Source organism: Streptomyces capparidis, from assembly GCF_054782095.1.
Map to the genome: position 1 here is coordinate 1 of NZ_BAAGTD010000039.1, position 82,210 is coordinate 82,210.

Consider the following 82,210-nt stretch of genomic DNA (forward strand, 5'->3'; position numbering starts at 1 on the left):
CAACCACCACCGACCCCACACCGGCCTCGGCGGCCATCCACCAGCGAGCCGCGTCACCAACCTGTCCGAACAACACATCTAGGGCCGGTGCTCGTCCAGGAAGCCGAGGATCAGGCCGAGCCACTCCTCGGGGGCCTCCGCCCACGGCAGGTGGCCGGCGCGCAGCTCGGCGAACCGCGCGCCGGGGATGCCGTCGGCGAGCTCGCGGTGCAGATGGGGCGTGACCAGGTTGTCCAGCGTCGTGGACACCACCAGCGTCGGCACGGCCACCCGGGCCAGGTCGCCGCTGACGTCGGCCCGCGACGCCAGGTCCAGGTGCTCGGGGGTGCCCGGGGGCAGGGTCGCCGCGCCCGTCTTCACCGCGAGGTCGAGCTCGTCCTGACCCAGCCGGTCCACGGCGGGCACGGCGGCGGCGGACAGCGTCAGGACCGCCGCGGTGCGCTCCGCGTCCCCGGCCTCGTACAGCTCGCGCCACACCCGCAGCGCGAGCAGCAGCCGCGGGTTCGGCCGGGCGAAGCCCGCGGTGAGCACCAGCGCCGTGACCCGCTCCGGGTGGCGGACGGCGGCGCGTACCGCCACGGGCGCGCCGAGGGAGTACCCCGCGACGGCGAACGTCTCGAGCCCCTCCTCGACGGCGGCCCCGACCAGCGCGTCGGCGAGCCCGTCGAGGGTCAGCGGGGCGGTGGCGCGCGGGGTGCGGCCGGTGCCGGGGTAGTCGGGGGCGACCACGGTGCGGTGCTCCGCCAGGCCGTCCGTGATCGGCCCGTAGTTGCCCTCCGCGCTGCCGCCCGCGCCGTGCGCGAGCAGCAGTCCCGGGCCGGAGCCGCGGACGGTGCGGGCGAGGGGGGAGGAGGACATCGCGATCTCCTTGCGTCGCTTGCCGTTTTCCTGCGATGCGGCGACGCTAAGGCCCGACATCGGTGTGAGAGTCAACTCGATGCGGCCCGGATCACACCGGCCGCCCGAGGCTCCCTCACCCCCCTGCTCCGCGAGCCTCCGCCGAGCCCGCCAGCCGCCCGCTGTGGTACCGCAGGTCGCAGCCGTCCCCGAACAGGGCCGCCCACCGCGCCAGCTCCCCGGGCGACGGCTCGCCCGCCAGCACGGCCGCGGCCAGGCCGGGCGGGGGGCCGGTGCGCTCCCACAGCTCCACCCACTGCTCGTGGCGCAGCGCCAGGTACAGCAGGCCCGCCATCCCGGCGACCGCCGCCAGGTCGGGCACCGCCGCCCGGGACAGGTCCAGGCCGTACAGCCGCGGGCAGTTGCGCAACGGGGCCACGGACACCGGCCGGGCCGACGCGACGGTGACCGCGCGCAGCGCCGGATGCCCGTCCAGGGGGCCCAGGTCCACCGTGTCGAGGTCGAGTTCGAGGCTCTCCACGGGGACGTCGCGCAGCGGGGCCAGGTCGGGCGGCGCGCCGCCGGCCAGGCGTATCCGCCGCAGCCGCCCCGCCCCGCGCAGCGGCTCCAGGTCCGCCTCCCCGGCCGCGTCCAGCACCTGGACCTCGCCGAGCCGCGCCGCGGCCGCCCGCACGGCGGACGCGTGCACCGGGCCGGGGTTGTCCTCGGGCAGCCCCGCCTCGATCCACAGCTCCTCGCCGTCCGCGTCGCACTCGTGGTCGCCGCGCTCCAGCGCCTGGAGGTGGCGGCGCAGCAGCGAGGTCACGGAGTCGGCCACCAGGACGGGTCCCCCGTTGTGGTTGCGGCCGATCCGGATGACCTGCCCCGGGCGCCCGCCCCGTGCCGGGTCCATGTCCACGGCGAGGAAGTCGCCGCCGGTGCTGTCGGCGAACGGGATCCAGCGCGGGCGGTCCGCCGAGCGCCGCACCGCCGCCGGCGGGGGCGGGTCGTGGCGCACGGCGTCCAGGCCGTGGTACCGCCAGGTGTCGCCGAGGGCCCACCAGTGCTCGCCCCGGTGCAGGTCCGCCACCTCCGACAGGCTCAGCCACACATGGCGGTCCAGCAGCCGGGCCCCGGCGTCCCCGCCGTCGCCGTCGGCCACCGCGTAGAGCACGCGCAGGTCGTCGGGGAGGGGCACCCCCAGAGAGCGCTCCAGCTCCTGCCGCCGCGCCGGTTCCGGTGGCGCGGGCAGCCGCTCCAGGTCCCCGGCGGCCCTTCCGAGCAGCCGCGCCCGCTCCTCCAGGTACCGCCGCAGCAGCCGCACCGCCTCCCGCGGGTCCCCGGCCTGCGCGGCGTTCGCGGGGCCCGGTTGGTCGTCCCCGGCGTCGGGCGCGCGGACGCCGGGCCGCAGGACGAGGACCCGGCCGGGGCCGCCGCCCACCTGTGCGCCGATCGACCCGCTGGTGACCGCCTCGAAGCGGCCGGCGCGGTCCACGGCCACCTCCACGGCCAGCTCGTCCGCGCCGTGCCCGTCAGCGCCGTACCCGTCCGCGCCGTGGACACGGCCCACCAGCTCGGACAGCCGCCGGTCGCCGCGGTGGTGCGAGGAGCCGTCCGCGAGCGTGTACCGCAGGCGCGTGTGCGCGCCGCCGCCGCGGTGGGCGGTGGCGCTCAGGGACGCCGTGCGCCACTCCTTGGGCGCGCGCTCGGCCATGCCCCGCGCCATCTGTTCGAGCAGCGCCGCCGCCCCGCGCTTGTGCCTGTCCGCCACACCAGCCCCGTTTCCCCGCACCGATTCTCGTTCCGACGGGTCATGGTTATCAGGGCGGTGCGACAACGCCGCCGGGCGAGGGGCCCGCGGGCGGGGCGCCGTCTCACGGGCGGGGGACCGGCACCTCCCCCGAGCCCCGGACGATCAGCCGTCCCGCGAGCTCGATCGTCCGCGGCGGCCCCGACTCGCCCTCCAGCCGGCGGAAGAGCAGCTCGGCGGCCGTCCTGCCGAGCCGCCCGGGGTCCTGCGCCACCACGGTGACGGCGGGGGTGAGCAGGTCGGCGAGCTCGAAGTCGTCGAAGCCGACCAGCGCCACCGGCTCGGGCCTGGCCACCAGGACCCGCAGGGCCGTCACCGTCACCCGGTTGTTGCCGGAGAAGACCGCCGTGACCGGCTCCGGCAGGTCCAGCATCCGCCGCACCTCGGCCCGGACCCGGTCCGGCGCGGTGGGGCCCATCGACACCCACGCCTCGTCGACCGGCAGCCCGGCCGCCGCCATGGTCTCCCGGTAGCCGCGCAGCCGCTCGCCCGCGGTGTGGATGCCCCGCTGGTCGCCGATGAACGCGATCCTGCGGTGCCCCTGCCGGATGAGGTGGGTGACCCCGTCCCGCACCCCGCCCGCGTTGTCGGTGAGCACCGCGTCGGCGTCCAGTCGCTGCGCGGGCCGGTCGACGAACACCGCGGCTATTCCGGCGGCCATCTCCGGCTGGAGGTAGCGGTGGTCGCCGGACGCCGGGACGATGACCAGGCCGTCCACCCGCCGCGCGCAGAACGCCAGGGCGAGCTCCTGCTCCCGTTCGGGGTCCTCCGCGCTCGACCCGGTGAACAGCAGGGAGCCGTGCGCGCGCGCCACCTCCTCCACGGCCCGGCTGAGCGCGGAGTAGAAGGGGTCCCCGAGGTCCTCCAGGAGCAGGCCGATGCTGGAGGTCCTGCCCTTGCGCAGGATGCGGGCGCTGTCGTTGCGGCGGAAGCCGAGGGCCTCTATCGCGGCCTGCACGCGCTGCACGGTGTCGGGGGTGACGCCGGGCTCGCCGTTGACGACTCTGGAGACCGTCTTCAGGCCCACGCCCGCGCGGGCAGCCACGTCCTTCATGGTGGGGCGGGCGCCGTACCGCTGCGCGGCGGTGGCCCGGGAGTTGCGCGGCTGGTCCACGGTCTCCTCGTCCTCCTACAGGTGTGCGGGCTACAGGTGTGCGGGGCGTGCAGGGTACGGGCTGGACAACGTTGTCAGCAAAGGCGAGACTACCCCGCGGGCCCCCGGCCCGAGGACTTGCCGGAAAACCTGCCGACGACTCGCCCGCCCCGCGGGGCCGCCGGAGCGCGAGCGGCGCGGCAGCCGTGAGAAGGAGAACCACGCCGATGCACACCGACGGCCTCGCCGCCGTGCCCCCGGCCGCCGCCCGCGCCGGGGAGGCCGGCCTGATCGCCGCGCTGGACATCGGCGGCACCAAGATCGCGGGCGGACTGGTGGACGCGCGGGGCGCCCTGCTGGGGCGCACGCGGCGGCCGACCCCGGTGGACGGGGACGCGGGCGCGGTGATGGCCGCGGTGGAGGAGGTCCTCGCCGACCTGGCCGCGCGCCCGCAGTGGGCCGGGGTGCGGGCCGTCGGCGTCGGCAGCGCCGGGCCCGTGGACGCCTCCCGCGGCACGGTCAGCCCCGTCAACGTCCCCGGCTGGCGGGACTTCCCGCTGGTGGCCGGGGTGGCCGCGGCGAGCGGGGGGCTGCCGGTGGTGCTGACCGGGGACGGGGTGGCGATGACGGCCGCCGAGCACTGGCTGGGCGCGGCCCGCGGCTTCGACAACGCGCTGTGCATGGTGGTGTCCACCGGCGTCGGCGGCGGCCTGGTCCTCGGCGGCGCCCTGCGCCCGGGCCCGACCGGCAACGCCGGCCACATCGGGCACATCAGCGTGGACCTGGACGGCGAGCCGTGCCCGTGCGGGGGCCGCGGCTGCGTGGAGCGGATCGCCAGCGGGCCCAACATCGCCCGGCGGGCGCTCGCCCAGGGCTGGACCCCGCCCGGCGGCGACGCCTCGGCCGCGGCGGTGGCGCGCTCCGCGCGGGAGGGCGACCCGGTGGCCGCGGCCTCGTTCGACCGCGCCGCGCAGGCCGTGGCCGCCGCGATCGCCGCCGTCGCGGCCGTCAACGAGATCGAGGTCGCCGTGATCGGCGGCGGTGTGGCCGGCGCGGGCGAGCTGCTGTTCGCGCCGCTGCGCCGGTGGCTGGAGGAGTACGCCACGCTGTCCTTCACCCGCGGCGTCCGGGTGCGGCCCGCCCTGATGGGCACGGACGCGGGCCTGGTCGGCGCGGCGGCAGCGGCGGCGCAGGCGCTGGACCTGGCACCGGAGCGCTGGTAGCCGCTTCCCCGGCCCGCGGCAACGCAGGTGCGTACGCGCCCGTCGATGGGGCAGGATCGGCCCGTGCTGAGGATCGGGACAGTGGTGATGGGTGCGGAGGACGTCGGCCGGGCGTCCGCGTTCTGGTGCCGGGCGCTGGGCTACGAGCCCAGGGAGGAGCGGGAGGGCGACTGGGTGGTGCTCGTCCCCGCCGGCGGCGGCCCGGGCACGCACCTCGCGCTCGGCCGCAGCGAGACCCCCGTGCAGGAGCGGCCCCGCGTGCACCTCGACCTGTACGCGGCCGACGCCGCGGAGCAGGCCGCCGAGGTGGAGCGGCTCACCGGGCTCGGGGCGCGGCGGGTGGACTGGGACCTGTACCCGCCGGACCCGGACTTCGTGGTCCTCGCCGACACCGAGGGCAACCGCTTCTGCGTCATCGACGCCACCCACGGCTGACCCGCCGGGGGCCGCCCCGGGCCGGCCCCCGGCGGCACGGGGTGCCGCAGGAGGCGGTGGCCACGGTGGGGGGAGCTCACGGCGGAATGAGTGAATCTCGAAATATATGAGCCGAAACTATGTGCCTTCCGTCGCTGGTTATCATGACTGCCATGACCGGCCCCATCGACCCCGAGCGGCAGGCCGTCGCCGACAAGGAGCTGTGCGGGCTGGTGAACCGCCTGGCCCGGCGCATCGAGGCGCATGTCAGGGAGCGGGCCGCCACCCTGGAGCTGACCGCGTCGCAGGCGACGGCGCTGCGCGAGCTGACGGGCCCCATGACGCTCAGCGAACTCGCCGAGAGGATGAGCTGCGAGCCGTCCAACGCCACGTTCGTCGTGGACCGCCTCGGCAAGCTGGGCCTGGTGGAGCGCCGCCCCCACCCCCGGGACCGCCGCGCCAAGCAGCTCGTCCTCACCCCGGCGGGCGCCGCGCTGCGCGAGAGGCTGGTCGAGCTGCTGTCCGCCGAGTCCCCGCTGGCCGCGCTCACCCGCGAGGAACAGCGGACCCTGCACGAACTGCTGCTCCGGGCCGCCGCCCGCTGACGATCCGGCAGGTCGGGGGCGCCGGGCCCGAAGCGGCGCCTCGCGGAGCAGGCTCCGCGCCCCCGCCCGCCGCCGTGCTCACCGGTCCACGGCGAGCCGTACACCGAGGCCGACGAAGATGCCGCCCGTCGCCACGTCGATCCTGCGGCGGGCGGCCTGCCTGCGGCGCAGCCAGCCGCCGATCCGTCCCGCCAGCACCCCGACGGTGCCGTCCACCAGGAACTCCAGCGCGATCAGGACCGTGCCCAGGATCACGAACTGCAACCACACCGAGCCCAGTTCCGGGTTGATGAACTGGGGGAGGAAGGCGATGGTGAACGTGACCATCTTCGGGTTCAGCAGATTGGTGAGCAGCCCGCTGGTGAACGCCCGGCGGCCGGAGACGCCCCCGCCCGAGGCCGCCACCTCGCCCTCGACGCCCTTGCGCCGGCGGATCATCTGCACGCCGAGGTGGATGAGGTAGGCGGCGCCGACGACGCGCACGACGGTGAAGGCCACCGGCACCGCGGCGAACAGCGCGGCCAGTCCGGCGGCGGCCACGGCGACGTGGATGGCCTCGCTCACCGCCACCCCGGTCGTGGCGAGCAGCCCGGCGCGCGGGCCGCCCCGCATGCCGCACCCCAGGACGAACAGCATGTCGGGCCCCGGGGTGATCATGGCGACGAGTGTGGTCAGGGCGAAGGCCGCCAGCAGGTGTTGGTCGACGGGCACCGCGTGAGGATGCCACGCCGCCGCGGCGGGGCCAACCGATTTCCGGCCCGGGTCAGGGCGCGCGGTCCGGCTCCCACGCGGCGACCAGGTCGAGCAGCCCGGGGAAGCGGGCCTCGAGGTCGGCCACCCGCACCTGGCTGCGGCGCTCCAGGCCGTACTGGCGCTGCCTGGTGACGCCCGCCTCGCGCAGCGCCTTGAAGTGGTGGGTGAGCGAGGACTTCGGGCGGTCGATGCCGAACCAGCCGCAGGAGTGGTCGAACTCCTCGGACTCCAGCAGCAGTTTGCGCACGATGAACAGCCGCAGGGGATCGCTCAGCGCCCCCAGCACCTTCTCCAGCCGCAGCTCGCCGACGGCCGGCTCGGGCAGCGGCTCGGGCGGCTCCGCGGGCACGTCGACGGCGGACCTGGCTCGGGCGGTGTGCGCCATGGGGCGGCTCCTCGTCACGTCGTCCCTTGTTCGACTCCAATCGTACTGGGTGCTAAGTTCGAAAAAACCCGTACAGGGTCGCCGCCGGTCGTGCGCCGGGCGCCCCCCGCGCGCCCCGCCCGCGGGCGCACCCGCCCGGGCCGACCCCCACCGAGGCCAGAAGGAGTCCCATGCCCCCCGCACGAACGGCACCCCGGTCCGCCGCGCCCCCCGCACGGCCGCCGCACCGCCCCCAAGTCCCCGCCCGCCTGCTCTGGCTCGCCGCGTGGCCCGTCACCGCCGTGTTCGTGCTGTCCAACGCGGCCACACCGCTGTACGTGCTGTGGCAGCGCGAGATCGGCTTCTCCGACGGCACCCTCACCGTGGTCTTCGCCTCCTACATCGCCGGGCTGCTCGGTTCCCTCCTCGTCTGCGGGGTCGTCTCCGACCGCGTCGGCCGCAAACCGGTGCTGCTGCCCGCGCTCGTCCTCGCCGCGGCGGCCTGCCTGGTGTTCGCGACCGCCGGTACGGTGGCGGCGCTGCTCGTCGCCCGGCTGCTCACCGGGATCGCCGTCGGCGCCGTGGTCTCGGCGGGCATGGCCGCGGTGACCGACGTGGCGGGACCGGACCGCAGGCCGCTCGCCGCCCTGCTGGCCTCCTCCGCGATGGTCCTCGGCGCCGGCCTCGGGCCGCTGCTCGCCGGGGTGCTCTCCGAGACGCTGCCCGGACCCACCGTCACCGTCTTCGCGGTGGAGGCGGCCCTGCTGGCCACGGCGTTCGCGGCGGTGCTGCGGCTGCCGCTGCCCCGCCCCGCGCCCGCGACCGCCGGCGGCCCGTGGATCCGGGTGCCCGGCGTCCCCCGGGGCGACGGAGCCCGGCTCGCCGCGGGCGTCGCCGTGTTCGCGCCCGGCCTGACCGCGACGTCGTTCGTGCTGTCGCTCGGCCCGTCCCTGCTGTCCGGCCTGCTGGGCAGCGGCAGCCGGGTGCTCGCCGGGGGCATCGCGTTCGTGATGTTCCTCGCCGCCGCGGCGGCGCAGTTCGCGGTGCGGCGCCTGCCCAGGCGGTCCGTCCTGGCCGCCGGGGCCGCGAGCACCGCCGCCGCCGTGGCGGCGCTGGTCGCCGCGGTCCACACCGCCTCGGTCCCGCTGCTCGCCGCCGCCGCGGTGCTGGCCGGCGCGGGCCAGGGCATGGGGCAGCTCGGCGGCCTGTCGCTGCTCAACTCCGCGGTCCCGCCGCACAAGCTGGCCGAGGCCAACGCGGCGCTGAACGTGGGCGGCTACCTCGCCGCCGGGACGCTGCCGGTCGCCGCGGGCCGGCTCAGCGACGCGGTGGGCCTGACCACGGGCACCACCGTCTTCGGCGCGGTGCTCGCGGGCCTTGCGGTGGCCGGAGGCGTGGTCGTCGCCGTCACCGGGCGGCGGACACCGGAGCGGGCCTGAGCTCAGCGGCGCTCCGGCGCGGCCGCCCGCGTCTCGCGGTCCGCGCCCAGGGCCGCGCCGACCCGCCGCATCCCGCGGCGCCTGCGCGCGCCGTACCAGGCGATCCAGGTGAGGAACACCGCAGAGAGCACCCCGAAGCCGATCCCCTCGCGCGGGCCGAACGCCGCGAACGACAGCGCCGTGACCCCGCCGAACAGCAGGAAGAGGAAGACCAGGGCCGCCCGGTGGTGCCGTGTCCGGTGCGTGCGGCGCGCCACGAGGGCGCGCATCGCCTCCCGCTCCCGCGGGTCCTCGGGCACCTCGCCGCGCCCCAGCCTCCGGTCGAGCGACACCAGGGTGTCCGTCGACCCGCCCACCGTCCGCCGGTCCCTGCGGCGCACGAGGAGCAGGACGGCGACCCCGCCGAGGGAGCAGACCGTGACGCTCCCCAGCACGTCCCCGACCGAGCGGCGCGGGCTGATCGCGACGACGATCGCCGTCGCGGCGAGCACCGACAGCACGACCTGGATCCACAGATGCCTGCCGAGCCACGTCCCGAGCCTGTCCATGCCGTCAACTCCCCTTCCGCACGCGAGTGGTGATGGTTCCTCTCCTGCCCGGCGGCCCCCGGCTCATGGGCGAGGGGCGTGGTACGCTCCACCGGCCCTGGCACCTTGATCATTCACGGGAGCCCGCGCACGACCGCGGCGTCGCCGACGCCGCCCCGTCCGACGAGGGAGGTTGATGAATATGGCCCGCCCCGCGCTTCCTCAGCATGCCCTTGTCCGGGCCGCGCGGGCTGAGCGGCGGCCCGGTCGACCGAGTCGACCAGGAGTGTTCGCATGTCATCTCCTTCCTCCCCTTCCCCCTTCGCCGCACCGGCGGAGACCGACCTGACCACCGACCGCCTCGTCCTGCGGCCCTGGACGGACGGCGAGATCGACGCCGTCCTCACCGGGCGGCGCCTGCCGCACTGGGCGGAGGACTTCCCCGCCGAGGGGGACCGCGTCATCGCGGGCTTCGTCGAGGGCAGGCCCGAGGCCCTCGGCGAGTGGGGCCAGCGCCAGATCGCCGAGCGGGCGACCGGCCTGGTGGTCGGCGCCATCGGGCTGTTCTGGCCGCCGTCCGACGGCGCCGTGGAGTTCGGCTACGGCATCGTGCCGTCCCGGCGCGGGCGCGGCTACGCCACCGAGGCCGCCCGCGCGCTGGTGCGCCTGGCGCTGACCGCGCCGGGCGTCCGCGAGGTCCGGGCGGCCGCGGAGACGGCCAACCCGGCGTCCGTCCGGGTGCTGGAGAAGGCCGGTCTGCGGCGGACCGGCGGCGACCGGGCCACGGTGCGGTTCGCGGCCGCCGCGGACGACCTGCCGCCGGGATCGGGGCCGGCGGAGCGCTGAACCGGCGGGCCGCCTCCCGCGCGGCGGCGCGCGAGGCGGCCCGGCCGCTGGTGCGGCGCCGGGGCCCGATCCGCTCCGGCCCCGGCGCGGCCGCCCAGGGCGAGTGCGGCGCGGGCGGCGGCACGCCGTTCTCGGCACCGCCGGCCGTACGGCCCGGCCGCGCCGCTCCTCCCGCCCCGGGGACGACCTCCCGCCGCCCGCGCACCTCCGCGCCGGACGCGATCCGCGACCGCGCCGCCGAGAGGGCGCGGCGCACCGGACCCCGGGCCACCACCGCCCGTCCGTGCCCCGCCCGTCCGTGCCGGCCTCCGCCACTGCCCCGCCGCCACTGCCCCGCCGCCACATCACCGGCCTCCCGCCACCGTCCCGCCGTCCCCGGCCCACCGCCCGCCGGGCGCCGGGCTGTTGAGCCCTCGGCTGCCCCGCTTACGTAAAGGGTTGGTGAAGGCAAGCGATTGCTACCTGCGCGAGGGAGTACGGCATGCCCGGAGAAGTCCCGCCCGTCCACGGCCGCCACGCCACGCCGCCCGGTGACCCGCCGCACGCCGGGCCGTTCCGCCGGGTCCACCGCGTCCGCGCCCCGCGGCGCGGCGGGCGGTGCCACGGCGCGCCGCCCGGCGCGTGGCGCGCCGCGTCCCGGCGGGCCGCCCCGCGCCCGCACGGGTCCCGGTGAGGTGCGGCCGTGGCAGTCACCGGCATGTCGATCGCCGTGTACAGCGTCAACCCGGTCACCGGGGAGCGCACCGTCATCAAGGAGCGGTCGTTCGTCGCCGCCGACCCGCGCAAGGGCGTCCCCGCCTACCAGCCCTACCGGCCCTGCGAATGCCCGCGGTGCCGGGACAAGCCGCCCGAGGAGCGGGCGCGGTGAGGCGGGCCCGGGGGCACGGCCGGGCCGCGGCCCGGCCGGCCTCAGCGGTCCAGCGCCCCCAGCGCCCGACGCGCCACCGCGTGCCGCTGGAGCAGCTCCCCGAAGGTGGTCCCGCCCCGGACGAACCGCGTGAACGCGTTCCACACCGGGGGGAAGGTGGTGATCGCGCCGTGGAAGACGCTCGGGCGCCGTTCGAAGGCGGCGAGGAGCTGCCGCCCCGCGCTCATCTCCACGCCGAGGCCCGCCTTGATCGCGAACGCGTAGTTCAGCGCCTGGTGCCGCGCGGCCACCGCGTCCGGGGCCTCGGCGACCTTCACCGCCCACTCGCCCGCCAGGCGCCCCGAGCGCAGCGCGTAGGAGATGCCCTCCCTGGTCCACGGCTCCAGCAGCCCCGCCGCGTCACCGGCCACCAGCACCCGGCCCCGGGACAGCGGGGAGCCCTCGGCGCGGCAGCGGGTGAGGTGGCCGGAGGACATGGCCGGCTCGAACCCGGAAAGGCCCAGGCGCGCGACGAAGGCGTCCAGGTAGTTCTTGGTCGCGCCGCCCTGGCCGCGGGCCGCGATGACGCCGACCGTCAGCACGTTGCCCTTGGGGAACACCCAGCCGTAGCTGCCGGGCAGCGGCCCCCAGTCGATCAGGACCCGGCCCGCCCAGTCCTCCGCGACCGCGTCCGGCACCGGGATCTCGGCCTCCAGGCCCAGGTCCACCTGGTCGAACTTCACCCCGACGTGCGCGCCGATGCGGCTGGCGCTGCCGTCCGCGCCGACGACGGCCCGGGCGAGGACGACCTCGCCGTCGCTGAGGATCACCGCGACGGTCCGCCGGTCGGGCACCGAGGGGCCGTGCTGCTCGACCCGGGAGACGGTGGCGCCGGTGCGCAGCACCGCGCCCTCCTTCACCGCGGCGTCCGCCAGGGCCGCGTCGAACTCCGGCCGGTTGACCAGGCCGAACAGCGGCTTCCTGGCGCGGCGGGTGCGGCCGAGGCGGCCGTTCATGGTGAACGTGACGGCGGTGACCCGGTCCCGCAGCGGCAGATCGAAGCCGGGCGGCAGCGCCTCGCGGGACGGGCCGATGATGCCGCCGCCGCAGGTCTTGTAGCGGGGCAGCTCGGCCTTCTCCAGCAGCAGCACCCGGCGCCCGGCGGCAGCGGCGGCGCGTGCGGCAGAGGAGCCCGCCGGTCCGGCGCCGACCACCACCACGTCCCACACGTCCTCGTCCACAGCGCCCGTCCCACCACTGTCCTGTGCCGACTGCTCGCTACTCACGCGTCGCATCCTACGGTGGCGATGCGATCATCGGCGCGGGGCAGACCCGGGAGGGACCCGCGGCCGGAGTACCGTTCACCACGGATTTCACCCACGGCAGCCGCGGCCGCCGCCCGTGGCACCGTCGCCGACCCGTCCGCCCACCCGTGAGGAGCGCCATGCCGACCAACCCACTCGCCGACGCCGTACGCGCCGCCATGCCGCGCGCCCGCGCCGACCTCGCGCAACTGGTGTCGTTCCCCTCGGTGGCCGACCCCCGCCAGTTCCCCCGCGAGGAGTGCGAGAAGGCCGCGCGGTGGGTGGCGGACGCGCTGACCGTCGAGGGCATGCAGGACGTCGCGCTGATCGCGACCCCGGACGGCACCGAGTCGGTGTACGGGTACCTGCCCGGCCCCGAGGGCGCGCCGACGGTGGTGCTGTACGCGCACTACGACGTGCAGCCCCCGCTGGACGAGGAGGCGTGGACCACCCCGCCGTTCGAGCTGACCGAGCGGGAGGACGGCCGCTGGTACGGGCGCGGCGCCGCCGACTGCAAGGGCGGGCTCATCATGCACCTGACCGCGCTGCGGGCGCTGCGCGAGCAGGGCGGGGTGCCGGTCTCGGTGAAGGTGATCGTCGAGGGCTCGGAGGAGCAGGGCACCGGCGGCCTGGAGCGGTACGTCGAGGCCCACCCGGAGCTGCTGGCGGCCGACGCCGTCGTGGTCGGGGACGCCGGCAACTTCCGGGTCGGCGTGCCGACCGTCACCACGTCGCTGCGCGGGATGACGCTGGTGGAGGTGGCGGTGGAGACCCTGGAGGGCAACCTGCACTCGGGCGTGTTCGGCGGGGCGGCGCCGGACGCGCTGGCCGCGATCATCCGGATCTGCGACTCGCTGCGGGACGAGGCGGGCGACACCGTCGTCGACGGGCTGCCGCCGGTGCCGGACCACCCGGAGTCCGTGCCGTACCCGGAGGAGGTGTTCCGCGCCGACGCCAGGGTGCTGGACGGGGTGGACCTGCCCGGCACCGGGTCGGTGGGGGCGCGGCTGTGGGAGCGGCCCGCCGCGACGGTGATCGGGATCGAGTGCCCCGGGGTGGTGGGCGCCACGCCGTCGGTGCAGGCGTCGGCGAAGGCGCGGATCAGCCTGCGGGTGCCGCCGGGCATGGACGCGGAGGCCGCCGAGGAGGCGCTGATCGCGCACGTGAAGGCGCACACGCCGTGGAACGCGCGGGTGAGCGTGCGGCGGATCGGGCGGGGGCAGCCGTTCCGCGCCGACACCGGCACCCCGGCGTACGCCGCGATGGGCGAGGCGATGCGGGAGGCGTTCGGCCGGGACATGGTCGCCATGGGCATGGGCGGCTCCATACCGCTGTGCAACACCCTGCACGAGACCTACCCGGACGCCGAGATCCTGCTCATCGGCCTGTCGGAGCCGCAGGCGCAGATCCACGCGGTGAACGAGAGCGTGGACCCGCTCGAACTGGAGCGGCTGGCGCTGACGGAGGCGCTGTTCCTGCGCCGGTACGCGCAGTCGCGGACCGCCTAGGGCAGCCTCCGCGCCGTCCGCGCCGTGGGGCGGAGCGGACGGCGCGGGAGTCCGTCACGGCCTGACGGCGTGCAGGACGCGCATCCCCCGCTCTCCCGCCTCGTCGCGCAGCACGTCGAGACCGGCGGCCCGGCACTGCGCGGCCACCCACGCGTGGGCCAGCCGCAGCTTGGGGTAGCTGCTCGCCCGCATCCGCCACCCGTCCGGGGTCCTGGTGTGCAGCAGGTCGTGCACCAGCACGGTCTCCTCGTCGGTGTACTCCAGGAAGCAGGTGAGCAGCCGGTCGTCGGTGGCGCGGACGGGCAGGAAGCGGTCGGGGCCGTGCAGGGCGCCGGTCAGGTCGCGGTAGGTGGCCACGAAGTGCCCGCCGGGCCGCAGCGCGCGGGCGGCCTCCCGGAGCAGGTCCACCACGTCGGCCCTGGCGGGCAGGTGCGGCAGCGTGTCGCCCATGCACACCACGGCGGCGGCGGTGCCGGGGGCGGCGGCCCCGGGCAGGGCCGTGCGGATGTCGCCGTGCCGGACGCGTATCGCTCCGTCCGCCCCGGCGGCGCGCGCGTGCTCCGCGAGCTCGGCGAGCAGTTGTTCGCTGCCGTCCACGGCGACGACGGGGGAGAAGCCGAGGCGGAACAGCGCCAGCGACTGCGGGCCGGGGCCGCAGCCCAGGTCGACGGCGGGCGCGCCGTCCCCGGCCGGGCGCACGCCCAGCCCTTCGAGCAGCCCGGCCTGGCGCTCGGCCGCGGCGTGGAGGTCGCCGCCGAGCATCCAGGTGTAGTGCTCGGCGAGCAGGTCGTCGTAGTGCTCCGCGGCGGTGGCCACGTCAGGTCCCTTCGGTGGGGCCGGCCGTCCGGGGCCCGGGACCCGGCGGGACCCGGACCGCGGACCGCCCCGTGCGCACCCACGAGGCGAGGTCGGCGAGGTGGACGTTGGTGAGCGCGGAGTCGAGGGCGGTGCCGAGCGCCGCGCGGTAGGTCGGTGTCGCCTCGGCGTGGCGCGCCCGGCCCGCCTCGGTGACGGTGGCCGCGACGCCCCGGCCGTCGTCCTCGGCGGAGGTCCGCACGGCCAGGCCCCGCGCCTCCAGGCGGGCGACGAGCCGGGTGACCGTGCTGTCCTTCAGCCCGATCCGGTCGGCCAGTTCGCCCATGCGCAGCGCGGGCCCGCTGTCGGGCCGGCTCAGCGCGCACAGCGCCCGGTACTCCGTGAGCGGCAGCCCGTGGCGGTGCCGGAGGGTCTCGTCCAACCGCCGCTCGACCCGGTCGAGCAGCCGCACCGCCATGCACCAGCGGTCGTCCTCCGCGTCCCCCGCGGGCGCGGCCGTGCCGTCCGACACGGACTCAGGTACGCTCATGCCCGACAGAGTATCTGCTTGTGCAAGCAAATAACACCGGGGTGAGGCCGTCACCCCCGGCGGTGCCGTGAAGGGAGTCGCGCATGGGCAGTGAGCCCGCCCCGCAGGACGAGACGGAGGCGGTGCGCCTCGCCGTCTACCAGGGCTTCGCCGCGACCGGCCGGGCCCCTCGGCGTCCCCGGGCTCGCCGCCGCCACCGGGCTCGGGCCGAAGCGGGTGCGGCGGGCCCTGCACCGGCTGCACGCGAGCCGGGACCTGGTGCTCGACGCCCCGGACGGCGAGCGCGTGCTGATGGCGCACCCCTTCTCCGCCGTCCCGCTGGGCTTCTCCGTCATGGGGGAGAGCACGCTGTGGTGGGGCGGCTGCGCCTGGGACTCCTTCGCCGTCCCGCACCTGCTGCCCGAGCTGCCCGACGCGCTGGTCGCCACCCGCTGCCCCGGTTGCGGCGCCGCCCTCGCCTGGGTGGTCGGCCGGGCCGCGCCGCCGGAGGGGGAGCAGGTCGCCCACTTCCTCACCCCCGCCCACCGGGTGTGGGACGACGTGCTGCACGCCTGCGGCCACCAGCGCCTGTTCTGCGGCACCGGGTGCGTCGACCGCTGGCTGGACCGCACCGGCCACCCCCGCGGCGACGTGCTGGACCTGGCCACGCTGTGGCGGCTCGCCGCCGGCTGGTACGCGGGACGGATGGACCGCGGCTACCGGCGGCGCGACCCGTCGTCTTCGGCGGAGTACTTCGCGCGGGTGGGCCTGCGCGGCCCCTTCTGGGGGCTGCCCGAGTGACCGGCCCGCAGCGGCCCGCACCGGGCCCGGCCAACCCGCTGCCGAACCTTTCGGAGAAGTTTCGGAAATGAAGTCCCGCGCAACGCATTGACGTTCCGCCCGGCGGAGTCCAGCATTCCTGATGACGCAGCCGGGAGCGCTCCCACTTCGCACTGACACCCCCGCACGGTGACAGAAGAAGGGACCCGCACGTGTCAACCACCCGCAGCCTCACCCGCCTCACCCGCGCCCTCGCCACCCTGGCCGGCGCCGCCCTGATCGTGCCCCTCGGCCTGGTCTCCACCGCCGGCGCCGAGCCGGCGGCGGACTCCGACCGGGCCGCCGCCGCCACCCTGCGCGAGGCGGCCGCCACCAAGGGCAGGTTCGTCGGCGCCGCCCTGTACCAGGGCGCGCTGAACAACGAGGCCTCCTACCGGACCATCGCCGGCCGTGAGTTCAGCAGCGTCACGGCCGAGAACGAGATGAAGTGGGACGCCACCGAGCCCAACCGCGGCCAGTTCTCGTACGGCCGCGGCGACGCCATCGTCAACTTCGCCGCCTCCGCCGGGCAGCAGGTCCACGGGCACACCCTGGTGTGGCACAGCCAGCTCCCGAGCTGGGTGAACGGCGTCCCCGCGGGCGAGCTGCGCTCGGTGATGAACAACCACATCACCAACGTGATGCAGCACTACCGGGGCAAGGTGCAGACCTGGGACGTGGTCAACGAGGCGTTCAACGAGGACGGCTCCCGCCGCCAGAGCGTCTTCCAGCAGAGGATTGGCAACGGCTACATCGCCGACGCCTTCCGGGCCGCCCGCGCCGCCGACCCGAACGCCAAGCTGTACATCAACGACTACAACGTCGAGGGCGTCAACGCCAAGAGCAACGCCATGTACAACCTGGTCCGCGACCTGCGCGCCCAGGGCGTGCCCATCGACGGCGTCGGCCTCCAGGCGCACTTCATCGCCGGGCAGGTCCCCAGCTCGCTCCAGCAGAACATCCAGCGCTTCGCCGACCTCGGCGTGGACGTGCGGATCACCGAGCTCGACGTGCGCATCCAACTGCCCGCCGACTCCGGCAAGCTGAACACGCAGGCCAACGACTACCGGAAGGTCGTCCAGGCGTGCCTGGCCGTCTCCCGCTGCCGCGGGGTGACGATCTGGGGCTTCACCGACAAGCACTCCTGGGTCCCCGGCGTCTTCCCCGGCTACGGCGCCGCGCTGATCTACGACGCCAACTACCAGCCGAAGCCCGCCTACAACGCCGTGCTCTCCAGCTTCGGCGGCTGACGCGGCGCACACCCCCGGGGCACCGGCACCCGGCCGGTGCCCCGGGCGGGGTCAGCCGTCCCCCACCGGCCGGCCCGCCTCCAGATAGAGGGTGGTCGCCCGCTCCCGTGCCCGCAGCGCCCAGTGCAGGCGGGCCCGGCGAGCGGGCGGCAGCCGCTCCGCGGCCTCGGCCTCGGTGAAGAAGCGCCACTCCCGCAGCTCGTCGCCGGGCAGTCGCAGCCGGGGCCGCTGCGCCGGGTCGAGCACGCCGCCGTCGAACAGCAGCCGCATCCCGCCGAACCCGGGCGGCGCCGGCGGCTCCCAGTCGGCGACCAGCAGCCGCGGCACCCCGGCCAGCTCCACCCCCAGCTCCTCGGCGACCTCGCGCAGCCCTCCGCGGGAGGGCGCCTCGCCCGGCTCGACCACTCCGCCGGGGAACTCCCACCCCGGCTTGTAGGTGGGGTCCACCAGCAGCACCCGGCCGTCCTCGTCGAACAGCAGCACCCCGGCGGCCACCGTCGCCGCCGACGGCTCCGGGGTCTGCACGATCCGCCGCAGCGCCGCGCCCTCGGTGACGAGCTTGGCGATGCGCTCGGCGGCCTCCTCGGGGCGGAGCTGCCCGGCGTCGACCACGCAGGCGTCGTCCGCCAGCCAGGGCAGGGCGGCGCGGTAGGCGGCGAGGTGCTCGGTGAGCGCCGGGTCGGAGCGGCGGGAGCCACGCGCCCGCAGGATCGTTTCGTCGGTGTGCAGCAGGATGTGGTGCACCCGTATTCGGCGCGCGGCGAGCCCGCCGAACAGCTCGTCCCTGTGCTCCTGGCGCAGCAGCGTCATCGGCACCACCAGCGGCCCGCCCGCCTCGTCGAGCAGCGCGGCGGCGGCGTCCACGACCAGGCGGCGCCAGGCGGGCAGCGCCTGCGGGTCGGCGACCCGCTCCGGCAGCGGACCGCGCAGCACTCCGCTGACCGTCTCCGGGTCGAACAGGACGCTGCCGGGCAGCAGATCGAGCAGGGCCCGCGCGGCGGTGGTCTTGCCCGCCCCCCACGCGCCGTTGATCCACACGATCACGGTCGTCTCCCCCTCCCAGGACGGCCCCCGCGAACCGAGCACCCCTGTGAACTGCCCTGACGGCGGCGACCCGCAAACGCGGCCGCGCACCGCGCGTGGACGGCGCCCGGCGGGCCGAGCGGGGCGGATGCGGTTCTGCGGCGGTTCTCCAGCCGGGTTCGAGGCGGCTCGCCTACGTCAGCTCGTGGGCGAGCGCGGCGTAGATGTACTCGCTGCCCCACCGCGTTCCGTCCAGGTCGTTCTCCACCAGGTGCGCCTCGCGCCGCATGCCCAGCCGCTCGCAGACCCGCACCGAGCCGGTGTTCTCCACGTCCAGGCGGGCGAACAGGCGGTGGGTGCCGAGCTTGTCGAAGGCCAGCGCCGCGGCGGCCCGCGCGGCCTCGGTGGCGTAGCCGTGCCCGTGGTGGCCGGGGTGGAACACCCACCCGATCTCCGTCTGGCGGGCGTGCGCGGAGGCGAGCTTGAGGTGGATCTCCCCGACGACGCCGGGCTCCGAGCGGCGGCACACGGCCAGGGTGAGCGCGTCGCCTTCCCGCTCCCACCGGGTCGCCCGGGACGCCGCGGCGATGACCTCCGCGCAGCCCTGGCGGGTGTGCGGCGGGCGGTACAGATAGCGGGCGACGTCCTCCAGGGCCTGGTAGGCGTACATGTCCTCGACGTCGTCCGGTGTGAACAGGCGCAGCACGAGCCGGTCGGTGGTGAGGGGCAGGGAGGTGACGTTCACGGGCGCTCCGGGCGGTCGCTGGGGGAGGGACGGGCGCTGGGGGAGGGGCGGGCGCGCCCGCGGCGGCGCGTCGGGGCCGCCGGCCTGCGCGGCCGCGCTGCTCACGCCCGCCCCTCCGGGCACGCGCACACGATCCACCGGAGCCCGTGATCCGTCAACGCGATTGTTCGGCACCGCCCCGGGCCCGCTCAGGGGTGGAGCGCGCCCACCGCCGACGCGGTCGCCGACAGGGTCTCGGCGATGCCCGGCGCCAGCGAGGTGTCCGACAGCGAGAAGCCGAGCAGCAGGCAGACCACGGCGTGCGTCACGCGCAGCTTGCCGCTGCGCAGGAAGACCACCACCAGGATCAGCAGCACCAGGAGAACGGACACCGAGACAGCCATGCGTACCTCCTCGGGCCGCGCGGGGCCCGGCGGCGGAGCGGCCTCGCCGGTCAGTGTCTCGCGGCGCGGGCGCGGGGCCCGCGCCGCGAGGGTCCTCCGATCGGGTACTTGTCGCCCTGCTCCCGGGCCGCCCACCGCGGCGCGGCGCGGCGGTGCCCGGCTTCGCGCAACCCCGTGGCGCGAAGCCGGGCACCCGTTCCCGGCGTGTTGCGGGCTACTTGGCGACGGGCAGCCGCTCCTCGCCGGCCGGGGCGGCCTCCTGCCCGGCGGGGGCCGACCCGCGGGCGACGACCACGCTGTGCGGCGGCCGGCGCCTGCGCAGCCCCGTCAGCATCAGCAGCAGCCCGGCCACGGCGAACCCGGTCACCACGGCGAGCCCCGGCCGGTAGCTGTCCAGCACCTCCTCGGGCGTGGCCGCGCCCTCGCCGCGCGCGGTGACCACCGCGGTGACGACGGCCAGCACGATGGCGCCGCCGACCTGCACACTGGTGTTGAGCAGGCCCGCCGCCATGCCCTGCTCCTCGTCCGGCACCCCGGTGGTGGCCTGGATGTTCAGCGCCGGGAAGACCAGGGCGCAGGCCACGCCGATGAGCAGCATCGTCGGCAGGACCACCGCGACGAAGCGCGGCTCGATGCCGACCCGCAGGAACAGCGCGTAGCCCACGGCGAGCACCGCGAACCCGGCGGCCAGTACCCGGGCGGTGCCGAACCGGTCGACCAGCGGGCCGATCCGGGTGGAGGCCAGCGCCACCAGCGCGCCGGCGGGCAGGAACGCCAGCGCGGTCTCCAGGGCCGACCAGCCCACCAGGGACTGGAAGTACTGCGTGACCAGGAACTGGAAGCCGACGTAGGAGCCGAAGAACAGCACCGCGCCCAGGTTGGCCCGCACCTGCGCGCCGGAGCGCAGGATGCCCAGCCGCACCAGCGGGTGGGCGGTGCGCAGCTCGACGGCGACGAACGCGGCCAGCAGGACGGCGAACACCGCGAACGACACCAGGGTGCGCGCGGCGAGCCAGCCCACCTCGGGCGCCTCGACCACGGTGAAGACCAGCAGCAGCATCGACGCGGTGCCGGTCGCGGCCCCCGCCAGGTCGTAGCCCTGCCCCTCGCGGCGGGCGGACGGGCTGCGCGGGATCAGCTTGATGCCGGCGACGAGCGCGATCAGCGCGACGGGGGCGGGCAGCAGCATGGTCCAGCGCCAGCCGACCTCGGTGAGCAGGCCGGAGAGCACCAGGCCCATGGAGAAGCCGGTGGCGGCGCAGGAGGTGTAGATGGCCAGGGCCCGGTTGCGGGCGGGGCCCTCGGGGAACGTGGTGGTGATGATCGACAGGCCGGCGGGGGCGGTGAACGCGGCGGACAGGCCCTTGACGAAGCGCATGGCGATCAGCAGGGGCCCGGAGTCCACCAGGCCGCCGAGCAGGGAGGCCACGGCGAACACGGCGAGGGCGACGAGGAACACGCGGCGGCGGCCGAGCAGGTCGGCCGCGCGTCCGCCGAGGAGCAGCAGCCCGCCGTAGCCGAGGATGTAGCCGCTGACGACCCACTGGAGCGTGGCGGTGGACAGCTCCAGGTCCTCGCCGATGGACGGCAGGGCCACGCCCACCATCGAGACGTCCAGAGCGTCCAGGAACATCGCGCCGCAGAGCACGAGCAGGGTGCCCCACAGGCGGGCGCTCCAGCGCTCGTCGGTGGTGGTGCTGGAAACGGATGTGGTCATGCGCAGGACCATACATGCACATGCATCTAATGCAAGCGAATTTAATGTGGATGCATAAAAGATTTGATCTCTGGTAACGTTCGGTCATGCGCCAGAAGGACATGGCCCCCGAGGACGCGGCCCCCGCCCCTTCGGACGACGCCGGCCACGCGCCCCGCGACGGGGCGGCGGACGGCGACGGATCCCTGGTGCGGCGGTGGCGCGAGCTGCTCAGCCTGCACGCCACCACCTGGTGCGAGCTCGACCGGCTGCTGCACGAGCGCCACGGCATCGGGGCGAGCGAGTTCGAGGTGCTCGACCAGCTCTCCGAGGTGTGCGTGGCGGGCAGGCCGGCGCTGCGGGTGCAGGAGATCGCCCGGAACGTGCACCTGACCCAGAGCGCGCTGTCCCGGCTGATCGGGCGCTTGGAGAAGGAGGGCCTCGTCGCGCGGGGGATGTGCCCCGACGACCGGCGCGGCGTCAAGGTCGGGCTCACCGAGGAGGGCAGGCGCCGCTGCGAGCAGGCGCGGCCCACCCACCGGGCCGTGCTGGCCCGGATGCTCGCCGGGGGAGCCGGGGCCGACCGCCCCGCGGGCTCCGCCGGCTGCGCGGCGGGCGGCTGAACGGCGGAGAGCCGAACGGGTGAACCCGCCGGGCGCGCCCTCGCGCGCGCCCGGCGGGTGCGGTCGGCGGGCCGGGCCCGGCGTCCCCGGCCCGGGGTGCGCGTCAGTCCAGGATGTGCGTCACCGCCATCGTCACCAGCCCGAGGACCACGACGAGCGCCGAGACCAGGATCAGCAGCGTGGGCGTCGGACCCCAGCCGCCGCGCCGCTCCTCCCGGTGCACGGTCAACGCCCTGGTGGCCCCCGCCTCCCCCGGCGGGGTCTCCTCGGGCGGGACACCCGCCGACTCCACTCCGGGGGTCCGGTACGGATCTGTGCTGGCCATGACTCCTCCAACCGTCGGGGCTGCCCGGGTTCCCCGTTCCCCAGGCGCTACCCCGTCCGCGGGAGGGTCATGTACGCCGCGCGCACGGGTCCGCGCGGCGGGCCGCGCCCGGGGCGGGCGCGTCAGACGGCCGAGCGCTCCCGCCACAGGTCGAGCAGCGAGGCGTCGCCCGCCACGTCGAGCACGTCCGTGGCGGTCCGGTTCCACAGCGCCAGGTACAGGTCCTGGGCCGGGCCGGTGACCGTGCAGTCGGGGACGGCGGTGCCCTCGCGCTCCACCCGGGGCGGGTCCGCGGACAGGTGGACGTACCACGGCGCGCCGCCCTCGTCCGCGCGCACCAGCAGCAGCGCGGGCTTCTCCGTCCGCATCCGGCTGCGCGGCAGGGAGTGCACCCCGGCGAGGAGCTCGTCGATCCCGTCCAGCGCGAAGTCCGCCGGCACCGGGCTCAGTCCGTCGCCCGCGGCGGTCTCCGCGTCCACCCGGTGGATCGCGGTCTCGTGCGCCTGCCTGCGCGCCCAGAACGCCTTCGGCGTCAGCGTGCCGAACATCCGCCAGCAGTCCAGGTCGTCCGGCGCCGAGCGCAGCGTCTCCAGCAGCCCGGCGTGGCTCTCCCGGAACCACGGCACCAGGCACTCGTCCGTGGGCATCGGGCCGACCGCGCGGTCCCGTTCGGGGCCGGGAGGGAGCCGCTCGGCCAGCCGCCCGGCCACGGTGGTCCCGGCCCAGCGCATGATCCCGCCCATGTGGTGGACCAGGTCGCGCACCACCCAGCCGGGGCAGGTGGGGACGGCGGCGTCAGGTCCGCTGCGCGTCGCGGCGGCGATCAGCAGCTCGCCTTCCCTGCGCAGCGCTTCGAGGTGATCGTCGATCTCCATGGGGTGATTGTGGCGCAGTCCCCCGAACGGCGTAAGCGACGCCCGCGGCGAGCGCGGCCAGCAGCGCCACCGTCGTCAGCGCCCTCGGCAGCCCGGACCACTCGGCGAGCAGGCCGATCGTGGGCGGCCCGAGCAGCATGCCGCTGTAGCCGAGCGTGGACGCGGTGGCCACCCCGCTCGGCCCGGCCAGCGCCCCGGCGCGGGCGATGGCGACCGGGAAGAGGTTGGCCAGGCCGAGGCCGGTGACGGCGTAGCCGGCGACCGCGAGCCACACCTGCGGCGCCAGCGCGCCGGCCAGCATCCCGACGGCGGCGGTCAGGCCCCCGCCGACCAGGGCGGTGGTCTGACCGACCCGCTCCAGCAGCCAGGTGCCGGACAGCCGCCCCACCGTCATGGCCAGCGAGAACGCGGCGTAACCGGCGGCGGCGAGCCCCGGGCCCGCGGCCAGGTCCTGCTCCAGGTGCAGGGCGCCCCAGTCGGCGAGCGCGCCCTCGCCGTACGCCGTGCACAGGGCGATCAGACCGAACACGGCGACGATCCCGGCGGGGGCGCGGGAGGTCGATCCGGGGGGTGCGTCGCCCGCCGCGGGCGCGGAGAGCGCGGCGGGGGCTGGGGCGGCCGGAGGGGGAGTGCGCAGCAGGGCGCGCGCGCCGAGCGCGGTGACGACCAGGCCGGTCCCGGTGAGCAGCAGCAGGTGCCGGGTGGGCGTCAGATGCGGGGCGAGCAGGGCGCCCAGGCCCGCGCCGACCAGGCCGCCCATGCTGAACGCGGCGTGGAAGGCGGGCATCACGGGACGGCGCAGCGCCGCGACCAGGTCCACGGCGGCGCTGTTCATCGCCACGTTGAGCGCTCCGTACGCCCCGCCGAACACCAGCAGCACCAGGCCCAGGGCGAGCACCGACCGGGTGAGCGGCGGCAGCGCGACGCTGAGCGCCAGCAGCGCGCCGCACACCACGGTGAGCGGGTGGCTGCCGTATCGTGCGCACAGCCGCCCGGTGACGATCATGGTCAGCACCGCGCCCGCGCTGACGCCGAGCAGCGCCATGCCGAGCTCGCCGGGGGAGGCGTTCACCTGCTCCTTGATGGCGGGGATGCGCACCACCCAGCCGGCGAAGATGAACCCGTCGAGCGCGAAGAAGACCGTGAGGGCGACGCGCAGACGGGCCAGGGAGGAGGGGGAGTCCGGGGAATCAGGGGGAGGGGAGGAGGGCGGGGGTATTTTGTTTAGTGGCGGCACAAAGTAAGAATAGGGTGTGACACAGACTCGGACAAGGCTGGAACGCGGCCGCGGGGTGCTCGGTCCGGCCCTGGCGCTGGTGCACACCGGCCGGGCTCCCACCCGCGCCCTGCTCACCACCGCCCTCGGGGTGACCCGGGCGACGGCGGGCGCGGTCACCGCGGAGCTCGAGGCGCTGGGCCTGATCCGGGTGGACACCCGCCCGGGGGCGCACGGCCCCGGCGCGCACGGCCGTCCCTCGCACCGGCTGGAGATCGACGCCGAGGGCCCGGTGGTGCTCGCCGCCCAGGTGCACGTGGACGGGTACCGGGCCGCGCTCGTCGGCCTCGGCGGACACGTCGTCGCCACCGCCCCGGGCTGCATGGCGGTGCCGGAGGACCCCGCGGGCGTGCTCGGCGCCCTGATGGAGGCCGGCGCCGACCTGCTGCGGGAGCTGCCCCGGCGGTGCGTCGGGGTGGGCCTCGCCGTGCCCTCCGCGGTCTCCGAGCCGGAGGGCGCCGCCCTGGACCCGCTCAACCTCGCCTGGGCCGTCGGCGCCCCCGTCCGCGACACCCTCGCCGAACAGGTGCGGCGGGCCGGGCTCATCGGGCCCGGCGGCCGTCCGCTGCCGTCCTTCGTCGGCAACGACGCCAACCTCGCCGCGCTCGCCGAGCACCGGCACGGCGCCGGGCGCGAGGCGCGCCACCTGCTGTACGTCACCACCGGCCACCGGGGCGTCGGCGGCGCGCTGGTGCTCGACGGCAGGCTGCACACCGGAAGCGCGGGCCTGGCCCTGGAGGTCGGCCACCTGACCGTGGACCCCGGGGGCCGCGAGTGCCGCTGCGGCGGCCGGGGCTGCCTGGACGTGGAGGCCGACCCGCTGGCGTTCCTCGAGGCCGCGGGGCGCGCCCCGGGACCGGAGACCTCGCTGCTGCACCAGGCCCGCGACCTGCTGCACGGCACCTACGCCGACCCCGGGGTCCGGCGCGCGGCCGACCGGCTCATCGACCGGCTGGGCCTCGGTCTGGCCGGCCTGGTCAACATCCTCAACCCCGACCGGATCGTGCTGGGCGGGCTGCACGAGGCGCTGCTCGCGGCCGACCCGGGGCGGCTGCACGCGGTGGTCGCGGAGCGCAGCCTGTGGGGGCGCGGTGTGCCGCTGCTGCCGTCGGGCCTGGAGCACGCGGGCCTCGTCGGCGCGGCGGAGCTGGCGTGGCAGCCGGTGCTGGACGACCCGCTGGGAGTGCTCTGCGGGTGACGCTCGACGGGTCGCCGTCGCGCTCAGTGCAGCGCCCGCACCCGGCCACCCGCCCCCGCGGGCACCGCGAACCCGTCGCGGGCCGCCGGGGCCGCGCCCGCCTTCTCGCCGGCGACCGGGGACGCCGGCGGGGGCGGAGCCGGATGCCCGTCGGCGAGGCTGAACCACACGGTCTTGCCGCCGCCGGCCTCGTTCCACGCCCCCCACTCCTTGCTCAGCGCCGCCACGATCGCCATGCCCCGCCCCGAGGCGCTGAGCAGCGGGGGCAGCGACGCCACGGGCAGCCGCGGGTCGCCGTCGTGCACCGACACCGTCAGGCAGCCGTCGAGGTGGACCATCTGCACGGTGCACCGCTTGTCCGGCTGGGCGTGCTTGTGGACGTTGGCCAGCAGCTCGGTGAGCCCCAGCACGGCGGGGTCGATCAGCGGATCCAGGTGCCAGTACCGCAGTTGCGCCTGCACGATGCGCCGTACCTGCCTGAAACGTGGCGGCGCTGCCTCGAGCTTCAGCTCGCAGCGCCTGGTCAGCTCGATGGTCACGACTGCGACTCCCTCCGCCTGGGAACCCGCACTGCGACATACCGATCATGTGCGATATGACCAGATTCGCCCCGTTGGTTCTGGAGTGCAACTTCTGCCGGTGACTTGCGCCGGAAGGGCCGGGGCGCCATGCCGCGCGTGGACGCGCGGGTAGTCGAACACGCGGGACTGGGTTTGAGGAACTCGGACTGGAACTGTGCGCACTGAGACTTCGCCGACGGGGACCGCGCGGGCCGGGACGTCGTGCCGGGGGTGCGGCTGCGGCCGCGGCGGTGCGCGGCGGTGGTGCGTGCAGGGGGCCCGGTCGGGAGACCCGGGTCGGGGGTCGGGCCGGCGATCCGGCCCCGGAGGCCCGGCCCGTCGGGCGGGCCCGTGGGTGCGGCCCGGCCCGGACGCGGGCAGCCGGTCCTTCCCGCTCCGCGTCCGCGATCCCCGCGCCGCGGGCCCGCACTCGGGTCCGCGTCCGCACCGGGGATCCGGCTCACGGCCGGATCGGGCGCCGGTCCGCGGTCCCTGGTCCGCGCGTCCGGCGCGACGGCCCGGGGCGTCGCATCCGCCCCGCCTGTCCCCGCCCCGGCCGGTCGCACGCCTGCCGAGGCGCGGGGCCGTTCACCGAGCGGCGCCCACACCCACCGCGCGGCGGCGGGCTACCCCGAGCGCCTGGCGTGGCGCAGGGCGTTGAGGAAGCTGCGTACTTCCCGCTGCGCCTGGTCACCGGTGTCCGCGGTGCTCGCCTCCGCGTCGCGGCCGCCGATGGACAGCACGTAACGGGTCCCGTTGACCGTCGCCTTGGCGCTGCGGCGCGAGCCGAACCAGGACACGCTCGCCTGCACCCGGTCCACCGGGGCGCTGTCGATCTCCGCGCCCCGGCTGGTGAGCAGGCGCAGCCGCCCGTCGGTGATCTGGACCTGCCCAGCGCGCGTCAACGGCCGCAGCCCCTTGTCGATCTGCACACCCGTCGCGCTGTAGTCGGGCTCGGCCATCCTTCACACACCCCCACGAGATCCGTCACGGGCGTCGTCTCCTTCCGGAAGTGTGCATGGTGGACGGGGCAGATGCCAGGGGGCGAGGGGTCGGGTTCGGGCAAACCGCTTGTCAGCGGGTTGCGGCGGGCATATGCAAGGTGAGGGCGGGCCCACCCGGTCCCGGTCCCCCGCCACGGGCCGCGGGCCGCCGTACGGCGGCCCGCGGGAGCGCTCCCGCCCCCGCCGGGGCTGGAAGCGGTGTGCCGCCGGCCACGGCGGAAGCACGCGGTGGGGGAAGGGCGCACCGGACGGCACGTCGTACCACGGGACGAGCGCCCCCACGCCCCCTGCGCGGGAGGGGACGCCCGTGCGGAGGCCACCGGGTCCGGTGCGCGCGGCCTCGTCGGGGGGTGCTGGTGTACGAGTCCTTCTACGCGGGAGTGCCACCCGGTGTGAGGTTTGGTCAGCCGGAAGAGTGTTCCGGCGGAGTGTCGCGTCCGCGGTGTTTCGCCCATTCCGGAGCGGGTTGTATGTTCACCTTTTTGTCATGTTCGTTACCGGTCGCGGAAGTCTTCCCAGGGAAGGCTCATCCACCGCAAGGGACAACCGCGTCAAGCCGAAGGGACCCCGCATGTTCCGACGACTCGTCACCGGTGGCGCCACCGCGCTGCTGACGGCCGGCACCGCCCTGCTCGCCGGAGGGGCGCAGGCCCAGGCCGCGGAGGACGCCCCGGCCGGGGCCGGGGGCGACCGCACCACCGTCGTCGCGCACCGGGGGGCCTCGGCCTACGCTCCGGAGAACACCCTCGCCGCCGTCCGCGCCGCCGACCGGCTCGGCATCGACTGGGTCGAGAACGACGTCCAGCGCACCAAGGACGGCAAGCTGGTGATAGTGCACGACACCACGCTGACCCGCACCACCGACGTGGAGGAGCGCTTCCCGGACCGCGCCCCGTGGAACGTGCGGGACTTCACCCTCGCGGAGATCCGCACCCTGGACGCGGGCTCCTGGAAGGGCGCCGCGTTCGCCGGCGAGAAGGTGCCCACCCTCAAGGAGTACCTGGACCAGCTCGACCGGACCGGGCAGAACCTGCTCATGGAGATCAAGGCCCCCGAGCTGTACCCCGGCATCGAGCAGCAGGTCGTCCAGGTGCTCGGCCGCGAGGGCTGGCTCGACCGGTGGCACGTGAAGCACAAGCTGGTCATGCAGAGCTTCAGCGCCGAGTCGGTCAAGACCTTCCACGGCCTCCAGCCGCTGGTCAAGACCGGATTCCTGGGCACGCCCGCGATCGCCGACCTGCCCGAGTACGCCCGCTTCGCCGACCAGATCAACCCCCGGTACACCACCGTCACCGCCGACTACGTCGACGCGGTGCACGCGGTCAGGGGCGTCCACGGCAAGCCGCTGGAGGTGTTCACCTGGACCGTCAACGACGGGGAGCAGGCGCGGACGCTCGCGGAGACCGGGGTGGACGGGATCATCACCGACGTGCCCGACGTGGTGCACGAGGCCGTCAACGGGCCCCGCGGCGCGGCCCCCGCCGACGCGACCGCGGCCGACCCGGCCGACCTGGCGGACGTCGCCGACTCCGCCGACTCCGCCGTCGTGGCCTCCGCGGACGGGCGCTGACGCGCGCCGACCGCGGCGCGGCTCCGCCGGCCCTGGTGCGGGGCCGCGCCCGCGGCGTCACCCGGCGTCGGCGGAGCCCGTCTCCTCACCGGCGATGACCAGCTCCCGCAGGTGCTCGGAGATCTCCTCGCGCAGCGCCGGCGGCATGCCCGCGTCGGTGACCCAGGTGTCCATCTCCTCCAGCGAGGCGAACGAGCTCAGGCCCACCATCCCCCACTTGGTGTGGTCCGCGACCACCACCACCCGGCGCGCCGAGCACATCAGCCGGTAGTGGGTCTCCGCCTCGGCCAGGTTCGGCGTGGACAGGCCCGCCTTCACCGAGATGCCGTGCACCCCGAGGAACAGCACGTCGAAGTGGAGGGTGCGGATCGCGCGGTCCGCGATCGGGCCCACCAGGGAGTCCGACGGGGTGCGCACCCCGCCGGTGAGCACCACGCTCGCCGGCGCGCCCTGGCCGTTCTGCGGGCGCGCCCCCTGCGCCCACCTGCGCTGCGCCGCGGTGAACACGTTCGACACCGGCACGGAGTTCGTCACCACGGTCAGGTCCGGCACGTCCACCAGTTGCTGGGCCAGCGCATGGGTGGTCGTCCCGCCCGACAGCGCGATCGCGCTGCCCGGCACCACCATCTTGGCCGCCTCCTTGGCGATGGCCTCCTTCGCGGACATCTCCAGGCTGGACTTCGCCTCGAAGCCGGGCTCGTGGCTGCTGGCGTCCGCGACCGGCACCGCGCCGCCGTGCACCTTCTCCACGACGCCCTGGCGGGCCAGCGCGTCCAGGTCGCGGCGCACGGTCATGTCGGAGACGTTGAGCTTGCGCGTCAGCTCGTTCACCCGCACCCCGCCGCGCCGCCGCACCTCGTCCAGGATCAACGCGCGCCGCTGCTCGGCGAGAAGATTGTGGTTGTCGCTCAAACCGCCGCCCCCTGGTCCTCACCCTCGTCGCGCCGCCTCCCGCGGGCGCCGCCGCCATCCTCCCACGCGCCACAATCGGGCACGACCCGCCCATGAGGGGGTGGTGAGACGGCAAGCGGAGGGCCGCGGCCGCTCCGCCGCGCCCGGCCGGCTCCGCGCCCGCCGCGCCGCGGTGCCGCCCCACCGTCCGCCCGCCCCACCGTCCGCCCACGCCACCAGCCCCCCACCGATCCGTTCGGCCATGCGGACGATCACCCGAACGGGTGTTGTCGGAGGGTGGTGGACTGATTACTGTGGGTGTGGGGTGAGCGGGGGGTGGACGCCATGGCGAACGTGCCGCAGGGGCACTCGCGAGCCGGCCGAGGAGCCGGTGACGAGCCGGATCCGGCGTTGGAGCTGCTCGTGCACGGAGTGGGCGGGGCCACGCCGGAGAGGATGCTGGGCGACCCCCGCACCACCAGGATCGCCGGGGACGCCACCGCCGGCCTGTACCGGCGCACCGACGACGCCGACGCCGAGCGGCGGTCCGGGAAGCACCGCGACCGCACCGTCCCCGAGGCGTACTGCTGGTGCAACCTCACCTCCGGCGACTCCAGCCGGGCCCTGTGGCTGCTCCTGCTGCCCTTCATGGTGGTCAACCTCGCCCACTGGACCCGCCCCGCCACCCGCGCCCCGCGCCCGCGCGCCACCCGCGCGTACGACCTGCTGGTGCGGCTCGCCGCGCTGTCGCTCACCGTGCTGCTGGTGGCCGCGGCCTGCGAGATCTGCCTGGACCTGGTGGCCTGGCAGTGCCTGGGCACCGAGGGCTGCGCCGAGGGCCGGTGGTGGCTCGAGTTCGCCGCCGCGGAGCGCGACGGCTGGTGGAGCGACCCCGGCCGGCGCCTGGCGCTCGCCGCCGCCGTGCCCGGCGCGCTGTGCGGGCTGCTGTGGTGGCTGTCGCACCGCACCTGGATCGCCTACGAGTCCCAGCGCCCGCCGCTGCCCCGCGCCGCCGCGGGCCCCGGCCCCGCGCGGGACCCGGCGGGCCGGCCCGCCCTGGCGCGGCCCGGCTTCTGGTACGGGCGCAGGCTGGTGGCACGGCTGCGGGCCGCGCACACCGCCGCCGCCTTCCTCACCGTCGCCGCCGCTCTCCTGCTGCCCGCGCTGCGGCACGACCGGGCCCACGGCGGCGCGGCCCGCTGGCTCGGCCTCGGGCTCGCCGGTCTGCTGGCGGTGCTCGCCGGGTGCGTGCTGCTGCTGGTGGAGCGCAGCGGCCGCAGCGAGGACGAGGCGGACGAGGTGAGCGACGGCCTCGGCGTCACCTGGCTGCCCGGGTTCGCGCTCGGCGCCACCGCGCTCACCGCGGTGTACACCGCGGCGGGGCGCGAGGGGTGGGAGTCCTCGGGGCAACTGCCGGGCGGCGGCCTGTTCCCGGTCCTCGCCGTCGTCCAGGGCGGCCTGGTGCTGGCGCTGGCCCTGGTCGCCCGGCGTCTGTACCGCACCACGCCCCAGCCGAGGACGGTGCTGCGCGGGCTCGCCGGGCCCACCGTGGCCACCCTCGCCTGCGCCCTCGGCGGGCTGCTGACCGCGGGGGCGGCCGGGCGCGCCGCCGACTGGGCGGACCGCGGCACGGCCTCCGGCGGCGCGCTGCCCGGCCCTCCGGTGGCCCTGGTGTGGCAGGCCGCGGCGGTCCCCCCGGTGCTGCTCGCCCTGCTCGCCCCCGTGCCGGCGGTCCTCATCGGGTACCGGCGGGCCCGGGCCCGCGAGGCCGGGGCCGTGCGCGTGAGCCACCCCGGGCAGCCGGAGCAGCCCGCCCGCACCCGCCAGATCGCCCGCGCCGTGGCCCGGGCCCGGCTGACCGAGTCGGCACCCGTCCTGGCCGGCACGGCCGCGCTCGCCGCCTTCCTGCTGGGCGCGGCCGCCGTCGCCGCGGCCGCCGCCACGGGAGAGACCCCGAAGCAGGCCGCGGAGCAGGCGCCCGCCGCCGTGCGCGAGCTGGTGCGGCTGTCCCAGTGGCTCGGCTCGTGGCTCATCGGCGCCGCCGTGCTCGCCCTGGCCGCCCTCGGCCGCCGCGCCTACAAGGACGCGAGCTGCCGCAGGACCGTCGGCATCCTGTGGGACGTGGGCACCTTCTGGCCCCGCGCCGCCCACCCGTTCGCGCCGCCGTGCTACGCCGAGCGCGCCGTCCCCGACCTGACCTGGCGCATCGTCACCTGGACGGCGCGGCCCGGCCGCAGGCTGGTGCTGTCCGGGCACTCCCAGGGCAGTGTGCTGGCCGCGGCCGCCGCCTGGCAGTTGGACGGCCCCACCCGGGCGCGGACCGCGCTGCTCACCTACGGCTCACCGCTGGAGCGGCTGTACGGGCGCTGGTTCCCCGCCTACCTCGGGCCCGGCGCGCTGGACGCCCTGGCAGGGCAACTGCGCGCCTGGAAGAACCTGTGGCGCCGCACCGACCCGATCGGCGGCCCGGTGCGGGTCGCCCCGGCGGCGGGCGCGCCCCCGGTGGACGCCGACCCCCTGCCGGACCCGGCCGCCTACGGCCGCACCGAGGAGCACCCGCTGCCCGCGCCCGTCCTCGGGCACGGCGAGTACCGCGCCGACCCGGCGTTCGCGGTCGCCAGGGCCGCCCTGCTGGAGCGGCTGCTGCCCGCGGCGCCCGGCGCCCGCGCCCCCGCCGCGGGCCCGCCCGGCCCGCACGTCCCCGCCCCCGGAAGCCCGGCGGACCGGGAAGCGGAGGCCGCACCGTGACGCCGCACCGCGCCCGCGCCCCGCGCCGGCCCGGCCCCGCCTCCCGCCCCGCCCGCGCCCCGCGCGGGCTACGGCAGCGGCGGCAGGTCCTCCGGGAACAGCAACTGGAGCTCCTCGTGGCTGGGGTCCTCCAACTGCGCGATCCGTCCGGCGTGCCGCTCCACCATCGCGTCGAACGTCTGGCGCGCCGTGCGCCCGTTGCCGAACGACGGCCCCTTGGGCAGCGCCGTGAAGTGCTTCAGCAGCGCCTCGCCCGCGCCCTCCGCCAACCGGTACTGCTGCTCCTCCGCCTGCTGCTCGACGATCTCCAGCAGCTCCTCGGGCGTGTAGTCGGCGAAGGTGATCGTCCGGGAGAAGCGGGAGGCCACGCCGGGGTTGGCGGACAGGAACCGCTGCATCTCCGCGGTGTAGCCGGCCACGATGACCACCACCGCGTCCCGGTGGTCCTCCATCAGCTTCACCAGGGTGTCGATCGCCTCGCGCCCGAAGTCGCGGGAGGCGTCCTCGGGCGCCAGCGCGTACGCCTCGTCGATGAACAGCACCCCGCCGCGCGCCCGCTCGAACGCCTCCTGGGTGCGCAGCGCGGTGGAGCCGATGTGCTCGCCCACCAGGTCCACCCGGGCCACCTCCACCAGGTGGCCGCGCTCCAGCACGCCCAGCGAGGCCAGGATCTCCCCGTACAGCCGGGCCACCGTGGTCTTGCCCGTGCCGGGGGAGCCGGTGAAGACCAGGTGCCGGCGCAGCGAGGGAGCCTTGAGGCCGGCCTCCTGGCGGCGCCTGCCCACCGCGATCAGGTCGATGAGCGTGCGCACCTCCTGCTTGACCGTGGCCAGGCCCACCAGCGCCTCCAGCTCGCCGAGCACCTCCTCGGAGGGCCGCGAGGCGGGGGAGGGCGCGGGGGCCGGTTCCGCCGCGGGCCGGGCGGGCGGCACGCCGCCGAGCACGCCGAACGACGGCGCGGTGCGCTGCTCCGTCCGCTCGGCGGTCGTGGCGCCGGGGCGGGACTGGTCGGCCGCCGGGCGCCGCTCCACGCTCTCGTCGCTGGTGCAGCCCTCGGTGACCGGCCCCTCCTCGGAGAACTCGTAGCCGCCGCGCGCGCAGCGCTCGGTGCGGCAGCGGGTCAGAGCGGTGCGGCAGCCGTCGATGACGTGGAAGCCGTATCCGCGGCTGCCGGTGACCACGCAGTCCTGGAAGGTCCCGCGCCCGCCCGCGGAGACGTAGAAGCCCGCCTCGCCGGGGGAGCTGACCGTGCACCGCTCCACGGTCGGGTCGGCGCCCTTGGTGACGATCACGCCGGTCGAGGTGTCCTCCACGGTGCAGGAGGCGAGCACCCCGCCGCTGCCGTGGTCGCGGAACCACGCGCCGGTGGCCGCCTCCCTGATCCGGCAGTCGTCCAACTGGACGGTCGCGCCGTCGCTCACCGACACCGCGGTGTTGCGCACCTGGGACAGCACGCTGTCCACCATGTCCGCCCGGGAGCCGCGGTCCAGCACGAACACCGCGTCCGGCACGTCGTGCACCCGGCAGGACTCCAGCGTGGCGACCGCGCCGTCGCTGATCCACACGGCCGGGTAGTCGCCGGTGCTGTCGTGGATCTCGCAGTCGTTGGCGTCCACCCGCGTGCCCGGGTCCCACACGGACAGCCCGTTGCGGCCGAAGCGGCGCACGGTGGTGCGGTGCAGCGTCAGCACCGAGCGCGAACGCAGGTCGATCGCGTTCTCCGGCACGTCGTGGACCTGCGAGTCGGTCATCCGCAGCACCGCGTCGGTGTCCAGGGTGATGCCGTCCGCCGTGGCGCGGTGCACCTCGCAGTCCGCCAGGTCCCCGACGGCGCGCGCGGTCAGTTGCACACCCGTGCCCTGCACCTCGTAGAACTCGCAGCCGACGGCCTCCACCCCGGCGCCGTCGCCGGAGACGGCGAGCCCGGCGCCCGAGGAGTGGTGCACCCGGCAGCGCTCCAGGCGGGGAAAGGAGCCGTCGCGCACCGCGAACCCGGTCTGCCCGGCGCGGACCACCTCGCACTCCTCGAACAGCCCCCCCGAGCCGCCCGAGACGCTCACCCCGAGCCCGGCCGGGTTCTCCACGGTGCAGCGGCGGACCGTCGGGGTGGCGCTGTCCCTGACCTCGATGCCCACGGCCGAGCGGGTCACCACGCGGATGTCCGTCAGCTCGGGGGAGGCGGCGGCCTCCACCAGCACGGCGGGCACCGACGAGTCATGGCCCTCGATCCACAGGTCGGACACGGCGGCGGGGGCGCGGACGGTCAGCGCCACCCCACCGGTGGGGGCGATGCGCACGGTGCCCGGGCCGTCGGCGCCGCGCAGCGTGACCGGGCGCTCCACGACCACGTTCTCCTGGTAGGTGCCGGCCTGCACGGACACCACGTCGCCGTCGCCCGCCGCCTCCAGGGCGGCGGCCAGGGTCTCGTACTCCCCGGTCCTGCGGCGCCACCTGGAGGTGCCCGTGTGCGTCACCTGAACCACGCGCTGTGCCATCGTGCTGCCTTGCCCCCACGTCCTGTGAGCTGCTCCACCCGCCGCGGCCCTCGCGGCCGGTGCGCCGGCCTTCGGGCTTCAAGGACGGGCCACGCGAGGAACCGGCCGGTCCACGGTATCGCGCGGTGCGGGGCGCACCCGGCGAAGCGCCGCATGAAAGCGCCAACGGACGGGTATTGCCTGCGGGTTGTCCGGATCCCGCCGAGCGGGCGCACGTCGATTGGCGAACCGGAAGGTGCAATTCCGGTGATTTTCCCGGCTCTTGGAACTCCGCCCGGCCGTCCTGCCGCCCCCGTGGGTCCATTGGGCCGTGCCTCACCGGGACGGGCGGTCCCCGGGCGCCGGGAAAGGCGGACTCGCAGTCTGCCGCGCGGTGTTCCCGCGCTCCGGAGAGAGCGGAAGACGGCCTGGGACGTGACGAAAGGCACAGGAGGAAACCGGCGAATCGCCCTCCTGTCGGGCCGGCGGTCGCTCCGCGGCCCGCCCGGCGAGCCCCCTACGGCTCCATGGCCGTCTCGCCGGGCGAAGCCACGCGGGCTTCCGACGGCGCCGCGTCAGTAACCGGGGCCCTGGTACGGGCGGCGGTACTGGTCCTCCTGCACGGGCGCGGGGCCCTGGCGCGGCGGGACCGGCCCGTGGGGCGCGGGGCCCTGGCGGGGCGGCACCGGGCGCGGCGCCACCGGCCGCATCACCGCGGTGTGCTCCTGCGGCGCCCCGGCTCCGTACGGGGCCTGCGCCTGGTACTGGGCGCCCGCCGTGTAGCCGCCGCGCGGCGGCACGGGGCCGGCCTGCTGCGGGATGTGCGGCACCGGGCCCTGCGGGTAGCCGGAGTGCTGCGGCATGCCGCCCGGGTAGCTGGCCGGCATGCCGGCGGCCGGGGTGTGCCCCGCCTGCGGGTACGCGGGCGGCGGGGCGGAGGCGGAGGGGAGCGCGGGCAGCGCGGGCAGGCTGCTGCGGCTCTCGTAGGGCGCGGGGACCCGGATGGGCGCGATCTGCGGGGTGCCCCGCTCAGCGACAAGGCTGTCGTAGATCGGAGTGTCGGCGAAGGACGGCGAGTAGTAGCCGCCCCCGTATGCGCTGCGGGGGGTGGTCATGACCATACGGTATGCCTAGCGGCGCCCGGCCGGGAGCCCGGTCGGCGGGGTAATTTGCGCGAGTTCGATGACGGGTGTTCCCCAATGCGAGCGAAACTATGAAAAACGGTCGCGAAGGGTCTGAGGAATCATGTAAAGGCCCCAGGCCCCTTGGGAATTGGCGGAAGAGGGCGTTCCGAGGAGGGGGCGGTAATGGGGTCGGCGGGCGCCGGCGGGGCGTTCCGCGGGCGGCCCCGTGCGGGGCCGCCCGGAAGTTCCGGATTCGGGTTCGCCGGGTGCCGGTGGATGTGTCGGGATTGGCGGCCGTGCGGTTATTCCACCGGAGAATGAGGAGCTTCTTCGCGGGCCGGTTCCGCGGGCGCGGCGGTGCCGCCGGGCGCCAGCAGCTCCTCGTAGACGGCCTCCACCGCGCGCTGCGCCCCCGCCGGGTCGAAGTGCCGGGCGCGCTCGCGGGCCGAGGCGGACACCCGGGCGCGCAGCGCGGGCGTGGAGGCCAGCCGGCCCAGGGCGACCGCCAGGGCCTCGGCGTCACCGGGGCGGACCAGCAGGCCCTGCGCGCCGTCGGTCAGCACCTCGGCCACCCCGTCCACCCGGGTGGCCGCCGACGGCAGGCCCCACGCCATGGCCTCGAGCAGCGCCACCGGCAGGCCCTCCTCGCGGGAGCTGAGCGCGAACACGTCCAGCGCGGGCAGCAGGGACGGCGCGTCCGCGCGCTCCCCGGCGAACACCACCGCGTCGCGCAGGCCCAGCGACGCGGCGTGGCGGCGCAGACCCGCCTCCAGCGGGCCGGAACCGACCAGCACCAGCACCGTGCCGGAGTGGTTGCGGCGCATCAGGGCGTACGCGTCCAGCAGGGTGCGGTGGTCCTTGCGCGGGGTGAGGGCGCCCACCGCGCCGATCACCACCGCGTCCCCGGGCAGCCTCAGGGCCCGGCGGGCGAGGATCCGGGCGTCGTCGGCGGGCCCGGCGGGCGAGGCCGGCCAGTGGGGCACGACGCGTATCCGGTCCCGGCCCGGGCGGACGCTCGCGGCCACCGTCCGGGACACGGCGAGCACGGTGCCGCCGCGGCGCAGCGTCACCGCGTCCGCCAGCCGCGCCGGCAGCCGGTGGCGGTGCCACAGCCGGTTGCGGGTGTGCACCAGGACGGTGCCCGACCGCCGCCCGCGCACCAGGAGCCGGGCCGCCGCGGCGGGCACCGGGGCGTGGGTGTGCACCAGCGCGTAGCGGCGCCGCTCCAGCAGGGCGCGCAGCCGCAGCGGCCACAGCGCCCCGGTCAGCCGGTGCACCGGCACGCCCGCCTTGTCGAGCTCGGGGAGCAGCGCTTCGCCGCCGCGCCCGAGGTGGGCCACCTCGATCTCGTAGCGGGAGCGGTCGGCGTGGCGGGCGCCGGTCACCAGCAGCCTCCCCGGGCCGTCGGCGGCGAGGCCGTCCGTCAGCCACAGCACCCGCACCCGCTCACCGTCCGCGCCCCCGCGGAGCCCGCCGCCGTCAACCGCGCTCCCGGTCTCCCGGGCCCCGCCGTGCGCCGCGGTGCCGCCGGCCCGTGCGGTGCCGCCGGTCCCCGCGCCGTCCCGGCCCGCTTCCCTCTCGCCCACCCAGCCCTCCAACCCGGTGCCCGCCGCCGCGCGAGCGGGGCCGCGCCCCGCCGCCCCGCGGCCGCCTCGGGCGTTTACGTATCGCACAGCAGCGCCTTGCGGTAGAAGGCGACCATCAACTGGGACACCCGCTCGATGGTGTAGTGCCGTAAGAAGTGGTCGCGCGCGGCCTCGGCCCGCTTGGCGGCCGCGTCCCGGTGGGTGAGGGTGTCCAGCAGCGCCGCGTGCAGGTCGGCGGGGCGCTCGGGCGGCACCAGCAGGGCGTGCTCCTCGGAGCCCACGGTCTCGCGCAGCGGCGGCACGTCGGAGGCGACCAGCGGCACGCCCACGCCCATGGCCTCCATGGCGGTGCCGCTCATGGCCTCGCCGCGGGACGGCACGGCCACGGCGTCGGCGGCGGCCATCAGGTCGTACACGTCGCCGCGCCGCCCGAGCAGGATCACCGAGCGGTCGCCGCCGCGCAGTTCGCGCAGTTGCGGGGTCTGCTCGTCCTCCTCGCCCGCCAGCAGCAGCACCGCGTCGGGCACCCGGCTCCGCACCAGCGGCCAGCAGCGCACGAGCACGTCGAGGCCCTTGTGGTACTGCTGCCGGGCGGCGGCGAGCACCACCGGGGTGTCCCGGGCGAGCCCCAGGGCGGCGCGGGCGGCGGCGCGGCGCTCCTCGGTCACCGTGCCCAGTTCCCTGGGGTCCCGCCCGCGCGGCACGACGTCGATGCGGCGCGGGTCCACGGCCAGCCGGCGGGCCATCACGGTCGCGGTGTACCGGGTCAGCGCGTGGAAGCGGCGCACGCCCACCGCGGTGACCGCGTCCGCGGCCTGGGCCGCCCGCACCCGCCAGGGCCGCACCCCCGCCGCGGCCAGGTGCTCCGGGCCGTAGGCGGGGGTGACCAGGTCGGAGATGACCGGCACCCGGGCGGCGTTCGCGGCGGCCCGGCCCGCCAGGTCGGCCTCGTACAGGGTGGTGTGCACCAGGTCGGGGCGGCGGCGCCGGATCAGGGAGCGCAGCCCGGCCGCGCGCCGCAGCCTGCCGCCCCGCTCGACGCAGAACAGCGAGGCGCCCGCCTCGGCGAGCTCCTCCTGGACCCCGTCCGCCGCCCGAAGATAGGCCACGTCGAGGGCCACCCCGGCGCGCACCAGGTGCGGGGCGGTGGCGGCCAGCGCCCGCCCGGCGCCTTCCGTGCGGCTCAGGCTGTCGATGACGTGCAGAACATGCATGCTGCTTGACCCCCTCCTCGCACGCGAACCGCAACAGCATTCCAGGACCGGCCGCGACCGGAGAGCGCAACCCCCGAAGAACCGGTGGGGGGCGTCCGAAATCCACCGGATCCCGTCCGAGTTCACCGCGGCCCCGCCGCGCCGGCGCCCGGCCGGGCCCGCCGTCGCGGAACGGCTCCCGACGGGCTCCTTCCCGCCCGGCCGCGCCGCTTCGCTAGGGTGGCGTATCCGCGCCAGACGGGCACCGACGCCGCCCATCGGCCACCGGGGTCCTCGCATCCGCGTCCTCGGCGGCGTCCACCCGCGGACGGACGCGGACGGACGGTCGAACCAGGGGGACCTCGATGTCAATGCGAAAAGGGACGAACGTGGCCGTGCCGGCTTCCTCGGTACGGGTGGAGCTGGGCTGGCAGGCCGGGCCGGGGGTGCCGGACGTGGACGCGTCGGCGCTGCTGCTGGCCGCGGGCAAGGTCAGGTCGGACGCGGACTTCGTCTTCTACAACCAGCCGCGGCACGCCTCGGGCGCGGTGCGGTACGAAGGGAAGCAGCCCTCGCCCGCCACGGTCACCGACACCCTGATCGTGGACCTCGCGGCGGTGGAACCGGCGATCGAGACCATCGTGCTGGCCGCGTCCGCCGACGGCGGCACCTTCGGTCAGGTGCCGGGGCTGCACATCCGCGTGCTGGACGCGGGCAACGGAGCGGAGCTGGCCCGGTTCGACAGCACGGACGCCAGCGTGGAGACCGCGTTCCTGCTGGGTGAGCTGTACCGGCGGCAGGGCGCGTGGAAGTTCCGCGCGGTCGGCCAGGGGTACAGCACCGGCCTCGCCGGGCTCGCCACCGACTTCGGCATCAGCGTGGACGACGAGCCCGCGCCCCAGCCGCAGGCCCAGGTGCCGCCGCCCGCGCCGCAGGCACCGCAGGCACCGATGCCGCCCGCACCCACCCCGGCCTACGGCACCCCGCCGCCCCCGCAGGCCCCGATGCCGCCCGCGCCGACGTTCGGCGGCCAGGCCCCGGCCCCCGCGCCGATGCCGCCCGCCCCGACCCCGGCGTACGGCACCCCGCCACCCCCGCAGGCCCCGGCCCCGATGCCGCCCGCGCCCACCCTGGCGGGGCAGCCGCCGGCGCCGCCCGCCCCGCCGGCCCCCGCCGCCCAGCCGGTGCGGCTCACCAAGGTCACCCTGACCAAGGAGTCGCCGACGGTCTCCCTCACCAAGCAGGGCGGCACCTCGGGCACGATGCGGGTGAACCTGAACTGGGAGGTGCACAAGCAGTTCTCCGGCTGGATCCGCAAGGCGGGCCGCACCTTCGCCGGCCACTCGGACCTGGACCTCGACCTGTGCGCGATGTTCGAGCTGGTGGACGGCAGCAAGGGCATCGTGCAGGCGCTCGGCAACTCCTTCGGTTCACTTCAGCAGCCGCCGTTCATCCACCTGGACAGGGACGACCGCACCGGCGCCGTCGCCAGCGGCGAGAACCTCACCATCAGCCTGGACCACAAGGACCTGTTCCGGCGGATCCTCATCTTCGTCTACATCTACGAGGGCGCCCGCAGCTTCGCCAACCTGCACGCGACCGTCACCCTGTTCCCGCAGCACGGCGCCCCGGTGGACTTCTCCCTGGACGAGTGCACCACCCCGTCCCAGGTCTGCGCGCTCGCCCAGATCACGAACGTGAACGGCGAGCTGATCGTGCAGCGCGAGTCGCGGTTCTTCATCCCGGAGCGCGGGGTGAGCCCGCAGCGCACGATCGACTACGCCTACGGCTGGGGCCTGAACTGGACCCCGGGCCGCAAGTAGCCGCGGCGCGTGAGCGCTCGGGAACCACGCGGGCGGTTACGTAGGGGACAGTCCCGCGCCACTCGGCCGCGGTTCCGCACCGGTCCGGGCCCGCCCGGCGCGCCGCCGAGCGCGGCGGGCGGCTCCACCACGGGGGCGCGGCCGTCCCGCCGTGCCGTGCGCCGGACGCCGCGGCGCCCCGGCCCGCAGGCCGCGCGCCCTCTCCGGCCGCCCCCCGAGGCCCGCGCGGCGCGGCCCCCCCCCTCCCGCGCCGGGCTCGCTTCCCGCCGTCACGGCCCCTCCCGCCCACCACGCCGCCCGCCGGGCCGCGCCCCCGCCCCTCCACCCGGCGCCGGGCGCCCCGCGCCCGCGCCCCCGTCCACCGTGGCACCGCCCCACCGCCCGGGACGGCCCCTCGGCGCCCCGCCACGCCTCCGTGCGATCCCACACCCCCATGCCCGTCCCTGTTTGACTTTGATCGCTTTGGTTGGCCTGTGAGGGGCCGCGCATCGTAGCGGAACCCCCCGCCCCGGGGGTTACCTGTCCGTTATCTTGCCCGAAAGTGTCGAAAAACCTGGTGACGCACTCTTGACACCCCGATGGGGCGGCGGTGTGATGTGTGCTCAATTGTTCATTCGTGTTGGCTTCTATTGGAGCCTTCTGTGGAGGCAAGGATGCCGAACCACCTGTTCTCGTCGTCCACGAGTGTCACGCGGGACCTCTCCCGCCGGAGGCTGCTCAGGGGCATCCTGGCCACGAGTGCCGCCACCGGTCTCGCCCCGGTGCTCGCCGCCTGCGGAGGCGGGGGCGGCTCCGACGGCAAGAGCGTCAGCCTCGGCTCGAACCAGAGCGACGCGGTGCCGAGGAAGACCCTCGCCGCCGCCGTGAAGACCTTCGAGAAGGAGAGCGGCCTCAGCGTCAAGACCAACACGGTCGACCACAACTCCTTCCAGGAGCAGATCAACAACTACCTCCAGGGCCGCCCGGACGACGTGTTCACGTGGTTCGCCGGCTACCGGATGCAGTTCTTCGCCTCCCGCGGCCTGGTCGGGGACATCTCCGACGTCTGGGCGAAGATCGGCGGCAACTACAGCGAGGCGATGAAGAAGGCGTCCACGGGCGAGGATGGCAAGCAGTACTTCGTGCCGCTGTACAACTACCCGTGGGCCGTGTTCTACCGCAGGTCCGTCTTCGAGCAGCGCGGTTACCAGCCGCCCGCCACCTACGACGAGTTCAAGGCGCTCGCGGCGAAGATGAAGAAGGACGGGCTCACCCCGATCGCCTTCGCCGACAAGGACGGCTGGCCCGCCATGGGCACGTTCGACTACCTCAACATGCGGGCCAACGGCTACGACTTCCACGTCAACCTGATGGCCGGCGAGGAGTCGTGGACCGACCCCAAGGTCAAGCAGGTCTTCGAGCTGTGGCGCGAGATCATGCCGTACCACCAGAGCGGCTCGCTCTCGCGGACCTGGCAGGAGGCCGCGCAGTCCCTGATGCAGAAGAAGACCGGCATGTACGTCATGGGCTCGTTCGTGAACCAGCAGTTCACGCAGGACGCCGACGACCTGGACTTCTTCCCGTTCCCCGAGGTCGACTCCGCCATCGGCACCGGTGCGGTCGAGGCCCCCATCGACGGCTTCATGATGTCCAAGAAGCCCAAGAACGCCGAGGGCGCCAAGCAACTGCTGGAGTTCTTCGCCAAGGCTGCCACCCAGGAGGCGTGGCTCGAGAGCGACCCGAGCAACGTGGCCGCCAACAGCAAGGCCGAGACCTCCGGCTACACGCCGCTCCAGAAGAAGTGCCAGGAGCTCATCGCCAACGCGCAGAACATCTCGCAGTTCCTGGACCGCGACACCCGCCCCGACTTCGCCTCCACGGTGATGATCCCGTCCTTGCAGAGCTTCGTCCGCGAGCCCGGGAACGCCGACGGGATCCTGAAGGACATCGAGAAGCAGAAGAAGAGCATCTTCACCAGTTGACCGCCGCCCGGCCCCGCCGGAGCCCAGCCGCCGGGCCGGGCTCCGGCGCTTCCACGGCCGCCCCACCCATGCCCGAGGAGCCCGCCCTCTCATGGCAAGCACCACCGCACCCGAGAAGCCGCCCAAAGCCCCGCGGGGCCGCCGCCGGAGCCGCAACACCAGGCTAGGCGCCCGCGACCGCGCCGTGCTCGGCGTGATGATCGGCATACCCGCCCTGATCCACATCGCGCTGGTGTGGCTTCCGGCGCTCGGTTCCGTCCTGCTGTCGTTCACCCGCTGGGACGGCATCGGAGGGTTCGACACCATCGAGTGGGTCGGATTCGAGAACTACGACAACGTCTTCACCAACTACCCGCCGTTCGAGCCCGCGCTCAAGAACAACCTGATCTGGCTGATCTTCTTCCTGATCGTGCCGACCACCTTCGGCCTGTTCCTCGCCGTCCAACTGGACAAGAACATCAAGGGCAGCCGGTTCTACCAGAGCGCGATCTACCTGCCGGTCATGCTGTCGCTGGCCATCGTCGGCTTCATCTGGCAACTGGTGTACTCGCCCGAGCAGGGCCTGCTCAACAACCTCCTCGGCCGCACCGAGGACGGCGAGATCATCGACTGGCTCGGCGACCCCGACCTCAACCTGTGGGCCGTGCTGATCGCCGCGAGCTGGCGGCACGTCGGCTACATCATGATCCTGTACCTGGCCGGCCTGAAGAGCGTGGACCCCTCGCTGCGCGAGGCCGCCGCCATCGACGGCGCCAGCGGCCGCCAGGCGTTCTGGCACGTGATCTTCCCGGCGCTGCGGCCCGTCAACGTCGTGGTGATCGTCGTCAGCGTCATCGACTCGCTGCGCGCCTTCGACATCGTCTACGTGATCAACGGGGGCACCAACGGCCTGGAGCTGCTGTCCGTGCTGGTCACCAACAACATCATCGGCGAGGCCAGCCGCATCGGCTTCGGCTCCGCCCTCGCGGTGATCCTGCTGTTGATCTCGCTGAGCTTCATCATCCCCTACGTCAGGTCCATCTTCCGGGAGCAGCGATGACCACGACCGCCTCGCACAGCGGCACGGCGCCGCACGCCCCGGCCGCCCCGCCCGGCAAGCGCCCGCCCCGGGCCAAGCCGGCCAGGATCGCGCTGCACGCGTTCCTGATCCTCACCACGCTGTCGTTCCTGGCGCCGCTGCTGTGGGCCTTCTACACCTCGCTGCGCCCGTACTCGGACACCGCGGAGAACGGCTACTTCTCCCTGCCGAGCACGCTCAACTTCGACAACTACACCAACGCGTGGGAGCAGGCCGAGCTCGGCCACTACTACGTCAACACGCTCATCGTGGCGGTGCCGGCGCTGCTCCTGGTGCTGTTCCTGTCGTCGTTCGTGGCGTTCGGGGTCTCCCGCTACTCGTGGCGGGGCAACATCGCGCTGCTCATCCTGTTCACGGCCGGCAACCTGCTGCCGCCGCAGGTGCTGCTCACGCCGCTGTACCGGATCTACAACGAGATCACGCTGCCGGAGTACATGAGCGACTCGCTGTCGCTGTACGACTCCTACTGGGGCATCATCGCCATCCACGTGGCGTTCCAGATGGGCTTCTGCACCTTCGTGCTGTCCAACTACATGAAGACGATCCCCTACGAGCTCACCGAGGCCGCGACCGTGGACGGTGCCAGCGTCTGGCGGCAGTACTGGCAGATCATCCTGCCGCTGTGCCGCCCGCCGCTGGCCGCGCTGGCCACGCTGGAGTTCACCTGGATCTACAACGACTTCCTGTGGGCGCTGGTGCTGATGCAGACCGGTGAGAAGCGGCCCATCACCTCGGCGCTGTCCAACCTCCAGGGCGTGTACTTCACCGACAACAACCTCATCGCCGCGGGCTCCCTGCTCGCCGCCATCCCCACCCTGATCGTCTACTTCGTGCTGCAACGGCAGTTCATCGGCGGTCTCACCCTGGGCGCGAGCAAGGGCTGAACCGCGACCTCTCCCCGGGGTGCCGTGCCGCGCGAAGCGGTACGGCACCCCGCCGCCATGCCACCGGCCCGCACGGCCCGGCGCACCACCACCGGACGGAAGCCACGTGACCGACATGACCCCACTCGCCCACCTGCGCGGCCCGAACAGCAGCTTCGTCGCCGACCCCGCCACCGGCGCCGTACTGCACTGGGGCGCCCCACTGGAGGACGCCGACCTCGCGGGCCTGCGCACCGCCGTCGCCCCGGCCCTGCCCAACGCCGTGGTGGACGTCGCCGTGCCGCCCGGCCTCGCCCCGCAGGAGGCGGCCGGCTTCACCGGGCTGCCCGCCGTCACCGGCCGCCGCGCCGACGGCACCGCCTGGTCCCCGCGCTTCTCGCCGCTGCGGCACACCGCCACCGGCGGCACCCTCACCGTGGAGGCCGCCGACGCCGCCGCCGGGCTGCGGCTGACGGTCGAGGCCGTGCTCACCGGCGACGTCCTCGCCGTCACCCTGACCCTGGCCAACACCGCGGACACCCCGTACCACCTCGACGGCCTGGTGGCGACCCTGCCGCTGCCCGCGCAGGCCGACGAGGTGCTGGACTTCACCGGCCGCTGGTGCCGCGAGTGGCACCCGCAGCGCCACCGCCTCGGCCTCACCGCCCTGGTGCGGGAGAACCGGCGCGGCCGCACCTCCCACGACAACCCGCCCATGCTGGTGGCGGGCACCCCCGGCTTCGCCGAGCGCGAGGGCGAGGTGTGGGGCGCGCACCTCGGCTGGAGCGGCAACCACCACTTCCGGGTGCAGCGCCTGGCCACCGGCGACGTCCACCTCCAGGCCGGGGAGCTGCTGCTGCCCGGCGAGGTGGTGCTGGCCCCCGGCGCCGCCTACCGCTCGCCGACCCTGTACGCGGCCTACTCCGGCACCGGCCTCGGCGCGATGAGCGCGGCCTTCCACTCCTATCTGCGCGGCCGCCCCGGCCACCCCGCCACCCCCCGCCCGGTGATCGTCAACACCTGGGAGGCGGTGTACTTCGACCACGACATGGACCGGCTGCGGCACCTGGCCGACACCGCCGCAGCGCTCGGCGTGGAGCGGTTCGTGCTGGACGACGGGTGGTTCCGGCACCGCCGGGACGACACCGCGGGCCTGGGCGACTGGTACGTGGACGAGGGCGTGTACCCCGACGGGCTCACGCCGCTGATCGACCACGTGCGGGGCCTGGGCATGGAGTTCGGCCTGTGGGTGGAGCCGGAGATGGTCAACCCCGACTCCGACCTGTACCGGGCCCACCCCGAGTGGGCGCTCGCCGCGCCCGGGTACGAGCCGGTCACCGGGCGGAACCAGCTCGTGCTCGACCTGGCCCGCCCCGAGGCGTTCGCCCACATCCTCCAGCGCCTGGACGCGCTGCTCACCGAGTACGACATCGCGTACCTGAAGTGGGACATGAACCGCGACCTGGTGCAGGCCACCGGCGCCGACGGGCGGGCCGGGGTGCGGCGCCAGACCCTGGCCTACTACGCGCTGACCGCGGAACTGCGCGCCCGCCACCCCGGGGTGGAGATCGAGAGCTGCTCCTCGGGCGGCGCCCGCGCCGACTTCGCCGCGCTGGAGCACACCCAGCGCATCTGGACCTCGGACTGCAACGACGCCGCCGAGCGGCAGGTCATCCAGCGCGGCTTCTCCCACTTCTTCCCGCCCGAGCTGATGGGCGCGCACATCGGCCCGCCCCGCGCCCACACCACCGGGCGCGTCCACGACCTCCAGTTCCGCATCGCCACCGCACTGTTCGGCCACTTCGGCATCGAGTGGGACGTCACCGAGGCGCCGGAGGCGGACCGGGCGGTCATCGCGGAGGCCATCGCCGCCTACAAGCGGCTCCGCCCGCTGCTGCACTCCGGCACCGTCCACCGGCTGGACGGCCTCTCGCACGGCGTGGTCGCGCAGGACCGCTCCCACGCGCTGTTCGCCCACGTGGCCGACGGGACGACCCCGACGATGGTGCCCCCGCCGCTGCGCCTGCCCGGCCTCGACCCCGACCGGCGCTACGCGGTGCGGCACCTGCGGCTCGGCGACCCGGGCTTCGGCCCGCACAAGGCGCTGCCGCCGTGGCTCACCGCCGAGCCCGAGCTCACCGGCCGCCAGCTCGCCGCGCACGGCCTGGCGCTGCCGCCGCTGAACCCCGAGCACGTGCTGCTGGTGGAGTGCGAGGCGCGGTGAGGTGACGGGCCGCCCCGCGCGCCGCCGGCGCGCGGGGCGGCTCCGGGGCGGCCCATGACCGTCTCGGTCAAGCGTTTGGCTGCCGGAAGCATGTGCAGGCCGGGGTGACATCCATAAGGTCGAACCGACGTTCCACGATCGGAAGGATGTCACCATGGCCGAAACGGCCCGTCAGCCCTCGGCCCGGCGCGCCCGCGCGGCGGGCGGCACGCAGGCCGCGGCCGGGGGTGTCGCGCCGAGGAGCCTCCCGCCGCGCCCCGCCGTGCACACCCCGGCCGACCTCGCCCTCATCGAGGCGGTTCCGCTCGCGGAGCAGGGCCTGCCGGCCGGCGTCCACGACCTGGTGCTGGCCGCCGCGGCCACCTACGGGGACGCGCCCGCGCACACCCACCTGGCCAGGGGCGGCGGGCGGGCCGTGGAGACGCTGACCTTCCGCGACCTGGCCGACCGGGTCACCCGGGTCGCCCGCGCGGTCGCCTCGCTCACCGAGGGCGTCGCCCGGCCCGTGACCTCCCTGCTGCTCCCGAAGGGCCCGTGGACCCTGCCCGCCCAGTGGGGCGCGCAGGCCGCCGGGGTGGCCAACCCCGTCAACCCGTCGCTGACCGACGACCACCTGCTCGGCCTGCTCCGCGCCGCCGGGACCCACGTCCTGGTGGTGCCCTCCGACCGCAGCGACCCGGCGCGGCACAGCCGTCTCGCCGCGCTGGCCCGGCACCTGCCCACGCTGCGGGCCGTGCTGACGGTGGACGCCCCACCCGTCTCCGGCGGCGTCATCCCGGTCCGCCCGGCGCGCTGGCCCGTGCCGGTGCGCGCGCTGAAGGAGGCCGTCGCCGAGCACGACGGCGCGCCCGAGCCCGCACCCGGGTCCGGCGCCGCCCCCGGCGACCTGTGCGCGCTGTTCCACACCGGCGGCACCACGGGGCGGCCCAAGCTGGCCGCGCACACCCACCGCAACGAGATCTACACCGCCTGGGCGCTGGCCTGCGTGCTGGACCTGTCGCCCGGCGAGACGCTGCTGTGCGGGCTGCCGCCCTCCCACGTCAACGCCGCCCACGCCACCGGGCTCGGCCCGCTGATGGCCGGCGTCCACGTCGTCCACCTCGGCCCCGAGGGCTTCCGCGACACCGAGGCCGTCGCGGACCTGTGGCGGATCATCGCCCGCCACCGCGTGGTGACCTTCCCCGCCGTGCCCACGGTGCTCGCCGAGCTCACCCGGGTGCGGGTGGACGCCGACATCTCCCGCCTGCGGCACGTCTACTCCAGCGCGGCGCCGCTGCCGGACGCCGTGCGCCGCGCCTTCGAGCGCCACTGCGGCCGTCCCGTGCTCCAGGGCTACGGCCTGACGGAGGCCACCTGTGTGAGCACCCTCACCCCGCCCGCCGCGGACGCCCCCGAGGGCACCGTGGGCGCCCGGCTGCCCTACCAGGAGCTGCGCGTCGTCGGCCCCGGCGGCGGCCCGGCCGGCCCCGGGGAGCCCGGCCGCATCCAGGTCAGGGGGCCCAACGTGTTCCCCGGGTACTGGGGCGAGGCGCCCGGTGACCCCGTGGACGGCGACGGCTGGCTGGACACCGGGGACCTGGGCACCGTCCGCGACGGCTGGCTGTTCGTCACCGGCCGCACCAAGGACGTCATCATCCGCGGCGACCACAAGGTGGACGCGGGCGCCGTGGAGGACGTGCTGCTGGCCCACCCCCGGGTGGTGGCCGCCGCGGCCGTGGGCCGGCCCGACCCGCACAGCGGCGAGGTGCCCGTCGCCTACGTGGTGCTCGGCCCCGGCCCCGGCGTCCCGCGCGAGGAGCTGCTGGCGTGGGCGGGCGAGCACATCGGCGAGCGGGCCGCCGTGCCCAGGGACGTGTGGGTGTGCCCGGGCCTGCCGCTCACCCCGGTCGGCAAGGTGAACAAGGCCCGGCTGCGCGAGGACGCCGCCGTGCGGGCCGCCCACGACCTGCTGCGGGAGCGCTTCCCCGGCGTCAACCCCGAGCTGTCCGCGGCCACCGGCACCGGCGGGCGGATCGAACTCACCGTCACCCCCGGGCCGGTGCCCGAGGAGATCCTGGACGCGCTCGCCGACCTGCCGCTGACCGTGCGGGGCGCCGAGCCCGAGGCCCCGGACCCCGGCGAGGACACCGCGGGACCGCGGAGCACGGCCTGATGCCCCCGCGGGGCCGCGTCCGGCGGGGCGCGTTCGGCGCACGGTGGTGGCCAAACCGCACCGGGGCGCGGTGAAGTAGGAACAGCCACCCGCGGAACGGCGTGCTCCGTTCCGCGCCCGGCCACCCCGCACGCACCCGGCACGAAACCCCGCACCACCCCGGGCGCCGCCCGCAGGCGGCGCCCGGCGCCCACCCGCCCTCCAACCCACCAGGGGCCGCCGACATGGACAAGCGGACGGACAGGCAACCACCGTGGTACCGGCAACTGGACGCGGGCCAGTGGAAGGCGTTCGGCGCGGCATGGCTGGGCTATCTGCTCGACGGCTTCGACTTCGTCCTGATCACCTTGGTCCTCACCGAGGTCGCCGACGACCTGGGCCTGACCCTCACCGAGGCGGCGAGCCTGGTCTCGGCGGCGTTCGTCACCCGCTGGTTCGGCGGGCTCGCCCTCGGCGCGCTCGGCGACCGGTTCGGCCGGCGGCCCGCCATGATCGTGAGCATCCTGTGCTACGCGGTCGGCACCGGCCTGTGCGGGTTCGCCTGGGACTACTGGTCCTTGTTCGTCTTCCGCGCCGTCGTCGGCCTCGGCATGGCGGGCGAGTACGGGTCGAGCACCACCTATGTGATGGAGCACTGGCCGCCGCGCATGCGCAACCGCGCCAGCGGCCTGCTGCTGTCCGCCTACCCGATCGGCGCCGTCCTCGCCGCCCGCGCCTACGAGGTGCTGGTCCCCGAGTTCGGCTGGCGGTCGCTGTTCTACCTGGGCATCCTGCCGGTGGCCCTGGCCCTGTGGCTGCGCCGCGCCCTGCCGGAGGCGGAGGAGTGGACCCGCGAGGTCGGGCGGGGCGGCGCCCGGGCCGCGGAGGCGACCAGCGCCTCCGCGCTGCTGAACCGCCGCTGGGCGTGGGCCAACGTCGTGGTGACGGTCGTCATCGCCACCGGCCTGGTGCTGATCTTCTCCGGGAACGCCGGGCCCTGGTACCCGCTGTTCATCGCGCTGAGCGTGCTGGGTTTCGTGGCGTTCGCCGCGCAGATCAGCGGGCACCTGTGGCCCATGGCGGTGGCGCTGATGCTCACCGTCTTCAGCGCGTTCCTGTACTCCTGGCCGGTGCAGTCCCTGCTGCCCACCTATCTGAAGACCGAGCTGGGCTACGACCCCGGCCAGGTCGCGGACGCGCTGACCTGGGCGGGCCTGGGCTACGCCGCCGGGTCGTGCCTGGCCGGGATCCTCGGCGACCGCCTCGGCACCCGCGTCACCTACGTCGGCGGGCTGCTGCTGTCCCTGCTGTTCGTCTTCCCTGCCTTCGCCCTCGACTCCGGCAGCGTCGTGCTGATGTGGCTGCTGCTGTTCGTGCTCCAGGCCACCGGCGCCGGGGTGTCCGGGCTGCTGCCGAAGTACATCGGCGGGCACTTCCCGGTGCGGCTGCGCGCCGCCGGCCTCGGCTTCACCTACAACGTCGGCGCGCTCGGCGGCGCGGTGGCGCCCGTGCTGGGCACCCGGGTCGCGGACCGGATCGGCCTCGGCCCCGCGCTGGCGTGGCTGGCGGCCGGGCTCACCCTGATCACCGCGGCTCTGGTGGCGGGGAACTTCGCGGCGCGGGTCGGACGGCTGTGCGAGGCGCGGGGTAGGTCCGGCCCTTCCACGCCGCTCCCCGGCCCCGCCGGTGCGCAACCGCCGAGTCGACCGTCATCAGCAGATACAGAGCCGCGGTGAACGGCAGCAGCGGCGCCAGCCACGGCGGCTGCCGGTGGTACCGCAGCATCGGCAGGTACGTGCCCGCCATCAGCAGCCACGCCGCCGCGCCCGCCACCGCCGGCACCGGCTCCCCGGCCGCCGCGCCGGCGAGCGCGGCCACCGGCGGCACCAGGTAGACGAGCGCCAGCGCCAGCACCGTCCCCACCAGCAGCGCGACGCTGTGCCGCAACTGCGCGAAGGCGCTGCGCGACACCATCCGCCACAGCTCCGCCAGCCGCGGATAGGGGCGCACGCTGACCACCCGCGCCTCGCCGTCCGGCTCCGCGAGCCCCAGCCAGATCCGGCCGCCGGAGCGCTTGACCGCGCGCGCCAGCGCCACGTCGTCGATCACCGCGTCCCGGAACGCCGCGGGCGCCCCGGCGCGCTCCAGCACCGAGCGCCGCACCAGCACACAGCCGCCCGCGCACGCCGCCGTGCGCGCCCCCGGCCGGTTCACCCGGCGGAACGGGTACAACTGCGCGAAGAAGTACACGAACGCGGGCACGACCAGCCGCTCCCACCCGGTCTCCACCCGCAGCCGCGCCATCCGCGACACCAGGTCGAGCCCCGAGCCCTCGGCGGCCGACACCAGCGCCGCCAGCGACCCCGGGCCGTGCGCGATGTCCGCGTCGGTCAGCAGCACGTACTCGCCGTCCGCCAGGCCCACCCCGTGCCGCACCGCCCACAGCTTGCCCGTCCACCCCGGCTCGGGCTCACCGGGCGAGACCACCTCCAGCGGCAGCCCCGCGCCGCCGCCCGGCTCCCGCGCCAGTCGCCGCGCCAGCGCCCCCGTCCCGTCGTCGCTGTTGTCGTCCACCAGCACCACCCGGGCCGGGCCCGGATACCGCTGGGCCAGCAGCGAGGGCAGGCTCACCGGCAGCGTCCCCGCCTCGTTCCGCGCGGGCACCACCACCGTCACCGACGGCCACCGGGTGGGCGCGGCGGAGCGGGGCGGGGCCGGCAGGGGCCGCCAGAACAGCCCCTGGAACAGGGTGAGCCACACCCAGGACAGCAGCGACGCGACGGCGAGTGCACTGGTGAAGGTCACCCGCCGAAGTGTGCTCGCGCGGGCGCGGGCGTGTCCACGGGACCGGCCGCCGGGGCGGCGGGCGTCCCCGGTCCGGGCGAAGGGCCGGACGGGGCATCGACTAGGGTTGCCCGGGTGAAGATCGCGCTCGTTGACTCCGGAATCGGGCTGCTCGCGGCCGCGGCCGCGGTGCGACGGCTGCGCCCCGACGCCGACCTGGTGCTCTCCTCGGACCCCGGCAGCATGCCGTGGGGCCCGCGCTCCCCGCACGAGGTGGCCTCCCTCGCCCTGGCCTGCGCGCGGGCCGCCGCCGGGCACCGCCCCGACGCCGTGGTCGTCGCCTGCAACACCGCCTCGGTGCACGCCCTGGCGGCGCTGCGCGCGGAGCTGGAGCCGGACCTGCCCGTCGTCGGCACCGTGCCCGCGATCAAGCCTGCCGCCGCCGACGGGGGACCGGTCGCGATCTGGGCCACGCCCGCCACCACCGGCAGCCCCTACCAGCGCCGCCTGATCCGCGACTTCGCCGCCGGGGTGCAGGTCACCGAGGTCGCCTGCCCCGGCCTCGCCGACGCGGTCGAGCGGGCCGACACCGCCGCCGTGGACGCCGCGGTGGCCGCGGCCGCCGCGCGCACCCCCCGCGAGGTGCGGGGCGTGGTGCTCGGCTGCACCCACTACGAGCTGGTCGCGGACCGGATCGGCGCGGCGCTCGCCGGGCCCGGCGCACCGGGCGTCACCCTGTACGGCTCCGCGGACGCCGTGGCCGCGCAGGCCCTGCGCCGACTGCCCGCCGGGCTGCCCGGGGGCACCGGCGCCCTGACCGTCCTGCTCGGCGGGCGCGCCGCTGCCCTCCCGCCGGGCGCGCTCGCCTACGCCGAGGGGCGCCTGCTCGCCGGGGACGGGGACGCCGGGGACGGCGCCGCCGCCGGGAGCGGCGCCCGCCGGGCGGCCCCGCTCGGCGGGTGAGGCCGGCTCACACCCCGCCGCGCAGCCGCTGCACCGCCGGGTGCAGCCCGGACAGGATCGTCTCGAACCGCTCCCTCGAGGCGGTGGAGTGCATCCGCAGCCTGCTCAGCCGCAACTGGTGCTGGGGCCGCGCCTCGGCGAGCCGGTGGTCGAACAGGAACGCGGCGCTGTAGCCGAGCTGCTCCAGCAGCCCCTGCGCCGCGGGCACCGCGTCGCCGTCCGGGTAGGCGAAGGCGCGCGGCGGCTCGCCCAGCCAGGAGGTGAGCATCCGGTGCGCCTCGGCGATCTCGGTGCGCACCGTGGCCTCGTCGCACTGGTCGAGGCAGGCGTGCCCGAGCGTGTGGTTGCCCACCTCGATCCCGGCGTCCTTGAGCATGCGCAGCTCCCGCACGGTCAACTGCCGGTGCGGCGGCGCGGGGGAGTGCGCGGTCACCCGCAGCTCGGCGAGGATCCGGCGCCGGTCCGGGTCCGGCATGCGGCGCAGCGCCCGCACGGCGGCGGTCGCGGTGGAGGCGTTGAGCCCGCGCGCCCTGCCGCCGTGCTGCACCAGGTGGGCGGCCTCCCGCCACCAGAACGGGCGGTGGGTGCCGATGAGCTCGGCGACGACGAACACCACCGCGGGGATGCCCCGCTCGACCAGCAGCGGAAGCCCGCGTTCGAGCAGGGACGGGTCGCCGTCGTCGAAGGTCAGCAGCACGCTGTGCGGCGGCAGCGGGGTGCCGTGGGCGAGGGAGTCGGCCACCTCGGCGAGGCTGACCGGGTGCGCCGAGCGGCGCAGGCGGTCGAGCTGGGCGGCGAATCTGCGGCGGTCGTCGATCTCGTGGTACGCCAGGACCGCGAGCCGGTGCGAGGCACGGGCCCGGAAGTACGGCTGAGCCGGTGAGAAACGCAGGGCCAGGTCCCAGTGCCTGCGGCGCTTGGCCGGGACGGTAGTCAACTCCGGCAAGAGGTTCCCCCTCCTTGCGACAGCGCCGCTCAACGTACCAGCGAGTAAGGGTTCGCCGGGAGGTTGAGGAGACAAAAAACAAAGAGATATTTTGTCCCTCTACGACAACATTCCTCCGCTTGTGGCGGGACGGGTCGAAAATGTGTCCGGGTGGTGCGGAGGAGTGCGGGAGGGCGCCCCGGTCACCCGCGCGCGGTCGGAAGCCCACCGCGGGGCGTCGCCGGAAGGTGCGCGCGCCCCGTTCGAGGTTACGCTGCGAAGCATGGACCAGTCCTCCGACGAGGCCGCCCCCCGCCCCGCCCCCGCGGCCGAAGCCCCCCGGTGCGAGGACCTGGGGAGCGAGGTGTGGACGGGGCGCGCCACCAACCGCCTCCAGTGGCTCGCCGCGGCCGCGGGTGCCGGCTGCCTCGCGCTCGGCATCGAGCTCGCCGTCGGCCCCTCCTGGACGGGCAGCGTGCTGCCGGTGGTGATGTCGGCGGCGGGCTGCATCGCGGCGGGTCTGCTGGTCATCGCCGGGACGCTGGCGTTCGTCCATGTGGCGGTGCGCGTCGACCGGGAGGGACTGGAAGTGCGCTGCGGCCATCTGGGACTGCCGCGCCGCCGGTTCCGGTGGGACGAGGTGGCCGCCGTGCGGCTGGCGAAGGTCACCCCGCGCCACTGGGGCGGCTGGGGCTACCGCTGGCGCCCCGAGCGCGGCACCGCGCTGGTGGTGCGGCGCGGCCCCGGCCTGGTGCTGGAGCTGAAGTCCGGGCTGACGTTCACGCTCACCGTGGACGACGCCGAGTCCGCCGTCCGCGCGATCCAGACCTGCCTGCACCCCCCGGAGGCGCCGGGTCCGAGGTGACGGCCCGCCCCCGGCCGCGCCCGCCCGCGCACCCCGCGCCTGTCCCGCCCTCGCGCCCCCGGCCGCGCGCCGCCGCGCCCCCGGCTCCCACCTGCCCGCCGCCCTCGGCGTGCCCCTCCCGCCTCGCTGAACTCAAGCTTCACTGGAGCCTCGCGCACATTTCCTTCGCATCACTCTCCCAAGTGGATTACAAATTGCGCCAAGTGCCTTACAGTTGACGGCCAGGGTGGTTGGGGAGCCACCGGGAGGGGCGGACCACAGCCGGAGCCGGGCGTCGCCGTACGCCGCACGGCGGGTCCCCCGCGGCCGCGCCGCGGGGGACCCGGGTCCGGCCCGAAGGCGTGCTCAGCCGACCGGCAGCGGGTCCGGCTCCGCCTCCTCGGGCACGCGCTCGTCCGCCAGCAGCCGCGCCGTCGCCACGCCCGCGAGCAGCCCGGCTCCCGCCGTGACCGCCGCGTAGCTCAGCACCGTGTCCACGCTGGCCAGCGCCGCGAGGCCGGTCAGCGCCGCGCCCGCCGTCAGCACCACGGGCGTGGACCGCGACGAGCGCCACAGCGCGTACAGCATCCACAGATAGGCGCAGGCGAGCAGCCCGAGCCCGGGCACGCCCTGCTCGGCGGCCTGCTGGAGCGCGGCGGAGTGCGTCTTGCTGGTGGCGACCTGCCCGCGCGCCGCCGCGCTCTCCTCGGCGAACCTGTCGGGCCCCACCCCGCGCACCGGGTCCCGCTCCACCAGGTCGGCCGCGTCGTGCCACAGCTCCACCCGCGCCCGCGTCAGTTGCGTCTCCACCGTCGTCGCCGCGGGCAGCGCGTGCGTGGCGACGAGCAGCGTCGCGCCCACCGCGGTCAGCGCGCACAGGGCGAGCCCCGCCAGACCGGGCAGCCGCCGCGTCCTGGCGGCGGCGAGCGAGCACAGCAGCACGCCGACGGCGGCGGCGCAGCCCAGCAGCGAGCCGAGCGCCAGCGCGAGCCCGGCGGCCGCCAGCGCCAGCAGCCGCAGCCCCGTGCGCAGGCCGCGCGAGCCGGTGGCCCACGCGGCGCAGCAGGCGGCGCCCGCGGCCAGGACGAGCAGGGCCGCGTTGGCGTTGCCGTAGCCCAGGGGCGGAGCGGCGCCGTCGCCGGACAGGCCGCCGTCCGCGGCGACGACCAGGACCACGGCCACCGCGGCCGCGCCCGGCGCCGCGACGGGCAGCACTGCCCCGGCGATGCGGCCCGCCGCGTACCCCGCGACGACGGCGAGCAGGGCGAGCAGGAACCCCTCGGGGCGCGCGTCCCTCCCCATGGCGCTGATCAGCGCCCACAGTACGCAGCACACCAGGACGACGGCCCCGATGACGTCAGCGGTGCTGCTCTCCTCGCGTGACGACGGCACACTTCCGGCCACCACCGGCATCCCGTCCGACCCCCCGACACGACGCGACCCGGGGGACAAGGCCACCAGCCCCCGGTCTTCCCCCCGCTGCCCGGCCCGATCGGCACCGCCGCACGGGCACGGACGGGGTGGGGACACGGTAACGGGAAAACCACGTGGATGTGGATATGTTGCGCAGAAATGATGCGGTAGTTGGAGAAGTTGCGGCCGGGAACCGGCTCGCGCCGCACGAACGGCCGTCTCCGCGGGAGTGCTCACCGCGGGTGGGGGGCGCGCCTTCTGACGGCGCGTCGGAAGACGCCCCGCAGGGGACCCTACGACCGCCATCAAGATCGCGCAAGCGGCGCGACCGCGCCCACCTCGGCGGACGGCCGCCGGTCCGTCCCGCCGCCGGTCCGTCCCGCCGCCGGTCCGTCCCGCGGCCGGCCTCCGGCGGAAGCGGCCCCGCCCGCGCGCCGCGGCCTCAGGCCCGCTGGACCTCGGGCGCGGGAGTGTCCTCCCCGGGGCGGGGGCCGGTTCCGGACACGGCGGCGACGATCGCGTCCGCGTCCGGGTTGCGCTCCGGCAGCAGCAGCCCCAGGCCCACGTACACCACCAGCGAGGTCAGCAGCGGCGTGGCCACGAGGGTGGTGTCGGACGAGCCGTCGAGGACGAACCTGACCAGCACATAGCCGGACAGGCCGAGCGCCCAGGAGGCCAGCGCGGCCCGCGCCCCGCAGCGGCGGAACGCCGGCAGCAGGCCGAGCAGCATCGGGATGGAGATCGGCCCCATGACGGCGGCGACCAGGCCGACGATGATGCCGAGGATCCCGCCGAAGCGGTCGGCCTCGATGGCGATGAGCATGGACACGGTGATGAAGACGACCGTGCACACCCGGGCGGCGAGCAGCCCGGCCGCGGTGCTCATGCCCCGCGCCCGCGGGAGGAGCACCGGCAGGATGTCCCGGGTGACCACCGACGAGATCGCGTTGGCGTCGGAGGAGGCCATCGCCATCGTGTGGGAGAACATGCCCGCCAGCGTCAGGCCCACCAGGCCCATCGGCAGGTAGGTCTCGGCCATCAGCGCGTAGGTGTGCTCCGGGTCGGCGATCCCGGGCATCAGCAGGGGCGCGGCCACCGAGGGGAAGAGCAGGATCGCGGGCCAGATCAGGTAGAGCGCCGCGGACAGCAGCGCCGAGCGGCGGGCGGCCCGCGGGGATCCGGTGGCCATGTACCGCTGGGCCAGGTTCCACATCCCGCCGTTGTACTCGAAGATCTTCACGATCACGTAGACGGTGAGGAAGGCGGCGGTGTACGGGCCGACCAGCGGACGCGTGTGCCCGGAGGGCAGGTCCCCCCAGAGGGTGCCCAGGGCGGAGACGCCGCCGAGGCGGTCCAGCACCACGCACAGCATCACCAGGGCGGCCACGCCCTGGATGACGAACTGCCCGAAGTCGGTGAGCGCGTCCGCCCACAGCCCGCCGACCGTGCAGTAGAGCATGGTGACGACCCCGGTGAGCAGGATGCCGGTGGTCATGGGGATCCCGGCGAAGACCTCCAGCAGCACGGCCACCGACGCCCACTTGGCCGCGACGTCGAACACCTTCAGCAGCGAGCCGCTCCAGGCGAGCGCCTGCTGGGCGGGCACGCCGTAGCGCTTGGCGAGGTACTCCAGCGGCGAGGCCACGTCGTACCGTTCCCGCAGCCTGCTCCAGCGGGGCGCGAAGAGCCAGGCGCCCAGCGCCGTGCCGAAGGCCAGCGGCACGAACGCCCAGACGTAGACGGTGATGCCGTAGCTGTAGGCGACCGCGGCGAACGCGACGAAGACGGCCGCGCTGTAGCCCGACATGTGGTGCGAGATGCCGGACAGCCACCAGGGCATCCGGCCGCCGCCGGTGAAGTAGTCGCTCACGTCGCTGACCCGGCGGTGCGACCAGACGCCGATGAGCAGCATCACCAGGAAGTAGCCGCCGATGGCGACCCAGTCGAGCCAGGCCATGGGACCTCCTCGGGGCGCGGGAGCGCGGGGGCGTCGCGGGGGCGCGTCGGCTCGGAAAGGGGTCGAGTCGATGCTCGAATCTTTCGGTTCTGGGTGCGGCGAGCTGCGGGGCCCAGCCCGGGGGCCAGCGTCGGGTTGGACAAGAGTGTGAACGGCCATCACTCCTGCGAATGCGACACTGGGACTGTAGGGACGCCCGTTCGGGGCGGTCAAGGGGTGTGCGGCGGTGAGTGGGCGGGCCAGCCGCGCCTCGCGCGTCCAGTGGACCGGTCCGCAAATGGCGATGAACGATTCGAAATATTCGACCTGTCGGCCGCCGTACAAGGGCCGGAACCGGGCCGCCGCAGGCGGCACACCCCGGGCGGGGACGCGCGGAGCGCGTCGGGTGCCGGCAGGTGGCGTGCGTGGCCGCCCCGGCCCCTGACGGCCGCGACCGGCGCCACCGCGCCGGCCCCGCGCACCGGAGGATCGCGCCGGCAGCCTTGATGCCCACCCCGCCCAACTGCCAGGCTGTCGGACCGTCCCGCGCACGGCGCGCACCCGAACACCCGGAAGGGGGCCGACCCACCGTGGCCGATCCGGCAGCGGCGCTCGACGACCTGGAGGCCGAAGGCCGCGAACTGGACGCCCTGGTGGCCGCGCTGCCGCCCGGCGCCTGGTCCGCCCCGACACCCGCGCCCGGCTGGACGGTCGCCCACCAGATCGCCCACCTGGCCTGGACCGACGAGGTCGCCCTGCTCGCCCTCACCGACGCCGCCAGCTTCGCCGCGCACGAGCGCGAGGCCCTCGCCGGGCCCGGCTCCTTCGTGGACGACGCCGCCGCCCTCGGCGCCCGCACCGACCCGCCCGAGCTGCTGCGCCGGTGGCGGCGGGGCCGGGACGCCGTCGGGGAGGCGCTGCGCGCCAGCCCGGCCGGGACCCGGGTGCCGTGGTACGGGCCGCCGATGAGCGTCGCCTCCATGGCCACCGCCCGGCTGATGGAGACCTGGGCGCACGGCCAGGACATCGTGGACGGCCTCGGCCTGCGCCGCGACCCCACGCCCCGGCTGCGGCAGGTGGCCCGCCTCGGCTGGCGCACCCGGGACTACTCCTACCGCGTCCGTGGCCTGACCCCGCCGGACGAGCCGTTCCGCGTGGAACTCCAGGCACCCGGCGGCGGGCGGTGGGCGTTCGGCCCCGACGACGCCCCGCAGCGGGTGACCGGGCCCGCCCTCGACTTCTGCCTGCTCGTCACCCGGCGCAGACCCCGCGCCGACCTCGCGGTGCGCGCCGAGGGGCCCGACGCCGACCGCTGGCTGGACATCGCGCAGGCGTTCGCCAGCCCCGGCGCCCTCACCGGGCCGCCCGGCGGCCCCTGAGCCCGCCGCCCGCCGGGGCACCCAGTAGGGTGCCCGTCATGGCGATGCCCGAGTTCCTGCGCGAGCTGCGGTCCCAGGTGGGCCACCGGTCGCTGTTCCTGCCCGGCGTCACCGCCGTCGTCCTCGACGCCTCCGGCCGGATCCTGCTCAACCGCCGCAGCGACACCGGGCGCTGGGCGGTGCTCGCCGGGATCCTCGAACCGGGCGAGCAGCCCGCCCACGCCGCGGCGCGCGAGGTGTACGAGGAGACGGGCGTGCGCGTCGCCGTGGAGCGGCTCGCCGCCGTCCGCACCACCGAGGAGATCGCCTACCCGAACGGCGACCGCGCCCGGTACCTCGACGTCGTCTTCCGCTGCCGCGCGGTCGGCGGCGAGGCCAGGGTGGCCGACGACGAGTCACTCGAGGTCGGCTGGTTCGCCCCCGACGCCTTGCCGACCCTCGCCGAGCGCGGCCGCGAGGCGGTCAAACTCGCCCTCGCCGAGGGTCCGGCCTGGTACGACGCCCCGCCGACCGGCCAGGGCTGACCCGCCCCGCGCTCACTCCTTCCGGTACGCGTACGCGTCCTTGGCCGCCGCCACCACCGCGTCCAGCGGCGCCCCCGCGGACGCGGTGACCAGCGCGGCCACCGCCCCCTCCACGAACGGCGCGTCCGCCAGCACCACCGGCTCCGGCAGCCCGTCCTCGTCGGCGAGCAGCGACTTCACCGTCAGCACCGCGCTGCCCAGGTCCGCGAGCACCACCACGCCCGCGCCCCGGTCCGCCTCGCGCAGCGCCGAGAGCACCAGCTCCGCGCTGGTGCCGAGCCCGCCGTCCTCGGTGCCGCCCGCCGCCGCCACCGGCGCCACGGGAGCCCGGCCGACCAGACCCGCGGCCAGCGCGGCGGTGCTCTCCGCGACCTGCCGGCTGTGCGAGACCAGCACCACCCCGACCAGCGCGTCCCCGCTCACGCCGCCTCCTCCGCCACCCGGGCCAGCGCCTCCACCAGCAGCGCAGCCGAGGTCGCCCCCGGATCCTGGTGGCCGATGCTGCGCTCGCCCAGGTAGCTGGCCCGGCCCTTGCGGGCCTGGAGCGGCACCGTGGCCCGCGCGCCCTCCGCCGCCGCGGCGGCCGCGGCCCGCAGCGCCCCCGCCCCGGCCTCGCCCCGCTCCAGGGCGGCGCCGTACGCCTCCACCGCCGGGACCAGCGCGTCCAGCATCGTCTTGTCGCCCGGCTCGGCGCCGCCGAGCTCGCGCACCCCGTCCACCGCGGCGGCCAGCGCGTCCCGCAGCGCCTCGGCGCCGACCCGCTCCTCCTGGCCGAGCGCGCGCCCCGCGCGGCGCAGCGCCGTCCCGTACAGCGGGCCCGAGGCACCGCCGACCTTGCCGATCAACTGGCGGCCCACCGCGATCAGCACCGCGCCCGGTGTGGCCGGCGGGTCGCCCTCGACGGCCGCGGAGGCGGCGGTGAAGCCCCGCTGGAGGTTGCTGCCGTGGTCCGCGTCCCCGATCGCCGAGTCCAGCTCCGTCAGCGCCGCGGCCTCGCGGTCCACGGCGGCGGTCGCCTCGGCCAGCCAGCGCCGGAAGAACCCGGCGTCGAACTGCGCGCCCATGGCTCAGCAGCCCCAGCGCAGCGCGGGGGTGCACACCGGCGCGTCCCACAGCCGCAGCAGCTCGTCGTCGGCGCGGCACAGCGTCACCGAGGCGCCCGCCATGTCCAGCGAGGTGACGTAGTTGCCCACCAGCGTGCGGGCCACCCCGACGTGCCGCTGCGCCAGCACCCGCTGCACCTCGGCGTTGAACCCGTACAGCTCCAGCAGCGGAGTGCCGCCCATGCCGTTGACCAGCGCCAGCACCGGACCGCCCGGCGGCAGGTCCTCCAGCACGGCCTCGACCGCGAAGTCCGCGATCTCCCGCGCCGTCATCATCCCGCGCCGCTCCCGGCCCGGCTCGCCGTGGATGCCGACGCCCAGCTCCAGCTCCCCGGGCGGCAGGTCGAAGGTGGGGCTGCCCTTGGCGGGCGTGGTGCACGCGCTCAGCGCCACCCCGAAGCTGCGCGAGGACTCGTTGACCTTCCGCGCCACCTCGGCCACGCGGTCCAGCGGCGCCCCGGCCTCGGCCAGCGCCCCGGCGATCTTCTCCACGAACAGGGTGGCCCCGGTGCCGCGCCGCCCCGCGGTGAAGGTGCTGTCGCGGACGGCGACGTCGTCGTCCACCACCACCTGCCGCACCTCGATGCCGTCGTCCTCCGACAGCTCGGCGGCCATCTTGAAGTTCAGGACGTCGCCCGTGTAGTTCTTCACGATGTGCAGCACGCCCGAGCCGCTGTGCACCGCGGCGGTGGCGCGGGCCATCTGGTCGGGAACCGGGGAGGTGAACACCTCACCGGGACAGGCCGCGTCCAGCATGCCCGTCCCGACGAACCCGGCGTGCAGCGGCTCGTGCCCCGAGCCGCCTCCCGACACCAGCGCGACCTTGTTCTCCACGGGCGCGTCCCGGCGGATGACGACCCGGTTCTCGACGTCCACGGTGAGCTCGGGATGAGCGGCGGCGAACCCCCGGAGCGCGTCGGCGACGACGGTCTCGGGGACGTTGATCAGCATCTTCATCGGTGCCTCCGGGCGAGCCTAGCACCTTTGGCCGAAGGATGGTCCTGTGCAGGTCAGGGCGTGTGTCGAGGGGGTCGGCGAGGGCCGGCGGAGGGCTGGCCGGGCGTCGCGCCGCGCCGTAGGCTCCGGGCATGCCGACCCCTTCCCGCCGCACCCCGCTGCGCCGCGAGCTCGACGCCTTCCGGGCCTGCCTCGACGGCGACCTGTCCGCCCCGGTCGAGCACTGCCCCGGCTGGCGACTGCGGGACCTCGCCGGGCACCTGGGCAGGGGCAACCTGTGGGCGGCCGCGGCCGTCACCGAGGGGCACGGCGACCTGCGGCCGCCCCCGCCGCCCACGGACGACGCGGCCCTGCGGCGGTGGTTCGACGAGACGGCGGCGGTCCTGCTGGCGGCCCTGGACACTGACCCGGCCGCGCCGGCCTGGACGTTCCACCCGCCGCACACGGCCGGGTTCTGGCAGCGGCGGCGCCTGCTGGAGACGCTCGTCCACCGCTGGGACGCCGAACTGGCCCTCGGCGCGCCAGGACCGCTCGACCCCGGGCTCGCCGGCGACGGGGTCGCGGAGGTGTTCGACACCATGGCGCCCCGCCAGGTCGCGCGCGGCCGCGCCCGCCCGCCCGGCCGGGCGATCCGGCTGCGCGCCACCGACACCGGCGAGGAGTGGACGTACGGCCCCGGCGCCCCCGTCGCCGAGCTCGCCGCGACGGCGGAGGAGTTGCTGCTCGCGCTGTGGGGCCGCCTGGCCGCGGACGACCCCGCGATCACCTGGAGCGGCGACCGCGAGGCCGCCCGCACGGTGCTGGCCGGGCCGCTGACGGCGTGACGGGCCGACGGCCCCGTCGCCCCGGTGCGCGCCGCCCTGACGGCCTGACGCCCTGACGGTTCGACCGCTCCGCCGTCCCTCGGGCTATGTGTGCCGGAAGGTCGCCAGCCAGGCGGGGAGTTCGGCCGGGCGGCCGCCCTCCGCCGGGAACATGGTCTTGATCGTCGCGGGGACGATGGACTCCTCCGCCCAGCCGTCGGTGAACACCGCCCGCAGGTCCTCCGGGTCGGGGCCGCGCAGGTCGGCGAGCACCTCGTCCGGCACCCCGTGCGCCGCGCCGCGCTCCGCGGCGGCCCTGCGCCCCTCGGCGGAGAGGTTCAGCAGGTGCACCAGGGCGCCCGGCCGGGTCGCCGCGTGCAGCGACCCGGCGTAGCGGGCCCGCTGGGCGTCGTCGAAGCCCTGGAGGACGCCGCACTCGACCACCGTGTCGAAGCGGGCGGGGAACGGCGAGAGGTCCAGCAGGTCGCCGACGACGAAGACCGGGTACAGCCCGCGCTCCTCCGCCCGGGCGGCGGCCGTCTCCACGGCCGCGGGGGACAGGTCCACGCCCGTCACCGCGTACCCCCGCGCGGCCAGGAACAGGCTCAGCTCCCCGGTGCCGGAGCCGGCGTCCAGGACCTCGCCTCTGACGGCCCCGGTGTCGGTCAGCGCCGCGAGCGCGGGCTGGGGCTCGCCGATGTCCCAGGGGGCGCGGTGCCCGCCGAAGGGGGAGGTGTGGGAGTAGACGGACTCGTAGAAGGCCTGAACGTGGCTCATGCGTCAGCAACATCGACCCCGCCCCCGCCCGGTGCAACGAGGCGCGCTGCCGCCGCCCCCGTTTTCCCCCGTTCGGGGGACGCTCGCGCTCCGCTCCGCGAAAGCGTGCGCCACCAGCGGATTCAAGGTTTCCCCAAGGTCTGCCCACATCGGGTGCGCCACACTGGTGCACGCAAGGCCGGCGCCGCTGAAACGGGGAGACGGGGGAGCGGAGGCCGGGAGGGCGTGGCAGCGTCGAGCCTCCGCGGGGGGACGGTTCCGCTGCCGCGCCCCGTTCGTTCGCGCACGACGGGGGACACGCACGATGACCGACGCACCGCCGAGGCCCCCCTTTCCGCCGCCACCCGCCGGCCCGCCGCCCGCCGGCCCGCCGCCCGCCGGCCCGCCACCCGCCGGCCCGCCACCCGGGGCGGACGACGCGGGCTGGCGCCCGCCGTCCGAGGGCCTGCGGTACGGCCCGCCCCCGCCGCTTCCGCGGGAGCGGGCGCGCCGCCCCGCCGCGCAGGGCCGCCGGGCGACCGCCGCCGTGGTCGCCGCGGGAGCCGCCGCCGCGGCCGTCGTCGTGGTCGTGGCGGCCCTCGCCCTGACCACGGACGGGGACGAGGGCGAGGCCGAGCCCGCGGCGCGCCCGCCCGTGGTGATCCTGCCGTCCGCCGCGCCGTCCACGCCCGCCGCCGGGCCGTCCCCCGCCGGGCCCGTCCCGCGGCCGTCCGAATCCGTGGCCGTCCCGCCGCCCGTCGAGCTGCCCGCGGAGGACCCGCCCACCTCCGCCGAGCCCTCGCCGGCGCCCGGGCCCGCCGAGGTGGTGCGCGCCTACTACGCGGCCATCAACGCCGGTGACTACCGCCGCGCCTGGGAGCTCGGCGGCGACAGCTTCGCGCCGACCTACGAGGAGTTCGCCGCGGGCTTCGCCGGCACCGAGCACGACCGGGTGCACATCCTCGGCGTGACGGGGCCCGAGGTGCGGGTGCGCATCGAGGCCGCCCAGACCGGCGGCGGGCACCGCACCTTCGAGGGCACCTACACCGTCAGCGACGGCGCCATCGTCGCCGGCGACATCCGCGAGATCGGCGGCTGACCCGCGGCGCGCCCGGGCGCACGCCGCCCGGGTCCGCGCCCCTCGCCCGCGTCCCTCGACCCGGCGCCCTCATCCCCGTGCCCCCGTCCCCCGCGCCCCTCGTCGTTCCCAATTGATGGAACACGTTCTACCGTGGCCGCCGACAGCGACCCGGACCGGACGAAGGAGGGGCCGTGCACCTGGACTACTCGCCGGAGCTGCGGGAACTGCGCACGCGACTGCGGGCGTACTTCGCCGGCTTGATGCCCGAGGACGCCACCGCCCGCCACGCGGACCCGGCGGAGCAGAAGAGGTTCTACCGCCGGACGATCCGCCGCCTCGGCGCGGACGGCTGGCTCGGGGTCGGCTGGCCCACCGAGTACGGCGGCCGGGGCATGAGCCCCGTCGAGCAGTTCGTCTTCTTCGACGAGGCCGCCCAGGCCGGGGTGCCGCTGCCGCTGATGGCGCTCAACACCGTGGGCCCGACCCTGATGGCGCACGGCAGCGACGAGCAGAAGGCGTACTTCCTGCCCCGGATCCTCTCGGGCGAGATCGACTTCGCGATCGGCTACTCCGAGCCCGACGCGGGCACCGACCTGGCCGCGCTGCGCACCCGCGCCGTGCGCGACGGCGACTCCTACGTGGTCAACGGGCAGAAGATCTGGACCACCAACGGCGACAGCGCCGACTGGGTGTGGCTCGCGGTGCGCACCGACCCGCAGGCGCCGCCGCACCGGGGCATCTCGATCCTGCTGGTCCCCACCACCGCCCCCGGCTACTCGTACACGGTCATCCGCACCCTGGCCGGGCACCACACCACCGCGAGCTACTACCAGGACGTACGGGTGCCCGCCTCCGCGCTGGTCGGACGCGAGCACCACGGCTGGCGGCTGATCACCACTCAGCTCAACCACGAGCGCGTCACCCTGGCCGCGCACGGCAACGCCGCCCTGCGCGCCCTGGCCGACGTGCGCCGCTGGGCCGCCGCCACCGAACTCGCCGACGGCCGCCGCGTCGCCGACCTGCCCTGGGTGCGGCGCACCCTCGCCCGCACCCACGCCCGCCTGGAGGCCATGCGGCTGCTGAACTGGCGGATGGTGGACGCCCTCCAGCACGGCACCCTCACCCCGCACGACGCCTCCGCCGTCAAGGTCCACGGCAGCGAGGCCCGCCGCGACGCCTACGCCGCGCTGATGGAGGTGACCGCGGCGGCGGGCCCGCTCCAGGAGGGCTCGGCGGGCGCGGTGCTCCGCGGCGAACTGGAACGCGGCTACCGCAGCGCCGTCATCTTCACCTTCGGCGGCGGCAACAACGAGATCCAGCGCGAGATCATCTCCTGGCTCGGCCTGGGCATGCCCCGAGTCCGCCGCTAGCCCCACGCCACGGCCCGGCCCGACCGGTCCGGGCCCGGTTCACCGCGACGCGGGGCGCGGACGGGCGCCGAAGGCCCACGGCGGCCCTGAGGCCGCCGCCTCACCAGCGTCCCACGCCCCCCGTGCGGCCTCCCCGCCGTCCGCGCCCTCGGCGAGGGCGCGGACGGCGGTCCCCCGAGACGCCGCCGACGTGCCCGACCCGCCCAGTCCGATGATCGGCCCCAACCGGGTCCGCGCCGCCCAGGCCGACCTGCCGCCCAGCCGCCGCAGCCCAGCCCGCCGCTCCCAGGAGCGATCCCCGACCGAACCCGCCCCCCTCCACCCCCCCGCCCCCTCACTCAAAAAACTGACGCCATGTCAGATAATCTCTTCCATCCTCCCCCTCCCTGCGGCATCCTGCGCACCATGGAGACGGAGCTGAGCAGGCGGCTCGGGATCGAGTACCCCATCTTCGGGTTCACGCCCTTCCCCGCGGTCGCCGCCGCCATCAGCAGGGCCGGCGGGCTCGGGGTCCTGGGCGCGGTGCGCTACGCCGCCGCGGGCGAGCTCGCCAAGGACCTGGACTGGCTCGACGAGCACACCGGCGGGCGGCCCTACGGCGTGGACGTGGTGATGCCCCACAAGAAGGTCGAGGGCGTCACCGAGGCCGACGTCGAGGCGATGATCCCCGAGGAGCACCGCGCGTTCGTGGCGCGGATCCTCGCCGAGCACGGCGTCCCCGAGCTCGCCGAGGGGGACCGCGCCGGCTGGCGGATCACCGGCTGGATGGAGCAGGTGGCCCGCTCCCAGGTGGACGTCGCCCTGGAGTACCCGGTGAAGCTGCTGGCCAGCGCCCTGGGCTCGCCGCCGCCCGACGTGGTGGCGCGGGCCCACGAGCGCGGCGTCCTCGTCGCCGCCCTGGCTGGCAGCGCCCGCCACGCCGAGCGGCACCGGGACGCGGGCATCGACGTCGTCGTCGCCCAGGGCTACGAGGCGGGCGGCCACACCGGGGAGATCGCCACCATGGTGCTCACCCCCGAGGTGGTGCGGGCCGTGGACCCGCTGCCGGTGCTGGCGGCGGGCGGCATCGGCAGCGGCGAGCAGATGGCGGCCGGCCTCGCCCTGGGCGCCCAGGGCGTGTGGCTGGGCTCGGTGTGGCTCACCACCAGGGAGGCGGAGCTGCGCTCGTCGGTGCTCACCGGGAAGCTGCTCGCCGCGGGCTCGGGCGACACCGTCCGCTCCCGGGCGCTGACCGGCAAGCCCGCCCGCCAGTTGCGCACCGCGTGGACGGACGCCTGGGAGGACCCGGCAGGACCCGGCCCGCTGCCCATGCCGCTCCAGGGGCTGCTGGTCGCCGACGCGGTCTCCCGCATCCAGCGGTACGAGAACCGGGACCTGCTCGGCACGCCCGTCGGCCAGATCGTCGGCCGGATGACCGAGGAGCGCTCCGTCGCCGAGGTCTTCGACGACCTCACCCGCGGCTTCGCCCGCGCCCTGGACCGGCTCAACCGCCTCGCCGGCCGCGGCTGACACCGCCCGGCGGCACACCACCACGGCAACCACCGAGGGGGCCCGCATGACCTCGAACGCCCCGAACGGCTTCTGGGCCAGGACCGCCCAGGAGCTGCGCGAGGGGAAGGCCGGCCACACCGTGCTCGTGGCGCCCGACGGGGAGGAGTGGTCCGCCGCCCGGCTGTACGCCGCGGGCAACCGCCTCGTCCACGGCCTGCGCGCGGCGGGCCTGGCCCGCGGCGACGCGTTCGCCGTGGTCCTGCCGAACGGGGCGGAGTTCCTCACCGCCTACCTCGCCGCCGCCCAGGCCGGGCTGTACCTGGTGCCGGTCAACCACCACCTGGTCGGCCCGGAGATCGCCTGGATCGTCGCCGACTGCGGCGCCAAGGTGCTCATCGCCCACGAGCGCTTCACCGACCGGGCCGCGGCCGCCGCCGACGAGGCGGGCCTGCCCGAGGAGCGGCGGTTCGGCGTCGGCGACGTGCCCGGCTTCCGCCCCTGGGCCGAGCTGCTCGACGGGCACCCGGACACCCCGCCGCGGGACCGCACCGCGGGCTGGGTGATGAACTACACCTCGGGCACCACCGGCCGCCCCCGCGGCATCCGCCGCCCCCTGCCCGGCAAGCCGCCCGAGGAGCTGTACCTCGGCGGGTTCCTCGCCTTCTTCGGCATCCGCCCCTTCGACGGCAACGTCCACCTGGTGTGCTCGCCGCTGTACCACACGGCCGTGCTCCAGTTCGCCGCCGCGTCGCTGCACCTCGGGCACCGCGTGGTGGTGATGGACAAGTGGACACCCGAGGGGATGCTGCGGCGCATCGACCGGCACCGCTGCACGCACACCCACATGGTGCCCACCCAGTTCCACCGGCTGCTCGCCCTGCCCGAGGAGGTCAGGCGGGCCTACGACGTGTCCTCCGTGCGGCACGCCATCCACGGCGCCGCGCCCTGCCCCGACCACGTCAAGCGGGCCATGATCGAGTGGTGGGGGGAGTGCGTGGAGGAGTACTACGCGGCCAGCGAGGGCGGCGGCACCTTCGCGACGGCCGCCGAGTGGCTGCGGCGGCCGGGCACGGTCGGCCGGGCCTGGCCGATCAGCGAGATCGCGGTCCTCGGGGACGACGGCGCGCGACTGCCGCCGGGGGAGCTGGGCACCGTCTACATGAAGATGAGCACCGGCGGGTTCAGCTACCACAAGGACGAGGCGAAGACCCGCGGCAACCGCGTCGGCGACTTCTTCACCGTCGGCGACCTGGGGTACCTCGACGAGGACGGCTACCTGTACCTGCGCGACCGCAAGATCGACATGATCATCTCCGGCGGGGTGAACATCTACCCGGCGGAGGTCGAGTCCGAGCTGCTCACCCACCCCGCCGTGGCCGACGCCGCCGTCTTCGGCGTCCCGCACCCGGACTGGGGCGAGGCGGTCAAGGCCGTGGTCGAGCCCGCCCCCGGCCACGAGCCGGGACCCGCCCTGGCCGCGGACATCCTCGACCACTGCTCCCGGCGGCTGGCGGGCTACAAGCGCCCCAGGTCCGTGGACTTCGTCGCGGAGCTGCCCCGCGACCCGAACGGCAAGCTCTACAAGCGCCACCTGCGCGCCCCGTACTGGGAGGGCGGGGAGCGGCCGGTGTGACGGCCCGCCCCGGGAGCGCGGAAGCGCCCCGGGCACCCGCGAGCCCGCCGCCCGCCCCCACGAGGGGCGACCGCGGCGGGCTCCGCGCACACCGGCTCCGCGCCGCGCTATCCCTCCGCGGCCCGGGTGGCGACGGCCTTCGCCCAGCGGTAGTCGGCCTTGCCGCTGGGGGAGCGCTGGATGAGCGGGGCGACGACGAGCAGCCGCGGGATCTTGTACCCGGCGAGCCGCGTCCGGCAGTGCGCCTGCACCTGCTCCAGCGTGGGGGTGCCCGCTCCCTCCCGCGGCTGCACCACCGCGGCCACCCGGCTGCCCCACCGCTCGTCCGGCACCCCGGCGACCACCGCGTCGTACACGTCGGGGTGCGCCTTGAGCACCACCTCGACCTCCTCCGGGTACACCTTCTCCCCGCCGGTGTTGATGCACTGCGAGCCCCGGCCGAGCAGCAGCACCGTGCCGTCGGGCTCGGCGGTGCCCATGTCGCCGAGCAGCACCCAGCGCCGCCCGTCCCGCTCGAAGAACGTCTCCGCGGTCCGGGCGGGGTCGTTGTAGTACCCGAGCGGCACATGGCCGCACTGCGCGATCCGCCCGGGCACCCCGGGCCCGACGGGCTCCAGCGTGGCCGGGTCCACCACGGTGGTGCGCCCGTTCATCCGCAGCCGCAGGCCGCCCTCCGCCCCGGGCCCGCCGACGGCGGTGCCGTTGAACCCGGACTCGCTGGAGCCGAAGTTGTCCAGCACCGTCGCCTGCGGCACCAGTTGCCCGAACCGGTCCCGCACCGTGGGCGAGAGCACCGCGCCCGAGCTGCTGAGGGCGAACAGCGACGAGCAGTCGGTGCCCTTCGCCGGGCCGGCCAGCGCGTCCACCAGCGGGCGCAGCATCGCGTCGCCGACCAGGGAGACGCTGGTGACCCGCTCCCGCTCGATGGTGCGCAGCACCTCCTCGGGCGCGAACCTGGTGTGCAGCACCACCTTCTGGCCGTAGAAGAACCCGATGAACGCCGTCAGGGTGGAGGTGCCGTGCATCAGCGGCGCCGTCGGGAAGAACACCAGGCCCTCGCCGCCCGCGGCGACCCGTTCGGCCAGCTCCTCGGGCCGGGAGACCGGCTCCCCGGTGGGCGCGCCGCCGCCCATCCCGGAGAAGAACAGGTCCTCGTGCCGCCACATCACGCCCTTGGGCAGGCCCGTGGTGCCGCCGGTGTAGATGATGAACTGGTCGTCGGCGGAGCGCGGCGGGAAGTCCCGCTCCGGCGACCCCGACGCCTCCGCCTCGGCGAACGGCACGGCGGGCGGCACCGCGGCGCCCTCCCGCGGGGTGCCGTGCCGCACCAGGTGCCGCAGACCCGCCACCCGGGGCAGCGCGGCGGCCACCCGGTCGCAGAACTCGGCGTCGTGCACCAGCGCCACCAGGTCGGCGTCCCGGTAGAGGTGGACCAGCTCCTCCTCCACATAGCGGTAGTTGACGTTGACGGGCACGGCGCGGATCTTCAGGCAGGCCAGCGCGGTCTGGAGGTACTCCACGCCGTTGTACAGGTGCAGCCCCACGTGCTGCCCCGGCCCGACGCCGGCGTCGCGCAGGTGGTGGGCGAGCCGGTTGGCCGCCGCGTCGAGCTCGGCGTAGGTCAGCCGCCGCTCCGCCCCGCTGCCGGGGACGTCGAGGTGGACCAGCGCCTCGCGGCCGGGGACGGTGTCGGCGATCGACTCGAACAGGTCGGCCAGGTTGTACTCCACGGCTCCTCCAACGCGGGGGCTGCTCTCCGGGGTACGGGCGCTTCGCGAAGCAGTCCCAGTAGAGCGCCGCGGGCGCGAGGTGGGAAGACTCGTCACCCCACCAATCTGACTCAGCGTCAGAAAACTATTGAACTCGACCTGCCCTTACTGCAACCTGTTCTCGTCACCGGCCCCCGCGGCGGCGGCCCGGGCGCCCCCGGCGGCACCCGGCTCACATCGGCCAGGGCGGCCCCGGGCGGCCCGCGACGACACGGAGGTGCGGACAGCATGGGCGGCACGGAACACCTCACCGTCGAGCGCCACGGCGCCACCCTCGTCCTCACCCTCAACCGGCCCGAGGCGAAGAACGCCCTGTCCCTGCCGATGCTCGTCGGCCTGCACGACGGCTGGTGCGAGGCCGACGCCGACGACTCGGTGCGCTCGGTCGTGCTCACCGGCGCGGGGGGCGCCTTCTGCGCCGGCATGGACCTCAAGGCCCTCGACGCGGGCGGCGGCATGGCCGGGCAGGAGTACCGGGACCGCCTCGACGCCGACCCCGACCTGCACTGGAAGGCGATGCTGCGCCACCACCGCCCCCGCAAACCGGTGATCGCCGCCGTCGAGGGCCACTGCGTCGCCGGCGGCACGGAGATCCTCCAGGGCACCGACATCCGCATCGCGGGGGAGAGCGCCGTCTTCGGGCTGTACGAGGTCAGGCGCGGCCTGTTCCCCATCGGCGGCTCCACCGTCCGCCTCGCCCGCCAGATCCCGCGCACCCACGCCCTGGAGATGCTGCTCACCGGTCGCCCCTACACCGCGGCCGAGGCCCTGCGCATCGGCCTGATCGGGCACACCGTCCCCGACGGCACCGCGCTGGAGCGGGCCCTGGAGACCGCCGAGCTGATCAACGCCAACGGCCCGCTCGCCGTCGAGGCGGTCAAGGCGTCCGTCTACGACACCGCCTCGCTCAGCGAACCCGACGGCCTCGCCCGGGAGCTCGAGAAGGGCTGGCCGATCTTCGCCACCGAGGACGCCCGCGAGGGCGCCCGCGCCTTCGCCGAGAAGCGCGCCCCCGTCTTCCGCCGCGCCTGAGCCCCCGCGCCCGGGACCGGCGCCGCGCCCGCGCGCACCCGAACGCGCCCGCCACCACCGCACCAGGACCGACCCAAGGACCGACCCCAAGGACCGACCACACCAGGACCACAAGGAGGGGAACCCCAGTGCCCGAGGTCCTCAGCGCACCGCTGGTCGTGGAATTCCCGTTCACCCGCTCGCTCGGCCCGGTGCTCGGCGCCTTCCTGACGGGCCTGCGCGAACGCGTCGTGCTCGGCGCCGCCACTCCCGGCGGCCGGGTCCTGGTGCCGCCCGCCGAGTACGACCCGGACACCGCCGAGGAACTGCGGGACCTGGTCGAGGTCGGCCAGAGCGGCACCGTCACCACCTGGGCATGGAACCCCGCCCCCCGGCCCCGCCAGCCGCTGGCCCGCCCCTTCGCCTGGGTGCTGGTCCGCCTCGACGGCGCCGACACCGCGCTGCTGCACGCCCTGGACGCGCCGGGACCCGAGGCCGTCCGCACCGGCATGCGCGTGCGCGTGCGCTGGGCCGAGGAGCGCCGGGGCGCCATCACCGACATCGCCTGCTTCGAGCCCGACCCCGGCGGCCCGCCCCCCGCGCCCGCCGCCCGCCCCCACACCGGGCGCTTCCCCGGCGAACCCGTCACCGCCCTGGCCGCCCCCGCCCGCCTGGACTACACCTACACCCCGGGCCTCGCCCACTCCCGCTTCCTGACCGCCCTCACCGGCAGGCGCTTCCTCGGCGAGCGCTGCCCCCGCTGCGGCAGGACCAGCGTCCCCCCGCGCGGCGCCTGCGCCACCTGCGGCGTCGCCACCGAGGAGCAGGTCGAGGTGGGCCCCCGCGGCACCGTCACCACCTTCTGCGTCGTCAGCGTCAAGGCCCGCAACCTCGACATCGAGGTGCCCTACGTCTACGCGCACATCCTGCTCGACGGCGCCGACCTCACCCTGCACTCCAGGATCGGCGGCATCCCCTACGACCAGGTGCGCATGGGCCTGCGCGTGGAGGTGGTGTGGGCCGAGGGCGACCGGCTCGCCCCCACCCTGGCCTCCGTCGACCACTTCCGGCCCACCGGCGAGCCCGACGCCGACTACGACACCTACAAGGAGGCGCTGTGAGCGCTCCCGCCCCGCCCGGCCGGAGGGACGTGGCGATCGTCGCCTTCGCCCAGTCGCCCACCGTGCGCCGCGCCGACCGGCTCTCCGAGGTCGAGATCCTCATGCCCGTGCTGCACCGCGCCCTGGACGCCGTCGGCCTCACCGCGGGCGCGATCGGCTTCACCTGCTCCGGCTCCAGCGACTACCTCGCCGGACGCGCCTTCAGCTTCACCCTCGCCCTGGACGGCGTCGGCGCCTGGCCGCCGATCCGCGAGTCCCACGTGGAGGCCGACGGCGCCTGGGCGCTGTACGAGGCGTGGGTGAAGCTGCTCACCGGGCAGGCCGACACCGCGCTCGTCTACTCCTTCGGCAAGTCCTCGCCCGGCGAGCTGCGGGACGTGCTCACCCGCCAGCTCGACCCGTACTGCGCCGCGCCGCTGTGGCCCGACTCGGTCGCCCTCGCCGCCCTCCAGGCCCAGGCGCTGCTCGACGCCGGGCTCACCGACGAGCGGGAGCTCGCCGGCATCGCCGCCCGCAGCCGCGCCGCCGCGGCCGGCAACCCCGCCGCCCAGGTCACCGCCGCCCCCGACCCCGGGGACCCGTACCTGGTCCGCCCGCTGCGCCGCCACGACTGCCCGCCCGTCGGCGACGGCGCCGCCGCCGTGGTGCTCGCCGCGGGCGACACCGCCAGGCGCCTGCACCCCAGGCCCGCCTGGATCCGCGGCCTCGACCACCGCGTCGAGACCCACCAGCTCGGCTCCCGCGACCTCACCGACTCACCCTCCACCCGCCAGGCCGCCACCCGCGCCGGACTGTTCGACGCGCCCGTGGACACCGCGGAACTGCACGCCCCCTTCACCTCCCAGGAGGTGGTGCTGCGGCGGGCCCTGCGCCTGGCCGACGGCGTGACGGTCAACCCCTCCGGCGGGGCGCTCGCCGCCAACCCCGTGATGGTGGCGGGACTGGCCCGGCTCGGCGAGGCCGCCGCCCGCATCCACGAGGGCACCTCCCGCCGCGCCGTCGCCCACGCCACCTCGGGCCCCTGCCTCCAGCACAACCTGGTGGCCGTCCTGGAAGGGGAGTGACCATGAGCAAGGAGCCCGTGGCCGTCGTCGGCGTCGGCCAGACCAAGCACGCCTCGGCCCGCCGGGACGTGTCCCTCGCCGGCCTGGTCCGCGAGGCCGCCGCCCGCGCCCTGGCCGACGCCGAGCTGGGCTGGGCGGACATCGACGCCGTCGTCATCGGCAAGGCCCCCGACTTCTTCGAGGGCGTGATGATGCCCGAGCTCTACCTCGCCGACGCCCTCGGCGCCGTGGGCAAGCCCATCCTGCGGGTGCACACCGCGGGCTCCGTCGGCGGCTCCACCGCGCTGGTCGCCGCCGACCTGGTCGCCGCGCGCGTCCACGGCACCGTGCTCACCCTCGCGTTCGAGAAGCAGTCGGAGTCCAACGCCATGTGGGCGCTGTCGCTGCCGATCCCGTTCCAGGCCCCGCTGCTCGCCGGAGCGGGCGGGTTCTTCGCCCCGCACGTGCGGGCCTACATGCGCCGCACCGGCGCCCCGGACACCGTCGGCTCGCTCGTCGCCCACAAGGACCGCCGCAACGCCCTGAAGAACCCCTACGCGCACCTGCACGAGCACGACGTCACCCTGGAGAAGGTGCGCTCCTCGCCCATGCTGTGGGACCCCATCCGCTACTCCGAGACCTGCCCCTCCTCCGACGGCGCCTGCGCCATGGTGCTCACCGGCGCCGCCGGGGCCGCCCGCGCCCCGCGCCCGCCCGCCTGGGTGCACGGCGGGGCGATGCGCAGCGAACCCACCCTGTTCCCCGGCAAGGACAGCGTCAGCCCCCGCGCCGGGCGGGACTGCGCCGCCGACGTCTGGCGGCAGGCCGGGATCACCGACCCCCGCCGCCAGGTGGACGTGGCCGAGCTGTACGTGCCGTTCTCCTGGTACGAGCCGATGTGGCTGGAGAACCTCGGCTTCGCCGAGCCGGGGGAGGGCTGGAAGCTGGTCGAGGCCGGGGTGACGGAGCTGGACGGCGACCTGCCGGTCAACCCGTCCGGCGGGGTGCTGTCCACCAACCCCATCGGCGCCTCCGGCATGCTCCGCTTCGCCGAGGCCGCCCTCCAGGTGCGCGGCACGGCCGGCGACCACCAGGTGGACGGCGCCCGCAGGGCCGTCGGCCACGCCTACGGCGGCGGCTCGCAGTTCTTCGCCATGTGGCTGGTCGGCGCCGAGCCCCCCGGCACCTGACCCGTACGGGCGCGACGGGCACGGCGGCCCCGCGCGCGGGCGCCGCCGCCCGGCTGCGACGTGTGCCTGCCGGGCACCGCCCCCGATCGCTAGTCTGGAGCCCGGCCCACACTCGACGAGGAGACGCACCGTGGCGGAGAGCACGACCGAGCAGGTCCCGGCCGAGGGGCAGGCGGGCGGCGACGGCGGGAAGAAGCCGAAGCTCGACCTGTCCGGCGCCCAGTGGCTGTCCAGCACACAGGGGGTCGGCGACGTGCAGATCGCCTTCGTCGAGGGCTATGTCGCCATGCGCGACGGCCGCAACCCCGAGGGCCCCGCGCTGATCTTCACCCCCGCCGAGTGGCGCGCCTTCGTCCTCGGCGCCCGTGACGGCGAGTTCGACCTGACCTGACCTGCCGCGCGGCCCGAACGACCGGGGCGGGGCGGCGGCGGATCCGGCGCCGCCGCGCGGGAGGACGCCGGGCGGGGGCCCACCCCGCGGAGACGTACGATGGCGGCATGTCGTTCCTCCGCCGCCGATCCTCCAACGTTCCCACCGGGCCGGACTTCGACGTGCTGGCCATGGATCCCGGGGACTGGCCCGGCAGCCTGGGCGCCGCACTCCTCGCCGGCCCCGATGGCAGTTGCCAGGGCATCTTTCTGCGCTACGACCTCTACGGCGGCCGCGGCCCCGCCATGCTGATCGGCAACCTGCCCGAGGGCTCCCCGGCCCGGGACACCCAGGAGGGCGAGGCCCCGTTCGAGGTGGCGCAGTTGCTCGCGGCGCTGGAGAACGACGAGCCGGTGCACGAGGTGGAGCGCGAGGACACCCCCGTCATGCACGGCGACAACCTGCTGATCGTCCGCCGCATCAAGCTGTCCGAGAGCCGTGTCGCCTGCGCCCAGTTCGACCGCAGCGACGGTGTCCAGGTCACCATCGCCACCTGGGACCGGCCGATCACCGACGACCTGTACCAGTTGCTCAAGCCGCTGCCCGCGGAGATGTTCCAGCAGGGCTGACGCGCCCCCGCCGCGCCGCCCGCCGGCACCGCCCCCGTCGCGACCCCCCGTCACGGATCCGCCCCCGTCACGGATCCCCGTCGCGTCCCCGCCGAGGCCGTGGCCCTGCCCTGACGCGCAAGGCCACGGCCGGCCCCCGAGGGGCGGCGCGTTCAGCGCGTGCCCACCGCGGCCCGCACGGCGCGGCGTGCCATGCCGCAGTCGTCGTGCAGGCGGCGCAGCAGCAGCCGCTGCTCCTCCCCGCCCTCGACGCCGCCCGGCGCCGGGTGCAGCCCGTGCATGCTGTGCTGCACGGCGGTCTCGTAGATCCGGATCTCCCTGGTGAGCACCAGGATCAGGTTCACCAGGAACGCGTCCCGCGCCATGGGCCCCTGCGCCTGCGCGAGCTGGCTGATCTGGCGGCGGGCCAGCGGGTCGTCGCCGAGCACCGTCCACAGCACGGCGAGGTCGTACCCCGGCAGGTACCAGCCGGCCTGGCCCCAGTCCAGCAGCACGGGCCCGGTCGGGCACAGCATGACGTTGGACAGCAGCGCCGAGCCGTGGCAGAACTGCCCCGGGGTGCTGGTCAGCCCGCGCAGCAACTGGTGCAGGTCGCCGACGTCGCGGTCGGTGAGCAGCCCGAGGTCGTGGAACCGGGAGATCCGCGCGGCGTAGTCGAACGGCGCCTCGAAGACGCCGGGCGTGGGCCGCCACAGGTTGATCCGGCAGAACGCGCCGATCACCGCCCGGACGTCCGCGCGCGGCGGGGCCTGGAGCGGATGCCGCCGCGCCGCCGCCGGCCGGCCGGGCATCCGCTCCAGCACCAGGACGCAACTGCCCGGGTCCGCGGCCACCAGGCGCGGTGCCCGCGCCGGGGGGCGGTGGCGGACGAACGCCCGGTAGGCCGCGATCTCGCGGCGGAACTCCCCGGCCGCGTCGGAGGAGTGGTCGAGCAGGCACTTGGCGACCACGGGCACCCGCCCGGCCGTGCCCGTGAGCACCACGGACCGGCCGCCGCGCCGCAGCAACTGGGCCGGGGCGAACTCCGGACATATCCGCTGCACCGAGCGGATGACGGCGCGCAGGCGGTTGCCCTGAGGGCCGGTCAGGTCGATCCTCCCGCCGACGGCCGCGACTGCCGGCAGAAGGCGGGAGCGGCCCGGCGTCGCGCGGGGGCCTGCGGCCGCGGGCCCGGGCACGGCGTCGGTGCGCGGCGCCAGGGCTCTGGGCGCGCCCAGGGCGCCGCCGTCCCTGGTCGGTCGGGGCGGCCGGGTCGGAGCGGACACGGGGGACGGGCTTGAGTACATGAGGGGGCGACAGTTCCCTTCCTGCTCTCGCGGTTGCGCCGGTGGGGGAGCCGGCGGTCCGCCACCGCTTCGCCGCCGCCGGGCCCCGGGGGACGTCGGGTGGGCGGTGCGGAGGTGGCGCGGGGTGGCGCGCGGAGGGCGCCCCGGCCCGACGGGTCCGTCCCGCACCCTGGGGAATGCGGTGCCTCGCCCGTACGGCCCGGGAGCCCGTCCGCCGCCCCCCTTGTGCATCGTGCCGCCACCCGGGCTCCGCCGGTCACGGAGCGGTTCCCGCCGGGCCGTGCCCGGCCGCTGCCGGGGCCCTCCTCCGGTGCCGGGGCCGGCTTCCGCCGGACCCGGGTGGCACGTTCCCACACCACACCGTGGCGCGGGTGGCAGACCATCTGGCGGACCCTGGCGAACCCTGGCGAATGCTCGCGACCCCCGGTGTGCGGCCACTAGCCTCGGTCCTGCCGAGGAACCTGGGGGCTGGTAACAACGTGAGCAAGCAACCCAACACCCGACTCGCGGACCTGTTCGGGCTCACCGGATGGTCCAAGGGGGAACTCGCCAGACTCGTCAACCGGCAGGCGGCCCGGATGGGCCACCCCCAGTTGGCCACGGACACCTCGCGGGTGCGCCGCTGGATCGAGAAGGGCGAATCCCCCCGCGACCCCGTGCCCCGGGTGCTGGCCGCATTGTTCACCGAGCGCCTCGGCCGTGTCGTGACCACAGAGGATCTCGGGTTCGACCGGCACCGGCGCACGCGGAGGAACCAGGCAGTGGCAGACCTGCCGTGGCCGCCGGAACGGACCGCCGCGGTCCTCACCGAATTCACGGGAATGGACCTCATGCTCAACCGACGCGGCTTGGTGGGCGCGGGCGCAGCGCTCGCCGCAGGATCAGCACTCACCGCAGCCATGCAGGAGTGGCTGCTCACCGACCCGGCGCTGGCGGCCGACGCCCCGGCGACCCCCTTCGACTCCTTCGGCACGGCCCAGCACGCGTCCGCCGACCGCTACGAGGCGGCCCCCGTCGGCTCCGACGAGGTGACCGCGCTCGAGCGCTCCGTGGAGGTCTTCCGGGCCTGGGACGCCAACCTCGGCGGCGGACTCCAGCGCAAGGCGGTGATCGGCCAGCTCAACGAGGTGGGCGGCATGCTCGCCTACCGGCACCCCGAGCACCTCCAGCGCAGGCTGTGGGGCGTGGCGGCCAACCTGGCGGCGCTGGCCGGCTGGATGTCCCACGACGTGGGCCTGGAGGCGACGGCGCAGAAGTACTTCGTGATCGCCGCGCACGCGGCCAGGGAGGGCGGCGACCGCCCGCGCGCCGGTGAGGCGCTCTCCCGCGCGGCCCGGCAGATGGTGCACCTCGGGCGGCCCGACGACGCGCTCGACCTGATGGCGCTCGCCAGGTCCGGCTCCGGGAAGGAGGCGCTGCCCCGCACCCGCGCGATGCTGCGGACCGTCGAGGCGTGGGCGCTGGCCGGCAAGGGCCAGGGGCAGGCGATGCGGCGGGCGCTCGGCGAGGCGGAGGACCTGTTCGTCTCCGACCGGGGCGACGTGCCGCCGCCGAGCTGGATGCAGATGTTCGACGAGGCCGACCTGCACGGCATGCAGGCGCTCGCCTACCGCTGCCTGGCCGAACACGACCCGGCGGCGTCCAGGCCCGCGCAGTACCACGCCAGAAAGGCGCTCAACCTGCGCGGCAAGGGGTTCCAGCGCTCCACGATCTTCGACTACCTCTCCATGGCCTCCGCCTGCTTCATAGGCAACGACCCGGATCAGGCCGAGCGCTACGCCCGGCTGGCGCTGCTCAGCATCGGGGAGACCTCCTCCCACCGCACCTGGGACCGGCTGCGCCAGATGTACCGGCTCACCGCGCGGTACGCCGACACCGGACACATCGCGGAACTGCGCACCGACATCAAGGCGGCCCTGCCGGGCGGCCCGGCCAAGCCGGTCGCGACCTAGCCGCGGGGGCAGGGGGCGGGGGAGCGGCGCCGGGCCGCCCGGTGTCAGTCCACCCGGGCGACGAGCACGCACGCGCCGTCGTCCGCACCGGCGGCGAGGCCCGCCGCGTCCCCGCCGTCCGCCCCGTCCGGGGGGAACGCCCCCGGCAGCGGCACGGACCCGAACACCTCGGCCCCGCGCCTGCCCGTCCCGCGCCCCACGGTGCCGTGCCCCGCCCCGCCGTGTCCCGGGGGAGCGCCGCCCTCGGCCGCCGCGGTACCGGCCACGACCTCCCCGGCGCCGGGCCCCGGCTCGTCGTCGGCGCCGGTCCGCTCCGCGGCGAACCCCACGGCGGCGAACTCCTCCACCAGCGCGTGCGCGCACTCCCTGGCGTCCCGGGCGGCGGCCATCCGGGACGACAGGCCGGGCAGCAGCCGCTCCGCGAGCGGGTCGCGGGCGTCCCCGCGGCGCAGCAGGCCGCCCGTGTACAGCAGCACCACGTCACCGGGGAGTAACCGGGCGTCCTGCTCCGGGCAGTCGGTGACCGGCGTCGCGCCGAGGACCACGCCCCGGGGGGAGGGGAGCGTGCGGGCGGTCCCGCCCCGGTACAGCACCGGGGCGGGGTGCCCGGCCCTGGCCCACGTCAGGACCCGCGAACGCGGCTCGAACCGGCAGCACACCGCGCCGCACAGGGTGGACCTGCCGCGGACGCCCAGCACCCGGTTCAGGCCCGCGAGCGCGGCGCCGGGGGAGGTCCCGGCCGACGCCATGCCGCGCAGCGCGCCGAGCAGCGTGGCCAGGCCCGCCGCGGCCGGGAGCCCCGCCCCGGCCAGCTCCCCGGCGGACAGCAGCACCGACCCGTCCGGCAGCTCCAGCGCGTCGTACCAGTCGCCGCCGCCCGGCGCGCCGCCGCCCCGCACCAGCCGGCGTGCGGCGATGTCCAGCCGCAGCGGGCCCTCGCCGGGCAGCCGCAGTCGGCCCCGCCACGGCGGCAGCACGGCGTTGCGCAGCTCCCGCGCCGCCCCGTGCCCGGCCTCCGCCGCGCCGCTCCCGGGCTCGGGGGCGCTCCCGCCGCCGCCCTCCCGGGCCCGCCGCCACCGCAGCGAGGACTCCCGGGCGGCCCTGCGCTCGGCCGCCAGGTCGGTGACGTCGCGGACCAGGGCCCACAGCGAGCGCACGTTGCCGTCGTCGTCGAGCACGGGCTCGCCCGTGATGTGGACGCTGCGCACCGCGCCGTCGCGGCGGGCGAAGCGGAACTCGCCGTCCAGCGGCCTGCTGTCCACCAGGCAGGCGGTGACCATGGCGGTGACGGCGGCCTTGTCCTCGGGGACCACCCAGGTGTGCAGCTCGTCGAGCGGCAGGGGGTCGTCGCCCGGCGCCATGCCGAAGACGTCGTACAGCTCGGGCGACCAGGCCACCTCATCGGTGACCAGGTTCCACTCCCCGCTGCCCGTCCTGGCCGCCGCCCCGCCCGCCGCGCCGTCCCAGGCGGCCCCGTCCGCCCCGGCCCCGGGGCCGTCCCCGTCCGCCGGCCCGCCGCGCAACTGCCCCAGGTGCTCCCCGCAGTGCCGCAGGTGCCGGGCGGCCAGGCCGTACAGCGCGCGCTGCCGGCGGCCCGCGGGGTCGTCGGCGGGCAGCTCCAGGCTCTCGCGGTGGGCCGCCTCCACCTTCTCGCGCAGCTCCCGCGCGCCGGCGATGAGCGCGTCCACGGCGGCGGCGTCCGTCAGCCGGTCCGCATGCTGGGGGGGCTGCATGGGGCACTCCGAAATCGGCAGGAAGGCCACAGGCGGGCATGGTCGGGGCAGTGACGACTGTTGCACAGGGCGCGAGGAGGCGTAAGGGTTTCGGGACAACCCGTGAGGGTGGTCCTGGCGGCGTACGCCGGGGCGAGAGCGGACATATCGGGCGCCGGAGCCGGTGGAAGGCCCGTCTCCGGGTAGTCTGCGCTCGCCTCGGCGCCCGCCGCGGCCGCGCGACCGATCGGAGGCGCCATGCATGGACCGGTCCGGGCGGCGGAAGGATGCCGGGCATGGGAACAGGAAAAATCCCGTTGCACCACACAACATCACACCGGATGCTGACCCCATGTTCGACCCAGACATAGCGCCCAGCGGCTCCCTTCTCGGTCTTCTCCAGCGAGGCCGGGGAGACGGGACCCTGCACGCCCTCGCGGCACGGCGGGCCGACGCGCTCGCCGCCGTGGAGAGCTGCGTCGTGCGCGACCCGCGCCGCGACTGGCGGCTGGAGTCGCGCTCCCTCTACTACGCGCGCCTGTACAGCGAGCTCGAAGGCTGTCTCGAAGGGATCGAACAGCACCTGTTCCACCCCGACGACCTGCTGGACACCGACGAGCAGCGCACCGGCCTGGCCCTGGCCGTCCTCGGCCACCTCGTGGGCTACGGCCGGCGCGACGCCAGGGACCTGCTGCGCGGCTACGCCGCCAGGGGCGCCAACTGGGCCTGGGCCCTGGACGAGCTCGCGCTGCGCGACGACGACGAGGGGCTGCGCGCCCTCGGCCCCGCCGTGCTGGCCCGCTTCCCCGAGGGGCCCGAGGGCGACGCCGAGCTGTGCCGCGCCGTCCGGGAGGCGTACGAGCCCCGCCCCTGGGCGCTGTGGGCCCACGACCACGAGCGCGTGCGCAGGGCGCAGGAACAGGCCGAATTCCATCGGTGGCAGCGCCAGATGCGCCCCAAGGGCCCCACCCCGGGCTGGAGTGTCCGGGCGGTGCTGGAGTGGGCCGAGGCAGGGCCGGCCGCCCACCCGCCCGAGCAGCGCGACGCCCCCGCCGCCCGCTGCCTGGCCGCGGTGGCCGGCCCCGCCGACCGCCCCGAGTTGCTCGAGGCCGCCCGGAGCGGCCCCGACGCGGCCCGCGCCGCCGCCCTGCGCCACCTCGCCGACCGCGGGGACCCACTGGCCCTCGACCTGATCGAGGCCGCGGCCGAGGATCCCGGCCTGAGGGTGGCCCGCGCCGCTCTGGACGTCTTCGAGCGCATGCGCACCCCCGGGGCGCTGGACCGCGCCCGCGCCTGGGCCGGCCGCGACGACGCCCTCGGCGCCGCCTCCGCCCGCCTGCTGGCCTGCGTCGGAGGCCCCGGCGACGCCCCCGCCGTGCTGTCGGCGCTGCGCCGCCAGGTCAGGGGCGAGGGCGCCGACGCCGAGGGGCTCACCGTGCTCGTCGACGGCGTGGCGCGGCACCCCACCGAGTGCGCGGCGCCGCTGCTGCGCCACGTCTACCGCGAGACGTCCTCCTCCCACCTGCGCGGCAGGGCGGCCGCGGCGCTGTCCGCCTGCGACCCGTCGTTCCCCGAGGGCTTCGCCGTGGAGTGCCTGTGGGACTGCGAGGAGGCGACCCGGGAGCTGGCCGCCCGCCACGCCGCGATCGGCGACGTGCGGGTCCTGGCCCGCCTGCGCAGGCTCGCCGCCGACCCGGCGGAGGAGGCCGAGGTGCAGACCGCGGTGCGGGGCCGCCTGAGCGCCCCCTAGGTGTGCTGTCCCGGGACGTTGGTGACACGCGGGCTGGGTGCTTGAACGGGTGAGGGCCTTCTGGGTTCGGTGTGGATT

70 protein-coding genes and 1 pseudogene are annotated in these 82,210 nt (G+C 75.9%); 37 read left to right on the top strand and 34 right to left on the bottom strand.

The genetic code is table 11. The features are described 5' to 3' along the window. Window positions 1–78 precede the first annotated feature (78 nt). The 3 genes from ACYVO2_RS26540 to ACYVO2_RS26550 all read right to left on the bottom strand — a co-directional run bounded on the left by ACYVO2_RS26540 (window position 79) and on the right by ACYVO2_RS26550 (window position 3,701). The gene (locus ACYVO2_RS26540) at window positions 79–858 is read right to left on the bottom strand and encodes an alpha/beta fold hydrolase (RefSeq protein WP_461010524.1); all 780 of its coding nucleotides are present in this window, start codon (window positions 856–858) and stop codon (window positions 79–81) included. A gap of 115 nt (window positions 859–973) precedes the next feature. After that, a complete protein-coding gene (locus tag ACYVO2_RS26545; protein WP_461010525.1) occupies window positions 974–2,608 on the bottom strand; it encodes an SMI1/KNR4 family protein in 1,635 nt (544 codons plus the stop codon). Between the two features lie 103 nt (window positions 2,609–2,711). Continuing rightward, window positions 2,712–3,701: a LacI family DNA-binding transcriptional regulator gene (locus ACYVO2_RS26550; protein ID WP_461010592.1), complete on the bottom strand. Its 990-nt coding sequence runs from the start codon at window positions 3,699–3,701 to the stop codon at window positions 2,712–2,714. Between the two features lie 266 nt (window positions 3,702–3,967). Between ACYVO2_RS26550 and ACYVO2_RS26555 the strand changes: the two genes are divergently transcribed. From ACYVO2_RS26555 to ACYVO2_RS26565, 3 genes are all read left to right on the top strand, one after another. Next, window positions 3,968–4,963 (top strand): ROK family protein, encoded by a 996-nt coding sequence (locus ACYVO2_RS26555; protein WP_461010526.1) that lies wholly within the window; start codon window positions 3,968–3,970, stop codon window positions 4,961–4,963. A gap of 63 nt (window positions 4,964–5,026) precedes the next feature. Then, complete coding sequence (locus ACYVO2_RS26560) at window positions 5,027–5,398, top strand: VOC family protein (RefSeq protein WP_461010527.1); 372 nt, start codon at window positions 5,027–5,029, stop codon at window positions 5,396–5,398. 152 nt (window positions 5,399–5,550) lie between these two features. Next, complete coding sequence (locus ACYVO2_RS26565; protein WP_461010528.1) at window positions 5,551–5,982, top strand: MarR family winged helix-turn-helix transcriptional regulator; 432 nt, start codon at window positions 5,551–5,553, stop codon at window positions 5,980–5,982. A gap of 78 nt (window positions 5,983–6,060) precedes the next feature. On the opposite strand, the gene ACYVO2_RS26570 is transcribed toward ACYVO2_RS26565, so the two are convergent. Continuing rightward, a complete protein-coding gene (locus tag ACYVO2_RS26570; RefSeq protein ID WP_461010529.1) occupies window positions 6,061–6,693 on the bottom strand; it encodes a LysE family translocator in 633 nt (210 codons plus the stop codon). Between the two features lie 52 nt (window positions 6,694–6,745). After that, complete coding sequence (locus ACYVO2_RS26575; protein ID WP_461010530.1) at window positions 6,746–7,120, bottom strand: ArsR/SmtB family transcription factor; 375 nt, start codon at window positions 7,118–7,120, stop codon at window positions 6,746–6,748. A gap of 170 nt (window positions 7,121–7,290) precedes the next feature. Here ACYVO2_RS26575 and ACYVO2_RS26580 point away from each other — a divergent pair, with 170 nt between their 5' ends. Beyond that, a complete protein-coding gene (locus tag ACYVO2_RS26580; RefSeq protein ID WP_461010531.1) occupies window positions 7,291–8,538 on the top strand; it encodes an MFS transporter in 1,248 nt (415 codons plus the stop codon). Between the two features lie 2 nt (window positions 8,539–8,540). Here the strand turns inward: ACYVO2_RS26580 and ACYVO2_RS26585 are convergent, their stop codons facing one another. Then, window positions 8,541–9,086 (bottom strand): hypothetical protein, encoded by a 546-nt coding sequence (locus ACYVO2_RS26585; protein WP_461010532.1) that lies wholly within the window; start codon window positions 9,084–9,086, stop codon window positions 8,541–8,543. 273 nt (window positions 9,087–9,359) lie between these two features. Between ACYVO2_RS26585 and ACYVO2_RS26590 the strand changes: the two genes are divergently transcribed. Further along, complete coding sequence (locus tag ACYVO2_RS26590; protein WP_461010533.1) at window positions 9,360–9,911, top strand: GNAT family N-acetyltransferase; 552 nt, start codon at window positions 9,360–9,362, stop codon at window positions 9,909–9,911. 682 nt (window positions 9,912–10,593) lie between these two features. Next, on the top strand, window positions 10,594–10,779 hold the full coding sequence (locus ACYVO2_RS26595) for a hypothetical protein (protein ID WP_461010534.1): 186 nt from the start codon (window positions 10,594–10,596) through the stop codon (window positions 10,777–10,779). Window positions 10,780–10,820: 41 nt separating this feature from the next. Here ACYVO2_RS26595 and ACYVO2_RS26600 read toward each other — a convergent pair whose 3' ends face one another. Then, entirely contained in the window at window positions 10,821–12,044 is a 1,224-nt protein-coding gene (locus ACYVO2_RS26600; protein WP_461010535.1) for a geranylgeranyl reductase family protein, read from the bottom strand. 158 nt (window positions 12,045–12,202) lie between these two features. Between ACYVO2_RS26600 and ACYVO2_RS26605 the strand changes: the two genes are divergently transcribed. After that, a complete protein-coding gene (locus ACYVO2_RS26605) occupies window positions 12,203–13,570 on the top strand; it encodes a M20/M25/M40 family metallo-hydrolase (protein WP_461010536.1) in 1,368 nt (455 codons plus the stop codon). Window positions 13,571–13,624: 54 nt separating this feature from the next. On the opposite strand, the gene ACYVO2_RS26610 is transcribed toward ACYVO2_RS26605, so the two are convergent. After that, on the bottom strand, window positions 13,625–14,386 hold the full coding sequence (locus ACYVO2_RS26610) for a class I SAM-dependent methyltransferase (RefSeq protein ID WP_461010537.1): 762 nt from the start codon (window positions 14,384–14,386) through the stop codon (window positions 13,625–13,627). Window position 14,387: 1 nt separating this feature from the next. After that, window positions 14,388–14,915, bottom strand: a complete 528-nt coding sequence (locus ACYVO2_RS26615; protein WP_461010538.1) for a MarR family winged helix-turn-helix transcriptional regulator — start codon at window positions 14,913–14,915, stop codon at window positions 14,388–14,390. A gap of 216 nt (window positions 14,916–15,131) precedes the next feature. Between ACYVO2_RS26615 and merB the strand changes: the two genes are divergently transcribed. Together merB and ACYVO2_RS26625 are read left to right on the top strand one after the other, a co-directional pair. After that, window positions 15,132–15,695, top strand: a complete 564-nt coding sequence (merB, locus tag ACYVO2_RS26620) for an organomercurial lyase (RefSeq protein WP_461010539.1) — start codon at window positions 15,132–15,134, stop codon at window positions 15,693–15,695. A gap of 191 nt (window positions 15,696–15,886) precedes the next feature. Further along, the gene (locus ACYVO2_RS26625) at window positions 15,887–16,963 is read left to right on the top strand and encodes an endo-1,4-beta-xylanase (RefSeq protein ID WP_461010540.1); all 1,077 of its coding nucleotides are present in this window, start codon (window positions 15,887–15,889) and stop codon (window positions 16,961–16,963) included. A 51-nt stretch (window positions 16,964–17,014) separates the two neighbouring features. On the opposite strand, the gene ACYVO2_RS26630 is transcribed toward ACYVO2_RS26625, so the two are convergent. The 4 genes from ACYVO2_RS26630 to ACYVO2_RS26645 form a co-directional block, all read right to left on the bottom strand. Further along, the gene (locus tag ACYVO2_RS26630) at window positions 17,015–18,007 is read right to left on the bottom strand and encodes an NUDIX hydrolase (RefSeq protein WP_461010541.1); all 993 of its coding nucleotides are present in this window, start codon (window positions 18,005–18,007) and stop codon (window positions 17,015–17,017) included. Window positions 18,008–18,179: 172 nt separating this feature from the next. Then, the gene (locus ACYVO2_RS26635; RefSeq protein WP_461010542.1) at window positions 18,180–18,731 is read right to left on the bottom strand and encodes a GNAT family N-acetyltransferase; all 552 of its coding nucleotides are present in this window, start codon (window positions 18,729–18,731) and stop codon (window positions 18,180–18,182) included. A gap of 188 nt (window positions 18,732–18,919) precedes the next feature. After that, window positions 18,920–19,114 carry a hypothetical protein gene (locus ACYVO2_RS26640; RefSeq protein WP_461010543.1) on the bottom strand — a complete coding sequence of 65 codons (195 nt, stop codon included), beginning with the start codon at window positions 19,112–19,114 and terminating at the stop codon, window positions 18,920–18,922. Between the two features lie 214 nt (window positions 19,115–19,328). Then, entirely contained in the window at window positions 19,329–20,831 is a 1,503-nt protein-coding gene (locus ACYVO2_RS26645) for an MFS transporter (RefSeq protein ID WP_461010544.1), read from the bottom strand. An 86-nt stretch (window positions 20,832–20,917) separates the two neighbouring features. On the opposite strand from ACYVO2_RS26645, the gene ACYVO2_RS26650 reads away from it, so the two are divergent. Next, window positions 20,918–21,433: a MarR family transcriptional regulator gene (locus tag ACYVO2_RS26650; protein WP_461010545.1), complete on the top strand. Its 516-nt coding sequence runs from the start codon at window positions 20,918–20,920 to the stop codon at window positions 21,431–21,433. A 103-nt stretch (window positions 21,434–21,536) separates the two neighbouring features. Here the strand turns inward: ACYVO2_RS26650 and ACYVO2_RS26655 are convergent, their stop codons facing one another. The 3 genes from ACYVO2_RS26655 to ACYVO2_RS26665 form a co-directional block, all read right to left on the bottom strand. Beyond that, window positions 21,537–21,758 (bottom strand): DUF6480 family protein, encoded by a 222-nt coding sequence (locus ACYVO2_RS26655; protein WP_461010546.1) that lies wholly within the window; start codon window positions 21,756–21,758, stop codon window positions 21,537–21,539. Between the two features lie 122 nt (window positions 21,759–21,880). Further along, window positions 21,881–22,633, bottom strand: a complete 753-nt coding sequence (locus ACYVO2_RS26660; RefSeq protein WP_461010547.1) for a maleylpyruvate isomerase family mycothiol-dependent enzyme — start codon at window positions 22,631–22,633, stop codon at window positions 21,881–21,883. Then, window positions 22,554–23,870, bottom strand: a complete 1,317-nt coding sequence (locus ACYVO2_RS26665) for an MFS transporter (protein WP_461010548.1) — start codon at window positions 23,868–23,870, stop codon at window positions 22,554–22,556. The genes ACYVO2_RS26660 and ACYVO2_RS26665 overlap by 80 nt, the downstream gene beginning before the upstream one ends. Before the next feature lie 16 nt (window positions 23,871–23,886). Here ACYVO2_RS26665 and ACYVO2_RS26670 point away from each other — a divergent pair, with 16 nt between their 5' ends. Next, entirely contained in the window at window positions 23,887–25,107 is a 1,221-nt protein-coding gene (locus ACYVO2_RS26670; protein ID WP_461010549.1) for an ROK family protein, read from the top strand. A gap of 23 nt (window positions 25,108–25,130) precedes the next feature. Here ACYVO2_RS26670 and ACYVO2_RS26675 read toward each other — a convergent pair whose 3' ends face one another. Together ACYVO2_RS26675 and ACYVO2_RS26680 are read right to left on the bottom strand one after the other, a co-directional pair. After that, the gene (locus tag ACYVO2_RS26675; RefSeq protein WP_461010550.1) at window positions 25,131–25,646 is read right to left on the bottom strand and encodes an ATP-binding protein; all 516 of its coding nucleotides are present in this window, start codon (window positions 25,644–25,646) and stop codon (window positions 25,131–25,133) included. A 647-nt stretch (window positions 25,647–26,293) separates the two neighbouring features. Further along, a complete protein-coding gene (locus ACYVO2_RS26680; protein WP_461010551.1) occupies window positions 26,294–26,629 on the bottom strand; it encodes a hypothetical protein in 336 nt (111 codons plus the stop codon). A 613-nt stretch (window positions 26,630–27,242) separates the two neighbouring features. Between ACYVO2_RS26680 and ACYVO2_RS26685 the strand changes: the two genes are divergently transcribed. Next, window positions 27,243–28,241, top strand: a complete 999-nt coding sequence (locus tag ACYVO2_RS26685; protein ID WP_461010552.1) for a glycerophosphodiester phosphodiesterase — start codon at window positions 27,243–27,245, stop codon at window positions 28,239–28,241. 57 nt (window positions 28,242–28,298) lie between these two features. Here the strand turns inward: ACYVO2_RS26685 and ACYVO2_RS26690 are convergent, their stop codons facing one another. After that, window positions 28,299–29,153 carry a DeoR/GlpR family DNA-binding transcription regulator gene (locus ACYVO2_RS26690; protein WP_461010553.1) on the bottom strand — a complete coding sequence of 285 codons (855 nt, stop codon included), beginning with the start codon at window positions 29,151–29,153 and terminating at the stop codon, window positions 28,299–28,301. Between the two features lie 324 nt (window positions 29,154–29,477). On the opposite strand from ACYVO2_RS26690, the gene ACYVO2_RS26695 reads away from it, so the two are divergent. Further along, window positions 29,478–31,880, top strand: a complete 2,403-nt coding sequence (locus ACYVO2_RS26695) for a hypothetical protein (RefSeq protein ID WP_461010554.1) — start codon at window positions 29,478–29,480, stop codon at window positions 31,878–31,880. A gap of 68 nt (window positions 31,881–31,948) precedes the next feature. Here ACYVO2_RS26695 and ACYVO2_RS26700 read toward each other — a convergent pair whose 3' ends face one another. From ACYVO2_RS26700 to ACYVO2_RS26715, 4 genes are all read right to left on the bottom strand, one after another. Next, window positions 31,949–34,375, bottom strand: a complete 2,427-nt coding sequence (locus tag ACYVO2_RS26700) for a right-handed parallel beta-helix repeat-containing protein (RefSeq protein WP_461010555.1) — start codon at window positions 34,373–34,375, stop codon at window positions 31,949–31,951. A 554-nt stretch (window positions 34,376–34,929) separates the two neighbouring features. Then, entirely contained in the window at window positions 34,930–35,469 is a 540-nt protein-coding gene (locus ACYVO2_RS26705; protein ID WP_461010556.1) for a DUF6643 family protein, read from the bottom strand. 311 nt (window positions 35,470–35,780) lie between these two features. Further along, window positions 35,781–37,064 carry a glycosyltransferase gene (locus ACYVO2_RS26710; protein WP_461010557.1) on the bottom strand — a complete coding sequence of 428 codons (1,284 nt, stop codon included), beginning with the start codon at window positions 37,062–37,064 and terminating at the stop codon, window positions 35,781–35,783. A gap of 74 nt (window positions 37,065–37,138) precedes the next feature. After that, window positions 37,139–38,278, bottom strand: coding sequence for a glycosyltransferase family 4 protein (locus tag ACYVO2_RS26715; protein ID WP_461010558.1), 1,140 nt, complete (start codon window positions 38,276–38,278; stop codon window positions 37,139–37,141). Window positions 38,279–38,622: 344 nt separating this feature from the next. On the opposite strand from ACYVO2_RS26715, the gene ACYVO2_RS26720 reads away from it, so the two are divergent. From ACYVO2_RS26720 to ACYVO2_RS26750, 7 genes and pseudogenes are all read left to right on the top strand, one after another. After that, on the top strand, window positions 38,623–40,080 hold the full coding sequence (locus ACYVO2_RS26720; RefSeq protein ID WP_461010559.1) for a TerD family protein: 1,458 nt from the start codon (window positions 38,623–38,625) through the stop codon (window positions 40,078–40,080). A 653-nt stretch (window positions 40,081–40,733) separates the two neighbouring features. After that, the gene (locus ACYVO2_RS26725; RefSeq protein ID WP_461010560.1) at window positions 40,734–42,041 is read left to right on the top strand and encodes an ABC transporter substrate-binding protein; all 1,308 of its coding nucleotides are present in this window, start codon (window positions 40,734–40,736) and stop codon (window positions 42,039–42,041) included. 91 nt (window positions 42,042–42,132) lie between these two features. Further along, entirely contained in the window at window positions 42,133–43,080 is a 948-nt protein-coding gene (locus ACYVO2_RS26730; protein WP_461010561.1) for a carbohydrate ABC transporter permease, read from the top strand. Beyond that, window positions 43,077–44,003, top strand: coding sequence for a carbohydrate ABC transporter permease (locus tag ACYVO2_RS26735; protein ID WP_461010562.1), 927 nt, complete (start codon window positions 43,077–43,079; stop codon window positions 44,001–44,003). The genes ACYVO2_RS26730 and ACYVO2_RS26735 overlap by 4 nt, the downstream gene beginning before the upstream one ends. A 115-nt stretch (window positions 44,004–44,118) precedes the next feature. Next, the gene (locus ACYVO2_RS26740) at window positions 44,119–46,206 is read left to right on the top strand and encodes an alpha-galactosidase (RefSeq protein ID WP_461010593.1); all 2,088 of its coding nucleotides are present in this window, start codon (window positions 44,119–44,121) and stop codon (window positions 46,204–46,206) included. 154 nt (window positions 46,207–46,360) lie between these two features. Then, a complete protein-coding gene (locus tag ACYVO2_RS26745) occupies window positions 46,361–48,358 on the top strand; it encodes an AMP-binding protein (protein WP_461010563.1) in 1,998 nt (665 codons plus the stop codon). A gap of 224 nt (window positions 48,359–48,582) precedes the next feature. Then, a pseudogene (locus ACYVO2_RS26750) lies at window positions 48,583–49,917 on the top strand (sialate:H+ symport family MFS transporter); the annotation flags it as partial. A gap of 4 nt (window positions 49,918–49,921) precedes the next feature. Here ACYVO2_RS26750 and ACYVO2_RS26755 read toward each other — a convergent pair. After that, complete coding sequence (locus tag ACYVO2_RS26755) at window positions 49,922–51,142, bottom strand: glycosyltransferase (RefSeq protein WP_461010564.1); 1,221 nt, start codon at window positions 51,140–51,142, stop codon at window positions 49,922–49,924. Between the two features lie 114 nt (window positions 51,143–51,256). Here ACYVO2_RS26755 and ACYVO2_RS26760 point away from each other — a divergent pair, with 114 nt between their 5' ends. Further along, a complete protein-coding gene (locus tag ACYVO2_RS26760) occupies window positions 51,257–52,084 on the top strand; it encodes a glutamate racemase (protein ID WP_461010565.1) in 828 nt (275 codons plus the stop codon). A gap of 7 nt (window positions 52,085–52,091) precedes the next feature. On the opposite strand, the gene ACYVO2_RS26765 is transcribed toward ACYVO2_RS26760, so the two are convergent. Next, window positions 52,092–53,030: a polysaccharide deacetylase family protein gene (locus ACYVO2_RS26765; protein WP_461010566.1), complete on the bottom strand. Its 939-nt coding sequence runs from the start codon at window positions 53,028–53,030 to the stop codon at window positions 52,092–52,094. A 262-nt stretch (window positions 53,031–53,292) separates the two neighbouring features. On the opposite strand from ACYVO2_RS26765, the gene ACYVO2_RS26770 reads away from it, so the two are divergent. Further along, entirely contained in the window at window positions 53,293–53,874 is a 582-nt protein-coding gene (locus tag ACYVO2_RS26770) for a hypothetical protein (protein WP_461010567.1), read from the top strand. A gap of 345 nt (window positions 53,875–54,219) precedes the next feature. Here the strand turns inward: ACYVO2_RS26770 and ACYVO2_RS26775 are convergent, their stop codons facing one another. Together ACYVO2_RS26775 and ACYVO2_RS26780 are read right to left on the bottom strand one after the other, a co-directional pair. Then, a complete protein-coding gene (locus ACYVO2_RS26775; RefSeq protein ID WP_461010568.1) occupies window positions 54,220–55,266 on the bottom strand; it encodes an O-antigen ligase family protein in 1,047 nt (348 codons plus the stop codon). Window positions 55,267–55,708: 442 nt separating this feature from the next. Beyond that, window positions 55,709–57,223, bottom strand: a complete 1,515-nt coding sequence (locus ACYVO2_RS26780) for a sodium:solute symporter family protein (protein WP_461010569.1) — start codon at window positions 57,221–57,223, stop codon at window positions 55,709–55,711. Between the two features lie 569 nt (window positions 57,224–57,792). Here ACYVO2_RS26780 and ACYVO2_RS26785 point away from each other — a divergent pair. Then, entirely contained in the window at window positions 57,793–58,581 is a 789-nt protein-coding gene (locus ACYVO2_RS26785) for a TIGR03084 family metal-binding protein (protein WP_461010570.1), read from the top strand. Between the two features lie 38 nt (window positions 58,582–58,619). After that, window positions 58,620–59,105, top strand: a complete 486-nt coding sequence (locus tag ACYVO2_RS26790) for an NUDIX hydrolase (protein WP_461010571.1) — start codon at window positions 58,620–58,622, stop codon at window positions 59,103–59,105. Between the two features lie 12 nt (window positions 59,106–59,117). Here the strand turns inward: ACYVO2_RS26790 and ACYVO2_RS26795 are convergent, their stop codons facing one another. The 3 genes from ACYVO2_RS26795 to dhaK are packed head-to-tail and all read right to left on the bottom strand — an operon-like array spanning window position 59,118 to window position 61,165. Further along, on the bottom strand, window positions 59,118–59,528 hold the full coding sequence (locus tag ACYVO2_RS26795) for a PTS-dependent dihydroxyacetone kinase phosphotransferase subunit DhaM (RefSeq protein WP_461010572.1): 411 nt from the start codon (window positions 59,526–59,528) through the stop codon (window positions 59,118–59,120). Next, window positions 59,525–60,169: a dihydroxyacetone kinase subunit DhaL gene (dhaL, locus tag ACYVO2_RS26800; RefSeq protein WP_461010573.1), complete on the bottom strand. Its 645-nt coding sequence runs from the start codon at window positions 60,167–60,169 to the stop codon at window positions 59,525–59,527. Before dhaL ends, ACYVO2_RS26795 begins: the two co-directional genes overlap by 4 nt. A gap of 3 nt (window positions 60,170–60,172) precedes the next feature. Then, entirely contained in the window at window positions 60,173–61,165 is a 993-nt protein-coding gene (gene dhaK / locus ACYVO2_RS26805; protein ID WP_461010574.1) for a dihydroxyacetone kinase subunit DhaK, read from the bottom strand. 131 nt (window positions 61,166–61,296) lie between these two features. Here dhaK and ACYVO2_RS26810 point away from each other — a divergent pair, with 131 nt between their 5' ends. Next, entirely contained in the window at window positions 61,297–61,989 is a 693-nt protein-coding gene (locus ACYVO2_RS26810; RefSeq protein WP_461010575.1) for a maleylpyruvate isomerase family mycothiol-dependent enzyme, read from the top strand. An 84-nt stretch (window positions 61,990–62,073) separates the two neighbouring features. On the opposite strand, the gene ACYVO2_RS26815 is transcribed toward ACYVO2_RS26810, so the two are convergent. Continuing rightward, window positions 62,074–62,745 carry a class I SAM-dependent methyltransferase gene (locus tag ACYVO2_RS26815; protein ID WP_461010576.1) on the bottom strand — a complete coding sequence of 224 codons (672 nt, stop codon included), beginning with the start codon at window positions 62,743–62,745 and terminating at the stop codon, window positions 62,074–62,076. Between the two features lie 304 nt (window positions 62,746–63,049). On the opposite strand from ACYVO2_RS26815, the gene ACYVO2_RS26820 reads away from it, so the two are divergent. From ACYVO2_RS26820 to ACYVO2_RS26835, 4 genes are all read left to right on the top strand, one after another. After that, window positions 63,050–63,823 (top strand): nuclear transport factor 2-like protein, encoded by a 774-nt coding sequence (locus tag ACYVO2_RS26820; protein WP_461010577.1) that lies wholly within the window; start codon window positions 63,050–63,052, stop codon window positions 63,821–63,823. Window positions 63,824–63,996: 173 nt separating this feature from the next. Then, window positions 63,997–65,175, top strand: coding sequence for an acyl-CoA dehydrogenase family protein (locus ACYVO2_RS26825; protein WP_461010578.1), 1,179 nt, complete (start codon window positions 63,997–63,999; stop codon window positions 65,173–65,175). A 405-nt stretch (window positions 65,176–65,580) separates the two neighbouring features. After that, window positions 65,581–66,684 (top strand): NAD(P)H-dependent flavin oxidoreductase, encoded by a 1,104-nt coding sequence (locus ACYVO2_RS26830; protein WP_461010579.1) that lies wholly within the window; start codon window positions 65,581–65,583, stop codon window positions 66,682–66,684. Between the two features lie 46 nt (window positions 66,685–66,730). Then, window positions 66,731–68,299 carry an acyl-CoA synthetase gene (locus tag ACYVO2_RS26835; protein ID WP_461010580.1) on the top strand — a complete coding sequence of 523 codons (1,569 nt, stop codon included), beginning with the start codon at window positions 66,731–66,733 and terminating at the stop codon, window positions 68,297–68,299. A gap of 107 nt (window positions 68,300–68,406) precedes the next feature. Here ACYVO2_RS26835 and ACYVO2_RS26840 read toward each other — a convergent pair whose 3' ends face one another. Beyond that, window positions 68,407–70,029 carry an acyl-CoA synthetase gene (locus tag ACYVO2_RS26840; RefSeq protein WP_461010581.1) on the bottom strand — a complete coding sequence of 541 codons (1,623 nt, stop codon included), beginning with the start codon at window positions 70,027–70,029 and terminating at the stop codon, window positions 68,407–68,409. Window positions 70,030–70,296: 267 nt separating this feature from the next. Here ACYVO2_RS26840 and ACYVO2_RS26845 point away from each other — a divergent pair, with 267 nt between their 5' ends. The 6 genes from ACYVO2_RS26845 (at window position 70,297) to ACYVO2_RS26870 (ending at window position 75,432) form a co-directional block, all read left to right on the top strand. Then, complete coding sequence (locus ACYVO2_RS26845) at window positions 70,297–71,100, top strand: crotonase/enoyl-CoA hydratase family protein (protein ID WP_461010582.1); 804 nt, start codon at window positions 70,297–70,299, stop codon at window positions 71,098–71,100. 128 nt (window positions 71,101–71,228) lie between these two features. Then, entirely contained in the window at window positions 71,229–72,200 is a 972-nt protein-coding gene (locus tag ACYVO2_RS26850; protein WP_461010583.1) for a Zn-ribbon domain-containing OB-fold protein, read from the top strand. Next, entirely contained in the window at window positions 72,197–73,264 is a 1,068-nt protein-coding gene (locus tag ACYVO2_RS26855; RefSeq protein ID WP_461010584.1) for a lipid-transfer protein, read from the top strand. The genes ACYVO2_RS26850 and ACYVO2_RS26855 overlap by 4 nt, the downstream gene beginning before the upstream one ends. Before the next feature lie 2 nt (window positions 73,265–73,266). Beyond that, window positions 73,267–74,433, top strand: coding sequence for a thiolase domain-containing protein (locus ACYVO2_RS26860; protein WP_461010585.1), 1,167 nt, complete (start codon window positions 73,267–73,269; stop codon window positions 74,431–74,433). Between the two features lie 130 nt (window positions 74,434–74,563). After that, window positions 74,564–74,824, top strand: a complete 261-nt coding sequence (locus ACYVO2_RS26865) for a DUF397 domain-containing protein (RefSeq protein ID WP_461010586.1) — start codon at window positions 74,564–74,566, stop codon at window positions 74,822–74,824. Window positions 74,825–74,931: 107 nt separating this feature from the next. Then, entirely contained in the window at window positions 74,932–75,432 is a 501-nt protein-coding gene (locus tag ACYVO2_RS26870; RefSeq protein WP_461010587.1) for a hypothetical protein, read from the top strand. A 152-nt stretch (window positions 75,433–75,584) separates the two neighbouring features. Here ACYVO2_RS26870 and ACYVO2_RS26875 read toward each other — a convergent pair whose 3' ends face one another. Further along, window positions 75,585–76,718, bottom strand: coding sequence for an aminoglycoside phosphotransferase family protein (locus tag ACYVO2_RS26875; RefSeq protein ID WP_461010588.1), 1,134 nt, complete (start codon window positions 76,716–76,718; stop codon window positions 75,585–75,587). A gap of 479 nt (window positions 76,719–77,197) precedes the next feature. On the opposite strand from ACYVO2_RS26875, the gene ACYVO2_RS26880 reads away from it, so the two are divergent. Then, window positions 77,198–78,670: a DNA-binding protein NsdB gene (locus ACYVO2_RS26880; protein ID WP_461010589.1), complete on the top strand. Its 1,473-nt coding sequence runs from the start codon at window positions 77,198–77,200 to the stop codon at window positions 78,668–78,670. A gap of 44 nt (window positions 78,671–78,714) precedes the next feature. Here ACYVO2_RS26880 and ACYVO2_RS26885 read toward each other — a convergent pair whose 3' ends face one another. Beyond that, window positions 78,715–80,403, bottom strand: coding sequence for a SpoIIE family protein phosphatase (locus ACYVO2_RS26885; protein WP_461010590.1), 1,689 nt, complete (start codon window positions 80,401–80,403; stop codon window positions 78,715–78,717). A 331-nt stretch (window positions 80,404–80,734) separates the two neighbouring features. Between ACYVO2_RS26885 and ACYVO2_RS26890 the strand changes: the two genes are divergently transcribed. Continuing rightward, entirely contained in the window at window positions 80,735–82,132 is a 1,398-nt protein-coding gene (locus ACYVO2_RS26890) for a HEAT repeat domain-containing protein (RefSeq protein ID WP_461010591.1), read from the top strand. Window positions 82,133–82,210 lie beyond the last annotated feature (78 nt).

What these genes read in the sequence shown, in the direction of transcription:
- dhaL (WP_461010573.1), bottom strand. Translation starts at nt 60,169, where the DNA reads ATGGGCGCGCAGTTCGACGCCGGGTTCTTCCGGCGCTGGCTGGCCGAG.
- ACYVO2_RS26705 (WP_461010556.1), bottom strand. Translation starts at nt 35,469, where the DNA reads ATGACCACCCCCCGCAGCGCATACGGGGGCGGCTACTACTCGCCGTCC.
- ACYVO2_RS26835 (WP_461010580.1), top strand. Translation starts at nt 66,731, where the DNA reads ATGACCTCGAACGCCCCGAACGGCTTCTGGGCCAGGACCGCCCAGGAG.
- ACYVO2_RS26820 (WP_461010577.1), top strand. Translation starts at nt 63,050, where the DNA reads ATGACCGACGCACCGCCGAGGCCCCCCTTTCCGCCGCCACCCGCCGGC.
- ACYVO2_RS26645 (WP_461010544.1), bottom strand. Translation starts at nt 20,831, where the DNA reads ATGACCACATCCGTTTCCAGCACCACCACCGACGAGCGCTGGAGCGCC.
- ACYVO2_RS26870 (WP_461010587.1), top strand. Translation starts at nt 74,932, where the DNA reads ATGTCGTTCCTCCGCCGCCGATCCTCCAACGTTCCCACCGGGCCGGAC.
- ACYVO2_RS26730 (WP_461010561.1), top strand. Translation starts at nt 42,133, where the DNA reads ATGGCAAGCACCACCGCACCCGAGAAGCCGCCCAAAGCCCCGCGGGGC.
- ACYVO2_RS26780 (WP_461010569.1), bottom strand. Translation starts at nt 57,223, where the DNA reads ATGGCCTGGCTCGACTGGGTCGCCATCGGCGGCTACTTCCTGGTGATG.
- ACYVO2_RS26775 (WP_461010568.1), bottom strand. Translation starts at nt 55,266, where the DNA reads ATGCCGGTGGTGGCCGGAAGTGTGCCGTCGTCACGCGAGGAGAGCAGC.
- ACYVO2_RS26885 (WP_461010590.1), bottom strand. Translation starts at nt 80,403, where the DNA reads ATGCAGCCCCCCCAGCATGCGGACCGGCTGACGGACGCCGCCGCCGTG.
- ACYVO2_RS26695 (WP_461010554.1), top strand. Translation starts at nt 29,478, where the DNA reads ATGGCGAACGTGCCGCAGGGGCACTCGCGAGCCGGCCGAGGAGCCGGT.
- ACYVO2_RS26550 (WP_461010592.1), bottom strand. Translation starts at nt 3,701, where the DNA reads ATGAAGGACGTGGCTGCCCGCGCGGGCGTGGGCCTGAAGACGGTCTCC.
- ACYVO2_RS26575 (WP_461010530.1), bottom strand. Translation starts at nt 7,120, where the DNA reads ATGGCGCACACCGCCCGAGCCAGGTCCGCCGTCGACGTGCCCGCGGAG.
- ACYVO2_RS26660 (WP_461010547.1), bottom strand. Translation starts at nt 22,633, where the DNA reads ATGGAGATCGACGATCACCTCGAAGCGCTGCGCAGGGAAGGCGAGCTG.
- ACYVO2_RS26650 (WP_461010545.1), top strand. Translation starts at nt 20,918, where the DNA reads ATGCGCCAGAAGGACATGGCCCCCGAGGACGCGGCCCCCGCCCCTTCG.
- ACYVO2_RS26605 (WP_461010536.1), top strand. Translation starts at nt 12,203, where the DNA reads ATGCCGACCAACCCACTCGCCGACGCCGTACGCGCCGCCATGCCGCGC.
- ACYVO2_RS26845 (WP_461010582.1), top strand. Translation starts at nt 70,297, where the DNA reads ATGGGCGGCACGGAACACCTCACCGTCGAGCGCCACGGCGCCACCCTC.
- ACYVO2_RS26875 (WP_461010588.1), bottom strand. Translation starts at nt 76,718, where the DNA reads ATGTACTCAAGCCCGTCCCCCGTGTCCGCTCCGACCCGGCCGCCCCGA.
- ACYVO2_RS26720 (WP_461010559.1), top strand. Translation starts at nt 38,623, where the DNA reads ATGTCAATGCGAAAAGGGACGAACGTGGCCGTGCCGGCTTCCTCGGTA.
- ACYVO2_RS26890 (WP_461010591.1), top strand. Translation starts at nt 80,735, where the DNA reads ATGTTCGACCCAGACATAGCGCCCAGCGGCTCCCTTCTCGGTCTTCTC.
- ACYVO2_RS26740 (WP_461010593.1), top strand. Translation starts at nt 44,119, where the DNA reads ATGACCCCACTCGCCCACCTGCGCGGCCCGAACAGCAGCTTCGTCGCC.
- ACYVO2_RS26590 (WP_461010533.1), top strand. Translation starts at nt 9,360, where the DNA reads ATGTCATCTCCTTCCTCCCCTTCCCCCTTCGCCGCACCGGCGGAGACC.
- ACYVO2_RS26815 (WP_461010576.1), bottom strand. Translation starts at nt 62,745, where the DNA reads ATGAGCCACGTTCAGGCCTTCTACGAGTCCGTCTACTCCCACACCTCC.
- ACYVO2_RS26685 (WP_461010552.1), top strand. Translation starts at nt 27,243, where the DNA reads ATGTTCCGACGACTCGTCACCGGTGGCGCCACCGCGCTGCTGACGGCC.
- ACYVO2_RS26640 (WP_461010543.1), bottom strand. Translation starts at nt 19,114, where the DNA reads ATGGCTGTCTCGGTGTCCGTTCTCCTGGTGCTGCTGATCCTGGTGGTG.
- ACYVO2_RS26745 (WP_461010563.1), top strand. Translation starts at nt 46,361, where the DNA reads ATGGCCGAAACGGCCCGTCAGCCCTCGGCCCGGCGCGCCCGCGCGGCG.
- ACYVO2_RS26700 (WP_461010555.1), bottom strand. Translation starts at nt 34,375, where the DNA reads ATGGCACAGCGCGTGGTTCAGGTGACGCACACGGGCACCTCCAGGTGG.
- dhaK (WP_461010574.1), bottom strand. Translation starts at nt 61,165, where the DNA reads ATGAAGATGCTGATCAACGTCCCCGAGACCGTCGTCGCCGACGCGCTC.
- ACYVO2_RS26770 (WP_461010567.1), top strand. Translation starts at nt 53,293, where the DNA reads ATGGACCAGTCCTCCGACGAGGCCGCCCCCCGCCCCGCCCCCGCGGCC.
- ACYVO2_RS26585 (WP_461010532.1), bottom strand. Translation starts at nt 9,086, where the DNA reads ATGGACAGGCTCGGGACGTGGCTCGGCAGGCATCTGTGGATCCAGGTC.
- ACYVO2_RS26735 (WP_461010562.1), top strand. Translation starts at nt 43,077, where the DNA reads ATGACCACGACCGCCTCGCACAGCGGCACGGCGCCGCACGCCCCGGCC.
- ACYVO2_RS26615 (WP_461010538.1), bottom strand. Translation starts at nt 14,915, where the DNA reads ATGAGCGTACCTGAGTCCGTGTCGGACGGCACGGCCGCGCCCGCGGGG.
- ACYVO2_RS26810 (WP_461010575.1), top strand. Translation starts at nt 61,297, where the DNA reads ATGCCGACCCCTTCCCGCCGCACCCCGCTGCGCCGCGAGCTCGACGCC.
- ACYVO2_RS26655 (WP_461010546.1), bottom strand. Translation starts at nt 21,758, where the DNA reads ATGGCCAGCACAGATCCGTACCGGACCCCCGGAGTGGAGTCGGCGGGT.
- ACYVO2_RS26725 (WP_461010560.1), top strand. Translation starts at nt 40,734, where the DNA reads ATGCCGAACCACCTGTTCTCGTCGTCCACGAGTGTCACGCGGGACCTC.
- ACYVO2_RS26565 (WP_461010528.1), top strand. Translation starts at nt 5,551, where the DNA reads ATGACCGGCCCCATCGACCCCGAGCGGCAGGCCGTCGCCGACAAGGAG.
- ACYVO2_RS26830 (WP_461010579.1), top strand. Translation starts at nt 65,581, where the DNA reads ATGGAGACGGAGCTGAGCAGGCGGCTCGGGATCGAGTACCCCATCTTC.
- ACYVO2_RS26580 (WP_461010531.1), top strand. Translation starts at nt 7,291, where the DNA reads ATGCCCCCCGCACGAACGGCACCCCGGTCCGCCGCGCCCCCCGCACGG.
- ACYVO2_RS26790 (WP_461010571.1), top strand. Translation starts at nt 58,620, where the DNA reads ATGGCGATGCCCGAGTTCCTGCGCGAGCTGCGGTCCCAGGTGGGCCAC.
- ACYVO2_RS26715 (WP_461010558.1), bottom strand. Translation starts at nt 38,278, where the DNA reads ATGCATGTTCTGCACGTCATCGACAGCCTGAGCCGCACGGAAGGCGCC.
- ACYVO2_RS26540 (WP_461010524.1), bottom strand. Translation starts at nt 858, where the DNA reads ATGTCCTCCTCCCCCCTCGCCCGCACCGTCCGCGGCTCCGGCCCGGGA.
- ACYVO2_RS26680 (WP_461010551.1), bottom strand. Translation starts at nt 26,629, where the DNA reads ATGGCCGAGCCCGACTACAGCGCGACGGGTGTGCAGATCGACAAGGGG.
- ACYVO2_RS26555 (WP_461010526.1), top strand. Translation starts at nt 3,968, where the DNA reads ATGCACACCGACGGCCTCGCCGCCGTGCCCCCGGCCGCCGCCCGCGCC.
- ACYVO2_RS26860 (WP_461010585.1), top strand. Translation starts at nt 73,267, where the DNA reads ATGAGCAAGGAGCCCGTGGCCGTCGTCGGCGTCGGCCAGACCAAGCAC.